The following is a 115,343-nucleotide window of genomic DNA, read 5'->3' as shown; positions in this document are numbered from 1 at the left end:
TGCGTAGAGCAGGATGGCATTCAGGCATGGTGGGATCTTGATCCGCGCGATCTGATGGGCGATGACGCTGATCACTATGTCAAAGTGCCAGATACGCTGGATGTGTGGTTCGATTCAGGATCAACCAGCTACTCTGTGGTCGATGCGCGCCCAGAATTTGGCGGCCATGCGCCGGATATGTATCTGGAAGGTTCAGATCAGCATCGTGGCTGGTTCATGTCTTCGCTGATGATCTCGACGGCGATGAAAGGCAAAGCGCCTTACCGTCAGGTACTGACGCACGGTTTCACCGTGGACGGTCAGGGCCGCAAAATGTCGAAATCCATCGGCAACACCGTGGCACCGCAGGACGTAATGGACAAACTGGGCGCGGACATTCTGCGTCTGTGGGTCGCCTCAACGGATTACTCCGGTGAAATGGCGGTGTCCGACGAAATCCTGAAGCGTGCAGCGGACAGCTATCGTCGTATCCGTAACACCGCGCGTTTCCTGCTGGCTAACCTCGCGGGCTTCAACCCGGCGACAGATTGCGTAAAACCCGAAGAGATGGTGGTGGTAGATCGCTGGGCGGTTGGCCGTGCGCTGGCTGCACAGCAGGACATCGTCCAGTCTTACGAGAACTACGATTTCCATGAAGTGGTGCAGCGTCTGATGCACTTCTGCTCCATCGAAATGGGCTCGTTCTATCTTGATGTGATTAAAGATCGTCAGTACACCGCGAAAGGTGACAGCCTGGCGCGTCGCAGTTGCCAGACCGCGCTGTGGCACATTGTTGAAGCGCTGGTGCGCTGGATGGCGCCAATCATGTCCTTCACTGCTGATGAAATCTGGGGCTACCTGCCGGGTGAACGTGCTAAATACGTATTCACCGAAGAGTGGTATGAAGGCCTGTTTGGTCTGGCGGATAACGAAGCACTGAACGACGCTTATTGGGATGAGCTACTGAAAGTGCGCGGTGAAGTCAACAAAGTGATCGAGCAGGCGCGCAGCGATAAACGTATCGGTGGCGCACTGGAAGCCACAGTAACGCTTTACGCGGATGCTGAACTGGCCGCTAAACTGCAGGCGCTGGGCGATGAGTTGCGTTTTGTCCTGCTGACTTCCGGCGCGACGGTGGCGGATTACGCCACTGCCAGCGATGAAGCGCAGCAGAGCGAAGTACTGAAAGGTCTGAAAATCGCACTGCACAAAGCAGAAGGCGAGAAATGTCCGCGTTGCTGGCATTACACTACTGACGTTGGCCAGAATCCGGAGCATGCTGCGGTCTGTGGACGTTGTTACACCAACGTAGCCGGCAACGGTGAAGTGCGGAAATTTGCCTGATGAGTAAACTCTGCTCTAACGGATTGCGCTGGTTGTGGCTGGTGCTGGTGGTGATCGTGGTCGATTTCGCCAGCAAGCAGTGGATCATGAATAACATGATGCTGCATGAAACTCAGCCGCTGATACCGTTCCTGAATCTGTTCTACGCGCACAACTATGGCGCGGCGTTCAGCTTCCTGGCGGATAAAGGTGGCTGGCAGCGTTGGTTCTTTGCCGGCATCGCGATTGCGATTGTGGTCGCGCTGGTGGTGATGATGTATCGCAACCGTGCAAGTCACAAATTAACCAATATTGCCTACGCGCTGATTATCGGCGGGGCGTTGGGTAACCTGTTTGACCGTGCATATCACGGCTTCGTGGTGGATTTCATCGACTTCTACGTTGGTGACTGGCATTTCGCCACCTTCAACATCGCTGACTGCGGCATTTGTATTGGTGCGGCGTTGGTGGTGCTGGAAGGCTTCCTCACCCCGAAAGACAAACAGGTCAAAGAGAAAGGGTAACAAATGACTGAGTCCGTACAGCGCGATAGCGCGTTGCTGGTGCATTTCACGCTGAAGCTGGAAGATGGCTCAACAGCGGAATCAACACGCGCCAACGGCAAACCAGCGCTGTTCCGTCTGGGAGATGGCAGCTTGTCTGGTGCATTGGAACAGGAACTGTTAGGACGTAAAGTCGGCGATAAGCATGCCTTTACGCTGGCACCGGAAGATGCCTTTGGCGGCACCAGTCCGGACCTGGTTCAGTACTTTTCGCGCCGTGACTTTAAAGATGCTGGCGAACCGGAAGTCGGTTCCATCATGCTGTTCAGCGGCAGAGGTGGTAGCGAGATGCCGGGTGTGATCCGTGAAATTTCCGGTGACTCGATCACCGTTGATTTTAACCATCCGTTGGCTGGCCAGCGCATTCAGTTTGAAATTGAAGTGCTGGAGATTGATCCGGTGCTGGAGGCCAGCGATGCAAATCCTGTTAGCTAACCCTCGCGGTTTCTGTGCAGGCGTGGATCGCGCCATCAGCATCGTGGAGCGCGCGCTGGAGATGTACGGTGCACCGATCTACGTGCGTCACGAAGTGGTACATAACCGCTACGTGGTGAGCAGCTTGCGCGATCGGGGAGCGATCTTCATTGAAGAGATCAGCGAAGTGCCGGACGATGCCATCCTGATCTTCTCTGCTCACGGCGTTTCTCAGGCGGTGCGGGCGGAAGCGAAAGCGCGCAATCTCACCATGCTGTTTGACGCCACTTGTCCGCTGGTGACCAAGGTACATATGGAAGTGGCGCGCGCCAGCCGTAAAGGTGTGGAGGCCATTCTGATTGGTCATGCCGGACACCCTGAAGTAGAAGGCACCATGGGGCAGTACAACAACCCCAATGGTGGCATGTATTTGGTGGAGTCACCGGAAGATGTGTTCAAGCTGAGCGTTAAGGACGAAGGCAATCTGTGCTTCATGACGCAGACAACTTTATCGGTTGATGATACATCAGATGTGATTGATGCACTGCGTCAGCGCTTCCCGGCAATTATTGGCCCACGCAAAGATGATATCTGTTACGCCACGACTAACCGCCAGGAAGCCGTGCGTGTTCTGGCGCGTGATGCGGAAGTGGTGCTGGTGGTGGGCTCGAAAAACTCCTCTAACTCCAACCGTCTGGCCGAACTGGCACAGCGTGCGGGGAAACTGGCGAAGCTGATCGATTCAGCAGATGACATTCAGGAAGAGTGGGTTAAAGGCAAGCAGATCATCGGTGTGACGGCGGGTGCCTCGGCACCGGATATTCTGGTGCAGCAGGTGATTCAGCGCTTGAAAGAGTATGGCGGCGAAGCAGCGATTGAGCTGATTGGCCGTGAAGAGAACATTGTGTTTGAAGTGCCAAAAGAGTTGCGTGTCGAAGTGCGCAACGTCCAGTAAGCGTTTGCTATCGAAACAGAATCAGGCCGACATCGTTCGGCCTTTTCTTTATCTGTCGTCGCCAAATAGACCACTTCCAGCAGGTGGGATTGCTTTTACTGATAATGTTTGGCGGCTGGCATAAAATTCTTATTATCCCTTTTTTATTGTGGCGTGACTGTTATCTGACCGTTAACCTGTTTACGCTTTGCATGCATAGATTTGTATCAGGAATGAATAATTATGAGTGATATCCGCATTGCTATCGTTGGTGCGCCAGGCCGCATGGGACGCAATTTAATTCAGGCTGTGCAGCAAGCGGAAGGTGTCGCGTTAGGCGCAGCACTGGCACGTAGCGGTTCTTCACTGCTGGGCGCTGACGCAGGTGAACTGGCTGGTATCGGTAAAACCGATATTAACGTTACCGATGATTTGCTGAAAGTGGTCAATGATTTTGATGTGCTGATCGACTTTACTCGGCCGGAAGGTACGCTGGAATACCTGGCATTCTGCCGCAAGCATAAAAAGGCGATGGTAATTGGCACCACCGGCTTTGATGAGGCAGGTAAAGAAGCGATTCGCGCCGCTGCCGAAGAAATTGGCATTGTGTTTGCCGCTAACTTTAGTGTTGGTGTGAACCTGGTGCTGAATCTGCTGCAGCAAGCAGCCAAAGTGATGGGTGACTATGCTGATATTGAAATCGTGGAAGCGCACCACCGTCATAAAGTTGATGCACCATCAGGTACAGCGTTAGCGATGGGCGAAGCGATTGCCGATGCGATGAACTGGAAATTGGACGAGCACGCGGTTTACGCACGCGAAGGCCATACCGGCGAGCGTCAAGCACAGACCATCGGCTTTGCTACCGTACGCGCAGGCGATATTGTTGGTGAACATACCGCGATGTTTGCTGATATTGGCGAGCGTGTAGAGATTACCCATAAGGCTTCCAGCCGCATGACCTTTGCTAATGGCGCAGTTAAGGCGGCAAGTTGGTTGAAGAACAAGAAATCTGGCCTCTATGATATGCGGGATGTGCTGGATTTATCGATGTTGTGAGTGTTGTGAACCATCGTGATGTGGTTATTTCAATCGGTAAGATGATGATTGAATAGGGCAATGTGATCATTGCCCTTTATTTTACTTATTAAAATGATGGCTTAATTGTATTTTTGTCTTTTGGTGTCTATTTTTCAATGTTTAGTTCTATCGGGAGGTCAGTAAGATGCGATTTTTGACCATTTGGTCAAAAATTTATGCGCGGTAGCACGTGTTTGCGATTATTGCCGCTTAGCAACCGTTTATTTTCCTCACTTATCTCACTCTTTTATCGCCTTTCTCGCTTTTTAACATTCAACAGCCTTAAAAATACAAAAAAATAGCCACTCAGGGTAGACAAGCTGAAGGTCGATCATTAGAATGCGCGCAATTTGCCAAAATTCGAGCATTCAGGCGGATTTTGCATTGATTCGGGCATGTATTTTGAATTAATATGCAAATATTGTGACTGTTTATTCCCTGGAGGATGTTTTGATTAAGTCAGCGCTCTTGGTTCTGGAAGACGGAACCCAATTCCACGGTCGGGCCATCGGGGCAACGGGGTCGGCAGTGGGGGAAGTCGTTTTCAACACGTCAATGACTGGTTATCAAGAAATCCTCACTGATCCTTCCTATTCCCGCCAAATCGTTACCCTCACTTATCCCCATATCGGCAATGTTGGCGTTAACGCCGCCGATGAAGAATCCAGCCAAATCCATGCTCAAGGCCTCGTTATTCGCGACCTGCCGCTGATCACCAGCAACTTCCGTAGTGAAGAAAGCCTGTCAGCTTACTTGCAGCGCAATAACATTGTCGGCATCGCCGATATCGACACGCGCAAACTGACCCGTTTGCTGCGCGAGAAGGGCGCTCAGAGCGGCTGCATTATCGCGGGTGATAATCCGGATGCGGCACTGGCGCTGCAAAAAGCGCAGGCCTTCCCGGGCTTGAAAGGCATGGACCTGGCGAAAGAAGTGACCACGGCGGAAACTTACGCGTGGCAGCAGGGTAGCTGGACACTGGAAGGGGATTTGCCTGAGCAGAAAACGGCTGCAGAGCTGCCATTCCACGTTGTCGCCTATGACTTCGGCGCTAAGCGCAACATCCTGCGAATGCTGGTGGATCGCGGTTGCCGTTTGACCGTTGTCCCGGCAAAGACCAGCGCAGAAGAGGTGCTGGCACTCAATCCAGACGGCATTTTCCTGTCGAACGGTCCTGGTGACCCGGAGCCTTGCGATTACGCCATCAACGCCATTCAGGCCTTCCTGAAAACTGATATTCCGGTGTTTGGTATTTGCCTCGGCCATCAGCTGCTGGCGCTGGCAAGCGGTGCAAAAACCGTGAAGATGAAACTCGGTCACCACGGCGGCAACCACCCGGTCAAAGATCTCGACAACAATGTGGTGATGATTACCGCGCAGAACCACGGTTTCGCGGTTGATGACAGCCAGCTGCCAGCGAATTTGCGTGTCACGCATGTGTCGCTGTTCGACCAGACGGTGCAAGGTATTCACCGCACAGATAAACCGGCCTTCAGCTTCCAGGGACACCCTGAAGCGAGCCCAGGCCCGCACGATGCGGCGCCGCTGTTCGATCACTTTATCGAACTGATCGAAGCTTACCGTTCTAACGCGAAGTAATCAGGAGCCCACGATGCCAAAACGTACAGACATAAAATCCATCCTGATCCTTGGCGCTGGCCCGATCGTTATCGGCCAGGCATGTGAATTTGACTACTCCGGTGCACAGGCGTGTAAAGCGCTGCGTGAAGAGGGTTACCGCGTCATTCTGGTCAACTCCAACCCGGCCACCATCATGACCGACCCGGAAATGGCCGATGCGACCTATATTGAGCCGATTCACTGGGAAGTAGTACGTAAGATCATCGAAAAAGAGCGCCCGGATGCCGTTCTGCCGACCATGGGCGGCCAGACTGCACTGAACTGTGCGCTGGAGCTGGAGCGTCAGGGTGTGCTGGCTGAGTTCGGCGTCACCATGATCGGTGCGACCGCGGATGCCATCGATAAAGCTGAAGACCGCCGCCGTTTCGACGTGGCGATGAAAAGCATCGGCCTCGGCACCGCGCGTTCCGGTATCGCGCATACCATGGAAGAAGCACTGGCCGTGGCCGAAGATGTAGGCTTCCCGTGCATCATTCGTCCTTCCTTTACCATGGGCGGCACCGGTGGCGGTATCGCTTACAATCGCGAAGAGTTCGAAGAGATTTGCGAGCGTGGCCTGGATCTTTCCCCTACCAATGAGCTGCTGATTGATGAGTCGCTGATTGGCTGGAAAGAGTACGAGATGGAAGTGGTGCGTGATAAAAACGACAACTGCATCATCGTCTGCTCAATCGAGAACTTCGATGCGATGGGTATCCACACTGGTGACTCGATCACCGTGGCACCGGCGCAAACCCTGACGGATAAAGAATACCAAATCATGCGTAATGCCTCGCTGGCGGTACTGCGTGAAATCGGCGTGGAAACCGGCGGTTCTAACGTGCAGTTCTCGGTTAACCCAAAAGACGGCCGTCTTGTGGTTATCGAAATGAACCCGCGCGTGTCGCGCTCCTCGGCGCTGGCTTCCAAAGCGACCGGTTTCCCGATTGCAAAAGTCGCCGCGAAACTGGCGGTGGGCTTCACTCTCGATGAGCTAATGAATGACATCACCGGCGGTCGTACGCCGGCGTCGTTTGAGCCTTCAATCGACTACGTTGTGACCAAGATTCCTCGCTTCAACTTCGAGAAGTTCGCTGGTGCCAATGACCGCCTGACCACGCAGATGAAATCTGTGGGTGAAGTGATGGCGATTGGCCGCACCTTCCAGGAATCAATGCAGAAAGCGCTGCGCGGTCTGGAAGTGGGGGCAAACGGCTTCGACCCGAAAGTGGATCTGGATGATGCCGAAGCCCTGACCCGCATCCGCCGTGAGCTGAAAGATGCCGGTTCTGACCGTATCTGGTACATCGCGGATGCGTTCCGTGCCGGTATGTCGGTGGATGGCGTGTTCAACCTGACTAACATTGACCGCTGGTTCCTGGTGCAAATCGAAGAGCTGGTACGTCTGGAAGAGCAGGTTGCGCGTGAAGGTGTCAACTCACTGAATGCTGATTTCCTGCGTGCACTGAAGCGCAAAGGCTTTGCTGACGTGCGTCTGGCAAACCTGGCGGGCGTGGCAGAGAGTGAAATTCGCAAACTGCGTCAGCAGTTCAACCTGCACCCAGTCTACAAACGCGTAGACACCTGTGCGGCAGAATTCTCCACCGATACCGCTTATATGTACTCCACTTATGAAGAAGAGTGCGAGGCCAATCCAAACCAGGATCGTGACAAAATCATGATTTTGGGCGGCGGTCCAAACCGTATCGGTCAGGGTATCGAGTTCGATTACTGCTGCGTACATGCGGCACTGGCGCTGCGCGACGACGGTTACGAAACCATTATGGTGAACTGTAACCCGGAAACCGTATCGACTGACTACGACACCTCCGATCGTTTGTACTTCGAACCGGTGACGCTGGAAGACGTGCTGGAAATCGTGCGCATCGAGAAGCCTAAAGGCGTCATCGTGCAGTACGGCGGCCAGACCCCGCTGAAGCTGGCTCGTGCGCTGGAAGCAGCAGGTGTGCCCGTGATAGGCACTAGCCCAGATGCGATTGACCGTGCTGAAGACCGTGAACGTTTCCAGCAGGCGGTTGATCGCCTGAGCCTGAAGCAACCGGCTAACGCCACCGTGGCTACGCTAGAGCAAGCTGTTGAGAAAGCGGCAGGTATCGGTTATCCGTTGGTGGTACGTCCTTCCTATGTGCTGGGCGGTCGTGCGATGGAAATCGTTTATGATGAAATCGACCTGAAGCGTTACTTCCAGACCGCGGTTTCGGTTTCCAATGATGCACCGGTTCTGCTGGACCGCTTCCTGGATGATGCAGTGGAAGTCGACGTGGATGCGATTTGCGACGGTGAACGTGTGCTGATTGGCGGCATCATGGAGCACATCGAACAAGCCGGCGTTCACTCAGGTGACTCCGCTTGTTCACTGCCGGCTTATACGCTGAGCACTGAAATCCAGAACGTGATGCGTCAACAGGTCGAGAAACTGGCTTTCGAGCTGAACGTACGCGGTTTGATGAACGTGCAGTTTGCAGTGAAGGACAACGAGGTTTACCTGATTGAGGTGAACCCACGTGCGGCGCGTACCGTGCCATTCGTGTCTAAAGCGACCGGCGTACCTTTAGCGAAAGTGGCTGCGCGCGTGATGGCAGGCAAAACCCTGGCTGAGCAGGGCGTCACGAAAGAAATCATTCCACCGTATTATTCGGTGAAAGAAGTGGTGCTACCTTTCAACAAGTTCCCGGGTGTTGACCCGATTCTTGGTCCAGAGATGCGTTCTACCGGCGAAGTGATGGGTGTCGGTCGTACCTTTGCGGAAGCGTTCGCCAAAGCGATGCTGGGTGCGCAGAGCAACATGAAGAAAACCGGTCGTGCGTTACTGTCTGTGCGCGAAGGCGATAAGAAACGTATCGTTGACCTGGCGGCGAAGCTGCAGAAGTTTGGCTTCGAGTTGGACGCCACACACGGCACCGCTGTGGTGCTGGGTGAGGCCGGTATCAACCCACGTCTGGTTAACAAGGTGCATGAAGGTCGTCCACACATTCAGGACCGTCTGAAGAATGGCGAATACACCTACATCGTCAATACCACCGCAGGTCGTCAGGCGATTGAAGATTCCAAACTGATTCGCCGCAGTGCACTGCAATATAAAGTGCATTATGACACCACGCTGAATGGTGGATTTGCTACCGCGATGGCGTTGAATGCAGATCCGACAGAGAAAGTGATTTCAGTGCAGGAAATGCATGCGCAAATCAAAGGTTAATCAATAAGTTGACCGACTGAAAACGGCTCCTTTGGGAGCCGTTTTTTTTCGCCTGTTTATCATTGGTTGAATAAGGTTATGTGTGAAAAATATATTGATTTGACATAGTTTTTATCAGTTGATGCGATAACGGTTACACCTCGGATTATCCGCACAAAATTATAAATACGATCCCGGTAAGCGCACCGTACTATCTTGAGCGCTCATCAATAGAGCGCTCACCTTAACTGGGATATAAAAAATGAAAATGCGTGCTTTCACCCTCAGCGCAGTGGCTGCGTTATTAGTTGCTGCGCCTCTCGCCAGCCAGGCGGAAATTACCCTGCTGAAGCAGGATCCGCAGGCAGGCGATCCACTTAGTCGTCTTGATTTCAAAGTCGGCGGCAGTATTCGTCCTCAGTTCCAGCATCAGGCTGGCGTCAGTGACCAATCGTACAAGCGTAACGGCTACGATGGTGGTTCACGTTTCCGTTTCTCCGCGGATTACTACCTGTTTGATGACATCAGCTGGGTCAGCTACTACGAGCTGGGCGTGAACTTCCCGGCCTGGTGGGGTTGGGATAACCACTATGCCGATGGCCAGAACAACACCACGCGTCGTCAGCTGTACACGGGTCTGAAGAGCAAAACCTGGGGTCAGTTGACCTTTGGTCAGCAGAACAGCGTTTACTATGATGTGGTCGGCGCGAAGACCGATATCTGGGACTACGACATGCTGGCTCAGGCACCGGGCAACGGTATCAACGGTGACTACGACGGTTCATACCGTTCACGTAAGATGCTGAAGTACAAAAACACCTTCGGCGACGTTGATGTTTACGCTTCATACCTGTTTGAAGATAACAACTACCTGCCAGGCAACGGCCTGCGTTACAAGCGTAAAGGCGGCGGCTCACTGGGTGTGAACTATCACATCACCAAAGATCTGGCATGGGGCACGGCATGGAACTACACCCGTGCAGATATCCATAACCCAGGCACCGGTGAAAGCAAAGTCTATGACCAGAACATCTACGGTACCGCGCTGAGTTGGACCCCGGATAACTGGACGCTGTCTGCAGGTGCAGGCTGGTATCAGAACTTCTCACCAACCAAGAAGAATACGGTTAACAATTACTTCGCGGATGATGCGTGGGGCGTGGAATACTTCGCCGGTTACAAATTCCCAATTGGCCAGTACGCGGTCAAATCTATCCAGCCTTACTTCATGGGCGACCGTCTGGAGTTCGTCAATGGACGTAACTACAAACGTATCGACAATGGCGTTGGTATCAGCACTAAACTGGATTACGGCTTCCAGGTGGACTACGAATACGTGATCACCTCAAGCACCGACAAATCACTGGGTAACATGAACCTGGTGCGTCTGCGCTACGATTTCTAATCGAAGTATCAACGGCTCCTGCGGGAGCCGTTTTTCTTTGTCGCAGACAGTGCGGTTTTCTTTACACTCCATCACGTTAAAGCCTCATTTCACCCTGAGTTATAGCGTCCTGCCGGACTAATATGGCGTCTATTCCCAAGTATGGTGGGAAAGTCGGTGTAAAACTCTGTCCAATAACAAAAATGCGGTCGCATAGGAGCTTTACGCAAATAGCGGGGGCGGCCTATCGACGAAACTTTCGCCTTTACGTATCATTGCGCCAATTTTTTTCCTGTAGGTCTTTTAACATGATTAGTCTGATCGCAGCACTGGCAGCCGATCGCATTATTGGTATGGAAAATGCCATGCCATGGAACCTGCCCGCTGATTTGGCGTGGTTTAAACGTAATACGCTGAATAAGCCGGTGATTATGGGGCGTCTGACCTTTGAATCAATCGGCCGCCCGCTACCGGGACGTTTGAATATTGTGGTGAGCAGCCAGCCGGGCACCCATGAAGGCGTGACCTGGGTGACTTCGCTGGACGAAGCAGTGAAAGCGGCGGGAGACGTGGAAGAGGTCATGGTGATCGGTGGCGGTCGCATTTACGAACAGATGCTGGCGCGCGCCGATCGTTTGTATCTCACACACATTGATGCCGAAGTCGAAGGTGACACCCAATTCCCGGATTACGAGCCGGATGAGTGGCAATCGACCTTTAGCGAGTTTCATGACGCCGATGCACAAAACTCGCACAGCTACTGCTTTGAGATTTTAGATCGCCGTTGATGTTTATCCCGGCACCCATCAATGTGCCCCTGAGAAAATCGTCTCATTTCGTCGTGGTGTTGCCCTACAGGGCGACCGGGAAATCTCAGAACCACCCTTTATAGCGAACAAAAAAAAGCCCCGCTCACGTTGCGGGGCTTTTTGTTTATGACATGTCGCTCAATGGCGGATGTACGCTGGTGGCACTCTCTGCCATCGCCTTCTCACGGTTAGAGGCCTGCACATAATAGCGTTGCGATTCCCAATGCAGCAGCGTCAGCGTGCCGCCCCAGCAGCAACCGGTATCCAGGCCGATAATGTGCTCAGGCGTCCCTTTGCCTTCCAGTGAAGCCCAGTGACCAAACACCTGCGTGTAGTCACTGCTGATCTTGCCGGGAACAAGGAACCAGGGTTTCAGCGGCGGTGGAGCAGAGTTGGGGGCTTCTTTGCAGATCATATCCAACTGACCGTTGGGGAAGCAGAAGCGCATACGCGTCAGGGCATTGGTACTGAAGCGCAGACGCGCCAAGCCGCTCAATTCCGGCGTCCAGTTGTTCGGCATGTCGCCGTACATCGCATCCAGGAACAGCGGGTAGGTGTCGCTGGCCAGCACGGCTTCAACTTCACGCGCACAGAGTTTTGCCGTGTCGAGATCCCACTGCGGTGTGATACCCGCATGAGCCATCAACAACTTTTTCTCTTCATCCACTTGTAGCAGCGGCTGGCGACGTAACCAGTTGATCAGCTCATCCGCGTCCTGCGCCTCTAACAATGGCGTCAGACGATCTTTAGGTTTGTTACGGCTGATGCCCGCATAAACCGCCAGCAGATGCAGATCGTGATTGCCGAGCACCAGTCGTACGCAATCTCCCAGCGATTTCACATAGCGCAGCACATCCAGCGAACCCGGGCCACGCGCCACTAAGTCGCCGGTTAGCCAAAGCTCGTCTTGCTGCGGATCGAAATCAACCTGCGCCAGCAGCGCACGTAGCTCGTCATAACAGCCGTGAATATCGCCAATCAGGTATGTACTCATTACGTCAGTCCGATCAAAACGCGCCGCCCGGACTGGCCGGGCGGAGGGGGATTAATGTATGTGGGTTTGCACGGCGAGTCGGAACACCGGAATGTCGACGTGAAATTCTTCACCTTCATCGTCGATCATCACATAGTGACCTTGCATGGTGCCCATAGGGGTTTCCAGAATCGCACCGCTGGTGTACTGATACTCACCGCCAGCGGCAATGTGCGGTTGCTCGCCAACCACACCTTCCCCCTGAACTTCAGTCTCACGACCGTTGCCATTGGTGATAAGCCAGTAGCGACTATGCAGTTGAACGCTATTTCGTCCCAGATTACGTATGGTGATGGTGTAGGCAAACACGTAACGATCCTCGTCGGGCAAGGATTGTGATTCCACATATTGACTCAATACATGAATACAGACGCGGGCCAGTTCACTCATACACTTATTTCTCCGGGGTTTCAGCCTGATGATTGCCCAGCCAGTTCGCCAATTGGCAATACTGTGCCACGGTGACATTCTCAGCACGCAGCGAGGCATCAATGTTCAGTTCATCCAACGCACCCGCAGTAAACATATGTGCAAGGCTGTTACGCAGGGTTTTACGGCGTTGACCAAAGGCTTCAGTGGTGATGCGGCTCAGCAGGCGAATATCGCTCACCGGATAAGGTGGTTCTGGGTAAGGCATCAAACGCACCACGGCGGAATCAACTTTTGGCGCAGGCGTGAAGGATTCGGGTGGAACTTCCAGCACCGGAATCACCTGGCAATAGTACTGCGCCATCACGCTCAGGCGGCCATACGCTTTACTGCCTGGTCCGGCAACCAAACGGTTTACCACTTCTTTCTGCAGCATGAAGTGCATGTCTTTAATCGAACCAGTATAGCTGAAAAGGTGGAACATCAGCGGGGTCGAAATATTGTACGGCAGGTTGCCAAAGACGCGCAGTGGCTGACCTTTCTCTTGCGCCAGCGCCGAGAAATCGAAAGTCATGGCATCTTGCTGATAAATGGTCAGCTTCGGTCCGAGGAACGGATGGGTCTGCAAACGTGCAGCCAGATCGCGGTCCAGCTCTACAACGGTCAGTTCATCGAGGCGTTCGCCCACCGGTTCAGTTAAGGCACCCAGGCCGGGACCAATCTCCACAATCGCTTCTCCCTTCTGCGGGTGAATAGCGGAGACAATGCTGTCGATAATGTACTGATCGTTCAGGAAGTTCTGCCCGAAACGTTTACGGGCAAAATGCCCCTGATGGACGCGATTATTCATTACTGCTCTTGATCATAGTGATGGCGAGATTAAGCGCCGTGATAAAGCTGCCCGGTTCCGCCTTGCCCTGGCCGGCTAATTCCAGCGCGGTACCATGGTCGACAGAAGTCCGGATAAAGGGCAGGCCAAGGGTGATATTCACCGCGCGACCAAACCCCTGAAATTTTAGCACCGGTAAGCCCTGATCGTGATACATCGCCAGGACCGCATCGGCATGCTGTAGGTACTTCGGCTGGAACAGCGTATCAGCCGGTAATGGGCCGGTAAGCTGTATACCTTGCTGACGCAGTTCGTCGAGCGCCGGAATGATAGTATCAATTTCTTCACGGCCCATATGGCCGCTTTCGCCCGCGTGCGGATTCAGGCCGCAGACAAAGATATGCGGATGGGGTAAACCGAACTTCTGCTGTAAATCCTGATGCAGAATCGTAATCACCTCATGCAGGCTGTCGCGAGTAATCGCATCAGCGACATCTTTTAACGGCAAATGCGTAGTGGCGAGCGCGACGCGTAACTCTTCGGTGGCCAGCATCATCACCACGCGATCGCCACCGGCACGCTCGGCGAAGAATTCGGTATGACCGGTAAACGGAATGCCGGCGTCATTGATGACGCCTTTGTGCACGGGTCCGGTAATCAACGCAGCAAATTCACCGTTTAGGCAACCGTCGCAGGCACGCGCCAGCGTTTCCAATACGTAATGCCCATTCGCTACGGTTAATTCACCAGGCGTGACCGGCTGCGCGGTATCAACCTGCAGCAGCGTTAACGTACCGGCCTGCTGTACTTGTGCCGCAACACCCGGTTGGTAATCGCGCAGCGTAAGCGGTAAGCCCAGTTGCTGGGCTCGCTGACGCAGCACATGGCCATCGGCACAGACCACCAGTTCAACTGGCCAGTCGAGCTGAGCCAGTTGAACGGTGAGATCAGGACCAATCCCGGCGGGTTCGCCGGGGGTGATCACGACACGATAATTACTGACCATTGTTGTCCAGAATCTTCACGTAAGCACTGGCGCGTTGTTCCTGCATCCAGGTTTGTGCTTCTTCGGCAAATTTACGGTTAAACAGCAGACGATAAGCACGCTCTTTCTGCGCCGCATCGGTTTTATCAACCTGACGGGTATCCAGTAACTGAATCAGATGCCAGCCGAAGGAGGAGTGTACCGGCTCACTGACCTGGCCTTTTTGCAGCTTCAGCAGCGCATCACGGAAGGCAGGATCGTAGATTTCAGGCGTTGCCCAGCCGAGATCACCACCCTGGTTAGCAGAACCCGGATCGTCAGAGAACTGTTTTGCCGCCGCAGCAAAGGTGGTTTTGCCACTCTTGATGTCAGCTGCGATCTGCTCGATCTTCGCTTGTGCCTGCGCATCAGTGAGGATCGGAGAAGGCTTCAGCAGAATATGGCGTGCATGCACTTCGGTGACAGAGATGTTTTTACTCTCACCGCGCAGATCGTTCACTTTAAGAATATGGAAGCCAACACCAGAACGTATTGGGCCGACGATGTCGCCCTTCTTCGCGGTGCTTAACGCTTGCGAGAACAGGGTCGGCAACTCTTCAATTTTCGCCCAACCCATGTTGCCGCCTTTCAGCGCCTGCGGATCGGCAGAGTAGGTCACTGCCATTTTGCCGAAATCGGCACCGCTTTTCAGTTGACCGACCAATTGACGCGCCAGCGCTTCCTGATCGTCAACCTGCTGCTGCGTAGGGTTTTCTGACAGTGGCAGCAAGATCTGGCTCACGTTCAGTTCAGTGCCCTGAGTATTCTGTGAACCAATCTGCGTTGCCAGCGTATCGACTTCCTGCGGCAGGATCGTCACACGGCGGCGCACTTCGTTATTACGCACTTCAGAGATCAGCATTTCCTGACGGATCTGCGCACGATAGGCGTTGTAGTTCATTCCGTCATAGGCCAGGCGGCTGCGCAACTGATCCATGCTCATCTTATTTTGTGCGGCAATATTCTGGATTGCCTGATCCAACTGCTGATCGCTGACCTGCAGGCCGGCTTTCTCGCCCATCTGAAGAATGATGGCATCCATGACCTGACGCTCAAGGATCTGATGACGCAAGGTTTTGTCATCAGGCAACTGTTGATGAGCTTGCTGCGCCTGTGATTTCACAGTGCGCATCATGTTATCAACGTCACTTTCCAGTACCACGCCGTTATTCACGACGGCAGCAACTTTATCAAGCTCTTGTGGGGCTGCGAACGCAGTGTTAGCGGTGATCGCTACACCAAGAATCAGCATTCTCCAGTTCTTCATACTTTATCCATTGTTGTTTCCGCACTGCGGGATAGCCTGTCAAACATCACAACATCAGAAAGCGCGCTGGTAAGGGATGATGCCCTGACGCAGCATTTCATTGGTGCCTAAGCCATAGTTAGAACTCAGACCACGTAGCTCAATGTTGAATGAGATTTGGTTGTCGTACTTACTGTCGTTGTTTTCCCAACCGTTGATCTTGCGCTCGTAACCCAGACGAATGGCGTAGCAGCACGAGCTGTACTGCAGGCCAACTAACTGCTCAGCAGGGCGACTGTTGCGGGTATCGTAGTAATATCCGCCCACCAGTGACCAGGCATCGGCAATTGGCCAACTCGCGGTTGCGCCAACTTGTGAAATCCCGTTTTTGTAGATCGGGTTCGTCAGCAAGCTGGAGTTGTTCAACGCCTGCGCCACGTATTCCGGGCTGCTGTAGCGATAGCTCAACTGCACCATACGATCGGCATCCTGACGGTATTCCAGGATGGCGTTGCCTTGTGCAACGTTATCGAGACGGGTGTCATACTGCAGACCGCCACGCGCGCCCCAGCGATCGCTGATTTTCCAGTAGGTATCCCCGGCCCACACCAGGCTGCCGGTATCATCCTCATCACTCGTCTGGTTTACGCCGGTACGAGACGGGGTAAACGAGTAGATTTGACCCACAGAAACGTTAAAACGTTCAACCAGATCGTTATCATAAATTCGTGTGGTCACACCGGTTGAGACTTCGTTAGCCGACGCGATACGATCCAGGCCGCTATAGGTACGATCGCGGAACAGACCGGTATAGTCGGTTTGCAGCAGGGTAGAGTCGTACGGATAGATGCTGCTCTGGTTGCGATACGGGATATAGAGGTACTGCACACGCGGTTCCAGCGTTTGCGTGTAGCCAGGTTCCCAATCCATATCACGGTCAAACACCAAGCGACCATCCACTTTGAACTGCGGCAGAGTGCGGTTGACGGAGCTATCTAATTGATTACCGTTGCTGGAAATATTAGAGATTTCGTTATTGTTATAACGATCAATATTGTCCTGCTGGTAGTGCGTAGCGAGGAACTTTGCTTCGGTATCCAGGCTGGCCCAGCCATTTGACAGCGGTAAATTTAACGTCGGTTCAATGTGAAGACGCGTTGCTTCAGGCATTTTGCTATTCACGTTGGTGAATTTCACTGCCTGAGCGTAGATGTGGCCATCAAATGGTCCAATATCGTTCTGATAGGCGTTCAGGTCGAGCTGTGGCATGGCACGATAGACGTTGGTCGAATCTGTGTTACCAAATACCTGGAAATCTTTGGTCGACAGCGTGGCGTCCCAGTTGGTGTCCGCGTAGCCAAAGCTGAATTTCTGCGTCGCATAACCGTCAGTAGAGTTGTAATACTTCGAGTCGAGATCGTTGAAGTAATACGGGTCACTTACCTTGGTGTAATTGGCATTGAAGCGCCAGTGCTGCTCATAGACACCAGCATGCTGCCAGTAGAACAGCCAGCGATCTGAGTTATCATTTTCGGCGATGCCACGCACCGCTTTGTCGTTGTCGTACTGCTTATCGGACGGCAGATAATCCAGTTCCATCAAACCGGCACCAAACACGGTCAGATAGCGGAATTCGTTCTGCAATTGCAGACCACGTTTGCTCATGTAATGCGGCGTAATGGTGGCATCGGCCTGTGGCGCGATGTTCCAGTAATACGGCAGCATAAATTCGAAGCCGTTGTTACTACCGTACTTCGCATTCGGGATCAGGAAACCGGAGCGACGGCGATCGCCAATCGGTAACTGCAAATATGGGCTGTAAAACACCGGCACATTGCCGAGTTTAAAGCGGGCGTTCCAAATCTCCGCCACTTCTTCCTGACGGTCCTGGATCACTTCAGAACCGACCACGCTCCAGCTATTAGAGCCGGGCAGGCAAGAGGTAAAGCTGCCGTTTTCCAGAATGGTATAACGGTTGTCGCCACGCAGTTTCATCTGATCGGCAACGCCACGGCCCTGACGGCCCACCATCTGGTAATCACCGTTCCACACGTTGGTGTCTTTGGTGTTCAGATTGGACCACGCTTTCGGACCTTTCAGGATGACCTGGTTGTCGTCATAGTGCACATTACCCAGCGCATCCACGGTACGCACTGGCGTGGTCTGTCCATCCTGCTGACGCTGATGCAGTTGCATCTCATCGGCACGTAAGCGGCTGTTGCCCTGCTGCACATCAACATTGCCCGTGAATACCGCGTCATTCGGGTAGTTACCCTTGGCCGAGTCAGAGTTGATGGTGACAGGCAGGGAATTGGTGTCGCCGCTGACCAGCGGACGGTTATAGCTCGGCACGCCCAGCATACATTGCGACATAAGATCGTCGGCGAATGACTGCTGACTGTAGAGCGCTGCACCAATCATGGTTGCCAGCAGGGTAGGTATCTGTTTTTTCATACGCGGTTCGGGATTTCCATGAGAACGGGCATCATGCCGACAATCGGCTCAGAGACTAACTTACTGCCCGGCGTTGTGCCAGTGTTAATCCTTGTCTGATCGCGTTGCTGTTAGGCACTGAAGTAAATGAAAGGTATGATAATGCAATTTTCAGCCGCAAGCATGGCGAATTGAGGAGTTTATGCGCTACTGGGGAAAAGTTATTGGTCTGGCTCTCGGCTTACTTTCCGGAGCAGGCTTCTGGGGCATTGTACTGGGTCTGATCATTGGTCATATGTTTGACAAAGTGCGCAGCGTAAAAGGACAGGGCTATTTCGCCAATAATCAGGCGCGACAGACGCTGTTTTTCAGTACCACTTTTCAGGTGATGGGTCATTTGACCAAGTCAAAAGGGCGCGTCACCGAGGCAGATATCCAGATTGCTTCCTTATTTATGGATCGTATGCAACTGCATGGCGATGCCCGCATGGCTGCGCAGCGTGCTTTCCGCGAAGGCAAGCAAAGTGACTATCCGCTGCGGAGTAAATTGCGTGAACTGCGCAGCGCCTGTTTTGGTCGTTTTGATCTGATTCGGATGTTTCTGGAAATTCAGATTCAGGCGGCATTTGCTGACGGTTCGCTGCATCCCAATGAACGCCAGGTGCTGTATGTAATCGCGGAAGAGCTGGGCATTTCGCGGGCACAGTTCGATCAGTTCCTTCGCATGATGGAAGGTGGGCAACAATTTGGTGGCGGTGGCTCCTCTTATGGTGGTGCTTATCAACAGGCGAAACGCGGACCGACGCTGGATGATGCCTGTAGTGTGCTGGGGGTAAAAAGCAGCGATGACAGCACCACCATTAAACGCGCTTACCGTAAGCTGATGAGTGAGCATCATCCGGACAAACTGGTGGCGAAAGGGTTACCGCCAGAAATGATGGAGATGGCGAAGCAGAAAGCGCAGGAGATTCAGGCGGCTTACGATTTGATTCGTAAGGAGAAAGGTTTTAAATAGCCTGGAACGTTAAGATTGAATTTGAAAGGGCCGTCATGACTGACGGCCCTTTTTTATGACCTGCAGATTAAAAATCTGCTGGCTGCTTAAACGTCATGCTGTTGCCAAACGCCGGATGGGTAATGGTTAATGACTCCGCGTGCAGTTGCAGACGCGGCGCCATGCTCAGTGCTTCTTCATGGGCATAAAAGCGGTCGCCCAAAATCGGGTGACCCAGCGCCAGTAGATGCACGCGCAGCTGGTGCGAGCGGCCGGTAATCGGCTTGAGCCGCACGCGGGCGCTGTTGCTCGCTTCGTATTCCAGCACCTGATATTCGGTCTGAGCGGCTTTACCGTTCTCGAAGCATACCATTTGCTTAGGGCGATTAGGCCAGTCGCAAATCAGCGGCAGATCGATCAATCCCTCTTCCGCCGCAGGATGGCCCCACACGCGTGCCACATAATACTTTGACGGCTCACGCTCGCGGAACTGCCGCTTGAGCTCTCTTTCCGCAGCCTTATTCAGCGCCACCACGATCACGCCGCTGGTGGCCATATCCAGGCGATGCACCGATTCCGCCTGAGGGAAATCACGTTGAATGCGCGTCATCACGCTATCTTTGTGCTCCTCCAGGCGACCAGGCACCGACAACAAGCCGCTTGGCTTGTTGACCACCATAATGTGCTCGTCCTGATACAGAATATGTAGCCAGGGGTCGAGCGGCGGATTGTAGGCTTCCATCAACATGTCGTAGTGGCCTTCAGCAATTATTGGTGCGTGACAACGATCAGACGCAGCGCGTCCAGACGCCAGCCCGCATCACCGAGGCTCGCCAGCACCTGCTCGCGATTGCTTTCCAGCGCTTCAACCTCATCATCACGGATGTTGGGGTTGACCGCTCGCAGCGCTTCAAGACGTGATAGCTCGGCACTCAGCTTCTCATCCGCCTCGACTTTCGCCGCTGCGCTGATCGCCTGTGCTTCCGGAATCACCACTTTTTCGGCCTGGGTCAGAATCTCGTGCACTTCCTGCTGCACTGCGTTAACCAGTTTGCTACCGGTATGACGATTCACGGCGTTTAACTGGCGGTTAAAGCTTTCAAACTCCACTTTGCCTGCCAGGTTGTTGCCCGCACGATCCATCAGCAGACGCACCGGCGTTGGCGGCAGGAAGCGGGTGAGTTGCAGGCTTTTCGGAGCCTGCGCTTCAACCACGTACACCATCTCAACCAGCAGCGTCCCAACCGGCAGCGCTTTGTTCTTCAGCAGTGACAATGCACAGCTGCCGGTATCGCCGGACAGGATCAAATCGAGACCATTACGGATCAGCGGATGTTCCCAGGTGATGAACTGGGTGTCTTCACGCGACAGCGCCTGGTTACGGTTGAAGGTCACGGTACAGCCATCTTCCGGTAAACCTGGAAAATCCGGCACCAGCATATGATCGGATGGCGTCAGCACGATCAGGCTGTCACTGCGGTCTTCCTGGTTGATGCCGACGATATCGAACAGGTTCAGCGCGAAGTTAACCAGGTCGGTGTCGTTATCCTGTTCGCCGATAGCATTCGCCAGCGCCTGCGCTGCTTCGCCGCCGTTGGAGTTCAGCTCCAGTAAGCGGTCACGACCCTGCTCCAGCTGCGCTTTCAGCGTGTCGTGCTGTTTGCGGCTCTCTGCAATAAATTCATCCAGCCCCTGTGGATTCTCAGGTGCGGCGAGGTATTCGATTAACTTGCTGTATTCGCTGTCATAAATGGCGCGTCCAGTTGGACAGGTATGCTCAAACGCATCCAGGCCCTCGTGGTACCAGCGCAGCAGCACCGCCTGGGCGGTTTTTTCCAGCCATGGCACCAGGATCTGAATGTCGTGCATTTGGCCGATACGGTCGAGACGGCCAATACGCTGTTCCAGCAGATCCGGGTTAAACGGCAGGTCGAACATTACCAGACGGCTGGCGAACTGGAAATTACGGCCTTCAGAACCGATCTCCGAGCACAGCAGTACCTGTGCGCCTTCTTCTTCTGAGGCGAAGAACGCCGCAGCGCGGTCGCGTTCCAGAATGGATAATCCTTCGTGGAACACTGCAGCACGAATACCTTCGCGCTCGCGCAGCACCTGCTCCAGTTGCAGCGCAGTGGCAGCCTGAGCGCAAATCACCAGTACTTTCTCTTTACGGTTGCTGGTCAGGTAACCCATCAGCCACTCTACGCGCGGGTCGAAGTTCCACCAGGTACCGCTATCACCTTCAAATTCCTGATAAATCTTTTCCGGATACAGCATGTCACGCGCGCGTTCTTCTGCGCTCTTGCGTGTGCCCATAATGCCGGAAACTTTAATCGCGGTTTGATACTGCGCAGGCAGTGGCAAACGAATCTGGTGCAGTTCGCGTTTCGGGAAGCCCTTCACGCCGTTACGGGTGTTACGGAACAGCACGCGGCTGGTGCCGTGGCGGTCCATCAACATCGAGACCAGCTCTTTGCGTGCGTCTTCTTTGCCTTCACGATCGCTGTTCGCCACCTGCAGCAGCGGCTCGATGTCCTGTTCACCGATCAGATCATTGATCAGGTTCATCTCTTCTTTGGTGATCGCCTGATCGGCCAGCAGCGAACTCACCGCATCGGCCACCGGGCGATAATTCTGCTGCTCAGCCACGAACTGGCTGAAGTCGTGGAAGCGATTTGGATCGAGCAGACGTAAACGGGCAAAGTGACTTTCCAGACCCAGCTGTTCCGGCGTTGCCGTCAGCAGCAGCACGCCCGGCGTTTTTTCCGCCAGCTGTTCAATCACCTGATATTCACGGCTTGGCGCATCTTCGCTCCAGGCCAGATGGTGGGCTTCATCGACCACCAGCAGATCCCAGTCGGCATCGGCCAGCAATTCAAGACGCTGCTTGTTACGGCGTACGAAATCCAGTGAACAGATAATCAGCTGTTCGGTTTCGAAGGCGTTGTCGCTGTCGTGCTGGGCTTCGGTGTAGCGGTCGTCATCAAACAGGGCAAAGCGCAGGTTGAAGCGGCGCAACATCTCAACCAGCCACTGGTGCTGCAGCGTTTCCGGCACCACGATCAGTACGCGATCGGCACGACCGGCCAGCAGCTGTTGCTGAATAATCATCCCGGCTTCAATGGTTTTACCCAGGCCCACTTCATCCGCCAGCAACACGCGTGGCGCATGACGACGGCCAACATCATGGGCGATATGCAGCTGATGCGGAATCAGGTTGGTGCGCATGCCGCGCAGGCCGCTGATCGGCAGGCGATACTGCTCACTCTGGTATTTACGCGCACGGAAGCGCAGGGAAAAACGGTCCATACGGTCGAGCTGACCGGCGAACAGGCGATCCTGAGGCTTACTGAACACCAGTTTGCTATCCAGCATCACTTCGCGCATCACCACGCCGCTTTCTTCGGTGTCGAGACGCGTGCCGATGTAAGTCATTAATTCGTTATCGTTGCGGACTTCATCGACGCTCATCTGCCAACCTTCGTGGTTGGTGATGGTGTCGCCCGGATTGAATATCACACGGGTGACGGGAGCATCATTACGGGCATACAGGCGGTTTTCGCCGGTTGCCGGGAACATCATGGTGATCATGCGCGTATCGATCGCCACCACCGTTCCTAATCCCAGTTCACTTTCCGTATCACTAATCCAGCGCTGACCCAGTGTAAAAACCATATATTTTTAGCTCGACTCTCTGACATGCCATAAAGAAGTTCACCTGCTCTCAGGCAATACATCACCGCCAAACGAGAGTTTGGTCAGAGTGTCTATGCGGTGAGAAACAGGAAGGGCGCTATGGTACTGGATGGCAGGGCATTCGTCACCTGTCAAAAAAGCCCCAGCTGCCCGGTGATAAGTGTAGCAAAGTCATCGCCGACGAAGGGTAAAATGCCATCTGCCACCGGTTGTAACTGTTTGGTGACATAGTGATCATAGTCGAGCGGCGTGGTGCGCGCTTCCAGCGGTTCCGGGCCAGCGGTCGCCATCACATAGCGAATGGACCCGCCATTTTGATGCTGTAATGGACGCTGTAATTTCCGATTTTGCTCATCGGCGAGGCGAGCCGCGCGTACATGGGGTGGCACGTTTTTTTCATAATCTTTTAACGGGCGGCGCAGGCGCTTTTTGTAGACCAGTAATTCATCCAGTTCGCCCGCCAGCAACTGCGCCACGGTCTCACGGATATAATCCTGCCATGGCTCACCACGGAAAATTCGGCCATACAGATTTTGCTGGAACTGCTGCGCCAGCGGTGTCCAGTCGGTGCGCACTGACTCCAGCCCTTTAAACACCAGCCGTTCTGTTCCGTCGCTGCGAATCATGCCGGCGTAGCGCTTTTTACTGCCTTGTTCAGCACCGCGAATGGTGGGCATCAGGAAGCGACTGAAATGGGTTTCGTACTCTAATTCCAGTGCGCTCTCCAGCCCGTAAGTCTGCTGCAGATGTTGCTGCCACCACGCATTGACCTGTTTAGCCAGACGATGACCAATGGCGGCGGCCTCCGCCTCGCTGTGTGCGCCTTTCAACCAGACAAAGGTGGAGTCGGTGTCGCCATAAATCACATCAAACCCTTCGGCTTCAATCAGCTCACGTGTTTGCTGCATGATGGCGTGGCCACGCAGGGTAATAGAAGACGCAAGGCGTGGATCAAAGAAGCGACAGGCGCTGGTGCCAAGCACGCCGTAAAAGGCATTCATGATGATTTTCAGCGCCTGTGACAAAGGCTGATTGCCGTTGCGTTTAGCCGCTTCACGCCCTTGCCAAATCTGCTCCACAATCGCTGGCAGGCAATGGGTTTGGCGTGAGAAGCGCGCATGGCGAAACCCGGGCACGGAATCGGCATCGTCTGGATGCGCCAGCCCCTCCACCAAACCGACGGGATCGATCAGAAAGGTGCGAATAATGGAGGGATAAAGGCTTTTGTAATCGAGCACCAGCACCGAGTCGTACAGGCCGGGCCGTGAGTCCATCACATAACCGCCGGGGCTTGCTTCGGGTGCCACTTCACCAAGGTTAGGTGCCACGAATCCTGCGCGATGCATACGCGGAATATAAAGATGACCAAACGCCGCCACCGAACCGCCGTGACGATCGACCGCCAGGCCATTGACCGTGGCGCGTTCCAGCAGGAACGGCATGATGGCAGTGTGCTGGAAAATACGCGTCACCAGTTCGCAATCTTTCAGGTTGTACTTCGCCAGCGCGGGTTTGTCATGGGCAAAACGCCAGTTGATCTCCTCCATGCGCTGCCACGGGTTATCGATGTCTTTTCCTTCGCCGAGGAGCTGGCGTGACACCGCCTCAAGACTGAAAGAGGGAAAGTCCCAGAATGCGGATTTCAGCGCTTCAATACCATCAATCACCAACCGCCCGGTGGCTTGTGCGAAGAAGACGCCAGGCTTAAAGCCGTGCTCGCGCCACTCCAGCGCCTGATTTTGGCGTCCTAAGCGCAGCGGAATGCCATAACGATCGGCGTGTTTTTGCAGGACGCGCAGATCGAACTGCACTACGCTCCAGCCGATGATCACGTCAGGGTCGTGGCGGGCGAACCAGCCATTGAGCTGTTCCAGCAGCTGCGGGCGGCTATCCACATAGATGAGATCGAAATCGAGGGTGCTGGCGTCGCCATTGGGCGGACCCAGCATGTAAACCTGGCGCTGACCGCAGCCCTCCAGCCCGATGCAATACAGCTCACCGTGTTCCGTGGTTTCGATATCCAGCGAAACCCATCTTAGCTGCGGGCGGTAATCTGGATGCGGTTTCAGGCGAGCATTGACCACGCTATCGCCGCGCACCTCGCCGCTGAACCACACCGGCGCAGTGATGAAACGCTCCATCAAATAGCGCTCTGGCGGGCGGATATCGGCCTCATACAGCGCGATGCCATTTTCTCGCAGTCGCTTTTCCAGGTATTGCAACTGGCGATGGCTGCGGCAATAGAGACCAAAGACCGGACGACGGCGGAAATCTTTCAGCTCGAGTGATTGCACACGAGTATGCCGCTCGTCACGGATCAACGCTTCGGTTTGCTGGCGGAACTCTTCTGGAATGAAAGCCACGGACTCTTGTGCCGGTAGCACCAGCCGCTGTGGACCCTCATCAGTCGCCAGCCACAGCACCACTTCGCTGCCGGTTGGGGTATCTCGCCAGTGGCGGGTAAGCAAAAAACCTGCGCGTGGTTCGGTCACGTGAACTCCGGGAAATGAATTGCCTAAAGTATACCATGGATGTTTATACAGTGCCTGTGTGTGGCGACATTGTCAGTACTCTGTCAACATCGTCCTACAATTCTTGCCTTGACGGTTTGGCGCTGGCTCCGGACAATCCAGCCTCTATATTCCGCAGAGGATAGTTATGGAAGCCTGGATTCAACATCTGTTTTCGCAATCGCTGGAGTACGCGCTGATGGCCGTGGCGCTGGTGACCTTCCTTGAGTCACTGGCGTTCGTGGGATTGCTGTTGCCAGGAACCGTATTAATGGCCAGCCTTGGGGCGCTGGTGGGCAGCGGACAGATTGGTCTTTATCCTGCCTGGGCGGCGGGTTTTGCCGGTTGCCTGATTGGTGACTGGGTCTCTTATGGCATCGGCTGGAAGTTTCAGGGGCCATTGCACCGCTGGAAATATCTGAAAAAGTATCAGGGCCTGCTGGATAAAACTGAGCACGCGCTGCATGAACACAGCATGTTTACCATTCTGGTGGGGCGCTTCGTCGGCCCGACGCGTCCGTTGATTCCACTGGCGGCGGGCATGCTGGAGCTGCCGGTGCGCAAGTTCCTGCCACCTAATCTGATTGGCTGTATTCTCTGGCCGCCGGCTTATCTGATGCCGGGTATCCTCGCCGGTGTGGCGATTGATGTGCCGCAGGCCTCGCAAGGCGGCCATTTTAAGTGGCTGCTGTTGCTGGTGGCTTTGCTGGTGTGGATGGGATTCTGGCTGATGTGGCGCTGGTGGCGCAGTGGCAAAACCACTGATTGGGCGACGAAATATCTGCCGCAGGCGCGTTTGCGCTGGCTGGCACCGCTGGCGGCGGCTATCGGCGTGGCGGCATTTATCGCCATTCAGTATCACCCGATGATGCCTATCTTCCGCCAGCTATTGTGGAAGGTGTTCTTCGCTTAAGGCTTTTTCACGCCAAGGATGGTAGCCGCTTCACTCTCTCCACTGATCAAGCTCGCCGTGCTGCCATCCCAGTAAATCCGCCCATCGACCACCACCAGACTGCGCGGCGCAATTTGCTGGGCGTCTTCCAGGCTGTGCGAAACCATCAGCAGCGTGATATTGCGGCTTTCACACACCGTACGCACCAGTTGCAGCATCTCACCGCGAAGCGCCGGATCGAGCGCAGAGAAGGGCTCATCGAGCAGCAGGATCGGCCGATCGCGCAGCAGGCAGCGCGCTAAGGCCACGCGCTGGCGTTGACCGCCGGAAAGCTCAGCTGGCAAGCGGTTCAGCATCTCGGCTAATCCGGTCTGCTCAGCGATGGCGGCCAGCTGTTGCTGCTGTTCCCACGTCAGTTTCAAGCCTGGATGCAAGCCTAATCCCATATTTTGCTGCACCGTCAGATGCGGGAAGAGGTTGTTCTCCTGAAACAGCATCGACACCGGCCGCGCCGACGGCACGCTGCGCGTATGATCGACGCCATTCATTATCAGGGTTCCCTGACTCACTGGCAGAAACCCGCCGATCAAGCTGAGCAAGGTGCTTTTGCCTGCGCCGCTGGGGCCGAGGATCGCCAGACGTTCCCCCGCCTGGGCTTCAAAACGGAAGCGCATTGGCAGATGCTGGTAAAGGTAAGTGAGATTATTCAGTGTCAGCATGACGACCCGGCAGTTTTTCCATCAGAGTAAAGAGCAACAGGCACAGTAATAACAGTAGCAGTGCGGTCACGGCACCGTCTGCGCCGCGGTAAGCGCCAATTTGCTGGAACAGATAGAACGGCAGCGTACGGAAATCGGCGCTGCCAAACAGGGCCACCACGCCGAAATCACCAATCGACAGCACGCAGGCAAACGCCAGCGCTTGTGCAATGGGCCGCTTCAGCGCGCGCAGTTCAATCAGTTTCAGGCGATTAATACCAGCAATGCCCAGTGATGCGCAGAGCGGGGTGTAGCGAGCGCTGATATCGCGCATCGGGTTCTCCAGTACCTTCATCGCATAGGGGATGGCAATCAGCGCATTGGTGAAAATCACTAAGCCATCGGCGCGCTGCGGCAGGCCGATGGTGGCGTTGAACAGCAGGAAAAAGCCGCTGGCCAGCACGATGCCGGGCATCGCCAGGATCAGCATACCGCTTAGCTCCATTGCCTGTGCCGCAACGTTGCGCTGACGCTGACGCAGCTCGCGACTGCTCCATAGCAACATGATGGTCAGCACCACGCACAGCAATCCGGCGCCGATGGCGATGCGCAGTGAGGTGAAGGTCGCTTGCCATAACGCGGGCTGTTGCAGGGCACCTGCAACACCCCCGCGCAAGCCATCAACGATCACCGCAGCGAGCGGCGGCAGCAACAGCAGTAGCGCACAGACAATCAGTAGCGTGTCGCCGATCCGGGCATGCCAGCAATCCTGCGGATCACGCCAGCCGCGAATATTTTGGCTGCCGGTAGGGATGGCCTTACTGAAGCGTTGGCTGAGCAGCACCAGCAGCAAACAGCACCCGAGTTGCAACAGTGCCAGTAGCGCCGCACGGCTGGGATCGTAATCAAAACTCAGCGCCTGGTAGATGGCCAGTTCCAGCGTGGTGGCACGCGGTCCTCCGCCTAATGCCAGTACCGTGGCAAAGCTGGCGAAGCACAGCATAAAAATCAGGGCTGCGGTGGGCAGAATCTGGCGCCGCAGCCATGGCCATTCGACTAAACGAAACAGATTCCAGCCGCGCATACCAAGTTGGGCGGCTAACTGACGCTGCTCGCCGGGAATACTTTCCAGCGCCTGTAACAGCATGCGGGTGGCGAGGGGCAGATTGAAGAACACATGTGCCAGTAAAATGCCCTGCAAGCCATAGGGCGAGAAGGTGTAATCAATGCCAGGCAGGCTACAGAGGTGCGCCAGCCAGCCGTTGCGACCGTAAACACTGAGCAAACCAAATACGGCCACTAAAACCGGCAATACCAGCGTCATGGCACACAGGCGCAGCAGCAGATTACGTCCCGGAAAGCGGCGACGATACAACGCACGTGCCAGCAGAATCGACGGCAGCACCGAGAGCAGGGCAGATAAAAGCGCCTGCTCAAACGAGAAGGCCAGGACGTGGTGCAGATAATTGTCTGACAGCAGGGCGCGCCAGTCAGTGACCGGCGCCGCCATCACTAAGGCGCCAAACGCCAGCAGTGCCACTGCGCACAATAGCAGCGCAACGGCACTTCCAGGAATTAACCAGGCTGGCATTAACGGCTAACGGCTTGTTGCCAGGTACGAATCCAGTCCGCGCGATGATCGGCCACTTCGGCTGAGCTGTATTGCAGCGCATTCGCCGGCACGGTCAGAGACTGATAACCGGCAGGCAGATCGCTTTTGATCACCGGATACATCCAGTTGCCAGTCGGAATGGTCTGCTGGAAGGCTGGCGATACCATAAATTGCATAAACTGCTGCGCCAGTTTGGGCTGTTTGCTGCTAGCGAGCTGTGCAGCCACTTCCACTTGCAGATAATGGCCTTCGCTAAACGGCGCAGCGGCGTAGTTATCTTTCTTCTCTTCGATGATGTGATATGCCGGAGAGGTGGTGTAACTCAGCACCAGATCGCCTTCGCCTTTCAGGAACAGGCCATAGGCTTCGCTCCAGCCCTTAGTGACGGTGACCGTTTTCTGTGCCAGCTTCTGCCAGGCGTCAGGTGCTTTATCGCCATACACTTTTTGCATCCACAGCAGCAGCCCTAATCCCGGTGTGCTGGTGCGTGGATCTTCATAGATCACACGCCACTTTTCCGGGCTTTCGACCAGTTCTTTCAGGCTTTTCGGTGGGTTCTTCAGCTTGTTTTTATCGTAGACGAAGGCGAAGTAGCCGTAATCGAACGGAACGAAGGTGTCGTTATGCCAGCTATCAGGCAGTTGCAATTGACTGGTGTCGACGGTGCTTTTTGCGAACAGGCCGGTTTTTTCGGCGGCTTGCACGAGGTTGTTATCGAGGCCCAGCACCACATCGGCTTTGCTGTTTTTGCCCTCCATCCGCACGCGGTTGAGCAGCGACACGCCATCTTCCAGCGCCACATAGTTCAGTTCGCAGCCGCACTCGGCTTCAAAGGCTTTTTTAACGGCAGGGCCGGGGCCCCAATCTGCAGAGAACGAGTCGTAGGTGTAAACGGTAAGAACAGGCTTGACAGCCAACGCCGGGGCAGAGATCAACAGCAACACGGGCAAGACTTTGTTTAACACTTTGCGCTCCTTGAGGAGAAGATAAAGTTGAGTCGCAAAGGATCTGAGTTAGCGGGCATCTCAAATCCCTACGCCGGTATGAGCCGGATCAGGTTCGACGGGTTTCTCTCAGCCCAATACCAGGGCACCCCGTTGAGAACGGCTTATTTTAGACACTTCTGTGACAGCGCGAAAGTGTCACAGCTCCGGTGGTGCAAACCAGGCCGATTTGAAGTCAAACCAGCCGAGCGTATTGAGCCGCACACCGCGCATACTGCGCTGGCCTTCCAGCAGTAACCAGTGATGGAAGAGCGGATGAACAAAGTCGCTGTTCACCAACTGCTTACTCCAATCGGCTAAGGATAAGTTTTTTTGCCGCCACTGCTCCGCATCGGCATGCCAGTTAATCGGGACGCAGTGGTGCATTAGCGGCAGCTCGTAGAGTTGGGCAAACAGCGCGTACTCCAGTGGCAGCGTGAAGTTCACACTGCCGAGCCAGATGTCACTCTCTCCTTCACCTTCGAACCACTCTTCGTAGCTCAGCTCGCGCGTGATCAGCTCAACGCCCTGTTCAGCCAGCAGCGGGCGCAGGGCGTTAGCAATCCCTTCATGCTCAACATGATGGCTGTACCAGCTGATGGTCAGTTGCGTGAGTCCATCGGGCTTTTCGGCTGGGGTGAGATCGCGGCGATGATGCCAGCGCGGTAAGAAACCGTATGCAGGGAACCAGTAGCGCTGATAGCCCACACCCGCATGGTTGAGCAGGGCAATCGGGTTAAGCAGATAGCTCACCCAGCGTCGAAAATGGGCATCCTTACCACGCTCTGAGCGCTGGTCGAACAGCAGGAAATAGCAACCTTCTTCCAGACGGCTCTCTTCGGATTTCTCATCGGCGGTTTCCCCCTGCAGCTTCACGCCGGCATACACCAGCTCGTCGCTGATTTCCGGCAGCACCCAAATCGACACGTCATCAATCAGCGCGCGATAGCCAAAATAGTCATCAAAGGCGGCGATTTTCAGCTGCGTCTGCTGGTTGCGTACCACGCTGTAAGGACCGGTGCCGATGGGTTGACGGGCAAAATGGCGCAACGTCGGCCATTCGCGGGGCAGGATCATCGCGCTGACGCTGGCCAGCAGCCAAGGCAACCAGCTATCGGGCTGTGACAGATGAATATCCAGCGTCCAGGGCGCGGGAGAGTGCAGTTTGTCGATATGCGAGAACAGCGGCTGACTGCGTACACGTTCCAGTGAAGCGATGATGTCTTCCATCTCCAGTTCACGTCCGTGATGGAAGCGAATCGCGGGTCGTAAAAAGAAGCGCCAGTGGAGTGGGGAGGTTTGTTGCCAGTGATGGGCGATATCCGCTTCGATTTCCCCCTTTTCCTCATTTATTCGCGTCAGGCCGTTAAAGATTTGTCGCGCCAGATGGGTTTCCGAACGACGCAGCGGCGAGCCCGGCAGCAGATTGGGCAGCGGACGGTAATAGAGCACGCGCAGGATGTGCTTGCCCTGGCGGAAACTGCGCCCGAGATGCGCCGCAATCATCTGCCGCACCTGATTCTTATCGCCCACCAGTTGCACCAACTGCTCTATGCGGTCCTGCTCCAGTAGATCTTCGGCGCGCTGCTGCTGGAGTGCCAGGCCGGTGTAATTGAAGCTCAGGGTCGAACGCTTACCGCGCCCGGCTTCTGCCTGCCAAATCAGCCAGCCCGCATCCTGCATGGCATTCAGCAGGTTACGCATATGGCGCCGCGAGCAGTGCAGTCGTTCAGCCAGATCGCTTAAGGTGGTTTCCTGATCCAGCCCCTGGCAGCTTTGCCACAGGCGGATGAACTGCTGTTGCAGTCGCGCAGAGGACATAAAAGGGGAACTCCTTCTCAGAATCGCTCAGTTTTTCCTGCCTCATATTAGAGGCATACTGCCAGGCAATGGAAGAGCGGGAGGCATTCAGCAATGAATGGCGCTCTGCCAGCGGTTCCACCGACGTGGAGCCTTTTCTGAGTAGGGTGCATTTCACCGCCAGCAGCGTTTTCTCTGCTGGCTTTTTTCGTTTTGCTGTGAAATCTTCTACCCTCTTTGTCTTAGCCTCATTTCTCCGCAAAGGGATTTCTGCATGAAATCGCTGTTAACGCGCCAGCGTCGTATCAATCCGGTTTATCTCTCTTTTATGGCGGTGTCGTTTATGACCGGTGTCGCCGGTGCGTTGCAGGCACCCACGCTGAGTCTGTTTTTGACGCGCGAAGTGCAGGTGCGACCGTTTTGGGTCGGGCTATTTTTTACCATCAACGCGATTGCCGGGATTGTGATTAGCCTGCTGATGGCGAAGCGCTCGGACAATCGCGGCGATCGTCGCAATCTGATCCTGTTTTGCTGCCTGATGGCGGTACTGAATGCGCTGCTATTCGCCTTTAATCGTCAGTACCTGACGTTGATCAGTGTGGGCGTGTTGCTGTCAGCGCTGGCCAGCGTGGCGATTCCGCAGATCTTTGCGCTGGCACGCGAGTATGCGGATCAGTCGGCGCGTGAAGTGGTGATGTTCAGCTCGGTGATGCGTGCGCAACTGTCGCTGGCATGGGTGATTGGCCCGCCGCTGTCGTTCGCCTTAGCGCTTAACTATGGCTTCGTGACGCTGTTCTGCGTGGCGGCGGCGATTTTCCTGCTCAGTATGCTGCTGATTTGGCGCACTCTGCCTTCAGTGCCGCGCGTGGCCGCGACGCCAGAGCAGGTGCTGACCCAGCTCAGTCCGTGGAAAGATAGCCAGGTGCGAGTGCTGTTTATCGCCTCGGTGGTGATGTGGGCGTGCAACACCATGTATATCATCGATATGCCGCTGTATATCAGCTCCACGTTGGGGCTGCCGGAAAAACTGGCGGGCTTACTAATGGGGACGGCCGCAGGATTGGAAATTCCCATCATGCTGCTGGCTGGACACTACGCCAAGCGCTTTGGTAAGCGCAAGTTGGTGCTGTTAGCGCTGGTGGCGGCAATCCTGTTCTATCTCGGACTGGTGTTGTTCCAGTCGCGCATGGCATTGATGGTGCTTCAGCTGTTCAACGCGGCGTTTATCGGCATCGTCGCGGGAATTGGCATGCTGTGGTTCCAGGATTTGATGCCGGGACGCGCGGGCGCAGCGACCACGATGTTTACCACCTCGATATCGACCGGTTTGATTATTGCAGGATTGATACAGGGCACGCTGAGCGAGCGCTTTGGCCATGAGTCGGTGTACTGGCTGGCATTAGCGATGGCGGTGGTGGCGTTGGGGCTGGCGTCGCGCGTGCGTGATGCCCAATAAATAAAAAGTCGCCCGCAAAGGCGACTTTATAAACATCCAGTGCGTCTCTATTCGGTGCGCATTCAAACGCACCGAATAGGGCATTAACGCAGGAATGCTGGCTGAGTGGTCTCGTAGTTGGAGATGGACGCTTCGTGTTGCAGCGTTAAACCAATGCTGTCGAGACCGTTAATCATGCAGTGACGGCGGAAGCTGTCGATTTCAAAGCTGTAAGACTTATCACCGGCCGTGACGGTCTGGGCTTCCAGATCCACGGTAAAGGTCACGCCTGGCTGCGCGGCCACCAGTTTGAACATCTCATCCACTTCTTCATCGCTCAACTTCACCGGCAGCAGCTGGTTGTTAAAGCTGTTGCCATAGAAAATATCCGCGAAGCTGGGTGCAATCACCACGTGGAAACCGAAATCGGTCAGGGCCCATGGGGCGTGCTCACGTGATGAGCCGCAGCCAAAGTTTTCACGCGCCAGCAAGATGCTGGTGCCTTTAAATTCCGGCTTGTTCAGCACGAAACTTGGGGTAGGCACGGTGCCCGCATCATCTTCGAAGCGCCAGTCGTGGAACAGGTGCGCGCCAAAACCGGTGCGCGTCACTTTCTGCAGGAACTGTTTTGGAATGATGGCATCGGTATCGACGTTCGCCGCATCCAGTGGCGCCACAATTCCGGTGTGTTGGGTAAATTTGTTCGCCATGGCTTAAGCTCCCTGAGTCAATTCACGAATGTCGGCAAAACGACCGGTTACTGCCGCCGCTGCAGCCATCGCCGGGCTCACTAAGTGAGTGCGACCGCCACGGCCCTGACGACCTTCAAAGTTACGGTTACTGGTGGAGGCACAACGCTCGCCTGGGTTCAGACGGTCATTGTTCATCGCCAGACACATGGAGCAGCCCGGCAGACGCCATTCAAAACCCGCTTCGAGGAAAATCTTATCCAGACCTTCTGCTTCCGCCTGGGCTTTAACCGGACCTGAACCCGGTACTACCATGGCCACCACGCCCGGCGCCACTTTGCGGCCTTTGGCGATAGCAGCGGCAGCACGCAGGTCTTCAATACGTGAGTTGGTGCAGGAACCGATAAAGACTTTGTCGATAGCGACTTCAGTCAGTTTAATACCCGGCTGCAAATCCATGTAAGCCAACGCTTTCTCGGCAGAAGCACGCTCAACCGGATCGGCAAAGGACTGAGGATTTGGGATCGCCTGATCCACCGCCATCACCTGGCCTGGGTTGGTGCCCCAGGTCACCTGCGGCGCGATATCGGCCGCGTTCAGGGTGACAATGGTGTCGAATTTGGCATCGCTGTCGGACTTCATCGTACGCCAGTAAGCGACGGCTTCATCCCACTGCTCGCCCTTCGGTGCGAACTGCTTGTCTTTCAGGTAAGCGAAAGTGGTGTCATCCGGCGCGACCAGGCCCGCTTTGGCACCCATCTCAATCGCCATGTTGCACAACGTCATACGGCCTTCCATGCTCAGCGCTTCAATCGCCGGGCCACAGAACTCCACCACGTGACCAGTACCGCCGGCGCTGCCGGTTTTACCAATAATCGCCAACACGATATCTTTCGCCGTAATGCCCGGCGCCGCTTCGCCCAGCACTTCAATTTTCATGGTTTTTGCACGGCCCTGTTTCAGGGTCTGCGTGGCAAACACATGCTCAACTTCGGAGGTGCCGATACCGAATGCCAGCGAACCGAAGGCGCCGTGGGTCGCGGTGTGGGAATCGCCGCAGACGATGGTCATGCCTGGCAGCGTCATCCCTTGTTCAGGCCCGATCACGTGCACGATACCCTGGAACGGGTGATTCAGGTCATACAGCTGAATGCCGAACTCAGCACAGTTCTTGATCAGCTCTTGCATCTGAATACGCGCCATCTCACCCGACGCGTTAATGTCTTTGGTCTGGGTAGAAACGTTGTGGTCCATGGTGGCGAACGTCTTCGACGGCTGGCGCACTTTGCGGCCGTGAGCGCGCAGGCCATCGAAGGCCTGCGGTGACGTCACTTCATGGATCAGATGGCGATCGATGTACAGTAACGGGGTTTCGTTTGGTGCTTCGTGGACGACATGTGCATCAAATAACTTCTGGTATAAGCTTTTCATTTTATTATTTTTCCTCAGCGATGAAACCGGCAATGATGCTGCCCATTTCATCTGTGCTCACAGCTGGGCCGTTACCGGCTAAATCGCGGGTACGATGGCCCGCTTCCAGCGCACGGCTGACCGCACGCTCGATACTGTCTGCAGCTTCAGCGGCATTCAGGCTGAAGCGCAACAGCAGAGACAACGAGAGAATCTGAGCAATTGGGTTGGCAATGTTCTGACCGGCGATATCGGGCGCAGAACCGCCCGCAGGCTCATACAGACCGAAACCTTCTTCATTCATGCTGGCAGAAGGCAGCATGCCCATGGAACCGGTGATCATCGCGCATTCGTCTGACAGGATGTCACCGAACAGGTTAGAACAGAGCAGCACGTCAAACTGTGATGGATCTTTAATCAACTGCATGGTGGCATTATCGATGTACATGTGGCTCAACTGCACATCCGGGTAATCTTTTGCCACTTCATTAACGATTTCACGCCACATCACTGAGGTCTGCAGCACGTTGGCTTTATCCACTGACGTCACTTTGTTACGACGCTTGCGTGCGGCTTCAAAGGCGTTGCGTGCAATACGCTCGATCTCGAAACGGTGATACACCTCGGTATCAAATGCACGCTCATGTGGACCGCTACCTTCGCGCCCTTTCGGCTGACCAAAGTAGATGCCGCCGGTTAATTCACGCACGCACAGGATGTCGAAACCGCGTGCGGCGATGTCGCTGCGCAGTGGGCAAAACGCTTCCAGGCCTTTATATAAGGAAGCGGGGCGCAGGTTGCTGAACAACTTGAAGTGCTTACGCAGTGGCAACAGTGCACCACGCTCAGGCTGGCCCGCTGGCGGCAGGTGTTCCCATTTTGGACCACCGACAGAGCCGAACAGAATCGCATTCGCTTGCTCTGCACCGGCAACGGTGGCAGGGGGCAGCGGTTCACCGTGACGATCGATGGCGATACCGCCAACATCATATTCGCTGGTGGTGATACGCATGTCGAAGCGCGCGCGAATTGCGTCGAGAACCTTGATAGCCTGCGCCATCACTTCCGGGCCGATTCCGTCGCCTGGCATTACCGCAATATGATAAGACTGAGTCATAGTTACACCGTTTCCTTCTGATCTTTAAATTTACGCTGCAATTCTTTTTCTACCTGTTTGGCGCGCCAGATGTTGTTCAGGGCGTTCACCATCGCTTTAGCAGAAGATTCGACGATATCGGTCGCCAGGCCAACGCCATGGAATTTACGACCGTTGTAGTTCACCACGATATCAACCTGGCCCAGCGCGTTCTCGCCGTGGCCTTTCGCGGTCAACTTGTAGTTCACCAATTCTGCTTCAAAGCCGGTGATGCGGTTGATGGCCTGATATACGGCATCCACCGGGCCGTTACCGGTCGCGGCATCGGCTTTGGTCTCTTCGCCACAGCCCAACTGCACCGACGCGGTGGCAGTGACGCTGGAACCGGTCTGTACATTAAATTCGTTCAGCTGGAAATATTCTGGCTCTTCATTCTGTTTGTTGATGAACGCCAGCGCTTCCAAATCGTAATCAAATACCTGGCCTTTCTTGTCGGCCAGCTTCAGGAAGGCATCGTACAGAGCATCGACGTTGTAGTCGGAATCTTTGTAACCCATCTCTTCCATGCGATGTTTCACCGCAGCACGGCCTGAACGTGAAGTCAGGTTCAACTGAATTTTGTGTAAGCCGATCGATTCTGGCGTCAGGATTTCGTAGTTTTCGCGGTTCTTCAACACGCCATCCTGGTGAATACCAGAGGAGTGAGCAAACGCACCCGTACCCACAATCGCTTTGTTGGCTGGAATCGGCATGTTGCAGATTTGGCTGATCAACTGGCTGGTGCGGTAGATTTCCTGATGATGGATATTGGTGCGCAGGTTCATGATCTGCTGACGGGTTTTAATCGCCATAATCACTTCTTCCAACGCACAGTTACCGGCACGTTCGCCCAGGCCATTGATGGTGCCTTCAACCTGACGCGCACCTGCTAACACCGCTGCTACGGCATTGCCGGTTGCCATGCCCAAATCATCATGGGTGTGAACAGACAAGATAGCTTTATCGATGTTCGGTACGCGTTCGCGCAACTGGCTGAAGATGTTGGCGTACTCGTGCGGCAAGGTGTAACCAACCGTATCCGGGATGTTGATGGTGGTCGCGCCGGCGTTGATCGCGGCTTCCACTACGCGGCACAGATCGTCGATCGGCGTACGGCCACCGTCTTCGCAAGAGAACTCAACGTCATCGGTGTAGTTGCGCGCACGTTTAATCGAGGCTACTGCGCGGTCAATCACATCTGGCAAGGTACTGCGCAATTTGGTGGCGATATGCATTGGCGAAGTGGCGAGGAAAGTATGAATGCGGAATGCTTCAGCCACACGCAAAGCCTCGTAGGCGGCATCAATATCCTTATCCACGCAGCGAGCCAGGGCAGCAACGCGGCTGTTTTTCACCGAGCGCGCGATGGTTTGCACCGATTCGAAATCGCCAGGCGAAGAGATAGGGAAACCGACTTCCATTACATCCACGCCCATACGCTCCAGCGCCAGGGCGATCTGCAGTTTTTCTTTAACACTCAGGCTGGCCTGTAATGCCTGCTCGCCGTCGCGCAGAGTGGTATCGAAAATAATAACTTGCTGGCTCATGGTCATCTTCCTTTTGCTTTAACTCAACTTCGCCGGTGTAACGAGCATAAAAAAACCCGCGCATCGGCGCGGGTTCTTTAAACTTCTTCAGGTTCGAATCAGTGATTGATTCCACCCACAAGTCTACCGCGCAAACTGAATGCGTTTAGTAGTAGACCGAGTAGGCGGAAAGAATGGAACATGAATCAAACCTCGTAAATTTTGTGCTGCACATATTGATACTGGGATTACTGTGGGAAGTCAACCCTAAGTGAAAGGGTATTTCTTTTGTCCTTTAAGGGCGATCTGCTGCGAATATCCCGCTATACAGAGCTTTGGCATTAATTAGCTGCATGCATAATGGCTTAAACAGCCTAAAAAATTTTTTATAAAAACGAATTAATTTTAAGTTGTTGAATTTAATGTATTTAATCTGATTTTTGGCACAATTTTAAAAACAAGATTTGGCGGGTAGCTTAGCACAATGTCATGCAAGAAGCGGATTTTGAAGTTAATCACGCCAGAAAGTAATATTCAGGAAAAATTGTGGGCTAACCGGCCAGGCAATATGAAAATCATATTTCTTAGAACACGCTGCAAATAATCATGAAACCAGCATTTTCATCTGTGGTTGTGGGATGGCATTAGTTTAATCCTCGCGAGCGATTATCACGTGTCAGTGCCTTTTGTGCCGAAATAAGCCTGTCGCAGCCTCCTGTCGTTTGCAGGCCGGGTTTTCTGCGGTTATGGTAATCGACCTACTCTTAAAAGAATCAACTCAAGTAGATTCCCTGTACCTGGAAGGCAGAAATGAATTCTGTCATCTGAGCATAAACATAAGGTTTTGATCTTAACTGGCGAATACGGGGCTGGGTGCCAGTGGCGCAGGGGCAATGCGCGTCACGGGATCCGGTTCCTCAAGCCTGGAGGCAGAAAATGGAGATGTTGTCAGGAGCCGAAATGGTCGTCCGTTCGTTAATCGATCAGGGCGTTAAGCAGGTATTCGGCTATCCGGGCGGAGCAGTGCTCGACATTTACGATGCGCTGCAAACGGTCGGTGGTATTGACCACGTATTAGTGCGTCACGAGCAAGGCGCTGTGCATATGGCAGATGGTCTGGCACGCGCGACCGGCGAAGTCGGCGTGGTGCTGGTCACCTCAGGTCCAGGCGCCACCAATGCCATTACCGGTATTGCGACGGCCTATATGGATTCGATTCCGATGGTGATTCTGTCGGGTCAGGTGCCGTCTTCACTGATCGGCTACGATGCGTTCCAGGAGTGCGACATGGTCGGGATTTCCCGTCCGGTGGTCAAACACAGCTTCCTGGTGAAAAACGCCGAAGAGATCCCAACCGTGCTGAAAAAAGCCTTCTGGCTGGCAGCAAGCGGCCGCCCAGGCCCGGTGGTGATCGACCTGCCAAAAGACATTCTTAACCCAGCGAACAAACTGCCGTACGTCTATCCTGAGTCGGTCAGCATGCGCTCTTATAACCCGACGATTCAGGGGCATAAAGGACAGATTAAGCGTGCACTGCAAACGCTACTGGCCGCGCATAAGCCGGTGATTTATGCCGGTGGCGGTGCGATTATGTCCGGCTGTGAGGCGGAGCTGCTGCAGTTAGCTGAACAGCTGAATATTCCGGTCACCATGTCACTGATGGGCCTCGGCGTGTTCCCTGGCACGCATCGCCAGAGTGTAGGCATGCTGGGTATGCACGGTACTTACGAAGCCAATATGACCATGCACAATGCCGATTTGATTTTCGGCATTGGTGTGCGCTTCGATGACCGTACTACCAACAACCTGGCGAAATATTGCCCGAACGCCACCATCATGCATATCGACGTCGATCCGACCTCGATTTCCAAGACCGTCAGCGCCGATATCCCGATTGTCGGTGATGCGAAGCAGACGTTGTCGCAGATGCTGGAACTGCTGGCGCAAAGCGATGCGAAGCAAGAGCTGGATAGCCTGCGCGACTGGTGGCAGACCATTGATGGCTGGCGTAGCCGTAAGTGCCTTGAATTTGATCGCACCAGCGACAAGATCAAACCGCAGGCGGTGATCGAAACCATCTGGCGTCTGACTAAGGGGGATGCGTACGTTACCTCTGATGTCGGCCAGCATCAGATGTTCGCCGCGCTCTATTATCAGTTTGATAAGCCGCGTCGCTGGATCAACTCCGGTGGCCTTGGCACCATGGGCTTCGGCTTACCGGCTGCGCTGGGGGTGAAAATGGCGCTGCCGGATGAAACCGTCATCTGCGTGACCGGTGATGGCAGTATTCAGATGAACATCCAGGAACTGTCGACGGCACTGCAGTACGATTTACCGGTGCTGGTGCTGAACCTCAACAACGGTTTCCTCGGTATGGTGAAACAGTGGCAGGATATGATTTATTCCGGCCGCCACTCGCAATCCTACATGCAATCGCTGCCTGACTTTGTGCGTTTAGCCGAAGCCTACGGACACGTGGGTATTTCCATCGCGCACCCCGCTGAGCTGGAAGAGAAGCTGCAGCTGGCATTGGATACCCTGGCGAAAGGGCGTCTGGTGTTTGTTGATGTGAATATCGACGGCAGCGAGCACGTTTACCCGATGCAGATTCGCGGCGGTTCGATGGATGAGATGTGGCTGAGCAAAACGGAGAGGACTTAATTATGCGTCGTGTGTTATCGGTACTGCTGGAAAATGAATCCGGCGCATTGTCTCGCGTGGTGGGCTTGTTCTCACAGCGCGGCTACAACATCGAAAGTCTGACCGTTGCGCCGACCGATGATCCAACGCTGTCACGCATGACCATTCAGACGGTCGGCGATGAAAAAGTACTGGAGCAGATTGAGAAGCAACTGCACAAGCTGGTGGACGTGTTACGTGTCAGCGAGCTGGGGCAGGGTGCTTACGTTGAACGTGAAATCATGCTGGTGAAGATTCAGGCAAGCGGGTATGGCCGTGAAGAAGTGAAGCGCAGCGCGGAAATTTTCCGTGGCCAGATTATCGATGTGACGCCAACGCTGTACACGGTTCAGCTGGCAGGCACCAGCGATAAACTCGACGCCTTCCTCAACACGGTACGCGATGTTGCTGTGATCGTTGAAGTGGCGCGATCAGGGATTGTGGGCGTGTCACGTGGCGATCGTGTGATGCGTTAATTCCGCAGAGTTATCATCCTGCTTCCAAGCTAACCCGGCGTAATGCCGGGTTTTTTTTATTTAATGCGCTTGTGAGTGCTGCCCGATAAAAGCGGTTGCTCAGCGTAGTGTTCTGCGGTTAGATGTTACAAATGTTTTACCCATAGCTACTCTGCGGACATTTGCCCAGCCCTGGCTTATCAGAACTAAGGTGTCATCGTGAAACTGGATGAAATTGCGCGCCTGGCGGGCGTGTCGCGCACCACGGCCAGCTACGTTATCAATGGCAAAGCGCGGCAGTATCGTGTCAGCGACAAAACCGTCGAAAAAGTGATGGCGGTGGTGCGTGAACATAATTATCACCCCAATGCTGTTGCGGCAGGCCTGCGCGCCGGACGTACGCGTTCAATTGGTCTGGTGATCCCGGATCTTGAGAACACCAGTTACACGCGCATTGCCAATTATCTGGAGCGCCAGGCACGCCAACGTGGCTATCAGCTGCTGATTGCCTGCTCGGAAGATCAGCCTGACAATGAGATGCGCTGTATTGAACATCTGCTGCAGCGCCAGGTGGATGCGATCATCGTTTCGACCTCGTTGCCGCCAGAACACCCGTTTTATCAGCGCTGGATCAACGATCCGCTGCCGATTATCGCGCTGGACCGTGCGCTGGATCGTGAACACTTCACCAGTGTGGTCGGTGCCGATCAGGACGATGCGCATGCGCTGGCGGCTGAATTGCGTCAGCTTCCGGTGAAAAATGTGCTGTTCCTTGGGGCCTTGCCTGAGCTTTCAGTCAGTTTCCTGCGTGAAATGGGCTTTCGCGATGCGTGGAAAGACGATGAACGCACGGTGGATTACCTCTACTGCAACAGCTTTGATCGCACTGCGGCTGCCACACTATTCGAGAAATATCTCGAAGATCATCCGATGCCGGATGCGTTGTTTACCACCTCATTCGGTCTGCTTCAGGGCGTGATGGACATTACCCTAAAGCGGGATGGCCGCCTGCCCACTGACCTGGCTATCGCCACCTTTGGCGACCACGAATTACTGGACTTTTTAGAGTGCCCGGTACTGGCGGTGGGGCAGCGACATCGCGATGTCGCCGAGCGCGTGCTGGAATTAGTTTTGGCCTCGCTGGATGAACCGCGCAAACCGAAGCCGGGATTAACCCGTATTCGCCGCAATTTATTCCGCCGTGGTCAGTTAAGTCGCCGCACTAAATGAAATCGCGGGCAGATCGCTGCCCGCACTTATTAATCATCCAGATATTTTTCTGCCATAGGACTGGGGTAAAAAAGCGTAAATAGTCACCACTTTCCCTAACGAATTAACTGCACTGAATTTTCTTATTTGTTTACATCTTCAGCAGTGACGCGTAGCAGAGCTGGCGCGATGGTGCTGGGCTTCCTTTCAGAAATCCCCTAAAATGCAGCCGCTGTCGCATATCCCGGGATAATTATCTTTTGCGATTAAAACGCTTTATTTTTCGCCATTTTTCAAATCGTGAAAATTTTTATTCCATTATTCATCAGGTTAATTTTTTATTTTGCCATTCATTCCCCTAAATTACCCTCCACTAAATAATTCTTACCCTTGTAAAGAGTGATATTCACTTGTCGTTGCGGCTTGACAAGGATTTCATAGGCTCCGTAAACTCGTTTCGTGGTAAAAAGTGGGATAAAGTGGTGAAAACGGGTGATTGGGGGGTAGGACTGACATGTTCCGAGGAGCAACGTTAGTCAATCTCGACGGCAAAGGCCGATTGGCGGTACCAACACGCTATCGTGAATTGCTTGTCGCAGAGTCTCAGGGGCAAATGGTGTGCACCATTGACCTCCACCAGCCATGTCTGTTGCTTTATACCCTGCCCGAATGGGAAATCATCGAGAAAAAACTGGCGCGCTTATCCAGCATGAATCCGATTGAGCGTCGCGTGCAGCGACTGCTGTTAGGACATGCCAGTGAATGCCAGATGGATAATGCAGGTCGTTTGTTGCTGGCGAATACGCTACGGCAACATGCGAGCCTGACCAAAGAAGTGATGCTGGTTGGACAGTTCAATAAGTTTGAGCTGTGGGATGAACAGACCTGGTATCAACAAGTTAAGGACGATATTGACGCAGAACAGTCAGCTCAGGAGCCTTTATCTGAGCGGTTGCAGGACTTGTCGCTATAGCTATGCAGGATAATTTTAAACACACCACAGTGCTGCTGGATGAGGCGGTTAACGGCCTCAATATCAGGGAAGACGGCATTTACATTGACGGCACTTTTGGGCGCGGCGGTCACTCACGTCTGATCCTTTCGCAACTGGGCGAGAAAGGGCACTTACTGGCGATCGATCGCGATCCGCAAGCCATAGCCGCTGCAGCTGAAATTCAGGATCCACGTTTTTCGATCGTGCACGGACCCTTTTCGGCGCTCGCAGAGTATGTCGAAGCGCGTGGTCTCACCGGTAAGATCGATGGCGTATTGCTCGATCTTGGCGTGTCATCACCGCAGTTGGATGACGCAGAGCGCGGTTTCTCGTTTATGCGTGATGGGCCACTGGATATGCGTATGGACCCGACACGGGGCCAGTCTGCAGCAGAGTGGCTGATGAACGCCGAGGAAGCCGATATCGCCTTCGTCATCAAGACCTACGGTGAAGAGAAATTTGGCAAACGTATCGCACGCGCCATCGTCGAGCGTAATCGTGAACAGCCAATGACGCGCACCAAAGAGTTAGCCACCGTGATCGCTGCTGCGATGCCGGTGAAGGACAAGTTTAAACATCCGGCCACGCGCACCTTCCAGGCGATTCGTATCTGGATCAACAGCGAATTGGAAGAGATCGATACTGCACTGAAAGGGGCAATGTCGGTGCTGGCACCTGGCGGGCGGTTATCGGTTATCAGTTTCCATTCGCTGGAAGACCGTTTGGTGAAGCGTTTTATGCGCGATCAGAGCCGAGGCCCGCAAGTTCCAGCGGGTATCCCAATGACCGAAAGCCAGCTTAAAGCGCTAGGTGGACGTGAATTGAAAACCTTAGGCAAGCTGATTCCGGGTGAAGCGGAAGTCAACGAGAACCCACGCGCACGCAGTTCGGTACTGCGTATTGCTGAGAGGACCGCGACATGATTGGCAACGAGCGACACAGCCTGCCCGGCGTCATCGGCGGTGACCTGCTGCGATTCGGCAAGATCCCGGTGTTGCTGCTGATTGCAGTACTTGTGTCCTCGGTGTTGGTGGTGACCACCACACACAAAACGCGCCTGTTAACGGCGCAGCGCGAACAGTTGGTGTTAGAACGTGATGCGCTCGATATCGAGTGGCGTAACCTGATTTTGGAAGAGAATGCGCTCGGCGATCATAGCCGGGTTGAGCGAATAGCAACCGATAAGCTGCAAATGCAGCATGTTGATCCTTCACAGGAAAATATCGTGGTGCAGAGATAAATAAGGAATCGCAGACCTCAATGAGCGGCGCAGGCAAAACGCTGAAGTTAAAAAAACAGGAAGATAAGGCCAGCTTTATAAGCTGGCGTTTTGCGTTGCTGTGCGGCTGTATTTTACTGGCTTTGGGCGGATTGCTGTCACGCGTGGCGTGGTTACAGGTCATCAGCCCGGATAAGCTGGTCAAAGAAGGGGATTTGCGTTCGCTGCGTGTTCAATCTGTTCCCACTGCACGTGGCATGATCAGCGATCGTGCTGGCCGTCCGTTAGCCGTCAGCGTGCCGGTGAATGCCATCTGGGCCGATCCTAAAGAGCTGATGGAACATGGCGGCGTGTCACTCGACAGCCGCTGGAAAGCCCTTTCAGATGCGTTGTCCATCCCACTCGATCAACTCGCCGCGCGCGTGAATGCCAATCCCAAAGGGCGCTTTATCTATCTGGCGCGTCAGGTGAATCCAGCGATCGGCGAATACGTCAAAAAACTCAAGCTGCCCGGCATTTACCTGCGTGAAGAGTCGCGTCGTTACTATCCAGCCGGTCAGGTCACTGCACATCTGATCGGCTTTACCAACATTGATGGTCAGGGCATTGAGGGCATCGAAAAGAGCTTCGACAAGTGGCTGACCGGCGCGCCAGGCGAGCGTACGGTGCGTAAAGACCGCTACGGTCGCGTGATTGAAGATATCTCCTCTGTAGACAGCCGCGCGGCGCACAACCTGACGCTCAGCATCGACGAACGCTTGCAGGCGCTGGTGTACCGCGAGCTGAACAATGCCGTGGCTTTCAACAAAGCGGAGTCGGGTACTGCCGTTTTGGTGGATGTGAACACCGGTGAAGTGTTGGCAATGGCCAACAGCCCGGCTTACAACCCAAACAATCTCTCCAACACGCCGAAAGATGTGATGCGCAACCGTGCCATTACCGACATCTTCGAGCCAGGCTCCACCGTCAAACCGATGGTGGTGATGACCGCGCTGCAGCGTGGCGTGGTGAAAGAGAACAGCGTACTGAATACCGTGCCGTACCGCGTCAATGGTCATGAGATCAAGGACGTGGCACGCTACAACGAATTGACCCTTACCGGGGTTTTACAGAAGTCGAGTAACGTCGGGGTTTCACGTTTGGCGTTAGCGATGCCCTCCTCAGCACTCGTAGATACTTACGCGCGCTTTGGACTGGGTAAACCGACCAATTTGGGGCTGGTCGGGGAAAGTAGTGGCTTATACCCTCAAAAACAACGGTGGTCTGACATAGAGAGGGCCACCTTCTCTTTCGGCTACGGGCTAATGGTAACACCGTTACAGTTAGCGCGAGTCTACGCAACCATTGGCAGCTACGGCATCAACCGCCCGCTGTCGATCACCAAAGTTGACCCGCCAGTGGCGGGTGAACGCGTTTTCCAGGAAGACCTGGTGAAAACGGTGATGCACATGATGGAAAGCGTTGCGCTGCCTGGTGGCGGTGGGGTTAAAGCCGCCATCAAGGGTTATCGCATCGCGATTAAAACCGGTACTGCGAAAAAAGTGGGACCGGATGGACGCTACGTCAATAAATACATTGCTTACACGGCAGGTGTTGCACCTGCCAGTCGCCCTCGTTTTGCGCTGGTGGTGGTGATCAACGATCCCCAGGCCGGTAAATATTATGGTGGTGCGGTTTCTGCACCGGTGTTTGGCGCCATCATGGGCGGTGTATTACGCACCATGAACATTGAACCAGATGCGCTGCCGACAATTGATAAAGACGAGTTGGTGAAGAACAGAAGTGAGGAATCAAGTGACCGATCGTAACCTGCGCGATTTACTGGCCCCGTGGGTGCCGGGTGCGCCGGCGCGTCCACTCCGTGACATGACACTAGACAGCCGCTCAGCGGCTGCTGGCGATCTGTTTATCGCCGTGGCGGGCCATCATGCTGATGGACGTCGTTTTATTCCGCAGGCTATTGCTCAAGGCGTGGCGGCAGTGATTGCCGAAGCCGAGGGTGAAGCCAGCGATGGAGATATCCGCGAGATGCACGGCGTCCCGGTTATCTACCTGGCGCAGTTGCAGCAGCGTCTCTCTGCACTGGCCGGGCGCTTTTATCAGCAGCCTGCTGAAAAACTTAAATTAATCGGTGTCACCGGCACCAACGGAAAAACCACCACCACGCAGCTGATGGCGCAGTGGGCCAATCTGCTGGGTGAAACCGGTGCCGTGATGGGCACGGTGGGTAATGGCTTATATGGCCAACTGGTGGCTACCGAAAACACCACCGGTTCCGCGGTAGATGTTCAACATGTATTAAATGATCTGGTGGAGCAGGGTGCCACGCTGGCCGCGATGGAAGTCTCTTCTCACGGCCTGGTGCAGCATCGCGTGGCGGCATTGCCCTTCGCGGCTGCTGTGTTCACGAATCTAAGCCGCGATCATCTGGATTATCACGGTGATATGCAGGGTTACGAAGCCGCCAAATGGCTGCTGTTCTCTGAGCATCAGGTTGGCGAAGCCATTATCAACGCTGATGACGAGGTCGGACGCCGCTGGCTGGAGAAACTGCCGGATGCCGTTGCCGTCACCCTGGCTGACAACTTGCAGCCTGGCTGTCGTGGACGCTGGTTGAAAGCCACAGCGGTGAATTATCACGATGGCGGTGCGCATATCCAGTTCAGCTCCAGCTGGGGCGACGGGGAATTTGATAGCCGTCTGATGGGCGCATTCAATGTCAGCAATCTGCTGCTGGCACTGGCCACCTTGCTGACGCTCGATTATCCGCTGGAGGCGCTGGTATCAAGCGCTGCTCAGCTGCAACCGGTATGCGGTCGCATGGAAGTGTTCACGGCGCCAGAAAAACCCACAGTGGTGGTGGATTATGCTCACACCCCCGATGCGCTGGAAAAAGCGTTGGAAGCTGCCCGCCTGCACTGCAAAGGCAAACTTTGGTGCGTGTTTGGCTGCGGCGGCGATCGTGACAAAGGCAAACGTCCGCTGATGGGCGCGATTGCCGAACAGTTCTCTGACATCGTGGTCATCACCGATGACAATCCGCGCAGCGAAGAACCTGCCGCGATTGTGAATGACATTCTGACTGGCTTGCTTGATCCCGGTCGCGCCCGCGTGGTCGCGGGACGTGCGCAAGCGGTCACTAACGCCGTGATGCAGGCCAATGTCGATGACATCGTGCTGGTGGCTGGTAAAGGCCATGAAGATTATCAAATCATTGGTAACCGTCGTTTGGATTACTCCGATCGCGACACCGTCGCCCGTTTACTGGGGGTGATAGCATGATCCCGGTTTCTTTGAAAACACTGGCTGAAATCAGTGGTGGTCAACTGCACGGCGCTGATTTGACGCTGAATGATGTGACCAGCGACACGCGTAAAGTGGCTGATGGCAGCCTGTTTGTCGCACTGGTCGGTGAGCGTTTTGATGCGCATGACTTTGCTCAGGATGCTATTGCCCAGGGTGCCAAAGCGCTGCTGGTGAGTAAGCACTTGCCTTTAGATGTGCCGCAAGTGGTGGTGGCAGATACCCGCATTGCCTTTGGTCAGCTCGGCGCCTGGGTGCGTCAGCAATCGAAGGCGCGCGTGGTAGCCCTGACCGGTTCATCCGGTAAAACCTCCGTCAAAGAGATGACCGCTGCCATTTTGCGTCAGTGTGGTGAAACCCTCTATACCGCTGGCAACCTGAACAACGACTTCGGCGTGCCGATGACGTTGCTGCGTCTGACCCCAGAACACGAGTTCGCGGTGATTGAGCTGGGTGCCAATCATCAGGGCGAGATTGCTTACACCACCGATTTAGTGCGTCCTGAAACGGCGCTGGTGAATAATCTCGCTGCAGCGCATCTGGAAGGCTTTGGTTCACTGGCCGGTGTAGCGAAAGCCAAAGGCGAAATTTTTGGTGGATTGCCAGTACACGGCACCGCCATCGTCAATGCTGACAGCAACGACCTCGCTAACTGGCAGTCGCAGTTTGTCGATAAGACCCTGTGGCGCTTCTCGCCACAGCCGATGGCAGATGCAGAATTCCGTGCCAGCGAGATCGTGCTACGCGCCGACGCCACGCTGTTTACCTTGCATACGCCGCGCGGAGACATTGCTGTTGCGCTTCCGCTGCCTGGTCGCCACAACATCGCGAACGCGCTTGCTGCTGCTGCGCTGGCACTGTCCGTTGATGTCCCGCTAAGCGCGATCCAAACCGGTTTGAAAACACTGCAGCCCGTACCGGGGCGTCTGTTCCCGATTCGTCTGGCAGACAATCAACTGCTGCTGGATGACAGCTATAACGCCAACGTCGGTTCGATGACGGCGGCCGCACAGGTACTGGGCGATATGCCAGGGTTCCGAGTGATGGTCGTCGGTGATATGGCCGAACTGGGCGATGAAGCGGAAGCTTGCCATCAGCAGGTGGGTGAAGCCGCCAGGGCAGCAGGTATTGATTGTGTTCTGAGTACCGGCACTTTGGGTCGGTTGATCGGTGAAAGCAGCGGTAAAGGCGAGCATTTCGCTACAAAAGCCGAGCTGACTGTACGTTTACGCGCATTGCTGTCCCAACATCAGGACATCACTATTTTGGTTAAAGGCTCACGTAGCGCCGCCATGGAGCAGGTCGTCGAGAGCTTACAGGAGAAAGGAACATGCTAGTCTGGCTGGCCGAACATTTGGTCGCACTTTATTCCGGCTTTAACGTCTTCTCGTATTTGACGTTTCGCGCCATTGTCAGCCTGCTGACCGCTCTGTTCCTATCACTCTGGATGGGCCCGCGCCTGATCGCCTGGCTGCAGAAACTGCAAATTGGCCAGGTAGTGCGTAACGACGGTCCGGAATCGCACTTCAGTAAGCGCGGTACGCCAACCATGGGCGGCATCATGATCCTCACCTCCATCACCGTCTCGGTGTTGATGTGGGCGTATCCATCCAATCCTTATGTGTGGTGCGTGCTGGCGGTGCTGATTGGTTTCGGCATTATCGGTTTCGTCGATGACTATCGCAAAGTGGTACGCAAAGACACCAAAGGCCTGATTGCCCGCTGGAAATACTTCTGGATGTCGGTGATTTCCCTTGGCGTGGCTTTTGCGCTTTACGCTGCGGGCAAAGGCACACCGGCCACTCAGTTGGTGGTGCCGTTCTTTAAAGACATCATGCCGCAGCTGGGATTGTTCTATGTGCTGCTGGCTTACTTTGTGATTGTCGGCACCGGTAATGCGGTCAACCTGACGGATGGTCTGGATGGCCTGGCGATTATGCCAACCGTCTTCGTGGCAGCAGGCTTTGCTCTGGTGGCATGGGCGACCGGTAACGTGAAGTTTGCTGAGTATCTGCATATTCCGTATCTGCGCCATGCGGGTGAGTTGGTGATTGTCTGTACCGCGATTGTCGGTGCCGGTCTTGGCTTCCTGTGGTTCAACACCTACCCGGCTCAGGTCTTTATGGGCGATGTGGGTTCACTGGCACTGGGTGGCGCGTTAGGCACTATCGCCGTGCTGCTGCGTCAGGAGTTTTTGCTGGTGATCATGGGCGGCGTGTTTGTGGTTGAAACGCTGTCGGTGATTCTGCAGGTGGGATCGTTCAAGCTGCGCGGCCAACGCATTTTCCGCATGGCGCCGATTCACCACCACTATGAATTGAAGGGCTGGCCGGAGCCGCGTGTCATCGTGCGCTTTTGGATTATTTCACTGATGCTGGTGCTGATTGGCCTGGCAACGCTGAAGGTACGTTAATCATGGCTGACTATCGGGGCAGAAAAGTCGTCATCATTGGACTCGGCATCACTGGCCTGTCCTGTGTTGATTTCTTCCTCGCGCAGGGCGTGACGCCTCGCGTGATGGATACCCGTGTGTCTCCGCCTGGCCTCGACAAGTTGCCTGAGGCGGTTGAACGCTATGTGGGCGGTATCAACAGCGACTGGCTGCTGGCATCGGATTTAATTATTGCCAGCCCAGGTATCGCGCTGGCACATCCTGCATTAAGTGAAGCCGCGGATGCCGGTATCGAAATCGTCGGTGATATCGAACTGTTTTGCCGTGAAGCTCAGGCTCCGATTGTCGCGATCACCGGCTCGAACGGTAAAAGCACCGTCACCACGCTGGTGGGTGAAATGGCCCGTGCAGCAGGTTGGCAGGTTGGCGTGGGTGGCAACATAGGTTTACCGGCGCTAACCCTGCTGAAATCTCCGGCACAGTTGTATGTGCTGGAACTTTCCAGCTTCCAGTTAGAAACCACCTACAGTCTGCAAGCAGCGGCTGCCACCATTCTCAACGTAACGGAAGATCATATGGATCGCTATCCGTTGGGCATGCAGCAGTATCGTGCGGCGAAATTGCGCATTTATGAAAACGCCCGCGTCTGTGTGGTCAATGCCGATGATGGTATGACCATGCCCGTTCGCGGTGTTGATGCACGTTGTGTCAGTTTTGGCATTAATCTCGGTGATTATCACCTGACCCAGCAGCAGGGCAACACCTGGCTGCGGGCGCAGGGTGAAAGGGTATTAAACACAGACGAAATGACGTTGGTGGGGCAGCATAACTACACCAATGCCCTGGCGGCCCTGGCACTGGCAGATGCGGTGAATATCCCGCGCGCTTCCAGTCTGAAAGCGTTAACGACTTTCACTGGCCTGGCGCACCGTTTCCAGCTGGTGCATGAAGCCAATGGCGTGCGCTGGATTAATGACTCCAAAGCCACCAATGTCGGCAGTACTGAAGCGGCACTCAATGGTTTGCAGGTGAAAGGCACCTTGTGGCTGTTGATGGGCGGTGATGGCAAATCCGCTGACTTCAGTGCACTGACGCGCTTTTTGCAGGGCGACAACGTGCGCATCTATTGCTTTGGTCGTGACGGCGATGCGCTCGCGGCGTTGCGCCCGGAGATCGCCACGCGCACAGAGACGATGCAGCAGGCCATGAAGCAGATTGCCCCTCAGGCGAAGGCGGGCGACATGGTGCTGCTGTCACCGGCCTGCGCCAGCCTCGATCAGTTCCGCAATTTTGAACAGCGCGGCGATATTTTCGCGCAACTGGCGAAGGAGTTGAGCTGATGCGCATTCCAGGTGCCGGTATTGCCAGCTTCCTCTCCGTGCGTTTACGCGATTGGGTGATGGGCGGCCGTGAAAATGATGATGCGCCAGTGGTGCTGTATGATCGTACGCTGCTGTGGCTGACCTTTGGTTTGGCGATTATCGGCTTTGTGATGGTGACTTCAGCGTCGATGCCGGTCGGCCAGCGTCTTAACGAAGACCCGTTCTACTTCGCTAAACGCGACGCTTTCTATATTGCCCTGGCGGTAGGCATGGCGCTGGTGACATTGCGCGTGCCAATGGATTTCTGGCAGCGCTACAGCAACGTGATGCTGATGGCGTCTGTGGCAATGCTGCTGATCGTCCTGGTGGTGGGTAGTTCGGTTAACGGTGCATCGCGCTGGATTGCCCTCGGCCCACTGCGTATTCAGCCGGCCGAATTGTCCAAGCTTTCCCTGTTTTGCTATCTCGCCAGCTATCTGGTGCGCAAAGTGGAAGAGGTGCGCAACAACTTCTGGGGCTTTTGTAAGCCGATGGGCGTGATGGTGGTGTTGGCCGTGTTACTGCTGGCGCAACCGGATCTCGGAACTGTAGTTGTGCTGTTTGTGACGACGCTAGCGATGCTGTTCCTCGCGGGTGCCAAAATGTGGCAGTTCCTGGCGATCATCGGCTCCGGTATTTTTGCCGTGGTGCTGCTGATTATCGCTGAACCCTATCGTATGCGCCGTGTGACTTCTTTCTGGAACCCATGGGAAGATCCGTTTGGCAGCGGCTACCAGCTGACCCAGTCGCTGATGGCCTTCGGTCGTGGTGAATTCTGGGGCCAGGGCCTCGGCAACTCGGTGCAAAAACTCGAGTATCTGCCGGAGGCACACACCGACTTTATCTTCTCCATCATTGGTGAAGAGTTGGGTTATGTCGGTGTGGTTTTGGCGCTGTTAATGGTATTCTTCGTCGCTTTTCGCGCGATGTCGATTGGTCGCCGTGCTCTGGAGATCGATCAGCGCTTTTCTGGCTTCCTCGCTTGCTCAATTGGCGTGTGGTTTAGCTTCCAGGCGCTGGTTAACGTCGGTGCGGCCGCAGGTATGCTGCCGACCAAAGGTCTGACATTGCCGCTGATCAGTTACGGTGGCTCAAGTCTGATCATCATGTCGACCGCCATCGTGTTTTTATTGCGCATTGATTATGAAACGCGTCTGGCAAAAGCGCAGGCGTTTACCCGAGGTGCTCGATGAGTAGCAAGCGGCTGATGGTGATGGCCGGCGGAACCGGCGGACATGTGTTCCCGGGTCTGGCGGTGGCACACCATCTGATCGAACAGGGCTGGCAGGTGCGCTGGCTCGGAACCGCTGACCGAATGGAAGCGGATTTGGTGCCGAAACATGGCATCGAAATTGAATTTATCCGTATTAGCGGTTTGCGCGGCAAAGGTGTTAAGGCGCAGTTACTGGCACCGGTACGCATCTTCAATGCATGGCGCCAGGCGCGTCGCATCATGAAGCGCTGGCAGCCGGACGTGGTGCTCGGCATGGGCGGATACGTTTCCGGTCCAGGTGGATTAGCCGCGTGGAGTTGCGGTATTCCTGTGGTGCTGCATGAGCAGAACGGCATTGCCGGGCTGACCAACAAGTGGCTGGCGAAAATTGCCACCAAAGTGATGCAGGCGTTTCCGGGTGCATTCCCGAAAGCCGATGTGGTTGGCAATCCCGTGCGTACCGATGTGTTGGCCCTGCCGCTGCCTGCTGATCGCCTGAGTGGACGCAGCGGTGCGATTCGTGTGCTGGTGGTCGGCGGAAGCCAGGGCGCACGCATTCTGAATCAGACGGTGCCGCAGGTGGCCGCAGAACTGGGTGATGCCATCACGATTTGGCATCAAAGCGGCAAAGGCGCGCTGGAGACGGTGCAACAGGCGTATCGCGATGCCGGACAGCCGCAGCACAAGGTCACCGAGTTTATCGATGATATGGCGGAAGCCTATGCCTGGGCGGATGTAGTGGTGTGTCGTTCGGGCGCATTGACGGTGAGCGAAGTGGCCGCCGCAGGTTTACCGGCGATCTTCGTGCCGTTTCAGCACAAAGACCGTCAGCAGTACTGGAATGCGTTGCCGCTGGAGCAAGCGGGCGCAGCCAAAATTTTCGAGCAGCCGCAATTTACCGCGACTGCAGTAGCGGACACGTTGCGCCATTGGGATCGCGCCACGCTGCTGGCGATGGCTGAGAAAGCCCGTCAGGTAGCGATTCCTGATGCAACCGATCGGGTTGCGCAGGAAGTGGCACGCGTCGCGAAGTAATTAATAGGTCGGTTTGACCGGCTGTACCTGAATGCAGGTACAAATGAGATCAACAGGTAATTGAGACAGATGAATACACAACAATTGGCAAAACTGCGTTCCATTGTGCCCGAGATGCGTCGCGTCCGGCACATTCACTTTGTCGGCATCGGTGGTGCTGGCATGGGCGGTATTGCCGAGGTGTTGGCGAACGAAGGTTATCACATCAGCGGGTCGGATCTGGCGCCTAACCCGGTGACCCAGCATCTGGCCTCATTGGGTGCGACCATTTATTTCAACCATCGCCCGGAAAACGTGACGGATGCGAGCGTGGTGGTGGTGTCGACTGCGGTGGCTCAGGACAATCCGGAGCTGGTCGCGGCACGCGAGCAGCGTATCCCGGTGATTCGCCGTGCAGAGATGCTGGCTGAGCTGATGCGCTTCCGTCATGGCATCGCGGTTGCCGGTACGCACGGCAAAACCACCACCACAGCGATGGTTACCAGTATTTATGCCGAAGGTGGCTTAGACCCAACTTTCGTCAATGGCGGCCTGGTGAAAGCAGCGGGCACACATGCGCGTTTGGGCACCAGCCGTTACCTGATTGCGGAAGCCGATGAGAGTGACGCGTCGTTCCTGCATCTGCAGCCGATGGTGGCGATTGTCACCAACATCGAAGCGGATCATATGGACACCTATCAGGGCGATTTCGAGAACCTGAAGCAGACGTTCATCAACTTCCTGCATAACCTACCGTTCTACGGACGTGCGGTGATGTGCGTAGATGATGTGGTGATCCGCGATTTGATCCCACGCGTAGGCCGTCAGGTCACCACTTACGGTTTCAGTGATGACGCCGATGTGCGCATCGAAAACTATGAACAACGCGGCGCGCAGGGGCACTTTACCCTGATTCGTCAGGACAAACCGGTGCTGAAAGTGACCCTGAATGCGCCGGGCCGTCACAATGCCTTAAATGCTGCTGCTGCGGTTGCAGTGGCGACAGAAGAAGGCATTGAAGATAACGCGATTCTGGCGGCACTGGAGAGCTTCCAGGGCACCGGGCGCCGCTTTGATGTGCTGGGCGAATTTGATACCGCAGCGGTCAATGGCAACCCAGGCAGTGCAATGCTGGTGGATGATTACGGTCATCACCCAACGGAAGTGGATGTCACCATTAAAGCCGCGCGTGCCGGCTGGCCAGAGAAAAAACTGGTGATGGTATTCCAGCCGCATCGTTACACGCGAACTCGTGATCTGTTCGATGACTTCGCTAACGTGCTGTCACAAGTCGATGTATTGCTGATGCTGGATGTTTATCCGGCCGGTGAAGCGCCGATTCCAGGCGCAGATAGCCGTTCACTGTGCCGCGCGATTCGCAATCGTGGCAAGGTTGACCCGATTCTGGTCTCTGAGCACGATGCGTTGCCGGAAGCGCTGGCGCCACTGCTGTCAGGCGATGATTTGGTGATCGTTCAGGGCGCCGGCAATATCGGCAAAATCGCCCGCAAGTTGGCTGAAAGTGAATTGCAGCCAGCAGCAAAAACGGAGGCCCGTCATGGCTGAGAAAGTTGCCGTCCTGATGGGCGGAACCTCGGCAGAGCGTGAAGTGTCGCTGATGTCGGGCAGTGCGGTGTTAGCTGGTCTGCGTGAGATGGGCATTGATGCACACGGCGTGGATACACGTGATGTGTCAGTGCTGGACCTCAAAGCGCAGGGCTTTGATAAAACCTTTATCGCTCTGCACGGTCGCGGCGGTGAAGATGGCACGCTGCAGGCGGTGCTGGAGTTCCTCCAGTTGCCCTATACCGGCAGCGGCGTGATGGCTTCGGCGATCACCATGGATAAACTGCGCAGCAAATTGCTGTGGCAGGGCAGGGGACTGCCTTCAGGCAAATTCGTCTGGTTAACGCGTCAGCAGCAGGAGCAGGGTTTAGATGCACAAACGCAGGCTGCCATTGATGCGCTCGGGCTGCCGCTATTTGTGAAGCCAAGCTGTGAAGGTTCTAGTGTCGGCATCAGCCGTGTGAACACGTTAGAAGCCTTGCCTGCAGCGCTGGATGAAGCGTTTCGCCACGATAATGACGTGCTAGTTGAGGCATTCCTGAGTGGTGCGGAATATACCGTTGGCATCCTGGGTGATGAAATTCTGCCTTCAATCAGAATTAAAACCGCCAGCGAGTTCTATGACTATGAAGCTAAATACATTTCTGACGATACTGAATACTTCTGTCCAAGTGGTTTGAGTGCAGATCAGGAAGCAGAATTGAAGACGCTGGTATGGGCAGCCTGGCGTGCACTGGGTTGCAGCGGCTGGGGACGCGTCGATGTAATGACAGATGGCGAGGGGAAATTCCAGTTGCTGGAAGTGAATACCTCACCGGGCATGACCAGCCACAGTCTGGTGCCGATGGCCGCGAAGCAGGCAGGATACAGTTTCCCGCAGCTGGTGGCGCGTATTCTGGAACTGGCTGACTGATATGTCTCAGGCGGCGATACGTGTACGAAATCGCGAACCCCAGGAGCGTGCGCGCACCGGGCGTAGCAACGGTGCCCGACTGTTTGGCGTCGTATTCCTGCTGATGGTGTTGGGCATCATGGCTGCCGGTGGGCTGGTGGTGCTGAAGTGGATGAATGATGCGTCGCGTTTACCGCTGTCGAAGCTGGTGGTGACCGGGGAAACGCATTACACCACGCATGATGACATTCGCCAGGCCATTTTGTCGCTCGGTGCACCTGGCACGTTTATGTCGCAAAACGTGGACATCATCCAGCAACAGATTGAGCGTTTACCCTGGATTAAACAGGTCAGTGTGCGTAAGCAGTGGCCTGATGAGCTGAAGATTAACCTGGTGGAGTATGTTCCGGTGGCACGCTGGAATGACTCACACATGGTAGACGCCGATGGCGTCTCCTTCAGCGTCCCGGCCAGTCATATCGGTAAAGAAACATTGCCGATGTTATATGGCCCGGAAGGCAGTGAAACAGAGGTGTTGGCGGGCTATCACACCATGAGTGATGTGCTCAAAGCCGGCAAGTTTACCCTGAAGGTCGCGTCGATGACGGCGCGGCGCTCGTGGCAGTTAGTGACCAGCGACGATGTGCGCATCGAACTGGGACGCAGCGACACCATGAAGCGTCTGAACCGTTTTATTGAGCTCTATCCGGAGCTGCTGCAGCAGGGCCAGAGTCAGAACAAGCGCATTACCTATGTTGATTTGCGCTACGACTCCGGTGCCGCAGTAGGCTGGGCAGCGGCCCCGCTGGAGCCACAGGACAGTAATCAGCAACAAAACCAGGCACAGGCTAAACCACAATGATCAAGGCAACGGACAGAAAACTGGTAGTAGGACTTGAAATCGGCACCGCAAAGGTTGCCGCCCTGGTTGGGGAAATTCTGCCTGATGGTATGGTCAACATTATTGGGGTGGGCAGCTGCCCGTCTCGCGGTATGGATAAAGGCGGCGTAAATGACCTTGAGTCGGTGGTGAAATGCGTTCAACGCGCCATCGACCAGGCTGAACTGATGGCTGATTGCCAGATTTCGTCGGTTTACCTTGCTTTATCGGGCAAACATATCAGTTGTCAGAACGAAATCGGGATGGTTCCGATTTCGGAAGAGGAAGTGACTCAGGATGATGTAGAGAACGTGGTACATACGGCGAAATCCGTACGCGTACGCGATGAACATCGTATCCTGCATGTTATTCCTCAGGAATATGCCATTGATTATCAGGAAGGCATCAAGAATCCGGTGGGACTTTCCGGCGTGCGTATGCAGGCGAAAGTGCACTTGATCACCTGCCACAATGATATGGCGAAAAATATTGTTAAAGCCGTTGAACGTTGCGGCCTGAAAGTTGACCAACTGATTTTTGCCGGACTGGCATCCAGTTTCTCGGTTCTGACTGAAGATGAACGTGAGCTGGGCGTCTGTGTTGTTGACATCGGTGGCGGTACAATGGATATCGCGGTTTACACCGGCGGCGCACTGCGTCACACCAAAGTGATCCCTTATGCAGGGAATGTGGTGACCAGTGATATCGCCTATGCCTTCGGCACACCGCCAACCGATGCGGAAGCGATCAAAGTACGCCATGGTTGTGCGCTGGGTTCGATTGTTGGCAAAGATGAAAATGTCGAAGTGCCCAGCGTCGGTGGACGCCCACCGCGCAGTCTGCAACGCCAAACGCTGGCAGAAGTGATTGAGCCGCGTTACACCGAATTGCTGAATCTGGTGAATGACGAGATTCTGCAACTGCAGGAGCAACTGCGCCAGCAGGGCGTGAAACACCACCTGGCAGCAGGCATCGTGCTGACCGGTGGCGCAGCACAGATTGAAGGTTTGGCCGCTTGCGCCCAGCGTGTATTTCATACGCAGGTGCGTATTGGTCAGCCACTTAACATCACCGGCCTGACGGATTATGCGCAGGAGCCGTATTACTCAACTGCAGTCGGTCTGCTGCATTACGGCAAAGAGTCACACATGAACGGTGATGCAGAAACGGAAAAACGTGCTTCAGTGGGCAACTGGTTTAAACGTATCAATAGCTGGCTGAAGAAAGAGTTTTAATTTTTGAAAAAGGAGATCATGCAGGCAATGTTTATGATCTCCAGGCGACAGGCACATAACGGAGAGAAATCATGTTTGAACCTATGGAATTAACCAATGACGCGGTGATTAAAGTCATCGGCGTCGGCGGCGGCGGTGGCAACGCCGTAGAGCACATGGTACGCGAGCGTATCGAAGGTGTAGAATTCTTCGCTGTAAACACCGACGCGCAAGCGTTGCGTAAGACAGCGGTTGGCCAGACGATCCAGATCGGGACCGGTATCACCAAGGGTCTCGGTGCGGGTGCAAACCCGGAAGTGGGGCGTACCTCAGCTGAGGAAGATCGTGAAGCACTGCGTTCTGCGCTGGAAGGGGCAGACATGGTGTTTATCGCTGCAGGCATGGGCGGCGGTACCGGTACCGGTGCAGCGCCAGTCGTGGCAGAAGTAGCAAAAGATTTGGGTATCCTGACCGTTGCGGTGGTGACCAAGCCCTTCAATTTCGAAGGCAAAAAGCGTATGGCTTTTGCTGAACAGGGTATCGCTGAGCTGTCTAAACATGTTGATTCACTGATCACCATCCCGAACGACAAGCTGTTAAAAGTGCTGGGTCGCGGTATCTCTCTGCTGGATGCCTTTGGTGCAGCCAACGACGTACTGAAAGGTGCGGTGCAGGGTATCGCCGAGCTGATTACTCGCCCAGGCTTGATGAACGTTGACTTCGCGGACGTGCGTACCGTGATGTCAGAAATGGGTTACGCCATGATGGGCTCCGGCGTGGCGTGCGGTGAAGACCGTGCCGAAGAAGCAGCCGAAATGGCGATCTCCAGCCCACTGCTGGAAGATATCGATCTGTCTGGTGCGCGCGGCGTGCTGGTCAACATCACGGCGGGCTTCGACCTGCGTCTGGATGAGTTCGAAACCGTGGGTAATACTATCCGCGCCTTCGCCTCTGACAACGCGACCGTGGTCATCGGTACTTCTCTGGACCCAGAGATGAACGACGAACTGCGCGTGACCGTCGTTGCAACCGGTATTGGCATGGACAAGCGTCCAGAAATTACGCTGGTGACCAACAAACCGGCTTCTCAGCCAGTGATGGATCATCGCTACCAGCAGCACGGTATGGCGCCGTTGCCGCAGGAGCAGAAGCCGGCAGCGAAAGTGGTCAACGACCAGCCAGCATCGTCCAATAAAGAGCCAGATTATCTTGATATTCCAGCCTTCCTGCGTAAGCAGGCAGACTAAGAATATCCTGAGAATTGGGATTCTCCGCTCTTTGTGCTAAAGTATTCGCCCGCTGGTAATTTATACTAGCGGTCGGATGGGTAATATTGCGAGATAATGCGATGATCAAACAAAGGACATTAAAACGTATTGTTCAGGCGACAGGTGTCGGTTTACATACCGGCAAGAAAGTCACGCTGACCTTACGCCCTGCGTCGGCTAATACCGGGGTCATCTATCGTCGCACTGACTTGAATCCACCGGTTGATTTCCCGGCTGATGCAAAATACGTGCGCGACACCATGCTGAGTACCTGCCTGGTGAATGATGAAGGCGTGCGTATATCGACGGTTGAGCACCTGAATGCTGCATTGGCTGGCTTGGGTATCGACAACATTATTGTTGAAGTCGATGCGCCCGAAATCCCAATTATGGATGGCAGTGCCGCGCCTTTTGTCTACTTGCTGATGGATGCAGGCGTCGAAGAGCTGAATAGTGCGAAGAAATTCGTACGCGTTAAGCAGACGGTGCGTGTTGAAGATGGTGATAAGTGGGCCGAGATCAAACCTTATAACGGTTTCTCACTCGACTTTACTATCGACTTCAAACATCCGGCAATTGACTCAAGCTCGCAGCGTTACCAGTTAAACTTCTCGGCTGAGGCGTTTGTTCGCCAAATCAGTCGTGCGCGCACCTTTGGTTTTATGCGTGAAATCGAATATCTGCAGTCTAAAGGCCTGTGCCTGGGCGGTAGCTTAGATTGTGCGATTGGTCTTGATGATTTCCGCGTACTCAACGAAGACGGTCTGCGCTTTGAAGATGAGTTCGTTCGTCACAAAATGTTGGACGCGATTGGCGACCTGTTTATGTGTGGCCACAACGTGATTGGCGCATTCTCTGCGTTCAAATCGGGCCATGCGCTGAACAACAAGTTGCTGCAAGCGGTTCTGGCGAAGCAGGAAGCCTGGGAATGGGCAACCTTCGAAGACGAAGCTGAACTGCCACTGGCATTCAAAGCTCCAAATTTAGTTCTGGCGTAAGTCAGTCATAAAAACGGCAGTTTCCCTGACACCCTCTCCGGTCAGTGGAAGCTGCCGTTTTTTATTGCCTGTTTTTTATTCCTGCAAGACCGCTCTCAATTCTCTGCTATCACTGGCGAAAGCCTGTACAAATAAACGTGAAATCCCCCGTAAGCCCTTTAATCACTGGTGTCCTGGCCCCACATAAGTGCTATTATCTGGCGCTCATATGAGCAGGTTCGCGGATAACCGCAACGGCTTCATTACTTTATTTAACTGTGGACAGGTTGTGATCGGGATTTTCTCACGCTGGCGACAATTAGGCAGACGCTACTTCTGGCCTCATCTCTTGTTAGGGATGGTGGCGGCCAGTTTGGGCTTGCCTGCCTGTGCGCAAAGTGCGGAGTCCACGGCGACAGACTCGCCCATCAGCAGCCTGTTTGTCGGCAATGTTGTTCATTTCGATCATTTATTCCGTCTGCAGGAAAGTGCGCGTCGACCTAATTTCAATGTCGATTACTGGCATCAGCATGCCATTCGCACGGTCATTCGCCACCTCTCATTTAGCATGACGCCACCAGCAGAAGCGGAAGAGAGTCATACTGCCCCGCTGGCGGCACAAAAGCTGGCGTTAATCGATTCGCTGCAGGCGCTACTCACATCGCCAGCTCAACCCGCTATTGCATTAGAGCCGCAGGAAACGCTGCGTCATCGCGAACCTCAAATTCACACTTCTGCTGACTGGCAGGCTGCTATTCATGGCATCCGCGCCGGGCCTGCCATTGCTTAACAGCTAACGATTTTCCACATCCTGTTTTAGATTTTCCAGCCCGCATGAATGCGGCTGAATTGAGAAAAATTTACCATGTTAATCAAATTGTTAACCAAAGTATTCGGCAGCAGCAACGATCGTACTCTGCGCCGCATGCGCAAAATCGTCGATGTCATCAATAAGATGGAGCCGGATTTCGTCAAGCTCTCGGATGACGAACTGAAAGCCAAGACCGACCTGTTCCGTGAACGCCTGAAGAAAGGTGAAAGCCTTGAAAGCCTGATTCCTGAAGCCTTTGCCACGGTGCGTGAAGCCAGTAAACGTGTGTTTGGTATGCGCCACTTCGATGTACAGCTGATTGGCGGCATGGTGCTGAATGAGCGTTGCATCGCCGAGATGCGTACCGGTGAAGGTAAAAGCCTGACGGCAACACTACCGGCTTACCTGAACGCATTGAGCGGTAAAGGCGTGCACGTGGTCACGGTGAACGATTACCTGGCTCAGCGTGATGCCGAAAACAACCGTGCACTGTTCGAGTTCCTGGGTCTGTCTATCGGTATCAACCTGCCAAACATGCCCGCGGTGGCGAAACGCGCTGCCTATGCTGCGGATATCACCTACGGTACTAACAACGAATACGGCTTCGACTACCTGCGCGACAACATGGCATTCAGCCCGGAAGAGCGTGTACAGCGTAAACTGCACTACGCGTTGGTGGATGAGGTGGATTCCATCCTGATCGATGAAGCGCGTACGCCGTTAATCATCTCCGGTCCTGCTGAAGACAGCTCCGAGCTGTACACCAAAGTGAATAAAATCATTCCTCACCTGGTACGCCAGGAGAAGGAAGACTCAGAAACCTTCCAGGGTGAAGGCGACTTCTGGGTCGATGAGAAAGCACGTCAGGCTCACATGAGCGAGCGTGGTCTGGTAAAAGTTGAAGAGCTGCTGGTGAGCCAGGGCATTATGGAAGAAGGTGAGTCACTTTACTCGCCAACCAACATCATGCTGATGCACCACGTGACGGCTGCACTGCGTGCGCATGCGCTGTTTACCCGCGATGTCGATTACATCGTAAAAGATGGCGAAGTGATCATCGTTGATGAGCACACTGGCCGTACCATGCAGGGTCGTCGCTGGTCTGATGGCTTGCATCAGGCTGTTGAAGCCAAAGAAGGCGTGGAAATCCAGAACGAGAACCAAACGCTGGCTTCCATCACCTTCCAGAACTACTTCCGTATTTACGAAAAACTGGCCGGTATGACCGGTACTGCTGATACCGAAGCGTTTGAATTCAGCTCGATCTATAAACTCGATACCATCGTGGTGCCGACTAACCGTCCGATGGTGCGTAAAGATATGGCTGACCTGGTCTATATGACCGAGAAAGAGAAGATCGACGCGATCATCGAAGACATTCGTACTTGCACTGCGAAAGGCCAGCCGGTGCTGGTCGGAACCATTTCGATTGAGAAATCAGAGGTGGTCTCTAACGAACTGACGCGCGCGGGTATCAAACACAGCGTACTGAACGCCAAATTCCACGCCAGCGAAGCGGATATCGTGGCACAGGCAGGTCAACCAGCTGCAGTCACCATCGCAACCAACATGGCAGGTCGTGGTACCGATATCGTGTTGGGCGGCAGCTGGCAGGCCGAAGTGGCAGCGCTGGATGAACCTTCAGAAGCGCAGATTCAGGCCATCAAAGAAGCCTGGAAACTGCGCCATGATGCAGTTCTGGCATCGGGCGGTCTGCACATTATCGGTACTGAGCGTCACGAATCACGTCGTATCGATAACCAGCTGCGCGGTCGTGCCGGTCGTCAGGGTGATGCGGGTTCATCACGCTTCTACCTGTCAATGGAAGATGCGTTGATGCGTATCTTTGCTTCGGATCGTGTGTCTAACATGATGCGTAAACTGGGCATGAAGCCAGGCGAAGCGATTGAGCATCCGTGGGTCACCAAAGCCATCGCCAATGCACAGCGTAAAGTGGAAAGCCGTAACTTCGACATCCGTAAGCAGCTGCTGGAATACGATGATGTGGCCAACGATCAGCGTCGCGCTATCTACAGTCAGCGTAATGAACTGCTGGACGTGTCTGATGTGTCTGAAACCATCAACAGCATCCGTGAAGATGTGTTCAAGGCCACTATCGACACCTACATTCCACCGCAGTCGCTGGAAGAAATGTGGGATATTCCGGGCCTTGAAGAGCGTCTGCGCAACGATTTCGATCTGGATCTGCCGATTGCAGAATGGCTGGATAAAGAGCCGGATCTGCATGAAGAAACGCTGCGTGAACGTATCATGAGCCGTGCGCATGAAAACTACGCGTCGAAAGAAGAAGTGGTTGGCGCTGAAATGATGCGTAACTTCGAAAAAGGCGTGATGCTGCAAACGCTGGATTCACTGTGGAAAGAGCATCTGGCGGCGATGGATTATCTGCGTCAGGGCATCCATCTGCGTGGCTATGCGCAGAAAGATCCGAAGCAGGAATACAAGCGCGAGTCCTTCTCGATGTTCGCGGCGATGCTGGAGTCACTGAAGTATGAGGTGATCAGCACCCTGAGCAAAGTGCAGGTGCGCATGCCGGAAGAAGTCGAGGCGATGGAACAGCAACGCCGTGAAGAGGCTGAGCGTCTGGCACAGCAACAACAGCTGAGCCATGTTGATGACGAAACCGCAGCAGCTGCGGCCCTGGCTGCACAGGGTGGGGAGCGCAAAGTAGGACGCAACGATTTGTGCCCATGCGGTTCCGGTAAGAAATACAAACAGTGTCATGGCCGCCTGGCCTGATAAACGAGGAGCCTTCGGGCTCCTTTTTCTTTTGGCCGTCGCCACAGAGTTAACATTGCCTGGCGACTGCATTACTATCAGCGCTCATTAATTAAAAGCGGAATTCAGCTTATGAAACACCTGCAAGTCGCAGTGGGCATCATTCGCAATGCCAGCCGTCAGATCTTCCTTGCCCAGCGTGCGGCGAGCTCCTACATGGCGAATAAATGGGAGTTTCCTGGCGGAAAAATTGAACAGGATGAAACCGCTGAACAAGCGTTAAAACGCGAATTGATGGAAGAGACCGGCATTGAGGTGACAGCCGCGAAGGCGATTGGTTTGGCCGATCATAGCTATGACGATCTGCGCGTCACATTGCACTTCTTCCTGGTGGAAGGTTGGAACGGTGAGCCGTACGGCCGTGAAGGGCAGCCACAGCGTTGGGTGGAACAACGTGATTTAGTCGCGGAAGAGTTTCCTCCTGCCAACCACGAACTTATCGCTCGCCTGGTCGCTGACGAAATTTAAGCAAAGGGGCGTAAGCCCCTTATCTCTTATTAATGCTGTTCTTCGCTCCAGTCATCGCTGTCGGTCAGATCGCTATCGCTGGGAATGCGCTTCTCTTCGGCGGCCCATTCGCCCAAATCAATCAGCTGGCAGCGCTTGCTGCAAAACGGGCGCCAAGGACTCAGCTCATCCCACATCACATCTTTACCGCAGTTGGGACAAGGTACGGTAATCAACTCTTCCTGCATAACAACCTCAACAACACGCTAATTCAAAATTCAATCGGGCTGGCACTTCACCACGCTCGCTGTCCAGTGGCAGGAATCGAATGGCATAACGGCTTTTATGGCCTGAAACCTGCGGGTACAGCGCATCTTCGAGGGTGAGCTGGAGGCGCAACAAATCCGAACCTTCGGCATTATCCTGATAAAAACCGTTCAGGCTGGTTTGATGGCGAAATACGCCTGACTGACGCACCAGATCAAGGATCATGGTCAGACTATTGCGCAGAGGAACCAATGACGCCAGCCAGCCGTTAACCTGCAAATCACGCTGTGACTGCTGCTGGTGCAGCCAGATATGCAGGCTCGGCAAATCAAAACTGCAGCAGCCACCAGGAATGCTCAATCGCTGGCGTACCAATCCAATCAACCGATCTTCGCGCAATTGCTGGCCCATACGCGGTGCCGCATTCAGCTCGCTGGATTGCTGTTTCAATCGGTCACGCAGGCTACTGACGGTGTGCTCGTCCACACCTGGCACATCAAGCCAGGCGCGAAGTTTCTGCTGCTGGCGCTCCAGCTCTTTCAATAACTCGGTACGCATATCACCGCGCTCAAAGATATCTAACAGATCACCAATGATGCGAAATACCCCTAATGCAGAGACGGAATTCACCACGGGCACCGTTTCATGCAGTTGGTTAAGTAATGACTCCACGCGCAGCCAGGTGCGCATCTTCTCATTCAGCGGGTGTTCAAACAGAACGACTGTACTCATGATGTTAATCCTGTCCGGTTGCTGCCAGGCGTAAATAACGCTGGTGAAGTTCAGCAACGCGCGGCAACGCCTGCTCGGGCGTACCACTGTTATCGATGATGTCATCCGCACAGGCCAGACGCTGCTCGCGGCTGGCCTGTGCGGCAAGAATATTTTTTGCCTGGCTAAGTGTGATGCCATCACGCTGCTGAGTACGCCGCAACTGCGTAGCTTCATCCACATCAACCACCAGAACCCGGTCAGCCTGATGCTGTAACCCGTTTTCAACCAATAGCGGCACCACCCATAACACATAGGGTGACGTTGCCAATAATTTTAGCTGCTGTGTACGGGCATTAATAAGAGGATGAAGCAGCTGATTTAGCCAGTTTTTTTCTTTCGGCTGCTGAAAAATAATCTCGCGCAGCCGTGCCCGATACAACGATCCTTCGGCGGTCAATATTGACTCACCATGGCGTTTAACGATTGCCTGCAGGGCGGGTGAACCAGGTTCAACCACTTCTCGCGCAATCACATCAGCATCAATAATATCAACGCCTAGCGCGGTGAAAGCGTTGGCAATGGTGCTTTTACCACTGCCAATTCCTCCGGTGAGCGCAACGGTAAAAGGCATAGCGTTCTCTCAAAATTGTCTTCATTGGGCGACCATCAGCCGCAATAAGATGAGAGCATGATCACAATCAATTTTCTCAGCTAAATTTAAGGGATTGTAGCTTAAATAAAGTGAAATTCGCAGTCTTGTCGCGGAACGAATGGCGCGTATGATAACGACACTGGAGCCGTGAGCGCTACCCGAACTGCGGTTCGTCGTCACTAACCAGGACACTCAGCTATGCGTATTGAAGAAGATTTAAAACTGGGCTTTAAAGATGTTTTGATCCGCCCCAAACGCTCCACCCTGAAAAGCCGTTCTGAGGTTGAACTCGAACGCACCTACACTTTCAAGCATTCAGGTCTGAACTGGACCGGCGTTCCGGTGATTGCCGCCAATATGGACACCGTGGGCACATTCACCATGGCCGAAGCACTGGCGGGCTTCAATGTCCTGACGGCAGTGCATAAACATTACAGCGTGGAAGCCTGGCAGGCATTTATCCAGCGCGTGCCGGCTGCAGTGCTTGGGCATGTGATGGTGTCATCCGGTACCTCCGAAGCCGATTTCGTTAAGCTCGCCGCTGTTCTCGCTTTATCGCCTCAGCTTAATTTCATCTGCATTGATGTTGCCAACGGTTACTCCGAGCACTTTGTTGAGTTCCTGCAGCGAGTGCGTGAAAGTTTCCCAGGCAAAACCATCTGTGCGGGAAATGTGGTCACCGGTGAAATGGTCGAGGAGTTGATCCTCTCTGGCGCGGATATCGTCAAAGTCGGCATTGGCCCCGGTTCGGTCTGCACCACGCGTGTAAAAACCGGCGTCGGTTACCCGCAACTGTCTGCGGTGATTGAGTGTGCCGATGCGGCGCACGGCCTTGGCGGCCAGATTGTCAGCGATGGCGGTTGTTCAGTGCCGGGGGATATCGCGAAAGCTTTCGGTGGTGGGGCAGATTTTGTCATGCTCGGCGGCATGCTGGCGGCGCACGATGAGTGCGAGGGGAACGTTGTCGAAGAGCAGGGCGAGCAGTTTATGTTGTTCTATGGTATGAGCTCAGAATCCGCGATGAAACGCCATGTCGGTGGGGTCGCCCAGTATCGTGCTGCGGAAGGGAAAACCGTTCGCCTGCCGCTGCGCGGCCCGGTGGAGGACACCGTGAAGGATATCCTCGGCGGCCTGCGTTCGGCCTGCACTTACGTGGGTGCAGCACGCCTTAAAGAACTGACAAAACGCACCACGTTTATTCGTGTGGCGGAACAGGAAAATCGGGTATTCACGCGCTGATGGCTGATGGCTGATGGCTGATGGCTGATGGCTGATGGCTGATGGCTCAAGGTCGATTATCGGTGGTTGAAGGTTGAAGGTTGAAGGTTGCAGACAGATGCGCACCGTGCGCATCTGTCAACGAATCGCATCCCCTAAGCCAAATACCGGCAGATACATGGCAATCACTAACGTGCCGACAATTCCACCGATCACGATCATCATCAAGGGTTCGAGCGAAGCCGCCAGTGCATCAGCCCGCATCAGCGTTTGTGCTTCATGCCACTCCGCTAATCTTGCCAGCATGACATCCAGCGCCCCCGCTTCCTCACCGACACGGATCAGTTGTGCACAGAGCGCGGTGAAAAGCAGATGATGCTGCATCGCCTGATGCAGTGGTAAGCCGCCAGCGATATGCCGCTGTAACGCGATAATCGCCTCACGCCACAGTGGCGATCCCAGCGTGACCTCAACGGCTTGCAGACTTTGTAATAACGTGAGTCCAGCCTGCTGCGTTAATTGCAGGATGGCGTAAATCTGGCTGAGCTGACCACCGCGCCAGAGTGTTGAAAGCAACGGCAGACGCAATAGCCAGCGATGAACACGAATTTGCCAGAGCACAGAACCACGGTAAACCCACCTTGCGCCGAACAATAAGCACATTATCGTTATCGCCAGGGGGAGCGCTGCCTGTTGTAAAAACGCTGACAGACTCATCACGGCGGCGGTGAAGGCGGGAAGGGGGGCATCAAAACTGGCATACACGGAGACAAATTCGGGCAGCACAAACAGCAACATGCCCGCACTCACCGCCAGCGCCACCAGCAAGATAAACAATGGATAGCGCAGAGCTTTAACCACTTTCTGTCTCAAGTGCTGTTGCTTGCTTTGCTGTAACGCCAGCTGGCGACAGCATTCATCAAGCTGACCGGTGAGTTCACCCACTTCCATTAATGCCGGAAACAGCGCGGGGAAGATCTGCGGCCAGGCGCGGAGTGCAGATGAAAATGCCTCTCCGGCCATTACCCGACGTTGCAATTCATTAAGCAGTTCGCGCCAGCCAGCATGCGGGTGCCCCTCAGCCAGCAACGTCAGACTCTCCGCCAGCGGCAATCCTGCCTTGAGCAAGGTCGCCAACTGGCGAAAAAGGTCAATTTTGTGCTGCCACTTCCAGTCACGCGTGCGCCAGCATTGCCCACGCTGCCAGCTAACCGGCAGCATACCGCGATCTGAGAGTTGCTGCAGGAGCACTTCCTGACTGGCAACTAATGCGGTTCCTTGTCGTAACGCGCCCAGCGTGTCCAGCGCCTGCCAGCGATAATGGTAAAGATTAGCCATCCTCCAATCCCACAACCCGCTGAACTTCTTCAAAGGAGGTGTCACCGCGACTCACAGCCTCCAACCCTGCGGCGAGCAGGGTTTTCATCCCGCCTTCATTGGCCAGTGAGATGATGTGCTCCAGCGGCATATCGGCTGAAATCGCGTTCTGTAACTTGCTACTCATCGGCAGCACCTCAAATAACGCCAGGCGTCCGTAATAGCCCGAGAAGCAGTGGTCACAGCCTGGCGCGCGCCATGTTTGTAAGGTGCCAGGCCAAATGCTGTGTGGCAGATGTGCTAGGGCTTGTGCTGGCTGGCGGCAGTGCTCGCAGAGCCGTCGTACCAGACGCTGCGCGATGACTAGCTGTAATGCCGGGCCGAGCAGGTAACCGGGAATATCCATCTGTCGCAGACGCGTGAGCGTTTCCGCCGTCGAATTGGTGTGCAATGTTGATAGCACCAGATGTCCGGTCTGCGCCGCTTTAACGGCAATGCTGGCCGTTTCGGCATCGCGGATTTCGCCCACCATAATCACATCCGGATCCTGTCGCAGCAGAGCCCGCAGTACACGGTTAAAATCGAGCCCGCTCCGCGGTTGGATTTGCGTCTGGTTAATGCCCTCTAATGGAATTTCAACGGGATCCTCTACACTGCAGACATTTTTATCCGGCACATTCAGAGCGCTTAATCCGCTGTAGAGGGTAAAGGTTTTACCGCTGCCGGTAGGCCCGGTGACCAGTATCAGTCCCTGAGGTTTAGCCAGCGCGTGCTTCAGTAACCGGAGTTGGGTAACCGGCATGCCGAGTTTATCCAATGCGATCGCGCTGTTTTCACTTTGCAGCAGTCTCACCACGGCTTTCTCACCGTGACTAATGGGTAAAGTAGAAAGGCGAAATGCGGCCTGTTGATCGTCAAGGTTCAGTGTGAATTGCCCATCTTGTGGCAAGCGACGCTCGGCGATATCCAGCCCGCCGAGGATTTTCAGTCTGGCAAGCACCGCAGCCGTAGGTGCATCTGGCAAATGTGACAGTTTGTGCAAGACGCCATCAATACGTAATCGGACGCGTAACCCCTGCTGCTGAGGTTCAAAATGCACGTCAGAAGCACGGCGTTGGATCGCCTGGCGCAAAATCTGTTCAACGGCATTAATCGCTGTTTCGGTAGCGGCCGGTTCGTGCAACGTCGCCGAGTCATCAGGGGTGTGCAGGAGTTGCTCCAGTCGTGCCGCTGGCCAGCACTCGACTTCCACTTTGCACTGACTGGCGAATTGCAGGGCTTCCAGCAGCAGCGGATCGGGCGTCTCGGCTACTGCGACGCGCAGTGATGTGGCGTCATGCTGAAGCATCACCGCCTGGTAACGTGCGCATAAGGTCTGGATAGGGGTATTGGGCTGTGCCATCAGTGAGTGTCCTTATCGGTGAAGCGGAACTGTTCAAGACAGCTGTCGCGCAGACTGGCATTGGTGCTGGTGCAACTGCGTTGCCAGTCCAGCGTGCCTTCCGTGGTGTTCCAGATAGGTGTCATTTCTACACTCAACCCGGTAAGACTCTCCTGACCCGTTAAGGTGATGGCGCCATTCACGACGGTTAGCGAGGCCACATAGCGTGAACCTTTGGCAGCAGGAATGCCGCCTGCACCCGCCTGGCACTGAGTGGGGCCGCCACGTTCAATCGCGCAGAGTTCCACGGCGGTTTTATAAGGCACCATGGTTTGCAGCATGTCAGTCAGCGCGGCGCGTTGTAGATAATTTTGGTAGCTGGGCAGGCCAATAGCACTAAGAATGGCCACAATGCCAATCACTATCATCAATTCGATGAGGGTAAAACCTTGTTGTCTATCCATTATTCAGCTCCTTGTTGTGGAGCGGCTAAGGTAGAAAACGGCGTCTGAAAGCGATAGTGAGACGGTTTAACGCTGGAAGGCAGGATGTAATGAATCGCCGCGTTTGCAGAAGAAGTATCAATAAACAGGAAGGCGACTCACAAACCGCCGCGCAATTGCGGCGGTAAGAGGGAGGATTTAGTTGTCGCGAAAGCGCATGGAGAGATCCATGGCGCGCAAGTGCTTGGTCAATGCCCCCACGGACACGAAGTCGACGCCGGTTTTGGCAATTTGCGGCAGCGTGGCTTCCGTGACGTTACCGGAGACTTCCAGCAGGGCACGTTTGTCGGTGAGAAGGACGGCTTCATGCATCATCTCGAAGCTAAAGTTATCTAGCATGATAATGTCGGCACCGGCATCAATCGCATCCTGCAGTTCCTGCAGGCTCTCTACCTCTACTTCAACCGGTACATCGGGAGCCAGCCACAGCGCTTTCTCAACGGCATTGCGTACCGAACCGCTGGCAATAATATGGTTTTCTTTAATCAGGAAGGCATCGGAAAGACCCAGCCGATGGTTACTGCCGCCGCCACACAATACGGCATATTTCAGCGCTGTACGCAGACCTGGCAAGGTTTTGCGTGTATCCAGCAATTGCGTTTCGCTGCCAACGAGCAACTCGACATAATGACTGACTTCTGTGGCCACCCCGGAAAGCGTTTGGACGAAATTTAATGCAGTTCGTTCAGCGGTTAACAGCAGCCGGGCCGGACCTTTTAACTCGAATAGCAGCTGGTCAGCTGCGACGTTTTGGCCATCTTCGACATGCCAGACAATCGTGACTTTATTGCCAAGCTGGATAAACACTTCCTGCACCCAGCGTTTACCACAAAAAACACCGGCTTCACGCGTGATGATCTGTGCTTCGGCCTGTTTATCTTCCGGTAAGAGCAGGGCGGTGATGTCACGGTCAGCATCCACCTCACCACCCAAATCCTCCCGAAGTGCGCGCGCAACGGCTTCGGGGATGTCCTGCTCAATACGCTTAATCAGTTCCTGACGACGATGATCGGGATCGTAACGACGCGATGCCATGCTTATGCCACTCCATTAATCGGATTTAACTGCGCTCACCTTAGCCTGATTTATAGCCTATTGCCAGTCGTGATAGCTGAAATGTTTAGTATCCTTAACACTGTTCGCCATTCACATTAAGTCACAAGCCGAAAAGGGGAAACATGTTATTCTCAGCCTGATTTAGCCTGGGATTTAGAACATGAAACTGGAAGATGGCTGGATTACCAGCGCGCGCAAAGTGCCCTCGCCGCACTTTAACCAACGACCGGAAAATGAAATTCCCTCGTTGCTGATTATTCATAATATCAGTTTGCCGCCGGGTGAATTTGGTGGCCCGTGGATTGATCAACTGTTTACCGGGACCTTGCCGCCGGATGCTCACCCCTATTTTGCCGATATCGCGCAGCTGCGCGTGGCGGCGCACTGCCTGATTCGTCGTGATGGTGAGTTGGTGCAGTATGTTTCGTTTGATCAGCGTGCATGGCATGCCGGTGTGTCGCAATTTGCCGGGCGAGAAAACTGTAATGATTTCTCGATGGGCATTGAGCTGGAAGGCACGGATACGTTGCCTTATACCGACGCGCAGTATAAGACCTTAAAAAAGGTCACGGCCTTGTTGCTTAAGCACTATCCGCTGACGCTGGAACGCATTACCGGACACAGCGATATCGCGCCACAGCGCAAAACCGATCCAGGCCCCGCATTTGACTGGATACGCTATAAAGAGTCTATCAGGCAGGAGAATCCCTGAAACAGCAGGAGCAGGTATGACGTTGTTTAGCTTGTTATTAGTGTTAGGTTGGGAACGCCTGTTTAAATTGGGTGAGCATTGGCAGCTGGATCATCGTCTGGAGCCGCTGTTTCGCGGACGCCAGCGATTTTCACTGCTGCGCACGTTGGTGATGACCCTCATCGCGATGCTGATCGTCTGGCTGTTGGTGTGGAGTCTGAAAGGCATTCTGTTTGGCGTGGCACAACTGGCATTCTGGATTGTGGTGGGCTTGCTGTGTATCGGCGCAGGTTCGGTGCGTCTACACTATCATCGCTACCTGAAAGCCGCCAGCCACGATGATGAAGCGGCGCATCAGGCCATGGCAGCGGAACTGACACTGATTCATGGTGTACCCGTTGAGTGCAGTGAGCGTGAGTTTTTACGTGAGCTACAAAATGCACTGATTTGGATTAACTTCCGCTTTTACCTCGCGCCACTGTTCTGGTTTGTGGTCGGTGGCCCTTACGGACCGGTGCTGCTGGTGGGTTATGCCTTCTTGCGTGCCTGGCAAAGTTGGCTGGCAAAACACCATTCTCCACTGGAGCGCGCGCAGTCAGGTGTAGACAGCATACTGCACGTGCTGGACTGGATCCCGGTGCGACTGGCAGGTGTGGCTTATGCGCTGTTAGGCCACGGTGAGCGGGCATTGCCTGCGTGGTTTGCCTCGCTAAGCGATCGGCATCGTTCGCAATATCAGGTGCTGACCAGTCTGGCGCAATTCTCGCTGGCGCGCGATCCGCATATGGATAAAGTGGAAACGCCACGGGTGGCCGTGGCGCTGGCGAAGCGGATATCGTTAGTGCTGGTGGTTGTGGTCGCGTTGCTGACCATTTACGGCACGCTGGTGTGATCGGCAGGCGGTACACCGAAATCTGGTGTGCCGTCTTCGCGCCATTCAATGTACTTCAGGCGCGTATGGCGATTCGGATCCCATAATGGATCGCCTTCAATTTCGGTGTAATTCCGCGCGTGATACACCAGCACGTCCCTGCCGTTTTCGTCCCGCGTAAAGCTGTTATGCCCCGGCCCATACTGCTGATTTTCCCAGCTGGTGGTGAAGACTGGACGCGCAGATTTCTGCCAGGCAGTGCTGTCGAGCGGATCGGCCATCATGTCGATGCTGAGCATTCCCAGGCAGTAATTCTCATCAGTTGCGCTGGCGGAATAGGTGACAAACAGCCGATCGCCGTGATGAATAACTGCTGGGCCCTCATTGACGCTAAAGCCTGCGCACTCCCACTCATACTCCGGCCGGCTGAGCATCACCGGTGCGCTTTTCAGCGTCCAGGGATTAAGCAATTCCGCGAGATAGAGATTGGAATTACCCGGAATAGCGGGATCCTTCTGTGCCCACAGATACCAGTTTTTGCCCTGATGCACGAAATGCGTCGCATCAAGCGAGAAAGAGTCGATTGGGGTAAACACTCGGCGAACAGGTTGCCAGTGGCCGGAAAGCGGATTGCTGTCATCACACACCAGCGCATACATGCGATGCTGAAACAGGCCATCTTTGATGTCGCGTGTTGGCGCAGCAGCAAAGTAAATCACCCATTGTCCATTGATATGGTGCAGTTCCGGCGCCCAAATTAACGCACTATACGGCCCGGTATCAGGCTTGCGCCACACCGTAATCGCCTCCGTCTCAATCAGTCCATTCAGTGTGTCAGCGTAGCGGATTTCGAGTCGATCATATTCCGGCACCGATGCCACGAAGTAGTAGCCTTCGCCATGACGCAGGATAAATGGATCGGCGCGTTGGGTAATAAAGGGATTTGGCCAGCTCATTTGATCTCTCCAGGTTGCGGGGTGACAGTCAGGGAGGCAGGGGATAATTCACGTGCATTGGCACGGCGTAGCGCAAGATCATCCTGAATGATGCGCATGAGTTTGCGATCCACCTTCAGCAAGCGCACTACACCGGCGGTGATCAGATAGCCAACACCGGGAATCACGGTAAACAGCAGCATGATGCCGTTGATGGCGTTGGGAGCCTGCTGCTTTGCACCCGCGTCATAGCCATAAATAGACAGCAGGAAACCAACCATCGCACCGGCCACCGCCAGACCCACTTTGAGGAAGAACAGGTTACCGGAGAAGCTCATGCCGGTGATGCGTTTTCCCGTTTTCCATTCACCATAATCATCGACATCCGCCATCAGCGACCAATGCAGCGGTGACGGGATTTGATGCAGGATATTTAGCAGGAAGTAGGCGACGACAACCGCCACAGTCGCATGAGGATCAATCCAATAGAAACCGCACGAGAAGAGTGCCAGCGCGATATTGGTCCAGAAAAACACCTTCAACTTGCACCAGCGGTCGGTGAGGATTTTTGCCAGCGTACTGCCGAACATCATGCCAATCACACCAAGGCTAATAAACAGCGTGGCAAAATGCGTGGATTGCCCCATTACCCAGGTAACGTAATACATGGTGGCGGCCATGCGGATAAAGCCAGGACAAACATTGCAGAAGGTGAGCAGGAGAATGCGCACCCATTGATCGTTCTTCCAGACGTCACGCAGATCTTTCTTCAAATCATCATTACTGGGCGCGGCTGGACGGATACGTTCGCGAACCGTGGCAAAACAGAACAGGAACATCGCCAGGCCAATCAGTGCCAGCACGCTCATCGCCATTTGGTATCCGCGTGCTTTGTTGTCACCGCCAAACCACTCGGCCATCGGCAGCAGAGAGAGCGACAGGATCAGTGTCGCCACGCCCACCATCACAAAGCGGTAAGATTGGCAGGAGACGCGTTCACCGGGATCGTTGGTGATCACACCGCCCAACGAGCAGTAAGGAATATTGATGGCGGTGTAGGTGAGCGACATCAAGAAGTAGGTGACAAAGGCCCAGATAACTTTGTTGTCATAGCTCCAGTCTGGCGTGGTGAACATCAGCACGCTGAACAGCACATAGGGGACGGAAACCCACAGTAGCCACGGGCGAAAACGCCCCCAGCGGCTTTGGGTACGATCGGCGATGGCGCCCATAATGGGATCGGTGACGGCATCCAGCACGCGAACAGAAAGTAGCAGTGTACCGACCAGCGCGGGTGCGAGGCCAAACACATCGGTGTAGAAATAGTTAAGGAAAAGCATGATCGCACCGCCGATCATATTACATCCGGCATCGCCCATGCCATATCCCAGTTTCTCTCTGAATGAGAGCGCTGCGCCTTCCATTGTTCGTCTCCCGCGAAAAGGTGAGACGAAATTATCAGCGTTAAATCAGTAACCTGCTGGGGAACAATTGGTCACGTAGATGGACAAAACAGGTGGGCGCAGAAAAGTGTGAGGCAGATCAGGAATGTTGCCCGGCGCTGACGCGCCGGGCAAGAGCATACATTAGGCTTCTTGCACTTTATTTTTGATGGTGTAACCCACTGCCAGGATAATGATCCAGACAGGAATCAGCCACACAGAAATCGCCATACCCGGCGTCATCGCCATGATGACCAGTACGGCCGCCATGAACGCAAGGCAGAGCCAGTTACCAAACGGATAGAGCACGGCTTTAAAGCGCGTGGTCACACCCTGCTGGTCTTTCTTCTTACGGAATTTCATGTGCGCGAGGCTGATCATCGCCCAGTTGATCACCAGCGCAGAGACCACCAGTGACATCAGCAGGCCAAAGGCTTCGCCCGGCATCAGGTAGTTGATCAGGACGCACAGCGCTGTGGCTACTGCAGAGACCAAAATGGTTGCCACTGGCACGCCGCGTTTATCAACATTGAGCAGCGCTTTAGGTGCATTACCCTGCTGCGCTAAGCCGAACAGCATACGGCTGTTGCAATACACGCAGCTGTTGTAGACCGACAGCGCCGCCGTCAGGATCACCACATTCAACGCGTTGGCGACAAAGGCATCACCCAATTCGTGGAAGATCAACACAAACGGGCTGGTCTCTTCGGTGACGCGCGTCCATGGCAGCAATGACAGTAACACTGCCAGTGAACCAATATAGAAAATCAGGATACGCCACAGTACCTGGTTAGTGGCTTTCGGGATGCTCTCTTGCGGATTGTCAGCCTCAGCCGCCGTGATACCCACCAGCTCAAGACCACCAAACGAGAACATAATGATCGCCATCATCATCACCAGGCCGGTCATACCGTGTGGCAGGAATCCACCCTGGCTCCACAGGTTAGTGACGCTGGCCTGCGGACCGGCGTTGCCGCTGAACAGCAGCCAGCCGCCGAACAGGATCATGCCGATAACCGCGACGACTTTGATGATCGCGAACCAGAATTCCATTTCCCCAAACACTTTTACGTTGGTCAGGTTAATGGCGTTGATGACGACGAAGAAGATCGCCGCACTGGCCCAGGTCGGGAATTCGGGATACCAGAATTGGATGTATTTACCGACGGCACTCAGTTCAGCCATGGCAACCAAGACATACAGCACCCAGTAGTTCCAGCCAGAGGCGAAACCGGCAAAGTTGCCCCAGTACTTATAGGCGAAGTGGCTGAAGCTGCCGGCAACCGGCTCTTCCACGACCATTTCACCTAACTGGCGCATAATCAGAAAGGCAATAAATCCTGCAATCGCATAACCGAGAATCACGGCCGGACCGGCCGATTTAATTACTGATGCGCTACCCAGAAACAGGCCAGTACCCACGGCACCGCCCAGCGCAATCAGCTGAATATGGCGATTTTTCAGGCCGCGGTGCAGCGATTCGCCATGCTGTTGTTCCATACAAACCTCGTGATGTTGTTATTGTGCACCTGCAGTGCGCGCACTGTAAGGCTGTTTTACGCAATGTATTCTTTTCTTTACGGTATTTGGCGTGCTGTGTGCATGCTGAAACTACCATGGCGACCAGAATAGTGATAAACGCGCCGCTTTGCACCTGCTTTTGCTTTTTGTGCTGAGAGATGGCTGAAAAAGCAGCACTATCCACTGGGTGTCGCTCGCGCTATTTCTGACATGAAAAATCAATAAACACGAATAGCTTTCCCTTATGGTTGCCTGTAAGGCTTAGGGCTAACTCAGTGTAAGGTTTGGTAAAAGTGAAATCTGTTAACAATTCACTTACGGAGCAAATATATGCCTTTATCACGGTAAGTTAGCGCGCTGTAACAGCGATATACCCCGGAAGTGTGATGCCTGCCATATAGACACAAGGTGAATACTTTGTTACTTTACGGGCACCATTTTTCAATTGGTATTACCAATTTACTCCGGACGTTTTCACAATAAGAAGGGAAGATGGCTTACAGTAAAATTCGCCAACCCAAGCTCTCCGATGCGATCGAGCAACAGTTGGAGTCTCTCATTATGGAAGGGACGCTCCAGCCAGGTGAAAAGCTTCTCCCCGAGCGCGAACTGGCGAAACAGTTTGATGTCTCACGTCCATCCCTGCGCGAAGCGATTCAGAGCCTGGAAGCCAAAGGCCTGCTGCTACGCCGTCAGGGCGGTGGTACCTTCGTGCAAACAAATCTCTGGCAAAGCATGAGCGATCCCTTAGTCAGCCTGCTTGCCGAACATCCAGAATCCCAGTTTGACCTGCTGGAAACCCGTCACGCGCTGGAAGGTGTTGCTGCCTATTATGCGGCGCTACGTGGCACGGATGAAGACTTGCAGCGTATTCGCGACTGCCATGTTCACATCCAACAGGCGCAGGACAGCGGCGATCTGGATGCTGAAGCAGATGCAGTGATGAAGTATCAGATCGCTGTCACAGAAGCCGCCCATAATGTGGTGCTTTTACATTTGCTGCGTTCCATGGGCCCTATGCTGGAACAAAACGTCCGTCAGAATTTCGAATTGCTTTACGCTCGCCGGGAAATGCTGGCGAAAGTGAGCGGTCACCGCGCCAGTATTTTTGAGGCGATTGTGGCTCGTGAGCCAGAACAAGCACGCGAGGCATCCCATCGTCACCTGGCGTTTATTGAGGAAATCTTGCTGGATAGAAGTCGGGAGCAGAGCCGTCGTGAACGCTCCCTGCGTCGTTTACAGCAACGTAAGGAATAACGCACGGCAACGAACGTGCGGACATAAACGACGGGCCTGTCTTACTTGTGCTGTGAACCAGAAGCAAAGCACAAGCAGACAGGCTCCTGATAATTCAACGTATTAGACACAGATAAGGAACACACCCCATGTCAGAACGTTTACAGAATGACGTGGATCCGATCGAAACTCGTGACTGGCTACAGGCGATCGAATCGGTCATCCGTGAAGAAGGTGTTGAGCGCGCGCAGTATCTGCTTGATCAGGTATTGAACGCAGCACGCAAAGGTGGCGTGAAAGTGGCTGGCGGTGCGTCGGCTATCAGTAACTACATCAACTCTATTGCTGTTGAAGATGAACCGGACTATCCGGGCAACACCTCTCTTGAACGTCGTATCCGTTCCGCAATTCGCTGGAACGCCATTATGTCGGTCCTGCGTGCATCGAAGAAAGATCTGGAGCTGGGTGGTCACCTCTCATCTTTCCAGTCTTCTGCCACCATTTATGAAGTGTGCTTCAACCACTTCTTCCGTGCGCGCAGTGATAAAGACGGCGGCGATCTGGTTTACTTCCAGGGCCATATTTCTCCAGGCATATACTCACGTGCTTTCCTTGAAGGCCGTCTGACTGAAGAACAGATGAATAACTTCCGTCAGGAAGTGCACGGTAAAGGTCTGTCTTCTTACCCGCACCCGAAACTGATGCCTGATTTCTGGCAGTTCCCAACCGTTTCTATGGGCCTCGGTCCATTGAACGCGATCTATCAGGCGAAGTTCCTGAAATATCTGGAACACCGTGGCCTGAAAGACACGTCTAACCAGACCGTTTACGCCTTCCTCGGTGATGGCGAGATGGATGAGCCAGAATCTAAAGGTGCAATCACCATCGCCACCCGTGAGAAGCTGGACAACCTGGTGTTCATCATTAACTGTAACCTGCAGCGCCTCGATGGCCCGGTTACCGGTAATGGCAAAATCATCAACGAGCTGGAAGGCATCTTTGCCGGTGCTGGCTGGAACGTGATTAAAGTGATCTGGGGCGCACGTTGGGATGAACTGCTGAAGCAGGACACCAGCGGCAAACTGATCCAGCTGATGAACGAAACCGTTGATGGTGACTACCAGACCTTCAAATCCCGTGATGGCGCCTACGTGCGTGAGCACTTCTTCGGTAAATACCCGGAGACCGCTGCACTGGTGAAAGACTGGTCAGACGAAGAGATCTTCGCCCTGAACCGTGGTGGTCACGATCCGAAGAAAATCTACGCGGCACTGAAAAAAGCGCAGGACACCAAAGGTCAGCCGACCCTGATCCTGGCACATACCATCAAAGGTTATGGTATGGGTGACACGGCGGAAGGTAAAAACATCGCGCACCAGGTGAAGAAGATGAACATGGATGGCGTTCGCTATATCCGTGATCGCTTCAACGTGCCGGTAGCAGACGATCAGATCGAAAACCTGCCGTACGTGACCTTCGAGAAAGGTTCTGACGAGTACAACTATCTGCACGGTCAGCGTGAGAAGCTGGGTGGCTACCTGCCAACCCGTCAGGCAGAGTTCAGCGAGAAGCTGGAAATGCCAACGCTGGAAGAGTTCAAACCGTTGCTGGAAGAGCAGAACAAAGAGATCTCGACCACCATCGCGTTTGTACGTGCCCTTAACGTGATGCTGAAGAACAAGTCGATCAAAGATCGTCTGGTGCCAATCCTTGCGGATGAAGCGCGTACCTTCGGTATGGAAGGTCTGTTCCGTCAGATCGGTATTTACAGCCCGAACGGCCAGCAGTACACCCCGCAGGACCGTGAGCAGGTTGCTTACTATAAAGAAGACGAGAAAGGCCAGATTCTGCAGGAAGGGATCAACGAGCTGGGCGCAGGTTCATCCTGGCTGGCGGCGGCGACCTCTTACAGCACCAACAACCTGCCGATGATTCCGTTCTACATCTATTACTCGATGTTCGGTTTCCAGCGTATCGGCGATCTGATGTGGCTGGCGGGCGACCAACAGGCGCGCGGCTTCCTGGTCGGCGGTACCTCAGGTCGTACGACGCTGAACGGTGAAGGTCTGCAGCATGAAGATGGTCACAGCCACATTCAGTCGCTGACTATCCCGAACTGTATCTCTTACGATCCGTCTTACGCGTACGAAGTGGCGGTCATCATGCAAGATGGCCTGGTACGTATGTACGGCGAAGCGCAGGAAAACATCTACTACTACATCACCACGCTGAACGAAAACTACCACATGCCTGCGATGCCGCAGGGTGCGGAAGAGGGTATCCGTAAAGGTATCTACAAGCTGGAAACCTTAGACGGTAGCAAAGGCAAAGTACAGCTGCTGGGTTCAGGTTCTATCCTGCGTCACGTGCGTGAAGCGGCACAGATCCTGGCGAAAGACTATGGCATCGGTTCTGATGTCTACAGCGTCACCTCGTTCACCGAACTGGCTCGTGATGGCCAGGATTGTGAGCGCTGGAATATGCTGCACCCAACCGAAGCCCCACGCGTACCGTACATCGCTCAGGTGATGAACGAAGCGCCAGCTGTTGCCTCAACGGACTACATGAAGCTGTTCGCAGAACAGGTTCGCAGCTACGTTCCTTCAAGCGATTATCGCGTACTGGGTACCGATGGCTTTGGTCGTTCAGACAGCCGCGAAAACCTGCGTCACCACTTCGAAGTGGATGCATCGTATGTTGTGGTTGCAGCGCTGGGTGAGCTGGCTAAACGCGGCGAAATCGATAAGAAAGTGGTGGCAGAAGCGATCACCAAATTCAGCATCGATGCCGATAAAGTTAACCCGCGTCTGGCTTAAGAGGTAAGAGAGTAATGGCTATCGAAATTAACGTACCGGATATCGGGTCAGACGAAGTTGAAGTGACCGAAATCCTGGTGAAGGTGGGCGACAAAGTTGAAGCTGAACAGTCGCTGATCACCGTGGAAGGCGATAAAGCCTCGATGGAAGTGCCTTCGCCACAGGCTGGCGTAGTGAAAGAGATTAAAATCTCTACCGGTGACAAAGTGAATACCGGTTCGCTGATCATGATCTTTGAAGCCGAAGGCGCAGCGGCTGCTGCACCAGCGGCAGAAGAGAAAAAAGCGGAAGCGGCTCCTGCTCCGGCGGCTGCGGCCGTCAGCAAAGAGGTCAACGTGCCAGACATCGGCGGTGATGAAGTTGAAGTCACTGAGATTCTGGTGAAAGTGGGCGATAAAGTTGAAGCTGAACAATCTCTGCTTACTGTTGAAGGCGACAAAGCTTCAATGGAAGTGCCAGCACCGTTCGCGGGCGTGGTGAAAGAGATCAAAATTGCGACTGGCGATAAAGTGAATACTGGCTCGCTGATCATGATCTTCGAAGCAGAAGGTGCTGCACCGGCTGCGGCCCCAGCGGCGAAGCAGGAAGCGGCTCCGGCTGCAGCCCCTGCTGCTGCAGGTGGCGCGAAAGACGTCAACGTGCCTGACATCGGCGGCGATGAAGTTGAAGTCACGGAAGTGCTGGTGAAAGTGGGTGACAAAGTCACCGCTGAGCAGTCACTGATCGTGGTTGAAGGCGACAAAGCGTCAATGGAAGTGCCTGCGCCATTCGCCGGTACGGTGAAAGAGCTGAAAGTCTCTACCGGCGATAAAGTCAGCACCGGTTCACTGATCATGGTGTTCGAAGTAGAAGGCGCTGCGCCTGCTGCTGCGGCTCCTGCGGCGAAACAGGAAGCGGCTCCGGCTCCAGCGGCAGCGAAACCTGCTGCAGCACCTGCGGCGAAAGCTGACGCGAAAGGTGAGTTTGCTGAAAACGACGCTTACGTCCACGCTACCCCGGTGATTCGTCGCCTGGCGCGCGAGTTCGGTGTCAATCTGGCGAAAGTCAAAGGCACCGGCCGTAAAGGTCGCATCCTGAAAGAAGACGTACAGTCTTACGTGAAAGATGCGGTGAAACGTGCGGAAGCAGCGCCGGCTGCTGCAGCGAGCGGCGGAAGCCTGCCGGGTCTGCTGCCTTGGCCGAAAGTGGACTTCAGCAAGTTCGGTGAAGTGGAAGAAGTGGAACTGGGTCGTATCCAGAAGATCTCGGGTGCGAACCTGAGCCGTAACTGGGTGGTTATCCCGCACGTTACGCACTTTGACAAGACTGATATCACCGATCTGGAAGCGTTCCGTAAACAGCAGAACGCCGAAGCGGAAAAACGTAAGCTGGATGTGAAGTTCACGCCTGTGGTGTTCATTATGAAAGCCGTTGCCGCTGCGCTGGAGCAGATGCCGCGTTTCAACAGTTCACTGTCTGAAGATGCACAACGCCTGACGCTGAAGAAATACATCAACATCGGTGTGGCGGTTGATACGCCAAACGGTCTGGTGGTTCCAGTGTTCAAAGATGTGAACAAGAAAGGCATCACTGAACTGTCGCGTGAGCTGATGGCGATTTCTAAGAAAGCGCGTGATGGCAAGCTGACCGCTGGCGATATGCAGGGCGGTTGTTTCACCATCTCCAGCCTTGGTGGCCTGGGCACCACGCACTTCGCACCTATCGTGAATGCGCCAGAAGTGGCGATCCTCGGTGTGTCTAAGTCTGCGATGGAACCGGTGTGGAACGGTAAAGAGTTTGAACCGCGTCTGATGATGCCAATCTCTCTCTCCTTCGACCACCGCGTGATCGACGGTGCTGATGGTGCGCGCTTTATCACCATCATCAACAACACACTGTCCGACATTCGCCGTCTGGTGATGTGAAGTTAATCAAGGCCGGCAAATGCCGGCCTTGTTGTAAGCATTCGGAGTTGCCGCGGTTGGCAGTTTATTAACAATTCTGTAAACTCTTGCGGTGAAATGTCCCGGTGGATTTAGGGCATGCAGAGCCTGGGATAGGCTCTACGTCTGGCCGCCGGCAATCTAATAAGAGGTCATGATGAGTACAGAGATTAAAACTCAAGTCGTGGTACTTGGGGCAGGTCCTGCAGGTTACTCTGCAGCCTTCCGTTGCGCTGATTTAGGTCTGGAAACCGTAATCGTTGAGCGTTACAGCACCCTCGGTGGTGTTTGTCTGAACGTAGGCTGTATCCCGTCAAAAGCGCTGCTTCATGTTGCGAAAGTGATCGAAGAAGCCAAAGCACTGGAAGAGCACGGTATCGTGTTTGGCCAGCCGCAAACTGACATCAACAAGATCCGTACCTGGAAAGAAAAAGTTATCACCCAACTGACTGGCGGTCTGGCCGGCATGGCGAAAGGCCGTAAAGTGAAAGTGGTAACCGGTCTGGGTAAATTCACCGGTGCTAACACCCTGGTGGTGGAAGGTGAGGGTGGCGCAACCACCATCAACTTCGACAACGCGATTATCGCTGCAGGCTCGCGCCCGATTGAGCTGCCATTCATCCCACACAACGATCCACGCGTGTGGGATTCAACAGATGCGCTGGAACTGAAAGAAGTGCCTAAGCGTCTGCTGGTTATGGGCGGCGGCATCATCGGTCTGGAAATGGCCACCGTGTATAACGCGCTGGGTTCAGAGATCGACGTGGTTGAGATGTTCGACCAGGTTATCCCTGCTGCCGATAAAGACGTGGTGAAGGTCTTCACCAAACGTATCAGCAAAAAATTCAACCTGATGCTGGAAACCAAAGTGACCGCTGTTGAAGCGAAAGACGATGGTATCTACGTGTCAATGGAAGGCAAAAAAGCCCCGGCTGAAGCGCAGCGTTATGACGCAGTGCTGGTGGCGATTGGCCGTGTGCCAAACGGTAAAGGCCTGGATGCGGGTAAAGCGGGCGTGGAAGTGGACGATCGTGGTTTCATCCGCGTCGACAAACAGCTGCGTACCAACGTGCCACACATCTTTGCTATCGGCGACATCGTCGGTCAGCCAATGCTGGCGCACAAAGGCGTGCATGAAGGCCACGTCGCGGCAGAAGTGATTTCTGGTCTGAAGCACTACTTCGACCCGAAAGTGATCCCTTCTATCGCCTATACCGAGCCAGAAGTTGCTTGGGTAGGTCTGACCGAGAAAGAAGCTAAAGAGAAAGGCATCAGCTACGAAGTCTCCACCTTCCCGTGGGCTGCTTCTGGCCGTGCAATCGCTTCTGATTGTGCAGACGGTATGACCAAACTGATCTTCGACAAAGAAACTCACCGTGTGATCGGTGGCGCGATTGTCGGCACCAACGGCGGCGAGCTGCTGGGTGAAATCGGTCTGGCGATCGAAATGGGCTGTGATGCAGAAGACATCGCACTGACCATTCACGCGCACCCAACCTTGCATGAGTCAGTTGGTCTGGCGGCAGAAGTGTTTGAAGGTAGTATCACGGACCTGCCAAACGCGAAAGCGAAAAAGAAATAATTTTTTTGCTAAATAAAGAAACGGCTCCTTAATGGAGCCGTTTTTTATTACGGGTTCTATTAAATTGAATCGATAAATAAGGCGCTGGAGCTAACGCATAAGCCCTGCCGGAAATAGCAGGGGCGAACCCCTGCTATTGAAGTGTTACTGCCTGACTTCGTAAGCCATTACCGCAGATAATTCAGCAGTGAATACCTTGAATCGTAATTCACAGAGTGTATTGCGATTCACCAGGCACAATACTAATAGCATGAGCCCGCCGATAATCAGCTTGCTGAATGATAACTTCATAATCACTTACTCCTTGCATTAGCACGAGCAAGCAACTACCCTAACATTGCTTAGGTGTTTCGGGTAGTTGCCTGCTCGTGCGGTTGATGAAAATTGACCGCATGAGTTTCTCCTTCCACAACCCACCTCAATTGATAATGCTTGAGGCAGATTGCCTCAAGCGCCCGCAGGCAGTCTACGCGTTTTGTTTCTTATTTCACGTCTAATTTATCTTTAATTTTAATTAAATTTCCCAGTTTTATCGTTAGTCTTTAATTAAAGATGTTAAGTGTTCATGTGATTAATTATTGATATCTTTAATCCAATCAATAAAATGCCTTAGCGGTGCGGAAAGGTATTTCCTGCTGGGGTAATAAAGCCAGAATCCTTCTTCAATCTGCGTATACTCAGTAAGTATTTCAACTAATTCTCTCTCCGCCAAAGCAGCGTTGACCGCGTCCTGATGTAAAAAGGCGATACCTAATCCGGCACATGCCGCTTGCAGAATGCGCTCATTATTGTCCAGCACCAGTGAGCCTTTTACCGCCACTTCCTGCTTGCGCCCGTCTTGCCAAAATTCCCAACGATAGCGACGTCCGCTCGGAAAGCGCCGCTCAATACAGGGAAACTGCAATAACTCCGCCGGGAACTGCGGAACGCCATGTTGAGCAAGAAAAGCCGGGCTGGCCACCGCCAGTGCGCGCATCGGCTTGCCAAAGGGCACTGCGATCATATCCTGCGCCAGCACATCGCCATAGCGTACGCCTGCATCAAAACCACTCTCAACGATATCTACCAACGCGTCATTGCTGTCGATCTCCAGCGTAATCTCCGGGAAGCGTTGCACGAACGGTAATATGACGGATTGGAAAAACAGCGCCTCCGCCGAACGCGGCATGCTGATGCGCAACACGCCACGAGGATCGCGACGCCAGTCATTCAGTTCATCCACCGCCTGTGAAAGATCGGCCAGCGCAGGCTGGATACGCAGCAAGAATCGCTCGCCGGCTTCGGTCAGCGCCACTTTCCGCGTGGTGCGGTGCAGCAGACGCACTCCCAACCGCTCCTCAAAGTTGCGCATGGCGTGGCTCAGGCTCGAGGGCGTGACATTTCGCTCCTCAGCGGCTTTGCGAAAACTCAGATGCTGCGCGATAGCGGCAAACATCTCCAGTTCCTGCATTGATGCACGGTAGTTGTTCATTGCTGAATTCCACTCACTAAATCAACGAAAATCGCGCAATTGTTGCTGCGATTGCTGAGGTTTATAACATTAACACCGTAAGCGAAGAGGATAAATCAATGCAACAGCGTCAATTAGGCAGTCAGGGATTACAGGTTTCAGCGTTAGGATTGGGCTGCATGGGCATGAACTTTGCCTATGGTCAGAATGATGAAAAGCAAGCGTTGAATACGCTGGCGCGTGCATTTGAACTCGGCGTCAATTTCCTCGATACCGCTGAAGTGTATGGCCCTTTCACCAATGAAGCGCTGCTGGCGAAAGCGATCAAAGGCCGTAGCGATATCAAAGTGGCGACCAAGTTTGGTTTCCGCATTACCGATCATGGGGAGGGCTGGGAGCGCATAACCGGTGCCAATAGCGAACCGGGGCATATCCGCCGCGCCGTGGAAGGCTCACTTCAGCGCCTGGGTGTCGAAGCCATTGAATTGCTGTATCAGCATCGTCTTGATCCAGCTGTGCCGATTGAGGAGGTGGTAGGCGTGATGGCGGATCTGGTGCGTGAAGGGAAGGTGAAGTATCTCGGTTTATCCGAAGTCTCATCCGCCACGTTACGCCGCGCGCAGGCGGTGCATCCGATTTCGGCCCTGCAGAGCGAATACTCTCTGTGGACGCGCGATCCGGAGCAAGAAATTCTCGCCACCTGCCGTGAGCTGAATATCGGATTTGTCCCTTACAGTCCGTTAGGCCGCGGCTTCCTCACCGGTAACTTCCCGGCGGCGACCACGCTGGCGGAAGATGATTTTCGTCGCTATCTGCCGCGTTTCCAACAGGACGCACAGGCGCATAACCAGAAGTTAGTGAATCAGCTTTCAGAGATGGCTGCAGGTTATGATGCGACAGCAGCACAACTGGCGCTGGCGTGGGTGCTGGCGAAAGGTGAGCATATCGTGCCGATTCCTGGTGCCAGCAAAATCGCCAATCTGGAACAGAACTGTGCTGCGGCCGCTCTCACACTTCATTCAGCCGATATTAAGGCCCTGGATACGCTATTCAATCCACAAAATATTCAGGGTGAGCGCTACAACGAAAGCGAATTCACCCTGGTCGATCGCTAATTTTTAGCCCTTCAATCACAAAATGGCAGGCTCAGGTGGCCTGCTTTTTTGTGTGACCCCGCTCAAAATTCAGATAAATCTGCTAAATAACGCGCGGATGTTGCTTTTTTGTAAACAGATTAACAATCAGCCGAAATGCTGCTATGCTGGCCGACGCGGAACCGGGCACCTCACCCTACTGTTTGACAGCTCAAGGGGTGTACCGGAAAGCTATACAATGAGAGCGAGGAGAACGTCGTGCTAGAAGAATACCGTAAGCACGTTGCCGAGCGTGCTGCCCAGGGAATCGTACCTAAGCCGTTAGATGCTTCCCAAATGGCCGCGCTGGTTGAACTGCTGAAAAACCCGCCAGCGGGTGAAGAAGAATTCCTGACCGATCTATTGGTCAACCGTGTACCCCCAGGTGTTGATGAAGCGGCTTATGTAAAAGCTGGTTTCCTGGCAGCTGTCACGAAGGGCGAAGCCCTCTCTCCTCTGGTTACTCGCGAAAAGGCAGTTGAACTGCTGGGCACCATGCAGGGTGGCTACAACATCCATGCCCTGATCGAAGCGCTTGACGATGAAGCACTGGCTCCGATTGCCGCTGAAGCCCTGTCCCATACGCTGCTGATGTTCGATAACTTCTACGATGTCGAAGAGAAAGCGAAAGCGGGTAACCCCCACGCGAAGAAAATTATCCAGTCCTGGGCCGATGCTGAGTGGTTCCTGAAGCGTCCTAAGCTGGCTGAAAAAATCACCACCACCGTGTTTAAAGTGACCGGCGAAACCAACACCGATGACCTCTCTCCGGCACCGGATGCATGGTCTCGCCCGGATATTCCACTACACGCACTGGCGATGTTGAAAAACCCACGTGATGGTATCGAACCCGACGATGCCGGCAGCATTGGGCCGATCAAACAGATCGAAGAATTGCAGAAAAAAGGCTTCCCGCTGACCTACGTCGGTGACGTGGTGGGTACCGGTTCTTCCCGTAAATCTGCCACCAACTCGGTGTTGTGGTTCATGGGCGATGACATTCCGTACGTGCCAAACAAAAAAGGCGGCGGTCTGTGCCTCGGCGGTAAAATCGCACCGATCTTCTTCAACACTATGGAAGATGCGGGCGCACTGCCGATCGAAGTGGACGTTGACCGTCTGAACATGGGCGATGTGATTGACGTTTACCCGTACAAGGGTGAAGTGCGCAATCATGAAACCGACGAACTGCTGGCGACCTTCGAGCTGAAAACCGAAGTGCTGCTGGATGAAGTGCGTGCCGGTGGCCGTATTCCACTGATCATTGGTCGTGGCCTGACCACTAAAGCACGTGAGTCTCTGGGTCTGCCGCACAGCGATGTGTTTGTGAAAGCCAAAGACGTTGCAGAGAGCACCCGTGGTTATTCACTGGCGCAGAAAATGGTTGGCCGTGCCTGTGGCGTTGAAGGTATCCGTCCGGGTGCCTACTGTGAACCTAAAATGACCTCTGTAGGTTCTCAGGACACCACCGGTCCAATGACCCGTGATGAACTGAAAGACCTGGCGTGCCTCGGCTTCTCATCCGATTTAGTCATGCAGTCGTTCTGTCATACCGCAGCCTATCCTAAGCCGGTTGACGTGACCACGCACCACACCCTGCCTGACTTCATTATGAACCGTGGCGGTGTCTCACTGCGTCCGGGTGACGGGGTTATCCACAGCTGGCTGAACCGTATGCTGCTGCCAGATACCGTGGGTACCGGCGGCGATTCACACACCCGTTTCCCAATCGGGATCTCCTTCCCGGCAGGTTCTGGTCTGGTGGCATTTGCTGCTGCGACCGGCGTGATGCCACTGGATATGCCTGAGTCGGTACTGGTGCGCTTCAAAGGCGAAATGCAGCCGGGCATTACCCTGCGCGATCTGGTTCACGCCATCCCACTGTACGCCATCAAAGCGGGTCTGCTGACTGTTGAGAAGAAAGGGAAGAAAAACATCTTCTCTGGCCGCGTGCTGGAAATCGAAGGTCTGCCGAAACTGAAAGTGGAGCAGGCATTTGAACTGACCGATGCGTCAGCTGAGCGTTCTGCAGCGGGCTGTACCATCAAGCTGGATAAAGAGCCGATCATTGAGTATCTGAACTCAAACATCGTGCTGCTGAAGTGGATGATCTCTGAAGGTTACGGCGATCGTCGTACGCTAGAGCGCCGTGTAGAAGGCATGCAGAAATGGCTGGCGGATCCGCAACTGCTGGAAGGCGATGCGGATGCAGAATATGCGGCAGTGATCGATATCGATCTGGCCGAAATCAAAGAGCCAATCCTGTGTGCGCCAAACGATCCAGATGATGCGCGCTGGTTGTCTGATGTGCAGGGCGAGAAGATCGATGAAGTGTTCATCGGTTCTTGTATGACCAACATCGGTCACTTCCGTGCAGCGGGTAAACTGCTGGATGCGCACAAAGGCCAACTGCCAACCCGTCTGTGGGTGGCGCCGCCTACTAAGATGGATGCCGCTCAGCTGACGGAAGAGGGCTATTACAGCGTCTTCGGTAAGAGCGGTGCGCGTATCGAAATCCCAGGTTGCTCACTCTGCATGGGTAACCAGGCGCGTGTGAAAGACGGTGCGACGGTGGTTTCCACCTCAACCCGTAACTTCCCGAACCGCCTCGGTACCGGCGCGAACGTGTTCCTGGCTTCGGCTGAGTTGGCTGCGGTGGCATCCCTGCTGGGTAAACTGCCAACGCCAGATGAGTATCAGCAGTTTATGGTTCAGGTTGATAAGACGGCGGCAGATACTTACCGCTATCTCAACTTTGACCAGCTGGGTCAGTACACTGAAAAAGCTGACGGTGTGATCTTCCAGACCGCGGTTTAATCGGCGCGAAGGATGAAGAGGGGACGATGCGAATCGTCCCTTTTTTTATGCGCTTTTTTCCTCGAGCATGTCCAGGCATAATGCGAGCGCGATCCCACTTTATTCAGCGCGCTACGCACAAAATGCACCTAACCGGTGCTGCACGTCGCGCCATTAGCTACACGAGGCAAACCCATGGAGTATGAATTTCTGCGTGATTTGACCGGACAGGTCAAAGTGCGTATGTCGATGGACCACGAAGCAGTGGGGCACTGGTTCAATGAAGAGGTCAGAGAGCATCCCGGCCTGTTGGATGAAGTGGAAGCGGCGGCGCGGGAAGTCAAAGGAACGATTAATCAGTGGCAACGTGTCGGGCATGAATACACCATCTGGCTGGATGAAGAAGAGGTGATGATCCGAGCCAACCAGCTGGCGCTGGAAGATGATGGCATGGAAGAGGGCATGACGTATTACGACGAAGAGAGTCTGTCATTTTGCGGCGTGGAAGATTTCCTCGCAGTGATCGCGGCGTATCGGCAGTTTCTTGCGGGCAGATAACCGCAAAATTTCGCCTGCATTGTCGTGGCGTAGTTTTATTTAGACTTTGGCTTTCCCTGACTCAATGGCGGCAGATGATCCCCTTGAATTCAGCGACATGTCGCCTCCAATTGTTTTTTATTTTGTAGGGGAAACGCCGCATCAGGACGATGCGGCGGGTTTGGCATTTATGCGCCGCTTACCACGGAATGTGGATGATGCACCTGCTCCTCATCCACGATGGGTTCGACTTTGCCCATCAGGAACAGGTAGTTAAGAATACCGATAACCACTAATACAGCAGAGAACACCAGCGCCCAGGTGAAGTGGCCTGTCGCCCCGACGATGGCACCAGTAATAATCGGCCCCACCGCACCGCCCATGTTGGATACGGTGTTTTGCAGGCCTGCCACGATCGACACGCTGTTCTGCGGTGCCACATCGCCAGGCAGTGCCCACACCTGAGAAGCCGCAACGGTGGTGCCCGATTTGGCGATACACAGCAACAGCACGGTCATAAATACCGAGTCAGTGAACGGGGCGAAGCCAATACAGAGTGCCATCATCAGACCAATAGTCAGGAACAGCTTGCGCGTGGCGGTCAGTGACAGCACTTTTTTGTGCACCATGCGATCCGATGCCCAACCGGCCAGCACTTCAATCACCATGCCGCAAATCAGCGGCAGCGCAGCCACCATCCCCATCTTGAGGAAATCCATGCCTTTATCTTTCACCAGATAAGTCGGCAGCCAGGTAATAAAGAAGTATGAGGTGTAGTTAATGGTGAAAAAGCCAATGCACATTGCCCAGATATTGCGGTAGCGCAGCAGTTTGTACCACTTCATCGGACGTACGCTTTTGTCGCCGTGTTTCTGCGCCTGGCCATTACGGATAAAGCGCACTTCATCCTGACTGATCGATTTGTGATCTTCCGGGTTTTCCGCATAGATGAAGTACCACGCAATTACCCAGAACACACCGAGTGAACCAATCACCAGGAAAGTGATGCGCCAGTCGAACATGGCGATCATAAATACGATCAACGGCATGGCCACGGCCCCACCAAACTTCGAGGCGCTGTCGAACAGGCCTGAAACGGTGGCACGTTCGCGATCCGGGAACCAGCGCGCGGTTATCCCGGCGTTGCTCGGATAGGCAGCGGCCTCACCGACACCCAGCGCTAAACGCAGCGCCAGTAGAGATTTAAAGCCGGTTGCCAGGCCCATCGCCATGGTAGCAATTGACCACCAGGCCACCGCAATACCGAGACCTTTTTTCTGACCGAAGCGATCGGCAAACCAGCCTGCCGGGATCTGCAACAGCGCGTATGACCAGAAGAACGCTGCCATGATAAAGCCCATCATCTCGGGATTAATGTCGAGCTCTTTGATCAAATGCGGGGCAGCCGCAGAGAGTACGGTACGGTCAATATAGTTAATGGCGATCGCCAGCCACATCAGGCCAGCAATCCACCAGCGAATGCGGGTAGAGCGAGAGGTGTTGTTCATAATATTTTTTCACCTTCCCGGTGTCTTTCGCGCTGTCGCGGCGTTGACTGCAATCATTGACCCATTTTCAGGGGATAAATGACCTTGTCGCTGGCGTCAGCACCAATGACTGGGGATTAAAATTTGGATTAAGTAGGGTTTTGAGAAAATTAATCCAGCCCGTTCATAACATTTGTCGGGCGCTCGCCCTGTTTGATGCACTGCACAATCTGCGCGACGCAACGTTCACCAATGGCACTGATGGCACCGTCGGTGTAACCCGCGATATGCGAAGTCGGGATAAAGTTGCTGAGGGTGAACAGCGGATGTTCCGTCAGCGGTTCCTGCTCAAACACATCGGCGGCCGCGCCAGCGATGACGTTGTCCAGCAGTGCCTGATACAGATCTTGCTCATTGACGATGCCACCGCGTGAGGCATTGATCAGGAATGCACTCTTCTTCATGCGCTTGATGCGCGCAGCATCGAACAGATTCTGGGTTTTATCGGTGAGCGGCTTGTGCAAGGTGATGAAATCGCTGCTTTCGGTCAGCTGATCGAGGCTGACGAATTCGATGCCATGCTCGGCGGCAAATTTTTCATCCGGATAAAAGTCGAAAGCAATCACGCGCATGTTGAAGCCTTTGGCACGCAGCGCAACCTGTTTACCGATATTCCCGAGGCCGATAATGCCCAGCGTTTTGCCATACACATCGGTGGCAAAGATGCGCGGCCAGTTACCGGCACGGGTTTCAATTGCAGCCTGGGTAATCTGGCGTGCGCTATTCAGAATCAACGCGAACGCGAAGTCAGCCACGGCATGTTTATTGGCATCCGGCACATTGGTGACGTAAATGCCGCGTGCGCGGGTGGCATCCAGATTGATGTTGTCGACGCCCACGCCATGCTTACACACGATCTTCAGCTGAGGTGCTTTTGCCAGCAGTGCTTCATTCACATCGGTAAAGGCAACGATCATCGCCACGGTCTCGGCCAGATGCGGCTCCAGCGCGCTAAGTGGTGCATCGGCGGGCAGGGTGATCAGCTCAAAACCCTGCTGTTCCAGCGCATCAATGGGCGCAGCGTCGTATTTGGCGAAAGACGGTGAAGTACAGATAACTTTCATAGCGTTTCCCAATCCTGGTGTTGGAACGGGCAGCAACCGCTGCCCAATCGGTCTTTACTGCAGGTACTGATTCACGATCTGGCGGATCTTCTGCTCTTCTTCGGCAGAGAAGCTCACCGCATAACGGCTGTTACCCACATCTGAACCCAGCAGTGAAACAGCTTTCTTCACGGTGGCCGGTGGGAAACCAACGCTGTAGAGATCGGTGCGCAGGCCCGTGATGTTCTCTTGTGCCTGGCGTGAGCCTTCAATATCGCCCGCATGGAAACGTGCCCAGATAGCGTTGATCTCTTTCGGCGCCACGTTGGCGAGACCCGAAATACAGGCAGTACAACCTTCAACAAAGCCACGGTGGATCAGCGAGTCTGGGCCGGTCAGCACGTTGAAGTTTTCCACGCCTTCAGCGGCCTTCAGGAAACCGCTCAGGCTCTCATAGCTGCCCGCACTGTCTTTGATGCCGATAATGTTGGGATGTGAAGCCAGCGCACGCACGGTTTCCGGCTGTAAGGTGTTGCCGGTGCGTGCAGGGATGTTGTACAGATACAGCGGGACTTCAATCGCATCTGCCACCGCGCGGTAGTGGGCAATCAACTCTTCCTGCTTCAGCGGCACGAAATACGGAGTTATCACCGAAACCGCATCCACGCCCAGTTTGGCGACTTGTTTGCCGAGGCGGATGGTTTCACGGGTAGAGATCTCACCGATGTGCGCCACAACCGGGGCAGCGCCGTTCACTTCATCGACGCAGGTTTCGGTAACCGCTAACTTCTCCTGCTCGTTGAGCACAAAGAACTCACCGTTGGTACCGCCGCAGAAGATGCCGTTACCCGCGCTGAGCTGACGTTGTACCTGCAGGCGCTGAGCCGCGGGATTAAACGCACCTTCACTGTCAAAGGTGGTGACGATGGCGGTTAATACGCCCTGAATTTTCTTACTCATGATGCCCTCATTAATCCTTAGTGATTCAAAGCCGGAAAGAGTGTCAGGTAGACGTTTCGTACGTCATCGGCGTTCACTTTCATCGGTACATTCTTCATCAGTCGCTGCACGTCGAGCGCGGCTTCAACCAGATACGGCAGGTGATCCGGGCCGATACCCAGTTCTTCCAGACTGGCAGGCAGTTTGAGACGTTTCACCAGCGCGGCAAAGTACTCCACCAGCGCATGCGATTTGGCTTCTTCATCCAGTGAGGCATCGGCGTCCGGCAGCAGATCGTAGGCCTGCGCGAATTTGCTCACGGCGGCGGGGCGCACAAAGCGCATGCACGGTGCCAGCAGAATGGCGTTCGCCACGCCGTGCGGCAGATGATATTTGCCGCCCAGCGGATAGGACATCGCATGCACCAGATGGGTACCGGCGTGGGCAATCGATGCGCCACCGTAATAAGAAGCCCACAACATATTCAGGCGCGCTTCCAGATTGCCCGGTTCGGCAATCGTGGTCTCCAGGCTGGCAAACAGCTTTTTCATGCCGATCAGCGCATAGTTATCACTCACCGGATTGGACACGGTGGCGGTAAAGCACTCGATCAGATGACAGAGTGCATCAATACCGGTCGAAGAGGCGATATGTGGCGGCATGCTGGTGGTCAGTTCAGGCACCAGTGCGACATAATCGGGCAGCATCACCGGAGTGATGATGCCGACTTTGGTCTCTTTCTCTGGGATCGCCAGGATTGCGTTTGGCGTGGCTTCGGAGCCGGTACCGGCGGTGGTCGGGATCAACAGTGACGTGGTGCGGGTCAGCGGTTTCTCTCCGGCCAGCAGGGCATCCAATGTTGGCGCGCCATCAACGCACAGAATCGACAGCAGTTTGGCGACATCCAGCACGCTGCCGCCGCCCACGCCGATCACCAGATCGACGTCGGTAGAAGGTAGTGCGGCAACAATGGCGGCGACATCGTGCTGGCTTGGCTCCGGCGGCACGCTGTTGACGATGCTCAAACTGCTGATCTGCTGTTTCAGCTGCGCGATCAGCGACTGAACCGCTGGAATGCCTTCGATATTCTTGTCGGTGACCAGAAGCGCTTTGTCTTTACTCTGCAGTAAATAGCTGAGGTCATTAAGCGCCTGGAAGCCACTGATCACGGTGCTGTTGATATTCATTTCATACCCTTATCGCGGTTTTTTCGTACTAAATGATTAACTTTGCTCATTCAGTGCGGGTTCTGTCACTACAGTGCCTAAATTTATAGGACAAATTGATTTCAAATAATTTGATCTTGCTCACATATAATCAATCATGATTGAATATAATCAATCTCAACACGGCTAACTGCCGGCAGAGGAAAGAGAATGACTTCACAGCCATGGAAAACACCCGTCTTAGTGATCGCGGATGATTTTACCGGTGCCAACGACGCCGGTAGCGGACTGGCGCGAGCAGGCGCAAAGGTGCATGTGCTGTTTGATAGCAGTACTGCCCACGATGCCAGCAGCGCCGATGTGCTGGTCATCAGCACCGACAGCCGTGCAGTCAGTGCAGCAGAAGCAGCGCATCGTACAACGCTAGCATTACAGCAGCATCAGGCGATTGCCCAGGATGGCTGGCTGTTTAAAAAGATTGATTCCACGCTGCGCGGCAATCCGGGCGCAGAGATTGAGGCCGCATTGCACGCCAGCGGAAAAACCTTAGCGCTGGTGGTGCCCGCTGTGCCGAAATTGGGCCGTACCACGCGTGAAGGTGAAGTCTGGATCAACCAGCAGCGTCTGACGGACACCGAATTTGCCAGCGACCCGAAAACCCCGGTGACCAGTAGCCATGTGTTAACCCGCCTGCACATGCAAAGCGATCTGACCGGTGAAACTCTGGACCTGGCGACGGTGCGCAGTGGCAAGCTGGCACAGGTGCTTACCAGTAGGAAGGGCTTAGTGGTGCTGGATGCCGAGCAGGATGCTGATATTGCGCTGATTGTGGCGGCGGCGGCGAGTTTACCCGCACGACCCTTACTCGCAGGCGCTTCCGGATTAGGTGATGCATTGGGCGAATATCTGGCGACGCGTCCGGCCAGGCCGGTGCTGGCCGTGGTGGGTTCGATGAGCGCCATCGCGCAGCAGCAAATCGCCCGCCTCGCGACCCAACGTGACATTCGCATTATCGATATTGATATCCGTCAGTTGTTTGCTCAGCCCGCGTGGCCGCAGGCTGTCGAGTGGCAGCAGGCGATGCAACAGGCTTTACGCGACGGCGCACATTGCGTGGTGCGCACCACACAGCATGCAGAGCAACGCCATGAGATTGAACAGCTGTGTCAGCAACATCAGGTGTCACGCCAGGAGCTGGGAGAACGCATCTGCCACTTTCTCGCCCAATTGATCCACAACGTTTGCCGCCAGGCCTTGCCTGCCGGGTTGTATCTTTCGGGCGGCGACGTGGCAATTGCCGTCGCACAAGCGCTCGGCGCCAGTGGTTTTCAGATTCAGGGCCTGGTGGCGGGCTGTGTGCCGCACGGGGTTCTGCTAAATAGCGAATTACACCTGCCGGTGATGACCAAAGCGGGTGGCTTTGGTGACGAAAACACCCTGGTAGAAGCCATCCGTTTCATTGAGGAGAAGTCGAGTGAATAAAATTATTGCGGTGACCATGGGCGATCCGGCGGGCATCAGCCCGGAGATCATCATTAAAGCGTTAGCGGAAGGTGACCTGGCGGGGATCCCGGCAGTGGTGGTCGGCTGTGCCAGCACGCTGCGTCGGGTGATGGGATTGAACATTACGCCGCAGGCAGAATTACGCGTACTGGATAACGTCAAAGACGCGCATTTCGCACCGGGCATCATCAACGTGATCGATGAACCGCTGGCCAATCCAGAGGCATTAAAACCGGGTGTGGTGCAGAAAGAAGCCGGTGATTTGGCCTGGCGTTGTGTGAAACGCGCCACCGAACTGGCACTGGCCGGGGAAGTGCACGCAATCGCGACAGCTCCACTCAATAAAGAAGCACTGCACTCAGCAGGGCACATTTATCCGGGACACACCGAACTGCTGGCGCAACTGACTAACACCAAAAACTACGCCATGGTGCTGTACACCGATCATCTGAAGGTGATCCACGTCACGACGCATATCGCGCTGCGTAAGTTCCTCGACACCCTGAATGGGGACCGTATCCAGACGGTGATCGGCATGGCGGATACCTTCCTGCGCCGCGTCGGTTTCGACAAGCCGCGCATTGCCGTAGCTGGGGTGAATCCGCATGCGGGCGAAAATGGCCTGTTTGGTGACGAAGAGATCACCACCGTAGCACCGGCAATCAAAGTGATGAAAGAGCAGGGCATTGATGTTTATGGCCCGTGTCCGCCGGATACCGTGTTCCTGCAGTGTCAGCAAGGTCAGTACGATATGGTGGTGGCGATGTATCACGATCAGGGACACATCCCTCTGAAATTGTTAGGTTTTTATGATGGCGTCAATATCACCGCTGGCCTGCCGTTTATCCGTACTTCCGCGGACCACGGCACGGCGTTTGATATCGCCTGGACAGGTAAAGCGAACTCTGCGAGCATGGCGATCTCCATTAAACTCGCGATGCAGCTAGCATAGGGAAATATGAAGGGACAAAGCCGTCTCGACCAGATTATGGACTACCTGAAAAGTCATAATCTGGTCACTGTAGAACAGCTGGTGAGTGCGATCTCGGCTTCACCGGCGACGATCCGCCGCGATCTGATCAAGCTCGACAAGGAAGGCGTCATTAGCCGCAGCCATGGCGGAGTGACGCTCAATCGTTTTATTCCTGCGCAGCCGACCACGCTGGAAAAAATGCAGCGTAATCTGGCCGAGAAGCAGGCCATCGCGCAGTTTGCCGCCAGCTATGTGCAGTCGGGCGACTCCGTGGTGCTGGATGCCGGTACCACCATGCTGGAACTGGCGCGCCAGCTCACGCATCTGCAACTGCGAGTGATCACCGCCGACCTGCATATCGCGCTGTTCCTGTCTGAATTCAAGCAGATTGAAACCACCATTATTGGTGGCCGTATTGATGACTCCAGTCAGTCTTGTATTGGGGAGCATGGCCGACGCCTGCTGCGCAGCATCAATCCGGATATCGCGTTCGTTAGCTGTAACTCGTGGAGTATCGAACGCGGGATTACGACGCCGACGGAAGATAAAGCCGGTCTGAAGATGGATCTGCTGGCGAATGCGCGCCGCCGCATCCTGCTGGCTGACAGCAGTAAGTACGGTTCCTGGTCGCTATACTGCGCCGCACCGATTGATAGTTTGACCGATGTGGTGACGGATGCGCGTCTCGACGACGCAGTTTGTCGCGCGTTGCGTGAGCGTGGCATTGGTTTGCAGCTGACAGCCTGATATAACAAGGTCGCCATCAAAGGCGACCCTTCAGCAACAGGGTTAACCCAATGCTAGCCCTGCACCGACACCTGCTTGCGTAGGGTGCCCATTGATGCGCACCCGTTAATCGCAGCCCACTACGATAGCTTCAATCCCGTCGCCGGAATATTGCGGCCGTAGTAGATTTCACGCATCTCTTTCCACAGCAGATTGGTGATGCGCTTGTGCTCCTGCGGGTTGAGTTCTTCAGGCCTGGTATTGAACAGGTAATATTTCAGGTCAAATTCCTTCAGTAACATCTTGGTGTGAAAGATATTTTCCTGATAGACGTTCACATCCACCATGTCGTACATCGACTTCATATCCTCGGACATAAAGTTCTGAATCGAATTGATCTCGTGATCGATAAAGTGCTTTAAGCCATTCACATCACGGGTAAAACCACGCACGCGATAATCAATGGTAACGATGTCCGATTCCAGTTGGTGAATCAGATAATTCAGCGCCTTAAGCGGCGAAATCACCCCACAGGTGGAGACTTCGATATCAGCGCGGAAGGTGCACAATCCCCCCTCAGGATGGCTTTCTGGATAGGTGTGCACGCAAATATGGCTCTTATCCAGATGCGCCACCACCGAATTGGGCAGCGGACCCGGATGCTCAGATTTGTCGATATCCTGCGGATTGATCGGCTCTTCGCTGACCAGAATGGTAACGCTGGCACCCTGCGGTTCATAATCTTGTCGCGCGATGTTCAGCACGTTGGCACCAATGATTGAGCAGGTCTCAGTCAGGATTTCGGTGAGGCGATTCGCATTATACTGCTCATCAATATAGGCGATGTAGCCATCACGCTCCGCTTCGCTGTTGGCGTAGCAAATATCGTAAATACAAAAACTCAGGCTCTTCGTCAGATTATTGAAGCCGTGTAGTTTCAGCTTTTGCAATTTCGTCACTCCTCACACGACAAGGCATTCAGCAGATATTGCGGTAAGGCAAAGCTACCGACATGAATCGCGGGATTGTAGTAGCGGCAGCGTAGGCCCGCGTCGTCAAAGCGTGATTGCAGGGTGACTGCATCCCACTGGCGTAGCGTCTCGTTGTCGCTTGCCCAGGCAAATGTCATGATGCCGCCGTAATAGGTGGGGATCGCCGCCTGATAAAAGCTGACGTCGGAGAAGTAATGGCCGAGTTTACGATGGCTGTTGATCGCTTCGTCCTGCTGCAGGAAACAGACGCCGTTCTGTGCCACAAAGATTCCACCGGGATTTAGCGCCTGTTTACAGCCGGCATAGAATTCAGAGGTAAACAGACTTTCACCGGGACCGATGGGATCGGTGCAATCGGAAATAATGACGTCGAACTTCTCTTGCGTCTGGGTGACGAAATTCACACCATCATCAATCACCAGATTCAGCCGTGGATCGTCGTAGGCACCGGCGCTGTGATTGGGCAGATACGTCTTGCAAAAACTCACCACGCCGGCATCGATCTCAACCATGGTGATCTGTTCAATCGTTTGGTGACGTAAGACCTCGCGCAGCATGGCGCCATCGCCACCGCCAATGATCAGCACGCGTTTCGCCTTGCCGTGCGCCAGGATTGGCACGTGGGTCATCATTTCGTGGTAGATGAACTCATCGCGCTCGGTGGTTTGCACCACACCGTCCAGCGCCATGACACGACCAAAAGCGGCATTTTCAAAGATCACCAGATCCTGATGCGCCGTTTTGTCGCGATAAAGCAGTTTATCTACCGTGAAATACTGTCCAAATCCGGCATGAAGCGTCTCATACCACATTTCATTCTGGGCCATGATGGGGCTCTCCTCGAATGTCATCGCCATGAAATTAGGGGAAAAAGCATAGCGAAATATGACCGTGGTTGCACGGTCAAATCTTCAGCAGCAGAGCGGGATGGCGGGCTATTTGACGTAAGCGAGCAGACTCAGCGAGTCACGCGCCAGCGACTTACACTTCTTGTCATTGGTAATGGCGATACCGCTCAAATCTTTGTAACTCTCTTCGCCGAGCGACTTCATGTTGTAGTTGCTGTAATTGCCCAGATCCCAGCGGTTCTGCTGGGCAAAAAACACCAGCGCTTTGCGAATTTGCGCATCGGGCAGATCCTGATAGCCACAATCGTTCTTCAGGTAAACAAACACCGCGGTCAGATCGGCCAGATCTTCAGCTTCGGATTCGCTCAGGGCAAAACTGGTGGAGGAGAAGCCAAGGAGTCCCGCCAGCAGCAGGATCTTGATGCTTTTCGTCATAATCATTCTCAACAAGGGACAATTTATTGACGTTAGCACAGTTATTGCAGGGATTCCGCTAAATTTGCCCAAATGGGGCATTCCCACGGTTTTTATCGGCGCATTCTGTTAAGGGGCTTGACCCTCCCGCAGGGTAAAGGTTTACGCTGTGCCCTTATTCACGACAAGGATAAGAATATGCAACGTCGTCATTTTCTAAAGTTGACCGCCGCACTCAGCGCGGCAGGTGCGCTGCCTTTGTGGAGCCGTTCGTTAATGGCGGCGACGCGCCCGCTGTTACCGATCCCCTCTATTTTGCAGCCCGATGCACGCGGAGCGTACACGCTCACCGCGATGAGTGGCACCAGCCAATGGAACGGCAAATCCGTCCCGACGTGGGGCTATAACGGCAGTCTGCTCGGCCCGGCGCTGCGGTTGCCGCGCGAGAAAGCCGTTACGGTGAATATTCATAATCGGCTGGCGGAAGCAACGACATTGCACTGGCACGGTCTGGAAATTCCTGGCGATGTTGATGGTGGACCGCAAGCACTGATTGCGCCCGGTGCCTCACGTCAGGTGACCTTTACGCCCGATCAACCGGCTGCCACCTGTTGGTTCCATCCGCATCAGCATGGCAAAACCGGCTATCAGGTGGCGCAGGGGCTGGCGGGACTGGTGTTGTTAGAGGACGAAGATTCCGGCAAATTGCGTCTGCCGATGCAGTGGGGCGAAGATGACGTGCCGCTGATTTTCCAGGATAAACAGCTGACCAAAGACGGCGCAAAAATCGATTACCAACTCGACATCATGCGCGCGGCGGTGGGCTGGTTTGGTGACATGATGTTAACCAACGGCGTGCAGTATCCGCAGCAAGCGGTGCCACGCGGCTGGCTGCGCTTGCGTCTGTTGAACGGCTGCAATGCCCGTTCGCTGGATATCGCCACCAGTGATAAGCGCCCAATGTACGTGATTGCCAGCGATGGCGGTTTGCTGGCCGAGCCGGTAAAAGTGGATAGCCTGCCGCTGCTGCCTGGCGAGCGTTTCGAAGTGATGATTGATACTTCAGACGGCAAAACCTTCGACATGGTGACGCTGCCGGTGACGCAGATGGGCATGACGCTGGCACCCTTTGATCAACCCTTGCCGCTGGTGCAAATTCTGCCACTGCGCGTGATGGCAAGTGGTTCTATGCCGGATAAGCTGGTGGATCTGCCGCCGCTGCCATCAGTGGAAGGCGTGCAAAGCCGCTGGCTACAACTGATGATGGATCCGCAGCTGGATCAACAAGGCATGCAGGCGTTGATGGATCGTTACGGTCATCAAGCCATGGCCGGGATGAAAATGAACCACGGCAACATGGACTCGAAGGGTGGGGCGATGCAGATGGATCACGGCAACATGGACATGAGCGGCGGTGCCATGAAGATGGACCATGGCAGTATGCCGATGGATCACGCAAAAACAGCGGCTTACGATTTCCACAACGGCAATAAAATCAACGGTCAGGCGTTTAACATGACCAAGCCGATGTTCAATGCTGAACTCGGCAAGCTGGAAAAATGGACCATTTCCGGTGAGGGCGATTCCATGCTGCATCCGTTCCACATTCATGGCACTCAGTTCCGCATCCTGTCAGAAAACGGCAAGCCGCCAGCGCCGCATCGCGCGGGCTGGAAAGACATGGTCAGCGTGAACGGCTGGCGCAGTGAGGTGCTGGTGCGGTTTAACTACGTTGCCAATGCCGATAACGCCTACATGGCGCATTGCCATCTGCTGGAGCATGAAGATACCGGCATGATGCTAGGCTTCACTGTCGGCTAAGTGACTGCCTCACCGCAGCGAAGCCAAAACGTCTTCGCTGTGGGTTGTTTAGCAACACCAGGGCATAAGCGTGGCATTTTACTGCTCAGCAGCAGTATCAGGGCGCCAATGGCCTGATTTCCTGTTACAGGGGCAGGGCACAAGTGGCCTGGTTTACGGCAGCACACGAGCGTGGACATCGGACAGCCTTATCCTGCTGCTCGATGCCTGGTCAACGCCGCTAACTCCTCTCTGAGCGTGCCAGGCAAGTGATTATGCCTGAGCCGCTTCCAGTGCCAGCCGGATATCCTCAATCAAATCATCAGCATGCTCGATACCAATCGACAAACGTACCGTGGCATCGGTAATGCCAATACGCTGGCGTACCTCCTGCGGTACGCCGGAATGGGTGGTGCTGCCCGGATGACTGGCGAGTGATTCGGTGCCGCCCAGGCTCACCGCCAGTTTGAACAACGCAAGGGCATTGAGAAAACGAAATGCTGCCGGCTGGCCGCCTTTGATATCGAACGAGAAGGTGGAACCTGCGCCGCTGCATTGTCGCTGGAAGGTTTCACCCGCAGAGGTGTCCGCATCGAGATAGGGCAGCCAGTGCAATTTTTCTACCTGCGGGTTATCACGCAAAAACGCGGCGACTTTTTCTGCATTGCTGGCGGCTTTCTCCATCCTCAACGACAGCGTTTCCAGCGATCGTCCAATCATCCAGCTGGAGTGCGGATCAAGTTGGGTGCCGATGGCGCTGCGCAGCGATCGCACCTTGCTCACCAGCGCTTTGCTGCCCAGCACCGCACCGGCAATCAGATCCGAATGGCCGCCGACATATTTGGTGAGCGAGTAGAGCGACAAGTCTGCACCGTGCTGCAAAGGACGTTGAAACAGCGGGCCGAGCAAGGTGTTATCGCAGGCGAGAATCGGGCGCGAACCTTGCTGCTGGGTGATGACATCTGCTACCTGCTTCATCAGCTGAATATCCACCAGGCTGTTGGTCGGGTTGGCCGGCGTCTCAATCAGAATCAGCGCCACACGACCGCGCTGCCACGCCAGTTTGGCTGCTTCATACACTTTGTCTTCATCGGTGCCATCGCTGAAGCCGACGGCTTTAATCTCTAAATCGTGCAGCGTTTTGCTTAGCAACGTTTCAGTGCCGCCGTACAGCGGCTGCGAATGCAAAATCACTTCACCTGGCCGCGCAAACGCCAGCAGCGTGGTGGCAATGGCCGACATTCCGGAGGAGAACAGCGCGGCACTTTCTGCCTGTTCATAGATGGCCAACCGATCTTCCACAATCTCGCTATTGGGATGGTTAAAGCGTGAGTATACCAGCCCACCGCTCTTGCCCTCCGGCGGCTGCTTACGTCCGGCAACGAAATCAAAAAAGTCCTGTCCCTCTTCGGCGCTGTTGAACACAAAGGTCGAAGTCAGGAATACAGGAGGTTTGACTGCGCCCTCCGATAGCCGCGGATCGTAACCGTAATTAAGCATCTGCGTTTCCGGATGCAGATCGTGGGTGCCAATCTGTGTTTTTTTACTGGATGAAGCGGCCATAGGATCTCCAGAGAATACCGGTGAGAGTGCGGGTGGGTTTTCTGTAGTTAAGGCCAGCGCAATAAATTTTGCCACGGTATCGTTTGCGTTCTGTGCGCGGCGTTAGAGGTTGGTTCGACTATGATAGACTTCGTGGCTTTCTGAAAACCTTAACCAGGCGAATGCAATGAAACACACCGTCGACGTGATGATCTCTGAGCAGGAGATTGCAACCCGTATTGCCGAACTGGGCAAGCAGATTAGCGAACACTACCGTAGCAGCGGCAGCGAAATGGTGTTGGTGGGTCTGCTGCGTGGCTCCTTTATGTTTATGGCCGATCTCTGCCGTGCCATCGATGTCCCGCATGAAGTCGACTTTATGACCGCCTCCAGCTACGGCAGTGGTATGTCATCGACCCGCGACGTGAAAATCCTGAAAGATCTGGATGAGGACATTCGCGGCAAAGACGTGCTGATCGTGGAAGACATCATCGATTCTGGCAACACGCTGAGCAAAGTGCGCGAGATCCTGCGCCTGCGCGAGCCAAAGTCACTGGCCATCTGCACGCTGCTGGATAAACCAGAGCGTCGCGAAGTGGAAGTGACCGTGGAATACGTTGGTTTCACCATTCCTGACGAGTTCGTGGTCGGCTTTGGTATCGACTACGCGCAGCGCTATCGTCATCTGCCGTATATTGGCAAAGTTATCCCGACCGGTGAATAACCGCACAATCTTCCAAGGCTAATCCCGCCAGCCTGCGATAAGATGCGCAGCCTGCGAGTCAATGACTGACGGGCTGCGCTTGCGTTCCCCTACCGCATGCAGAGTGGTAAAGTGTCGCGGGTTATCGCTCAGCGCTTCATCTTTGATTTTTCACTCGTTATCTCTGAATAACCCCGCATGCTCGGCGTGAGCGCACTATCATTTCATAGGGCTTTGATGTCACTACAACAGGGTATGGATTCGCAATGACTTATGCACTGGAACTTTCCGGGCTCACCAAAACCTATCCCGGCGGCGTTCAGGCGCTGAAGAAGCTTGATCTCAACGTTGAGGCAGGCGATTTTTACGCACTGCTCGGGCCAAACGGCGCGGGTAAATCGACCACTATCGGCATCATCAGTTCGCTGGTGAATAAATCCGGCGGCAGCGTGCGGGTGTTTGGCTATGACCTGGAAAAAGACGTGGTCAATGCGAAACGCCAGCTGGGTCTGGTTCCGCAGGAGTTCAACTTTAACCCGTTTGAAACCGTGATGCAGATTGTGGTGAATCAGGCGGGTTATTACGGCGTGGAGCGTTCTGAAGCTAACAAGCGCGCGGAAAAATACCTTAACCAACTCGATCTGTGGGGCAAACGCAACGAGCGTGCACGCATGCTGTCGGGCGGGATGAAACGCCGTTTGATGATCGCACGTGCGCTGATGCACGAGCCAAAACTGCTGATTCTGGATGAACCGACCGCAGGTGTCGATATCGAACTGCGTCGTTCAATGTGGACCTTCCTGAAAGATCTCAACATCAAAGGCACCACCATTATTCTCACCACGCACTACCTGGAAGAAGCAGAAATGCTGTGCCGCAATATCGGCATTATTCAGAGCGGTGAGCTGGTGGAAAACACCTCGATGAAAGGCCTGCTGTCAAAGCTGCAATCGGAAACCTTCATCCTCGATCTGGCGCCGCGTAGTCCGCTGCCGCAGCTGGAAGGCTTCCAGTATCGCCTGGTGGATACCTCTACGCTGGAAGTGGAAGTGATGCGTGAGCAGGGGCTCAACAGCGTGTTCAGCCAGCTGAGTGCGCAGGGCGTGCAGGTGCTGAGTATGCGTAACAAAGCGAACCGCCTTGAAGAGCTGTTCGTCAGCCTGACCCAGGGTAAAGGAGTGAAAGCATGACACATTTATACTGGGTGGCGCTCAAGAGTATCTGGGCCAAGGAGATCAACCGTTTTGCCCGCATCTGGATTCAGACGCTGGTGCCACCGGTGATCACCATGACGCTCTATTTCATCATCTTCGGTAATCTGATTGGTTCACGCATCGGCGATATGCATGGCTTCAGCTATATGCAGTTCATCGTGCCGGGTCTGATCATGATGGCGGTGATTACCAATGCTTACGCCAACGTGGCCTCTTCATTCTTCAGCGCCAAATTCCAGCGCAATATTGAAGAGCTGCTGGTGGCGCCGGTGCCCACGCACATTATCATCGCTGGTTATGTTGGCGGCGGCGTGGCGCGTGGCGTGTGCGTCGGTATTCTGGTGACGGCGATTTCGCTGTTCTTTGTGCCGTTCCACGTGCACTCGTGGTCAATGGTGGCCCTGACGCTGCTGCTGACTGCGATTCTGTTCTCGCTGGCTGGCCTGCTGAATGCGGTGTTTGCGCGTACCTTTGACGATATCAGCTTGATCCCCACCTTCGTGCTGACACCGTTAACCTATTTGGGGGGGGTGTTCTATTCGCTGACGCTGCTGCCGCCGTTCTGGCAGGCGGTGTCGAAACTGAACCCGGTGGTATATATGATCAGTGGATTCCGCTACGGTTTCCTCGGCATCAATGATGTGCCGCTGGTGTTTACCCTGTCAGTGCTGATTGCCTTTATCGTGGTGTTTTACGTACTGGTGTATGCGTTGATTCAGCGCGGTCGCGGATTGCGGACTTAAGTTTTACGGGGGCGGCCGAATGGCCGCCCTCGTTGTATCAAGCCACCTGAACCGGCAACGCTTTAGCGATGCGTTTCATCTCGTTGTCGCCTTCGAAATAAGCGACTTTGGGCTGCCAGCTACGGGCGACTTCATCTTCCACCTGCACATAAGAGCAGATGATCATGATGTCACCTTCACAGGCACAACGGGCGGCGGCACCATTGACGGAGATGATCTTCGAGCCACGCTCAGCGGCAATCGCGTAGGTGGAGAAACGCTGACCGTTGGTGACGTTATAAATGTCGATGGCTTCGTATTGCAGAATGCCGGATGCATCAAGAAAATCCTGGTCGATGGCGCAGGAACCTTCGTAGTGCAAATCTGCCTGCGTAACTTTCACGCGGTGCAGTTTGCCCTGAAGTACGGTACGAATCATAACGGGATAACCTTATTAAGCTGCGATTAAACGACGGAGGTTACTCCGTCAGATCCACTTGCTGATTATCGATCAGGCGCGCATTCCCCAACCAGGCGGCCATCAGAATCACGGCGCGCTGGCTATCCACCGTCAGCGGCTGCAAATTGTCGGCATCGCAAATGGCCAGGCCATCAGGGCGGAAGCCTTTCTCACGCAATGCGGCCTCGGCCGTTTCGATAATCTCTTCAACATGGCGTTCGCCGTTGTTCAGACGCTCGGCCATGCTGTTCATCACCTGGCTCAGACCCGCAGCAATCGCGCGCTCTTCGCTGGTGAGATAACCGTTACGTGAGCTCAACGCCAAACCATCTTGCGCGCGTACGGTTGGCACGCCGACAATCTCGATATCGAAGCCCATGTCGGCCACCATCTTGCGAATAATGGCTAACTGCTGGAAATCTTTCTCACCAAAACAGGCAATATCGGGCTGCACCAGATTAAACAGTTTGCTCACAATAGTGGACACACCGCGGAAGTGACCGGGACGACTGGCACCTTCCAGCAGAGACGATAACCCCGGAACTTCAACGAAGGTCTGGCTATCCAGCCCTTTGGGATACACATCCGCTGGCGCAGGGGCAAACACTACATCGACGCTATGACGATTGAGCTTCTCGCAATCGTCCTGCAAGGTACGGGGATAACGCGCCAGGTCATCGGCGCGTTCAAACTGCATCGGGTTGACGAAGATCGAGACCACCACTATATCGGCCCGCTCGCGCGCTTCATCCACCAACGTCAGGTGGCCGTCATGCAGGTTGCCCATGGTGGGCACCAGCGCGATACGTTTGCCTTCCTGCCGCCAGCGACGAATTTCTCGTCGCAGCATCGGCAGCGATTCAATAATCAGCACTGCAACTCTCCTGATTTACTGGAAACTGTGTTCGGCGGCAGGGTAGATGCCCGCCTCAACGTCGGCAATATACTGGCGAATTGCCGCGCGAATGTCGCCGGTTTCCGCGAGGAAATTTTTGGCAAATTTAGGAATATGACCGCCGGTAATGCCAAAGGCATCGTGCATCACCAGAATCTGTCCATCGGTGACGTTACCCGCACCAATACCGATGACCGGAATGCTCAACGCTTTGGTGATACGCTCTGCCAGCGCCACCGGCACACACTCCAGCACCATCAATTGTGCTCCGGCGGCTTCCAGCGCCAGTGCATCGGCCAGCAAACGCTCCGCGCCCGCTTCATCACGGCCCTGCACCTTGTAGCCACCAAAGATGTTCACAGACTGTGGCGTCAGGCCGAGATGACCACAGACCGGCACGGCGCGCTCGGTAAGCATACGCACGGTGTCTGCCAGCCATTCACCGCCTTCCAGCTTCACCATGTTAGCACCGGCACGCATCAGTTGAGCGGCGTTATCGAAGGTTTGCTGCGGTGTGGCGTAACTCATGAACGGCAGGTCGGCCATCACCAACGCATTCGGCGCGCCTCGGCGCACGGCCGCGGTGTGATAAGCGATATCCGCCACGGTGACAGGTAATGTGGATTCATGGCCTTGCACGGTCATGCCAAGGGAGTCGCCAATCAGCATCACCTGAATGCCTTCATCGGCAAACAGGCGGGCAAAGCTAAAGTCGTAGGCCGTCAGGGTGGCAAATTTGCGGTCACTGGCTTTGAGCTGGCGTAAATGGGAGATGGTTGTCGGTTTCATCGCACACTCCAGAGTTTTCTGATGCGCGCAGTGTACTGGATTGATTGAAAAGGCGATACGACCGTAGTGCGATTATTGCCGCCTACTCAGACCACAAGCGGATGGTGCTGCGATCCAGCGTGGCGAGGATGCCGGTCAGTGGCTGACCGTTGGGCAAGCGCAGGCCAGGCGCGATTTCCAGCAGCGGTACCAGCATAAACGCACGGTTGTGCATGTCGTAGTGTGGCACGGTGAGACGTGGGGTGTGAATCGTCTGCTGACCAAACAGCATGATGTCGATATCGAGGGTGCGCGGTCCCCAGCGCTCCGCTTTGCGCACACGCCCATGCTCCAGCTCGATACGTTGCGTATGATCGAGCAGCGCTTCAGCTTCCAGCGTGGTGTCCAGCGCGACCACCGCATTCAGGTAATCGGGCTGGTCTGGCGGGCCGTACGGTGGCGTGCGATACAGCGAAGAGGTGACGACGCGCGAGGTGTGCGGTATCGCATCAATCGCGGCCAGCGCTGCATCAACCTGATGCAGCGGGTCGGCCAGATTACTGCCTAAGGCGAGGTAAACACGAATCATGATGCGCTATTGGTATCGCGGCGCGGGCCGGTTGGACGACGGCGCGGACGACGTGGTTTGCGACGCGGTGCCACCGGATCATCGCCCAGCGTGTTCATCATGGTTTTCTGCTCGACCGGCGCCGCAGCCTGGAACTCGCCCCACCAATGGGTCAGGCTTTGCAGTTCGCGGTTGTGTTCCACATCGGCTCGCAGCGCCAGCAGATCATAAGCGGCACGGAATTTAGGATGCTCCATCAGCTTCCATGCGCGTTTGCCATGACGACGTGACATGCGCAACTGCAGCTGCCAGATATCGCGAATCAGGGTGGTGATACGCTTAGGAATCGCCAGCGCACGGCAGGCTTCATCCAGCGTTTCGTTCATCGACAGCGCAAAGGCGTCGTAATAGGTCAGTCCGCTTTCCTGCGCAATGCGTTGGGCCGATTCCAGCTGCGGATACCAGAACATCGCGGCAAACAGGAAGGCCGGATTGACGCGCATATCGTTCTGAATGCGGTTGTCCGTGTTCTTCAGCACCTGAGCCAGCATTTTCTCCATCAGACTGTCGCTTTCGGCGGTGAAGCCACGCGTCAGGGTAGGGAAAAGCGGCTGGAACAGATGGTACTCACGCATCATCTGATAGGTACGGAATCCGTAACCGGCTTGCAGCAATTTAAGGGATTCTTCAAACAGACGCGCAGGCGGAATGTCATTCAGCAGCGTGGCCAGGCGCGGAATCGGCTCGGCAGTTTCCACGGCAATGCGCATCTCCAGCTTGGCGGCAAAACGCACCACGCGCAGCATACGTACCGGATCTTCGCGATAACGGGTTTCCGGATCGCCAATCAAACGGATCACGCCGTCTTCCAGATCCTGCAAACCGCCTACGTAATCACGTACGGAGAAATCCGCCACGCTGTAATACAGGCTGTTGATGGTGAGATCGCGGCGCTGGGCATCATCTTCGATGCTGCCAAAAATGTTATCACGCAGCAGCATGCCATTCTGGCCGCGCTGGGAGTTGTTGCGATCGTCTTCAGCTTCTTCCTGGTGATGGCCACGGAAAGTCGCGACTTCGATCACTTCAGGACCGAACATCACATGTGCCAGACGGAAACGACGACCGACGAGACGGCAGTTGCGGAACAATTTGCGCATCTGCTCAGGCGTGGCGTTGGTGGTGATATCAAAGTCTTTTGGCTTCTTACCCAGCAGCAAATCGCGCACGCCGCCGCCTACCAGGTAAGCTTCGAAACCGGCTTTATTCAGGCGATACAGCACTTTAAGGGCGTTTTCGCTGATATCTTTGCGTGAGATGTTATGGCTTTCACGGGGAATGACGGTCATCAGACTTTCAGTTTCCACCTCTTCAGGCGCCTCCTCGTCACGCTTGAGGACTCTCCGGCAAAAATTTGCGACTCGGGTAAAAATGGGACACCTCGACAGTGATAAAAGGGTGTTAATAAATCAGCGGCTAATCATAGCTTGTTGCGAACCATTTAGGAATGGCGATGTCGCCTCATCCGTGATTCGCGCGTTCTGTTGTGGGATCAGTTGGATACTCCACTGTGCCACCGCGTTATCGAGCAGTTGCTCCACTGTGGCATCTTGCCAACTCTCTAAAACCGATTGCCCCAGCAAGTGCAACGCGCATACCAGCAATGGGCGCGCATCTCCATCAGGTAGAGCGGGCGCATGATTCTGTTTAGAGAGCTTATTGCCATCGTCATTGATGGCCAGCGGCAGGTGCAGATACGCAGGCACCGGCCAGCCGAACTGCTGGTAGAGCGCGATTTGACGCACCGTGGGTTCAATCAAATCTGCCCCGCGTACGATTTCCGTCACACCCTGAAAATGGTCATCTACTACTACCGCCAGGTTATAAGCAAACAAACCATCCCGGCGATGGATAATAAAATCTTCTTCCGCCAGCGAGCGCTCTGCCGCTAAATGGCCGCGCAGGCGATCGTCAAAGCCATAAACCGGCGCATGCTGACGCAGGCGCAGCGCTGCGTTCTCTGCGGGGAGATGTAATTCCCGACAGTGACCGTCGTAGAACCCCCCAAGCTGCTGAATACGGCTGCGCGTGCAGGTACAAAAGTAGCTTTGACGGTGCTGTTGCAGCCAGCTCAGCGCTTCCCGGTAGGCATCATGACGATGCGACTGCCACAACACGTCGCCATCCCACTGCAGGCCATAATGCTCCAGCTGTTTCAGGATGCGTGTCGCTGCGCCAGCCACTTCTCGCGGCGGATCGATATCTTCAATACGCACCAGCCAACGGCCTTGTTGCGCACGCGCGCTCAGGTAGCTGCCTAAGGCAGCTATCAGCGAACCAAAATGCAGATCACCAGAAGGAGAGGGAGCGAAACGCCCGACGCAGGAAGAGGTTGAAGAGTTCATTTTGAGGTGCACCGCACGCCGGGAAAACAGTGGTTTTCCCGGCAGTGCGGCGACAGTCTGCTCACGGCCATTAGCCTGCCATCTGCTTCTCGCGGATTTCAGCCAGCGTTTTGCAGTCGATGCAAAGATCGGCAGTCGGACGCGCTTCAAGGCGACGAATACCAATTTCTACACCACAAGAATCACAGTAGCCGAAATCGTCGTCATCCACTTTCTTCAGCGTCTTCTCGATCTTCTTGATCAATTTACGCTCACGATCGCGGTTACGTAATTCCAGGCTGAACTCTTCTTCCTGCGCGGCACGGTCTACCGGATCCGGGAAGTTAGCAGCTTCGTCCTGCATATGCGACACAGTGCGGTCTACTTCATCCCGAAGTTGGTTGCGCCAGGCTTCCAGAATCTTGCGGAAATGGCTCAGTTGGGCGTCGTTCATATACTCTTCGCCCGGTTTCACCTGATACGGCTCCACACCAGCGATGGCGAGGATACTCAGGGACGATGTTTTACGGTTTTGCCCTTCTTGCATGTTGTTTCTCCTGGATAACACGCCCTTCCCGTCATACTTCAGGTTGCATGTGCATTGGCTAAATTGACCACCGACTGCCAGCAACGCGAATTATTAAGGGGTATATCGATTCCCATCAGGGAAAAAACAGGCCGCTATAAATAGCAGAAGCAGTCAAGGTTGGCAATTATTCATATTCGCACCTTGACAAGCCTGTGAGGAACAGCGTATTTAGCGCACCGCCCAGAACATTCCTATCACAGCAAATTGCTATAAATATTACAACTCTACGTTAATCGTCACCGCGAGCGGCTGAGTGAGTAACATTTGAGCAGGTGATATCTGAGCCTGATACGCCAACACTTCCACTCCACAGCGTTGAGCCTGTCCCAGTAGTTCTGCGTAGTGTGCGTCGATATGGCGCGCCGGGGAGACGTCCTCAATCCCCGTATGCAGAACGGCGAACAACAAAACAGCTCGATGACCCTCTGCCGCGATAGCACTGAGTTCGCGCAGATGCTTCTGTCCTCGAGCCGTCACCGCATCCGGAAAAAAGCCTTTACCCTGCTGTAAAAGGGTGACGGACTTGACTTCAATATAGCAGTTTGATCTGCCCTCCGCTTGCAGCAGGAAGTCAATTCGGCTTTTTTCCGTACCGTATTTCACTTCAGGTTGGCAGTGGCTGTAAGCGGACAATTCTGGAATGGCCTCAAGGGTTAAGGCTTCACGCACCAGTTGATTGGCTCTGAGGGTGTTCACGCAGATCCAGTGGCCTTGTTGTGTCTCGGTCAGTTCCCAGATGTGCGGATACTTGCGCGTGATGCTGTCTGAGGTGGAGTACCACACGGTATCGCCCGGTGTGGCGCAGCCGGTCATCGCGCCGGTATTGGCGCAGTGAATGGTCAGTGTCTCCCCCTCTGGCGTCACGACATCGGCAAGAAAGCGCTTATAGCGCGCGATAAGACGAGCGGGTTTTAACGGTGGATCAAACTGCATTCAGGCTCCTGACGAAGAGGGCAATGGCCAGCGCGCCAGCCGCCGATAGCGGGTGCGTCCCTGGCTAAAGGTCGATGAGAACAGCGCAAAGTCACTGACATCGTACTGCCAGTGAAAGCCGCGCGGGGGTAAGGCCACTTTTTGCGTGGCGTGGCGCAACAAAGTGATATGCGGGTGAAAAGGCTGTGCACTCTGGGCGCAGCCATGGCGTGCCGCCTGAGCACGCAGCAGGCTCGCTAACTGCAACAAGCCGCGTGGCGCACGTTGGCAGCCAAGCCACACGACACCGGGGCGCGGCCAGTGTCCCGCATCATCCAAATCCAGGCTAAAACCGGGCTGAACAATGCGCGAAGCTAACTGCTGTAACTGCTGCGAGGTCTCGGCACTGACATCCCCCAGAAACGCCAGCGTCAGATGCAGATTGGCGGCGGCCACCGGTTTTCCTGCCCCTTCTGCAAAGTGATCTGCGCGCCACTGTACCAGCTGTTGCTGGAGTGGCGCGGGCAGTTCGAGGGCAAAAAACAGACGTTGTATCGACATGGTGACGTGGCCGTTGAGTGCTACAATGCGCGCCATGTTAGCACAGGCAGAGTGGGAGTTAAGTGTGAGTGAATTACCGGTAAGTGAGGTGCTGCCTGCATTGCTCGATGCATTGTCTCAGTCATCACAAGTTTTACTGGCGGCACCCACCGGCGCGGGAAAATCGACCTGGCTGCCGCTGCAACTGCTACAGCAGTCGGTGCTGCCGGGGCGCATCATTATGCTTGAGCCGCGTCGTCTGGCGGCGCGAAATGTGGCGCAGCGCCTGGCGGATCAGTTGGGGGAACAGCCCGGTGGCACCGTGGGTTATCGCATGCGCGGTGAAAACTGCTGCGGCCCCCATACGCGACTGGAAGTGGTGACCGAAGGCATTCTGACGCGCATGTTGCAGCGCGATCCGATGCTCGAAGGTGTGTCACTGGTGATCCTCGATGAGTTTCATGAGCGCAGCCTACAGGCTGATTTGGCGCTGGCGCTGCTGCTGGATGTGCAACAAGGGCTGCGCGATGACCTGAAAATTCTGCTGATGTCCGCAACGCTGGATAACGATCGGTTGCGTCAGCTGCTGCCTGCTGCGCCTTTTATTGTTTCTGAAGGACGCAGCTTTCCGGTGATACGCCGTTATGCCTCACTCAACCCGCAGCAACGTTTTGACGAAGCGGTGGCGCGAGAAGTGGCGCAGTTGCTGCGTGAGGAGTCGGGCTCGCTGCTGCTGTTCCTGCCGGGCGTGGCAGAAATTGAGCGCGTAAAGCGCGAGCTGGAATCCCGCGTCGATGAAGACGTGGATCTCTCTCCTTTATATGGTGCGCTGTCATTGGATGCGCAGCGTCGAGCGATTCTGCCTGCGCCTGCCGGTCGCCGCAAAGTGGTGCTCGCCACAAACATTGCCGAAACCAGTCTCACTATTGAAGGTATCCGCTTAGTGGTGGATAGCGGGCTGGAGCGTTCGGCACAGTTTGATGTGCGTAGCGGCGTCACGCGCCTGCAAACGCAACGCATCAGCCAGGCTTCCATGACCCAGCGAGCCGGGCGAGCCGGGCGTCTTGAACCCGGTATTTGCCTGCATTTGCTGCCGCAGGAGCAGGCGATGCGTGCAGCGGCGCAAAGTGAACCCGAAATCCTCAATAGCGATTTGGCTGCGCTGCAGATCGATTTGCTGCAATGGGGTTGCCAGGATGCGTCACAGCTCTGCTGGCTGGACGCGCCACCGCAACTCAGCTTGCGAGCGGCACAGGCTTTGCTAACGCGCTTAGGCGCATTAGAAAACGGCAGGCTTAACGCGCGCGGCCGTAAAATGGCGACGCTTGGCAGCGATCCACGTTTGACGGCTATTCTGTGTGCGGCACAAAGTCAGGATGCCATCGCCAGTGCCGCTCTGCTGGTGGCGATACTTGAAGATCCACCGCGCAACGGTAGTGCAGATTTGCGCGACGCCCTTAATCGACCACAGCCGCATTGGCAAAGGCGCGCGCGTCAGTGGCAGCAACGGTTGAATGCCAGCGATGGCCGCGTCAATCCCGATCTTTTCCCCGCATTATTGGTGGCAGGCTTTGCCGATCGTCTGGCGCAGCGGCGAGGCGAAAGCGCACGCTATCAGCTGGCTAACGGTATTGGCGCCATGCTGGATGAACAGGATGGCCTGAGCCGCTATGAGTGGTTAATCGCGCCGACCCTGTTACAGGGCGCCAGTGCCGCCGAAGCCCGCATGTTACTGGCGCTGCCGGT

97 protein-coding genes and 1 riboswitch (2 of these 98 cut by a window edge) are annotated in these 115,343 nt (G+C 54.6%); of the genes, 52 read left to right on the top strand and 45 right to left on the bottom strand.

All coding sequences use genetic code 11. The annotated features are described in order from the left end of the window. From ileS to folA, 9 genes are all read left to right on the top strand, one after another. A protein-coding gene (gene ileS, locus JK231_RS17790; RefSeq protein WP_211729152.1) for an isoleucine--tRNA ligase crosses the window boundary here: on the top strand, positions 1-1,323 show its 3' end. It extends 1,497 nt beyond the left edge of the window; 1,323 of the gene's 2,820 nt are visible here — the last part of the coding sequence; its start codon lies off the left edge, out of view; its stop codon occupies positions 1,321-1,323. Then, a complete protein-coding gene (lspA, locus tag JK231_RS17785; protein WP_211729151.1) occupies positions 1,323-1,826 on the top strand; it encodes a signal peptidase II in 504 nt (167 codons plus the stop codon). The genes ileS and lspA overlap by 1 nt, the downstream gene beginning before the upstream one ends. A gap of 3 nt (positions 1,827-1,829) precedes the next feature. Continuing rightward, positions 1,830-2,300, top strand: coding sequence for an FKBP-type peptidyl-prolyl cis-trans isomerase (gene fkpB, locus JK231_RS17780; RefSeq protein ID WP_034826099.1), 471 nt, complete (start codon positions 1,830-1,832; stop codon positions 2,298-2,300). After that, positions 2,281-3,234 (top strand): 4-hydroxy-3-methylbut-2-enyl diphosphate reductase, encoded by a 954-nt coding sequence (ispH, locus tag JK231_RS17775; protein ID WP_034826097.1) that lies wholly within the window; start codon positions 2,281-2,283, stop codon positions 3,232-3,234. The genes fkpB and ispH overlap by 20 nt, the downstream gene beginning before the upstream one ends. Before the next feature lie 222 nt (positions 3,235-3,456). Further along, positions 3,457-4,272, top strand: a complete 816-nt coding sequence (dapB, locus tag JK231_RS17770; protein WP_097118316.1) for a 4-hydroxy-tetrahydrodipicolinate reductase — start codon at positions 3,457-3,459, stop codon at positions 4,270-4,272. A gap of 471 nt (positions 4,273-4,743) precedes the next feature. Next, the gene (gene carA, locus JK231_RS17765) at positions 4,744-5,892 is read left to right on the top strand and encodes a glutamine-hydrolyzing carbamoyl-phosphate synthase small subunit (RefSeq protein WP_058959360.1); all 1,149 of its coding nucleotides are present in this window, start codon (positions 4,744-4,746) and stop codon (positions 5,890-5,892) included. 13 nt (positions 5,893-5,905) lie between these two features. Next, positions 5,906-9,130 carry a carbamoyl-phosphate synthase large subunit gene (gene carB, locus JK231_RS17760; RefSeq protein WP_034826091.1) on the top strand — a complete coding sequence of 1,075 codons (3,225 nt, stop codon included), beginning with the start codon at positions 5,906-5,908 and terminating at the stop codon, positions 9,128-9,130. Between the two features lie 241 nt (positions 9,131-9,371). Next, positions 9,372-10,514, top strand: coding sequence for a porin (locus tag JK231_RS17755; RefSeq protein ID WP_211729150.1), 1,143 nt, complete (start codon positions 9,372-9,374; stop codon positions 10,512-10,514). Positions 10,515-10,801: 287 nt separating this feature from the next. Beyond that, on the top strand, positions 10,802-11,281 hold the full coding sequence (folA, locus tag JK231_RS17750; protein WP_034826087.1) for a type 3 dihydrofolate reductase: 480 nt from the start codon (positions 10,802-10,804) through the stop codon (positions 11,279-11,281). 145 nt (positions 11,282-11,426) lie between these two features. On the opposite strand, the gene apaH is transcribed toward folA, so the two are convergent. The 6 genes from apaH to lptD are packed head-to-tail and all read right to left on the bottom strand — an operon-like array spanning position 11,427 to position 18,257. Further along, positions 11,427-12,296 (bottom strand): bis(5'-nucleosyl)-tetraphosphatase (symmetrical) ApaH, encoded by an 870-nt coding sequence (gene apaH, locus JK231_RS17745; protein ID WP_160833561.1) that lies wholly within the window; start codon positions 12,294-12,296, stop codon positions 11,427-11,429. Between the two features lie 51 nt (positions 12,297-12,347). Then, positions 12,348-12,725 (bottom strand): Co2+/Mg2+ efflux protein ApaG, encoded by a 378-nt coding sequence (apaG, locus tag JK231_RS17740; protein WP_034826077.1) that lies wholly within the window; start codon positions 12,723-12,725, stop codon positions 12,348-12,350. 4 nt (positions 12,726-12,729) lie between these two features. Further along, a complete protein-coding gene (gene rsmA / locus JK231_RS17735; protein WP_034826076.1) occupies positions 12,730-13,554 on the bottom strand; it encodes a 16S rRNA (adenine(1518)-N(6)/adenine(1519)-N(6))-dimethyltransferase RsmA in 825 nt (274 codons plus the stop codon). Continuing rightward, positions 13,547-14,539 (bottom strand): 4-hydroxythreonine-4-phosphate dehydrogenase PdxA, encoded by a 993-nt coding sequence (gene pdxA / locus JK231_RS17730; protein WP_097118320.1) that lies wholly within the window; start codon positions 14,537-14,539, stop codon positions 13,547-13,549. Before pdxA ends, rsmA begins: the two co-directional genes overlap by 8 nt. Continuing rightward, a complete protein-coding gene (surA, locus tag JK231_RS17725; protein WP_097118321.1) occupies positions 14,529-15,824 on the bottom strand; it encodes a peptidylprolyl isomerase SurA in 1,296 nt (431 codons plus the stop codon). Before surA ends, pdxA begins: the two co-directional genes overlap by 11 nt. A gap of 54 nt (positions 15,825-15,878) precedes the next feature. After that, entirely contained in the window at positions 15,879-18,257 is a 2,379-nt protein-coding gene (gene lptD, locus JK231_RS17720; RefSeq protein WP_211729149.1) for an LPS assembly protein LptD, read from the bottom strand. Positions 18,258-18,438: 181 nt separating this feature from the next. Between lptD and djlA the strand changes: the two genes are divergently transcribed. Next, positions 18,439-19,251, top strand: coding sequence for a co-chaperone DjlA (gene djlA / locus JK231_RS17715; RefSeq protein ID WP_211729148.1), 813 nt, complete (start codon positions 18,439-18,441; stop codon positions 19,249-19,251). Positions 19,252-19,318: 67 nt separating this feature from the next. Here the strand turns inward: djlA and rluA are convergent, their stop codons facing one another. From rluA to polB, 3 genes are all read right to left on the bottom strand, one after another. Beyond that, complete coding sequence (gene rluA / locus JK231_RS17710) at positions 19,319-19,978, bottom strand: bifunctional tRNA pseudouridine(32) synthase/23S rRNA pseudouridine(746) synthase RluA (protein WP_097118323.1); 660 nt, start codon at positions 19,976-19,978, stop codon at positions 19,319-19,321. A 20-nt stretch (positions 19,979-19,998) separates the two neighbouring features. After that, positions 19,999-22,905, bottom strand: coding sequence for an RNA polymerase-associated protein RapA (gene rapA / locus JK231_RS17705; RefSeq protein ID WP_211729147.1), 2,907 nt, complete (start codon positions 22,903-22,905; stop codon positions 19,999-20,001). A gap of 152 nt (positions 22,906-23,057) precedes the next feature. Then, positions 23,058-25,418 (bottom strand): DNA polymerase II, encoded by a 2,361-nt coding sequence (polB, locus tag JK231_RS17700; protein WP_211729146.1) that lies wholly within the window; start codon positions 25,416-25,418, stop codon positions 23,058-23,060. A gap of 166 nt (positions 25,419-25,584) precedes the next feature. On the opposite strand from polB, the gene JK231_RS17695 reads away from it, so the two are divergent. Next, positions 25,585-26,349, top strand: coding sequence for a DedA family protein (locus JK231_RS17695; protein WP_211729145.1), 765 nt, complete (start codon positions 25,585-25,587; stop codon positions 26,347-26,349). Here the strand turns inward: JK231_RS17695 and thiQ are convergent. From thiQ to sgrR, 4 genes are all read right to left on the bottom strand, one after another. Beyond that, positions 26,346-27,047, bottom strand: coding sequence for a thiamine ABC transporter ATP-binding protein ThiQ (gene thiQ / locus JK231_RS17690; RefSeq protein ID WP_160833556.1), 702 nt, complete (start codon positions 27,045-27,047; stop codon positions 26,346-26,348). The two genes, JK231_RS17695 and thiQ, sit on opposite strands and share 4 nt — an antisense overlap. Continuing rightward, positions 27,031-28,617, bottom strand: coding sequence for a thiamine/thiamine pyrophosphate ABC transporter permease ThiP (thiP, locus tag JK231_RS17685; RefSeq protein ID WP_160833555.1), 1,587 nt, complete (start codon positions 28,615-28,617; stop codon positions 27,031-27,033). Before thiP ends, thiQ begins: the two co-directional genes overlap by 17 nt. Beyond that, positions 28,617-29,603 (bottom strand): thiamine ABC transporter substrate binding subunit, encoded by a 987-nt coding sequence (gene thiB, locus JK231_RS17680; protein WP_097118329.1) that lies wholly within the window; start codon positions 29,601-29,603, stop codon positions 28,617-28,619. Before thiB ends, thiP begins: the two co-directional genes overlap by 1 nt. Before the next feature lie 47 nt (positions 29,604-29,650). Then, positions 29,651-29,745: riboswitch (TPP riboswitch) on the bottom strand. A gap of 35 nt (positions 29,746-29,780) precedes the next feature. Continuing rightward, positions 29,781-31,442 carry an HTH-type transcriptional regulator SgrR gene (gene sgrR, locus JK231_RS17675; protein ID WP_211729144.1) on the bottom strand — a complete coding sequence of 554 codons (1,662 nt, stop codon included), beginning with the start codon at positions 31,440-31,442 and terminating at the stop codon, positions 29,781-29,783. A 253-nt stretch (positions 31,443-31,695) separates the two neighbouring features. Here sgrR and JK231_RS17670 point away from each other — a divergent pair, with 253 nt between their 5' ends. Next, a complete protein-coding gene (locus JK231_RS17670) occupies positions 31,696-32,877 on the top strand; it encodes an MFS transporter (RefSeq protein WP_211729143.1) in 1,182 nt (393 codons plus the stop codon). An 83-nt stretch (positions 32,878-32,960) separates the two neighbouring features. Here JK231_RS17670 and leuD read toward each other — a convergent pair whose 3' ends face one another. From leuD to leuA, 4 genes are read right to left on the bottom strand one after another with little or no spacing between them, the layout of a single operon-like run. Beyond that, positions 32,961-33,566 (bottom strand): 3-isopropylmalate dehydratase small subunit, encoded by a 606-nt coding sequence (gene leuD / locus JK231_RS17665; protein ID WP_211729142.1) that lies wholly within the window; start codon positions 33,564-33,566, stop codon positions 32,961-32,963. A gap of 3 nt (positions 33,567-33,569) precedes the next feature. Beyond that, positions 33,570-34,976 carry a 3-isopropylmalate dehydratase large subunit gene (gene leuC / locus JK231_RS17660; protein WP_034826009.1) on the bottom strand — a complete coding sequence of 469 codons (1,407 nt, stop codon included), beginning with the start codon at positions 34,974-34,976 and terminating at the stop codon, positions 33,570-33,572. 4 nt (positions 34,977-34,980) lie between these two features. Continuing rightward, the gene (gene leuB / locus JK231_RS17655) at positions 34,981-36,072 is read right to left on the bottom strand and encodes a 3-isopropylmalate dehydrogenase (protein ID WP_058960908.1); all 1,092 of its coding nucleotides are present in this window, start codon (positions 36,070-36,072) and stop codon (positions 34,981-34,983) included. A gap of 2 nt (positions 36,073-36,074) precedes the next feature. Further along, a complete protein-coding gene (gene leuA, locus JK231_RS17650; protein ID WP_211729141.1) occupies positions 36,075-37,637 on the bottom strand; it encodes a 2-isopropylmalate synthase in 1,563 nt (520 codons plus the stop codon). Between the two features lie 915 nt (positions 37,638-38,552). Here leuA and ilvI point away from each other — a divergent pair. From ilvI to mutT, 22 genes are all read left to right on the top strand, one after another. After that, positions 38,553-40,277 carry an acetolactate synthase 3 large subunit gene (gene ilvI / locus JK231_RS17640; protein WP_034825999.1) on the top strand — a complete coding sequence of 575 codons (1,725 nt, stop codon included), beginning with the start codon at positions 38,553-38,555 and terminating at the stop codon, positions 40,275-40,277. 2 nt (positions 40,278-40,279) lie between these two features. Beyond that, positions 40,280-40,771 carry an acetolactate synthase small subunit gene (gene ilvN / locus JK231_RS17635; RefSeq protein ID WP_211729140.1) on the top strand — a complete coding sequence of 164 codons (492 nt, stop codon included), beginning with the start codon at positions 40,280-40,282 and terminating at the stop codon, positions 40,769-40,771. 198 nt (positions 40,772-40,969) lie between these two features. Continuing rightward, positions 40,970-41,980 (top strand): catabolite repressor/activator, encoded by a 1,011-nt coding sequence (gene cra, locus JK231_RS17630; RefSeq protein ID WP_097118335.1) that lies wholly within the window; start codon positions 40,970-40,972, stop codon positions 41,978-41,980. A 493-nt stretch (positions 41,981-42,473) separates the two neighbouring features. Beyond that, positions 42,474-42,932, top strand: coding sequence for a division/cell wall cluster transcriptional repressor MraZ (mraZ, locus tag JK231_RS17625; RefSeq protein WP_034825993.1), 459 nt, complete (start codon positions 42,474-42,476; stop codon positions 42,930-42,932). A 2-nt stretch (positions 42,933-42,934) separates the two neighbouring features. Further along, entirely contained in the window at positions 42,935-43,876 is a 942-nt protein-coding gene (rsmH, locus tag JK231_RS17620) for a 16S rRNA (cytosine(1402)-N(4))-methyltransferase RsmH (RefSeq protein ID WP_160833550.1), read from the top strand. Continuing rightward, positions 43,873-44,193, top strand: a complete 321-nt coding sequence (gene ftsL / locus JK231_RS17615; RefSeq protein WP_034825986.1) for a cell division protein FtsL — start codon at positions 43,873-43,875, stop codon at positions 44,191-44,193. The genes rsmH and ftsL overlap by 4 nt, the downstream gene beginning before the upstream one ends. Before the next feature lie 20 nt (positions 44,194-44,213). Then, the gene (locus JK231_RS17610; RefSeq protein WP_058960906.1) at positions 44,214-45,980 is read left to right on the top strand and encodes a peptidoglycan glycosyltransferase FtsI; all 1,767 of its coding nucleotides are present in this window, start codon (positions 44,214-44,216) and stop codon (positions 45,978-45,980) included. After that, the gene (gene murE / locus JK231_RS17605; protein WP_097118336.1) at positions 45,967-47,454 is read left to right on the top strand and encodes a UDP-N-acetylmuramoyl-L-alanyl-D-glutamate--2,6-diaminopimelate ligase; all 1,488 of its coding nucleotides are present in this window, start codon (positions 45,967-45,969) and stop codon (positions 47,452-47,454) included. The genes JK231_RS17610 and murE overlap by 14 nt, the downstream gene beginning before the upstream one ends. After that, complete coding sequence (gene murF, locus JK231_RS17600; protein ID WP_211729139.1) at positions 47,451-48,812, top strand: UDP-N-acetylmuramoyl-tripeptide--D-alanyl-D-alanine ligase; 1,362 nt, start codon at positions 47,451-47,453, stop codon at positions 48,810-48,812. Before murE ends, murF begins: the two co-directional genes overlap by 4 nt. Further along, positions 48,806-49,888: a phospho-N-acetylmuramoyl-pentapeptide-transferase gene (mraY, locus tag JK231_RS17595; protein ID WP_034829683.1), complete on the top strand. Its 1,083-nt coding sequence runs from the start codon at positions 48,806-48,808 to the stop codon at positions 49,886-49,888. The genes murF and mraY overlap by 7 nt, the downstream gene beginning before the upstream one ends. Positions 49,889-49,890: 2 nt before the next feature. Next, the gene (murD, locus tag JK231_RS17590) at positions 49,891-51,207 is read left to right on the top strand and encodes a UDP-N-acetylmuramoyl-L-alanine--D-glutamate ligase (protein ID WP_097118338.1); all 1,317 of its coding nucleotides are present in this window, start codon (positions 49,891-49,893) and stop codon (positions 51,205-51,207) included. Next, positions 51,207-52,421 (top strand): cell division protein FtsW, encoded by a 1,215-nt coding sequence (ftsW, locus tag JK231_RS17585; RefSeq protein WP_034829677.1) that lies wholly within the window; start codon positions 51,207-51,209, stop codon positions 52,419-52,421. Before murD ends, ftsW begins: the two co-directional genes overlap by 1 nt. After that, entirely contained in the window at positions 52,418-53,476 is a 1,059-nt protein-coding gene (murG, locus tag JK231_RS17580; protein WP_034829676.1) for an undecaprenyldiphospho-muramoylpentapeptide beta-N-acetylglucosaminyltransferase, read from the top strand. Before ftsW ends, murG begins: the two co-directional genes overlap by 4 nt. 69 nt (positions 53,477-53,545) lie before the next feature. Then, the gene (gene murC / locus JK231_RS17575; RefSeq protein ID WP_211729138.1) at positions 53,546-55,021 is read left to right on the top strand and encodes a UDP-N-acetylmuramate--L-alanine ligase; all 1,476 of its coding nucleotides are present in this window, start codon (positions 53,546-53,548) and stop codon (positions 55,019-55,021) included. Next, positions 55,014-55,934, top strand: a complete 921-nt coding sequence (locus JK231_RS17570) for a D-alanine--D-alanine ligase (RefSeq protein WP_097118340.1) — start codon at positions 55,014-55,016, stop codon at positions 55,932-55,934. Before murC ends, JK231_RS17570 begins: the two co-directional genes overlap by 8 nt. A 1-nt stretch (position 55,935) precedes the next feature. Beyond that, positions 55,936-56,775 (top strand): cell division protein FtsQ, encoded by an 840-nt coding sequence (ftsQ, locus tag JK231_RS17565; RefSeq protein ID WP_160833545.1) that lies wholly within the window; start codon positions 55,936-55,938, stop codon positions 56,773-56,775. After that, on the top strand, positions 56,772-58,028 hold the full coding sequence (gene ftsA, locus JK231_RS17560) for a cell division protein FtsA (protein ID WP_013507861.1): 1,257 nt from the start codon (positions 56,772-56,774) through the stop codon (positions 58,026-58,028). The genes ftsQ and ftsA overlap by 4 nt, the downstream gene beginning before the upstream one ends. A 71-nt stretch (positions 58,029-58,099) precedes the next feature. Then, positions 58,100-59,254 carry a cell division protein FtsZ gene (ftsZ, locus tag JK231_RS17555; protein ID WP_034829667.1) on the top strand — a complete coding sequence of 385 codons (1,155 nt, stop codon included), beginning with the start codon at positions 58,100-58,102 and terminating at the stop codon, positions 59,252-59,254. Positions 59,255-59,355: 101 nt separating this feature from the next. Continuing rightward, entirely contained in the window at positions 59,356-60,273 is a 918-nt protein-coding gene (gene lpxC / locus JK231_RS17550) for a UDP-3-O-acyl-N-acetylglucosamine deacetylase (RefSeq protein ID WP_034829665.1), read from the top strand. Positions 60,274-60,541: 268 nt separating this feature from the next. Continuing rightward, on the top strand, positions 60,542-61,042 hold the full coding sequence (gene secM / locus JK231_RS17545) for a secA translation cis-regulator SecM (RefSeq protein ID WP_211729170.1): 501 nt from the start codon (positions 60,542-60,544) through the stop codon (positions 61,040-61,042). 75 nt (positions 61,043-61,117) lie between these two features. Then, the gene (gene secA, locus JK231_RS17540; protein WP_211729137.1) at positions 61,118-63,823 is read left to right on the top strand and encodes a preprotein translocase subunit SecA; all 2,706 of its coding nucleotides are present in this window, start codon (positions 61,118-61,120) and stop codon (positions 63,821-63,823) included. A gap of 111 nt (positions 63,824-63,934) precedes the next feature. Then, entirely contained in the window at positions 63,935-64,330 is a 396-nt protein-coding gene (gene mutT / locus JK231_RS17535) for an 8-oxo-dGTP diphosphatase MutT (RefSeq protein WP_034829661.1), read from the top strand. A 29-nt stretch (positions 64,331-64,359) separates the two neighbouring features. On the opposite strand, the gene yacG is transcribed toward mutT, so the two are convergent. Genes yacG through coaE form a run of 3 tightly spaced genes read right to left on the bottom strand, consistent with a single transcriptional unit; the run spans position 64,360 to position 65,921 of the window. Next, positions 64,360-64,557: a DNA gyrase inhibitor YacG gene (yacG, locus tag JK231_RS17530; RefSeq protein WP_097118344.1), complete on the bottom strand. Its 198-nt coding sequence runs from the start codon at positions 64,555-64,557 to the stop codon at positions 64,360-64,362. Positions 64,558-64,564: 7 nt separating this feature from the next. Beyond that, positions 64,565-65,308, bottom strand: coding sequence for a cell division protein ZapD (gene zapD, locus JK231_RS17525; protein WP_097118345.1), 744 nt, complete (start codon positions 65,306-65,308; stop codon positions 64,565-64,567). Positions 65,309-65,312: 4 nt separating this feature from the next. Further along, entirely contained in the window at positions 65,313-65,921 is a 609-nt protein-coding gene (coaE, locus tag JK231_RS17520; protein ID WP_211729136.1) for a dephospho-CoA kinase, read from the bottom strand. Positions 65,922-66,140: 219 nt separating this feature from the next. Between coaE and JK231_RS17515 the strand changes: the two genes are divergently transcribed. Next, positions 66,141-67,181: a GMP reductase gene (locus JK231_RS17515; protein WP_097118346.1), complete on the top strand. Its 1,041-nt coding sequence runs from the start codon at positions 66,141-66,143 to the stop codon at positions 67,179-67,181. Positions 67,182-67,298: 117 nt separating this feature from the next. Here JK231_RS17515 and hofC read toward each other — a convergent pair whose 3' ends face one another. The 4 genes from hofC to nadC all read right to left on the bottom strand — a co-directional run bounded on the left by hofC (position 67,299) and on the right by nadC (position 71,396). Then, positions 67,299-68,498 (bottom strand): protein transport protein HofC, encoded by a 1,200-nt coding sequence (gene hofC, locus JK231_RS17510; RefSeq protein ID WP_211729135.1) that lies wholly within the window; start codon positions 68,496-68,498, stop codon positions 67,299-67,301. Continuing rightward, entirely contained in the window at positions 68,491-69,879 is a 1,389-nt protein-coding gene (gspE, locus tag JK231_RS17505) for a type II secretion system protein GspE (protein WP_211729134.1), read from the bottom strand. The genes hofC and gspE overlap by 8 nt, the downstream gene beginning before the upstream one ends. Then, positions 69,879-70,322: a prepilin peptidase-dependent pilin gene (ppdD, locus tag JK231_RS17500; protein WP_097118349.1), complete on the bottom strand. Its 444-nt coding sequence runs from the start codon at positions 70,320-70,322 to the stop codon at positions 69,879-69,881. The genes gspE and ppdD overlap by 1 nt, the downstream gene beginning before the upstream one ends. A 177-nt stretch (positions 70,323-70,499) precedes the next feature. Beyond that, positions 70,500-71,396, bottom strand: coding sequence for a carboxylating nicotinate-nucleotide diphosphorylase (gene nadC / locus JK231_RS17495; protein WP_211729133.1), 897 nt, complete (start codon positions 71,394-71,396; stop codon positions 70,500-70,502). Positions 71,397-71,577: 181 nt separating this feature from the next. On the opposite strand from nadC, the gene ampD reads away from it, so the two are divergent. Both ampD and ampE read left to right on the top strand, forming a co-directional pair. Next, positions 71,578-72,129: a 1,6-anhydro-N-acetylmuramyl-L-alanine amidase AmpD gene (ampD, locus tag JK231_RS17490; RefSeq protein ID WP_045816802.1), complete on the top strand. Its 552-nt coding sequence runs from the start codon at positions 71,578-71,580 to the stop codon at positions 72,127-72,129. A gap of 16 nt (positions 72,130-72,145) precedes the next feature. Further along, positions 72,146-73,000 (top strand): beta-lactamase regulator AmpE, encoded by an 855-nt coding sequence (gene ampE / locus JK231_RS17485; RefSeq protein WP_034829634.1) that lies wholly within the window; start codon positions 72,146-72,148, stop codon positions 72,998-73,000. On the opposite strand, the gene JK231_RS17480 is transcribed toward ampE, so the two are convergent. The 3 genes from JK231_RS17480 to aroP all read right to left on the bottom strand — a co-directional run bounded on the left by JK231_RS17480 (position 72,982) and on the right by aroP (position 76,856). Next, entirely contained in the window at positions 72,982-73,935 is a 954-nt protein-coding gene (locus JK231_RS17480) for a family 43 glycosylhydrolase (RefSeq protein WP_097118351.1), read from the bottom strand. The genes ampE and JK231_RS17480 overlap by 19 nt on opposite strands. Further along, positions 73,932-75,338, bottom strand: a complete 1,407-nt coding sequence (locus JK231_RS17475; RefSeq protein WP_160833537.1) for an MFS transporter — start codon at positions 75,336-75,338, stop codon at positions 73,932-73,934. The genes JK231_RS17480 and JK231_RS17475 overlap by 4 nt, the downstream gene beginning before the upstream one ends. A 162-nt stretch (positions 75,339-75,500) precedes the next feature. Beyond that, positions 75,501-76,856, bottom strand: coding sequence for an aromatic amino acid transporter AroP (aroP, locus tag JK231_RS17470; protein ID WP_097118353.1), 1,356 nt, complete (start codon positions 76,854-76,856; stop codon positions 75,501-75,503). A 513-nt stretch (positions 76,857-77,369) separates the two neighbouring features. On the opposite strand from aroP, the gene pdhR reads away from it, so the two are divergent. The 4 genes from pdhR to lpdA all read left to right on the top strand — a co-directional run bounded on the left by pdhR (position 77,370) and on the right by lpdA (position 84,433). Continuing rightward, positions 77,370-78,134, top strand: a complete 765-nt coding sequence (gene pdhR, locus JK231_RS17465) for a pyruvate dehydrogenase complex transcriptional repressor PdhR (RefSeq protein WP_034829622.1) — start codon at positions 77,370-77,372, stop codon at positions 78,132-78,134. A 128-nt stretch (positions 78,135-78,262) separates the two neighbouring features. Further along, complete coding sequence (aceE, locus tag JK231_RS17460) at positions 78,263-80,929, top strand: pyruvate dehydrogenase (acetyl-transferring), homodimeric type (protein WP_097118354.1); 2,667 nt, start codon at positions 78,263-78,265, stop codon at positions 80,927-80,929. 14 nt (positions 80,930-80,943) lie between these two features. Next, positions 80,944-82,833, top strand: coding sequence for a pyruvate dehydrogenase complex dihydrolipoyllysine-residue acetyltransferase (aceF, locus tag JK231_RS17455; protein ID WP_160833534.1), 1,890 nt, complete (start codon positions 80,944-80,946; stop codon positions 82,831-82,833). Between the two features lie 175 nt (positions 82,834-83,008). After that, positions 83,009-84,433, top strand: coding sequence for a dihydrolipoyl dehydrogenase (gene lpdA, locus JK231_RS17450; protein WP_034829692.1), 1,425 nt, complete (start codon positions 83,009-83,011; stop codon positions 84,431-84,433). 571 nt (positions 84,434-85,004) lie between these two features. On the opposite strand, the gene JK231_RS17440 is transcribed toward lpdA, so the two are convergent. Then, positions 85,005-85,904: a LysR family transcriptional regulator gene (locus tag JK231_RS17440; RefSeq protein ID WP_211729132.1), complete on the bottom strand. Its 900-nt coding sequence runs from the start codon at positions 85,902-85,904 to the stop codon at positions 85,005-85,007. Between the two features lie 98 nt (positions 85,905-86,002). Between JK231_RS17440 and JK231_RS17435 the strand changes: the two genes are divergently transcribed. The 3 genes from JK231_RS17435 to yacL all read left to right on the top strand — a co-directional run bounded on the left by JK231_RS17435 (position 86,003) and on the right by yacL (position 90,370). Beyond that, entirely contained in the window at positions 86,003-86,998 is a 996-nt protein-coding gene (locus JK231_RS17435; RefSeq protein WP_211729131.1) for an aldo/keto reductase, read from the top strand. A 237-nt stretch (positions 86,999-87,235) separates the two neighbouring features. Next, positions 87,236-89,833, top strand: a complete 2,598-nt coding sequence (gene acnB, locus JK231_RS17430) for a bifunctional aconitate hydratase 2/2-methylisocitrate dehydratase (RefSeq protein ID WP_160833531.1) — start codon at positions 87,236-87,238, stop codon at positions 89,831-89,833. A 174-nt stretch (positions 89,834-90,007) separates the two neighbouring features. After that, complete coding sequence (gene yacL / locus JK231_RS17425; RefSeq protein ID WP_097118360.1) at positions 90,008-90,370, top strand: protein YacL; 363 nt, start codon at positions 90,008-90,010, stop codon at positions 90,368-90,370. A 167-nt stretch (positions 90,371-90,537) separates the two neighbouring features. On the opposite strand, the gene JK231_RS17420 is transcribed toward yacL, so the two are convergent. The 4 genes from JK231_RS17420 to JK231_RS17405 all read right to left on the bottom strand — a co-directional run bounded on the left by JK231_RS17420 (position 90,538) and on the right by JK231_RS17405 (position 95,065). Further along, positions 90,538-91,857 carry an MFS transporter gene (locus JK231_RS17420; RefSeq protein ID WP_211729130.1) on the bottom strand — a complete coding sequence of 440 codons (1,320 nt, stop codon included), beginning with the start codon at positions 91,855-91,857 and terminating at the stop codon, positions 90,538-90,540. 149 nt (positions 91,858-92,006) lie between these two features. After that, on the bottom strand, positions 92,007-92,960 hold the full coding sequence (locus JK231_RS17415) for a phosphoglycerate dehydrogenase (RefSeq protein ID WP_211729129.1): 954 nt from the start codon (positions 92,958-92,960) through the stop codon (positions 92,007-92,009). A 54-nt stretch (positions 92,961-93,014) separates the two neighbouring features. Further along, positions 93,015-93,899, bottom strand: a complete 885-nt coding sequence (locus JK231_RS17410; protein ID WP_034829589.1) for a dihydrodipicolinate synthase family protein — start codon at positions 93,897-93,899, stop codon at positions 93,015-93,017. Between the two features lie 17 nt (positions 93,900-93,916). Continuing rightward, positions 93,917-95,065 (bottom strand): iron-containing alcohol dehydrogenase, encoded by a 1,149-nt coding sequence (locus JK231_RS17405; RefSeq protein ID WP_211729128.1) that lies wholly within the window; start codon positions 95,063-95,065, stop codon positions 93,917-93,919. A gap of 189 nt (positions 95,066-95,254) precedes the next feature. On the opposite strand from JK231_RS17405, the gene JK231_RS17400 reads away from it, so the two are divergent. From JK231_RS17400 to JK231_RS17390, 3 genes are read left to right on the top strand one after another with little or no spacing between them, the layout of a single operon-like run. Further along, the gene (locus JK231_RS17400; RefSeq protein ID WP_211729127.1) at positions 95,255-96,526 is read left to right on the top strand and encodes a four-carbon acid sugar kinase family protein; all 1,272 of its coding nucleotides are present in this window, start codon (positions 95,255-95,257) and stop codon (positions 96,524-96,526) included. Further along, on the top strand, positions 96,519-97,499 hold the full coding sequence (locus tag JK231_RS17395) for a D-threonate 4-phosphate dehydrogenase (protein ID WP_034829583.1): 981 nt from the start codon (positions 96,519-96,521) through the stop codon (positions 97,497-97,499). Before JK231_RS17400 ends, JK231_RS17395 begins: the two co-directional genes overlap by 8 nt. 6 nt (positions 97,500-97,505) lie before the next feature. Beyond that, positions 97,506-98,267 (top strand): DeoR/GlpR family DNA-binding transcription regulator, encoded by a 762-nt coding sequence (locus tag JK231_RS17390; protein ID WP_034829581.1) that lies wholly within the window; start codon positions 97,506-97,508, stop codon positions 98,265-98,267. 119 nt (positions 98,268-98,386) lie between these two features. Here JK231_RS17390 and speD read toward each other — a convergent pair whose 3' ends face one another. From speD to JK231_RS17375, 3 genes are all read right to left on the bottom strand, one after another. Further along, positions 98,387-99,196, bottom strand: coding sequence for an adenosylmethionine decarboxylase (speD, locus tag JK231_RS17385; protein WP_097118365.1), 810 nt, complete (start codon positions 99,194-99,196; stop codon positions 98,387-98,389). Between the two features lie 5 nt (positions 99,197-99,201). Further along, a complete protein-coding gene (speE, locus tag JK231_RS17380; protein ID WP_211729126.1) occupies positions 99,202-100,065 on the bottom strand; it encodes a polyamine aminopropyltransferase in 864 nt (287 codons plus the stop codon). A gap of 108 nt (positions 100,066-100,173) precedes the next feature. Then, on the bottom strand, positions 100,174-100,521 hold the full coding sequence (locus JK231_RS17375) for a YacC family pilotin-like protein (RefSeq protein WP_097118367.1): 348 nt from the start codon (positions 100,519-100,521) through the stop codon (positions 100,174-100,176). 177 nt (positions 100,522-100,698) lie between these two features. Here JK231_RS17375 and cueO point away from each other — a divergent pair, with 177 nt between their 5' ends. After that, positions 100,699-102,321 carry a multicopper oxidase CueO gene (gene cueO, locus JK231_RS17370; protein WP_211729125.1) on the top strand — a complete coding sequence of 541 codons (1,623 nt, stop codon included), beginning with the start codon at positions 100,699-100,701 and terminating at the stop codon, positions 102,319-102,321. A gap of 252 nt (positions 102,322-102,573) precedes the next feature. Here cueO and JK231_RS17365 read toward each other — a convergent pair whose 3' ends face one another. Beyond that, the gene (locus JK231_RS17365) at positions 102,574-103,863 is read right to left on the bottom strand and encodes a cystathionine gamma-synthase family protein (protein ID WP_034829570.1); all 1,290 of its coding nucleotides are present in this window, start codon (positions 103,861-103,863) and stop codon (positions 102,574-102,576) included. A 166-nt stretch (positions 103,864-104,029) separates the two neighbouring features. Here JK231_RS17365 and hpt point away from each other — a divergent pair, with 166 nt between their 5' ends. The 3 genes from hpt to JK231_RS17350 all read left to right on the top strand — a co-directional run bounded on the left by hpt (position 104,030) and on the right by JK231_RS17350 (position 106,502). Next, positions 104,030-104,566, top strand: a complete 537-nt coding sequence (gene hpt / locus JK231_RS17360) for a hypoxanthine phosphoribosyltransferase (protein ID WP_039331277.1) — start codon at positions 104,030-104,032, stop codon at positions 104,564-104,566. Between the two features lie 245 nt (positions 104,567-104,811). Further along, positions 104,812-105,735: an ABC transporter ATP-binding protein gene (locus JK231_RS17355; RefSeq protein ID WP_097118370.1), complete on the top strand. Its 924-nt coding sequence runs from the start codon at positions 104,812-104,814 to the stop codon at positions 105,733-105,735. After that, on the top strand, positions 105,732-106,502 hold the full coding sequence (locus tag JK231_RS17350) for an ABC transporter permease (RefSeq protein WP_034829563.1): 771 nt from the start codon (positions 105,732-105,734) through the stop codon (positions 106,500-106,502). The genes JK231_RS17355 and JK231_RS17350 overlap by 4 nt, the downstream gene beginning before the upstream one ends. A 37-nt stretch (positions 106,503-106,539) precedes the next feature. Here the strand turns inward: JK231_RS17350 and panD are convergent, their stop codons facing one another. The 9 genes from panD to thpR all read right to left on the bottom strand — a co-directional run bounded on the left by panD (position 106,540) and on the right by thpR (position 113,618). After that, a complete protein-coding gene (gene panD / locus JK231_RS17345; RefSeq protein WP_034829560.1) occupies positions 106,540-106,920 on the bottom strand; it encodes an aspartate 1-decarboxylase in 381 nt (126 codons plus the stop codon). Between the two features lie 40 nt (positions 106,921-106,960). Next, positions 106,961-107,815 carry a pantoate--beta-alanine ligase gene (panC, locus tag JK231_RS17340; protein ID WP_211729124.1) on the bottom strand — a complete coding sequence of 285 codons (855 nt, stop codon included), beginning with the start codon at positions 107,813-107,815 and terminating at the stop codon, positions 106,961-106,963. Between the two features lie 15 nt (positions 107,816-107,830). Beyond that, complete coding sequence (panB, locus tag JK231_RS17335) at positions 107,831-108,625, bottom strand: 3-methyl-2-oxobutanoate hydroxymethyltransferase (RefSeq protein ID WP_211729123.1); 795 nt, start codon at positions 108,623-108,625, stop codon at positions 107,831-107,833. Between the two features lie 82 nt (positions 108,626-108,707). Next, on the bottom strand, positions 108,708-109,193 hold the full coding sequence (folK, locus tag JK231_RS17330) for a 2-amino-4-hydroxy-6-hydroxymethyldihydropteridine diphosphokinase (protein WP_097118373.1): 486 nt from the start codon (positions 109,191-109,193) through the stop codon (positions 108,708-108,710). After that, positions 109,190-110,605: a polynucleotide adenylyltransferase PcnB gene (gene pcnB, locus JK231_RS17325; protein ID WP_211729169.1), complete on the bottom strand. Its 1,416-nt coding sequence runs from the start codon at positions 110,603-110,605 to the stop codon at positions 109,190-109,192. Before pcnB ends, folK begins: the two co-directional genes overlap by 4 nt. A gap of 36 nt (positions 110,606-110,641) precedes the next feature. Continuing rightward, on the bottom strand, positions 110,642-111,577 hold the full coding sequence (gene gluQRS / locus JK231_RS17320; protein ID WP_211729122.1) for a tRNA glutamyl-Q(34) synthetase GluQRS: 936 nt from the start codon (positions 111,575-111,577) through the stop codon (positions 110,642-110,644). Between the two features lie 70 nt (positions 111,578-111,647). After that, complete coding sequence (gene dksA, locus JK231_RS17315) at positions 111,648-112,103, bottom strand: RNA polymerase-binding protein DksA (protein ID WP_034829547.1); 456 nt, start codon at positions 112,101-112,103, stop codon at positions 111,648-111,650. Between the two features lie 258 nt (positions 112,104-112,361). Further along, positions 112,362-113,078, bottom strand: a complete 717-nt coding sequence (sfsA, locus tag JK231_RS17310) for a DNA/RNA nuclease SfsA (protein WP_211729121.1) — start codon at positions 113,076-113,078, stop codon at positions 112,362-112,364. Further along, entirely contained in the window at positions 113,079-113,618 is a 540-nt protein-coding gene (thpR, locus tag JK231_RS17305; protein ID WP_097118377.1) for an RNA 2',3'-cyclic phosphodiesterase, read from the bottom strand. 25 nt (positions 113,619-113,643) lie between these two features. On the opposite strand from thpR, the gene hrpB reads away from it, so the two are divergent. Continuing rightward, a protein-coding gene (gene hrpB / locus JK231_RS17300; RefSeq protein WP_097118378.1) for an ATP-dependent helicase HrpB crosses the window boundary here: on the top strand, positions 113,644-115,343 show its 5' portion. The gene runs 772 nt beyond the window's last position; only the first 1,700 of its 2,472 coding nucleotides appear in the window; its start codon is at positions 113,644-113,646; the stop codon falls past the right edge of the window.

The sequence above is a fragment of the Pantoea sp. JGM49 genome (genome assembly GCF_018257655.1).
GTDB lineage: Bacteria > Pseudomonadota > Gammaproteobacteria > Enterobacterales > Enterobacteriaceae > Pantoea > Pantoea communis.
This window is presented reverse-complemented; position numbering and strand designations above follow the sequence as displayed.

Coding starts and splice junctions, on each gene's coding strand:
- lspA (WP_211729151.1), top strand. CDS start 1,323: ATGAGTAAACTCTGCTCTAACGGATTGCGCTGGTTGTGGCTGGTGCTG.
- fkpB (WP_034826099.1), top strand. CDS start 1,830: ATGACTGAGTCCGTACAGCGCGATAGCGCGTTGCTGGTGCATTTCACG.
- ispH (WP_034826097.1), top strand. CDS start 2,281: ATGCAAATCCTGTTAGCTAACCCTCGCGGTTTCTGTGCAGGCGTGGAT.
- dapB (WP_097118316.1), top strand. CDS start 3,457: ATGAGTGATATCCGCATTGCTATCGTTGGTGCGCCAGGCCGCATGGGA.
- carB (WP_034826091.1), top strand. CDS start 5,906: ATGCCAAAACGTACAGACATAAAATCCATCCTGATCCTTGGCGCTGGC.
- JK231_RS17755 (WP_211729150.1), top strand. CDS start 9,372: ATGAAAATGCGTGCTTTCACCCTCAGCGCAGTGGCTGCGTTATTAGTT.
- folA (WP_034826087.1), top strand. CDS start 10,802: ATGATTAGTCTGATCGCAGCACTGGCAGCCGATCGCATTATTGGTATG.
- apaH (WP_160833561.1), bottom strand. CDS start 12,296: ATGAGTACATACCTGATTGGCGATATTCACGGCTGTTATGACGAGCTA.
- apaG (WP_034826077.1), bottom strand. CDS start 12,725: ATGAGTGAACTGGCCCGCGTCTGTATTCATGTATTGAGTCAATATGTG.
- rsmA (WP_034826076.1), bottom strand. CDS start 13,554: ATGAATAATCGCGTCCATCAGGGGCATTTTGCCCGTAAACGTTTCGGG.
- pdxA (WP_097118320.1), bottom strand. CDS start 14,539: ATGGTCAGTAATTATCGTGTCGTGATCACCCCCGGCGAACCCGCCGGG.
- surA (WP_097118321.1), bottom strand. CDS start 15,824: ATGAAGAACTGGAGAATGCTGATTCTTGGTGTAGCGATCACCGCTAAC.
- lptD (WP_211729149.1), bottom strand. CDS start 18,257: ATGAAAAAACAGATACCTACCCTGCTGGCAACCATGATTGGTGCAGCG.
- djlA (WP_211729148.1), top strand. CDS start 18,439: ATGCGCTACTGGGGAAAAGTTATTGGTCTGGCTCTCGGCTTACTTTCC.
- rluA (WP_097118323.1), bottom strand. CDS start 19,978: ATGTTGATGGAAGCCTACAATCCGCCGCTCGACCCCTGGCTACATATT.
- rapA (WP_211729147.1), bottom strand. CDS start 22,905: ATGGTTTTTACACTGGGTCAGCGCTGGATTAGTGATACGGAAAGTGAA.
- JK231_RS17695 (WP_211729145.1), top strand. CDS start 25,585: ATGGAAGCCTGGATTCAACATCTGTTTTCGCAATCGCTGGAGTACGCG.
- thiQ (WP_160833556.1), bottom strand. CDS start 27,047: ATGCTGACACTGAATAATCTCACTTACCTTTACCAGCATCTGCCAATG.
- thiP (WP_160833555.1), bottom strand. CDS start 28,617: ATGCCAGCCTGGTTAATTCCTGGAAGTGCCGTTGCGCTGCTATTGTGC.
- sgrR (WP_211729144.1), bottom strand. CDS start 31,442: ATGTCCTCTGCGCGACTGCAACAGCAGTTCATCCGCCTGTGGCAAAGC.
- JK231_RS17670 (WP_211729143.1), top strand. CDS start 31,696: ATGAAATCGCTGTTAACGCGCCAGCGTCGTATCAATCCGGTTTATCTC.
- leuD (WP_211729142.1), bottom strand. CDS start 33,566: ATGGCGAACAAATTTACCCAACACACCGGAATTGTGGCGCCACTGGAT.
- leuC (WP_034826009.1), bottom strand. CDS start 34,976: ATGAAAAGCTTATACCAGAAGTTATTTGATGCACATGTCGTCCACGAA.
- leuB (WP_058960908.1), bottom strand. CDS start 36,072: ATGACTCAGTCTTATCATATTGCGGTAATGCCAGGCGACGGAATCGGC.
- leuA (WP_211729141.1), bottom strand. CDS start 37,637: ATGAGCCAGCAAGTTATTATTTTCGATACCACTCTGCGCGACGGCGAG.
- ilvI (WP_034825999.1), top strand. CDS start 38,553: ATGGAGATGTTGTCAGGAGCCGAAATGGTCGTCCGTTCGTTAATCGAT.
- ilvN (WP_211729140.1), top strand. CDS start 40,280: ATGCGTCGTGTGTTATCGGTACTGCTGGAAAATGAATCCGGCGCATTG.
- mraZ (WP_034825993.1), top strand. CDS start 42,474: ATGTTCCGAGGAGCAACGTTAGTCAATCTCGACGGCAAAGGCCGATTG.
- rsmH (WP_160833550.1), top strand. CDS start 42,935: ATGCAGGATAATTTTAAACACACCACAGTGCTGCTGGATGAGGCGGTT.
- ftsL (WP_034825986.1), top strand. CDS start 43,873: ATGATTGGCAACGAGCGACACAGCCTGCCCGGCGTCATCGGCGGTGAC.
- JK231_RS17610 (WP_058960906.1), top strand. CDS start 44,214: ATGAGCGGCGCAGGCAAAACGCTGAAGTTAAAAAAACAGGAAGATAAG.
- murF (WP_211729139.1), top strand. CDS start 47,451: ATGATCCCGGTTTCTTTGAAAACACTGGCTGAAATCAGTGGTGGTCAA.
- mraY (WP_034829683.1), top strand. CDS start 48,806: ATGCTAGTCTGGCTGGCCGAACATTTGGTCGCACTTTATTCCGGCTTT.
- murD (WP_097118338.1), top strand. CDS start 49,891: ATGGCTGACTATCGGGGCAGAAAAGTCGTCATCATTGGACTCGGCATC.
- ftsW (WP_034829677.1), top strand. CDS start 51,207: ATGCGCATTCCAGGTGCCGGTATTGCCAGCTTCCTCTCCGTGCGTTTA.
- murG (WP_034829676.1), top strand. CDS start 52,418: ATGAGTAGCAAGCGGCTGATGGTGATGGCCGGCGGAACCGGCGGACAT.
- murC (WP_211729138.1), top strand. CDS start 53,546: ATGAATACACAACAATTGGCAAAACTGCGTTCCATTGTGCCCGAGATG.
- JK231_RS17570 (WP_097118340.1), top strand. CDS start 55,014: ATGGCTGAGAAAGTTGCCGTCCTGATGGGCGGAACCTCGGCAGAGCGT.
- ftsQ (WP_160833545.1), top strand. CDS start 55,936: ATGTCTCAGGCGGCGATACGTGTACGAAATCGCGAACCCCAGGAGCGT.
- ftsA (WP_013507861.1), top strand. CDS start 56,772: ATGATCAAGGCAACGGACAGAAAACTGGTAGTAGGACTTGAAATCGGC.
- ftsZ (WP_034829667.1), top strand. CDS start 58,100: ATGTTTGAACCTATGGAATTAACCAATGACGCGGTGATTAAAGTCATC.
- lpxC (WP_034829665.1), top strand. CDS start 59,356: ATGATCAAACAAAGGACATTAAAACGTATTGTTCAGGCGACAGGTGTC.
- secA (WP_211729137.1), top strand. CDS start 61,118: ATGTTAATCAAATTGTTAACCAAAGTATTCGGCAGCAGCAACGATCGT.
- mutT (WP_034829661.1), top strand. CDS start 63,935: ATGAAACACCTGCAAGTCGCAGTGGGCATCATTCGCAATGCCAGCCGT.
- yacG (WP_097118344.1), bottom strand. CDS start 64,557: ATGCAGGAAGAGTTGATTACCGTACCTTGTCCCAACTGCGGTAAAGAT.
- zapD (WP_097118345.1), bottom strand. CDS start 65,308: ATGAGTACAGTCGTTCTGTTTGAACACCCGCTGAATGAGAAGATGCGC.
- coaE (WP_211729136.1), bottom strand. CDS start 65,921: ATGCCTTTTACCGTTGCGCTCACCGGAGGAATTGGCAGTGGTAAAAGC.
- JK231_RS17515 (WP_097118346.1), top strand. CDS start 66,141: ATGCGTATTGAAGAAGATTTAAAACTGGGCTTTAAAGATGTTTTGATC.
- hofC (WP_211729135.1), bottom strand. CDS start 68,498: ATGGCTAATCTTTACCATTATCGCTGGCAGGCGCTGGACACGCTGGGC.
- gspE (WP_211729134.1), bottom strand. CDS start 69,879: ATGGCACAGCCCAATACCCCTATCCAGACCTTATGCGCACGTTACCAG.
- ppdD (WP_097118349.1), bottom strand. CDS start 70,322: ATGGATAGACAACAAGGTTTTACCCTCATCGAATTGATGATAGTGATT.
- nadC (WP_211729133.1), bottom strand. CDS start 71,396: ATGGCATCGCGTCGTTACGATCCCGATCATCGTCGTCAGGAACTGATT.
- ampD (WP_045816802.1), top strand. CDS start 71,578: ATGAAACTGGAAGATGGCTGGATTACCAGCGCGCGCAAAGTGCCCTCG.
- ampE (WP_034829634.1), top strand. CDS start 72,146: ATGACGTTGTTTAGCTTGTTATTAGTGTTAGGTTGGGAACGCCTGTTT.
- JK231_RS17480 (WP_097118351.1), bottom strand. CDS start 73,935: ATGAGCTGGCCAAATCCCTTTATTACCCAACGCGCCGATCCATTTATC.
- JK231_RS17475 (WP_160833537.1), bottom strand. CDS start 75,338: ATGGAAGGCGCAGCGCTCTCATTCAGAGAGAAACTGGGATATGGCATG.
- aroP (WP_097118353.1), bottom strand. CDS start 76,856: ATGGAACAACAGCATGGCGAATCGCTGCACCGCGGCCTGAAAAATCGC.
- pdhR (WP_034829622.1), top strand. CDS start 77,370: ATGGCTTACAGTAAAATTCGCCAACCCAAGCTCTCCGATGCGATCGAG.
- aceE (WP_097118354.1), top strand. CDS start 78,263: ATGTCAGAACGTTTACAGAATGACGTGGATCCGATCGAAACTCGTGAC.
- aceF (WP_160833534.1), top strand. CDS start 80,944: ATGGCTATCGAAATTAACGTACCGGATATCGGGTCAGACGAAGTTGAA.
- lpdA (WP_034829692.1), top strand. CDS start 83,009: ATGAGTACAGAGATTAAAACTCAAGTCGTGGTACTTGGGGCAGGTCCT.
- JK231_RS17440 (WP_211729132.1), bottom strand. CDS start 85,904: ATGAACAACTACCGTGCATCAATGCAGGAACTGGAGATGTTTGCCGCT.
- JK231_RS17435 (WP_211729131.1), top strand. CDS start 86,003: ATGCAACAGCGTCAATTAGGCAGTCAGGGATTACAGGTTTCAGCGTTA.
- yacL (WP_097118360.1), top strand. CDS start 90,008: ATGGAGTATGAATTTCTGCGTGATTTGACCGGACAGGTCAAAGTGCGT.
- JK231_RS17420 (WP_211729130.1), bottom strand. CDS start 91,857: ATGAACAACACCTCTCGCTCTACCCGCATTCGCTGGTGGATTGCTGGC.
- JK231_RS17415 (WP_211729129.1), bottom strand. CDS start 92,960: ATGAAAGTTATCTGTACTTCACCGTCTTTCGCCAAATACGACGCTGCG.
- JK231_RS17410 (WP_034829589.1), bottom strand. CDS start 93,899: ATGAGTAAGAAAATTCAGGGCGTATTAACCGCCATCGTCACCACCTTT.
- JK231_RS17405 (WP_211729128.1), bottom strand. CDS start 95,065: ATGAATATCAACAGCACCGTGATCAGTGGCTTCCAGGCGCTTAATGAC.
- JK231_RS17400 (WP_211729127.1), top strand. CDS start 95,255: ATGACTTCACAGCCATGGAAAACACCCGTCTTAGTGATCGCGGATGAT.
- JK231_RS17390 (WP_034829581.1), top strand. CDS start 97,506: ATGAAGGGACAAAGCCGTCTCGACCAGATTATGGACTACCTGAAAAGT.
- speE (WP_211729126.1), bottom strand. CDS start 100,065: ATGGCCCAGAATGAAATGTGGTATGAGACGCTTCATGCCGGATTTGGA.
- JK231_RS17375 (WP_097118367.1), bottom strand. CDS start 100,521: ATGACGAAAAGCATCAAGATCCTGCTGCTGGCGGGACTCCTTGGCTTC.
- cueO (WP_211729125.1), top strand. CDS start 100,699: ATGCAACGTCGTCATTTTCTAAAGTTGACCGCCGCACTCAGCGCGGCA.
- JK231_RS17365 (WP_034829570.1), bottom strand. CDS start 103,863: ATGGCCGCTTCATCCAGTAAAAAAACACAGATTGGCACCCACGATCTG.
- hpt (WP_039331277.1), top strand. CDS start 104,030: ATGAAACACACCGTCGACGTGATGATCTCTGAGCAGGAGATTGCAACC.
- JK231_RS17355 (WP_097118370.1), top strand. CDS start 104,812: ATGACTTATGCACTGGAACTTTCCGGGCTCACCAAAACCTATCCCGGC.
- JK231_RS17350 (WP_034829563.1), top strand. CDS start 105,732: ATGACACATTTATACTGGGTGGCGCTCAAGAGTATCTGGGCCAAGGAG.
- panD (WP_034829560.1), bottom strand. CDS start 106,920: ATGATTCGTACCGTACTTCAGGGCAAACTGCACCGCGTGAAAGTTACG.
- panB (WP_211729123.1), bottom strand. CDS start 108,625: ATGAAACCGACAACCATCTCCCATTTACGCCAGCTCAAAGCCAGTGAC.
- folK (WP_097118373.1), bottom strand. CDS start 109,193: ATGATTCGTGTTTACCTCGCCTTAGGCAGTAATCTGGCCGACCCGCTG.
- gluQRS (WP_211729122.1), bottom strand. CDS start 111,577: ATGAACTCTTCAACCTCTTCCTGCGTCGGGCGTTTCGCTCCCTCTCCT.
- dksA (WP_034829547.1), bottom strand. CDS start 112,103: ATGCAAGAAGGGCAAAACCGTAAAACATCGTCCCTGAGTATCCTCGCC.
- sfsA (WP_211729121.1), bottom strand. CDS start 113,078: ATGCAGTTTGATCCACCGTTAAAACCCGCTCGTCTTATCGCGCGCTAT.
- thpR (WP_097118377.1), bottom strand. CDS start 113,618: ATGTCGATACAACGTCTGTTTTTTGCCCTCGAACTGCCCGCGCCACTC.